The organism is Polaromonas aquatica (assembly GCF_042659145.1).
In the GTDB taxonomy this organism is placed as follows: domain Bacteria; phylum Pseudomonadota; class Gammaproteobacteria; order Burkholderiales; family Burkholderiaceae_C; genus Polaromonas; species Polaromonas aquatica.
The window spans coordinates 1-115343 of record NZ_JBHSRS010000083.1 but is presented as its reverse complement, the minus strand read 5'-3'; the positions used below and the strand labels follow the sequence as shown (position 1 = coordinate 115343).

At 62.6% G+C, this 115343-nt stretch carries 96 protein-coding genes (1 of these 96 running past the window's edge); 49 read left to right on the top strand and 47 right to left on the bottom strand.

Annotated features, from left to right (window positions below):
- From ACFQND_RS19715 to ACFQND_RS19695, 5 genes are all read right to left on the bottom strand, one after another.
- Positions 1–2892, bottom strand: the 5' portion of a protein-coding gene (locus tag ACFQND_RS19715) for an efflux RND transporter permease subunit (RefSeq protein WP_371438088.1). 336 nt of this gene lie to the left of the window's left edge; 2892 of the gene's 3228 nt are visible here — the first part of the coding sequence; the start codon lies at positions 2890–2892; the stop codon falls past the left edge of the window.
- Positions 2893–2902: 10 nt separating this feature from the next.
- Positions 2903–4120, bottom strand: coding sequence for an efflux RND transporter periplasmic adaptor subunit (locus ACFQND_RS19710; RefSeq protein WP_371438087.1), 1218 nt, complete (start codon positions 4118–4120; stop codon positions 2903–2905).
- Positions 4117–4818, bottom strand: a complete 702-nt coding sequence (locus ACFQND_RS19705) for a TetR/AcrR family transcriptional regulator (RefSeq protein ID WP_371438086.1) — start codon at positions 4816–4818, stop codon at positions 4117–4119. Before ACFQND_RS19705 ends, ACFQND_RS19710 begins: the two co-directional genes overlap by 4 nt.
- Before the next feature lie 204 nt (positions 4819–5022).
- Positions 5023–5799, bottom strand: a complete 777-nt coding sequence (locus ACFQND_RS19700; protein ID WP_371438085.1) for a YdcF family protein — start codon at positions 5797–5799, stop codon at positions 5023–5025.
- Positions 5800–5998: 199 nt separating this feature from the next.
- Complete coding sequence (locus tag ACFQND_RS19695) at positions 5999–7153, bottom strand: FAD-dependent monooxygenase (RefSeq protein ID WP_371438084.1); 1155 nt, start codon at positions 7151–7153, stop codon at positions 5999–6001.
- A 186-nt stretch (positions 7154–7339) separates the two neighbouring features.
- Between ACFQND_RS19695 and ACFQND_RS19690 the strand changes: the two genes are divergently transcribed.
- Complete coding sequence (locus ACFQND_RS19690) at positions 7340–8314, top strand: AraC family transcriptional regulator (protein WP_371438083.1); 975 nt, start codon at positions 7340–7342, stop codon at positions 8312–8314.
- Between the two features lie 185 nt (positions 8315–8499).
- Here ACFQND_RS19690 and ACFQND_RS19685 read toward each other — a convergent pair whose 3' ends face one another.
- From ACFQND_RS19685 to ACFQND_RS19665, 5 genes are all read right to left on the bottom strand, one after another.
- Positions 8500–9696 carry an acyl-CoA dehydrogenase gene (locus tag ACFQND_RS19685; RefSeq protein ID WP_371438082.1) on the bottom strand — a complete coding sequence of 399 codons (1197 nt, stop codon included), beginning with the start codon at positions 9694–9696 and terminating at the stop codon, positions 8500–8502.
- Between the two features lie 114 nt (positions 9697–9810).
- The gene (locus ACFQND_RS19680) at positions 9811–10953 is read right to left on the bottom strand and encodes a CaiB/BaiF CoA transferase family protein (protein WP_371438081.1); all 1143 of its coding nucleotides are present in this window, start codon (positions 10951–10953) and stop codon (positions 9811–9813) included.
- A gap of 7 nt (positions 10954–10960) precedes the next feature.
- Positions 10961–11944 (bottom strand): Bug family tripartite tricarboxylate transporter substrate binding protein, encoded by a 984-nt coding sequence (locus ACFQND_RS19675; RefSeq protein WP_371438080.1) that lies wholly within the window; start codon positions 11942–11944, stop codon positions 10961–10963.
- A gap of 34 nt (positions 11945–11978) precedes the next feature.
- Complete coding sequence (locus tag ACFQND_RS19670; protein WP_371438079.1) at positions 11979–13691, bottom strand: acyl-CoA dehydrogenase family protein; 1713 nt, start codon at positions 13689–13691, stop codon at positions 11979–11981.
- 160 nt (positions 13692–13851) lie between these two features.
- The gene (locus ACFQND_RS19665; protein WP_371438078.1) at positions 13852–15186 is read right to left on the bottom strand and encodes a serine hydrolase domain-containing protein; all 1335 of its coding nucleotides are present in this window, start codon (positions 15184–15186) and stop codon (positions 13852–13854) included.
- Positions 15187–15316: 130 nt separating this feature from the next.
- Between ACFQND_RS19665 and ACFQND_RS19660 the strand changes: the two genes are divergently transcribed.
- Positions 15317–16219, top strand: a complete 903-nt coding sequence (locus ACFQND_RS19660) for a LysR family transcriptional regulator (RefSeq protein WP_371438077.1) — start codon at positions 15317–15319, stop codon at positions 16217–16219.
- Positions 16216–16614, top strand: coding sequence for a hypothetical protein (locus ACFQND_RS19655; protein ID WP_377414395.1), 399 nt, complete (start codon positions 16216–16218; stop codon positions 16612–16614). The genes ACFQND_RS19660 and ACFQND_RS19655 overlap by 4 nt, the downstream gene beginning before the upstream one ends.
- A 34-nt stretch (positions 16615–16648) precedes the next feature.
- On the opposite strand, the gene ACFQND_RS19650 is transcribed toward ACFQND_RS19655, so the two are convergent.
- The 5 genes from ACFQND_RS19650 to ACFQND_RS19630 all read right to left on the bottom strand — a co-directional run bounded on the left by ACFQND_RS19650 (position 16649) and on the right by ACFQND_RS19630 (position 20508).
- On the bottom strand, positions 16649–17608 hold the full coding sequence (locus ACFQND_RS19650) for a Bug family tripartite tricarboxylate transporter substrate binding protein (RefSeq protein WP_371438075.1): 960 nt from the start codon (positions 17606–17608) through the stop codon (positions 16649–16651).
- Positions 17605–18048: a GlcG/HbpS family heme-binding protein gene (locus ACFQND_RS19645; RefSeq protein ID WP_371438074.1), complete on the bottom strand. Its 444-nt coding sequence runs from the start codon at positions 18046–18048 to the stop codon at positions 17605–17607. The genes ACFQND_RS19650 and ACFQND_RS19645 overlap by 4 nt, the downstream gene beginning before the upstream one ends.
- Before the next feature lie 48 nt (positions 18049–18096).
- Complete coding sequence (locus ACFQND_RS19640; protein WP_371438073.1) at positions 18097–19002, bottom strand: hypothetical protein; 906 nt, start codon at positions 19000–19002, stop codon at positions 18097–18099.
- A 72-nt stretch (positions 19003–19074) separates the two neighbouring features.
- Positions 19075–20052 (bottom strand): tripartite tricarboxylate transporter substrate-binding protein, encoded by a 978-nt coding sequence (locus ACFQND_RS19635; RefSeq protein WP_371438072.1) that lies wholly within the window; start codon positions 20050–20052, stop codon positions 19075–19077.
- A 39-nt stretch (positions 20053–20091) separates the two neighbouring features.
- The gene (locus ACFQND_RS19630; RefSeq protein ID WP_371438071.1) at positions 20092–20508 is read right to left on the bottom strand and encodes a nuclear transport factor 2 family protein; all 417 of its coding nucleotides are present in this window, start codon (positions 20506–20508) and stop codon (positions 20092–20094) included.
- Between the two features lie 184 nt (positions 20509–20692).
- Between ACFQND_RS19630 and ACFQND_RS19625 the strand changes: the two genes are divergently transcribed.
- Both ACFQND_RS19625 and msrA read left to right on the top strand, forming a co-directional pair.
- Positions 20693–21496: a FadR/GntR family transcriptional regulator gene (locus ACFQND_RS19625; protein ID WP_371438070.1), complete on the top strand. Its 804-nt coding sequence runs from the start codon at positions 20693–20695 to the stop codon at positions 21494–21496.
- A gap of 104 nt (positions 21497–21600) precedes the next feature.
- Positions 21601–22155, top strand: coding sequence for a peptide-methionine (S)-S-oxide reductase MsrA (msrA, locus tag ACFQND_RS19620; protein WP_371438069.1), 555 nt, complete (start codon positions 21601–21603; stop codon positions 22153–22155).
- 191 nt (positions 22156–22346) lie between these two features.
- Here msrA and ACFQND_RS19615 read toward each other — a convergent pair whose 3' ends face one another.
- Positions 22347–23378: a succinylglutamate desuccinylase/aspartoacylase domain-containing protein gene (locus ACFQND_RS19615; protein WP_371438068.1), complete on the bottom strand. Its 1032-nt coding sequence runs from the start codon at positions 23376–23378 to the stop codon at positions 22347–22349.
- Between the two features lie 83 nt (positions 23379–23461).
- On the opposite strand from ACFQND_RS19615, the gene ACFQND_RS19610 reads away from it, so the two are divergent.
- The 5 genes from ACFQND_RS19610 to ACFQND_RS19590 all read left to right on the top strand — a co-directional run bounded on the left by ACFQND_RS19610 (position 23462) and on the right by ACFQND_RS19590 (position 29002).
- Complete coding sequence (locus tag ACFQND_RS19610) at positions 23462–23893, top strand: hypothetical protein (protein ID WP_371438067.1); 432 nt, start codon at positions 23462–23464, stop codon at positions 23891–23893.
- Between the two features lie 106 nt (positions 23894–23999).
- The gene (locus ACFQND_RS19605) at positions 24000–26114 is read left to right on the top strand and encodes a TonB-dependent receptor (protein ID WP_371438066.1); all 2115 of its coding nucleotides are present in this window, start codon (positions 24000–24002) and stop codon (positions 26112–26114) included.
- Between the two features lie 48 nt (positions 26115–26162).
- A complete protein-coding gene (locus ACFQND_RS19600; RefSeq protein WP_371438065.1) occupies positions 26163–27128 on the top strand; it encodes an AEC family transporter in 966 nt (321 codons plus the stop codon).
- A 199-nt stretch (positions 27129–27327) separates the two neighbouring features.
- Positions 27328–27975, top strand: a complete 648-nt coding sequence (locus tag ACFQND_RS19595; RefSeq protein WP_371438064.1) for a DUF47 domain-containing protein — start codon at positions 27328–27330, stop codon at positions 27973–27975.
- 16 nt (positions 27976–27991) lie between these two features.
- A complete protein-coding gene (locus ACFQND_RS19590) occupies positions 27992–29002 on the top strand; it encodes an inorganic phosphate transporter (protein ID WP_371438063.1) in 1011 nt (336 codons plus the stop codon).
- 135 nt (positions 29003–29137) lie between these two features.
- On the opposite strand, the gene ACFQND_RS19585 is transcribed toward ACFQND_RS19590, so the two are convergent.
- Positions 29138–29596 (bottom strand): hypothetical protein, encoded by a 459-nt coding sequence (locus tag ACFQND_RS19585; RefSeq protein WP_371438062.1) that lies wholly within the window; start codon positions 29594–29596, stop codon positions 29138–29140.
- 9 nt (positions 29597–29605) lie between these two features.
- Positions 29606–30142 (bottom strand): GNAT family N-acetyltransferase, encoded by a 537-nt coding sequence (locus ACFQND_RS19580; RefSeq protein ID WP_371438061.1) that lies wholly within the window; start codon positions 30140–30142, stop codon positions 29606–29608.
- A 215-nt stretch (positions 30143–30357) separates the two neighbouring features.
- On the opposite strand from ACFQND_RS19580, the gene rpsP reads away from it, so the two are divergent.
- The 7 genes from rpsP (at position 30358) to hisC (ending at position 35540) form a co-directional block, all read left to right on the top strand.
- The gene (rpsP, locus tag ACFQND_RS19575; RefSeq protein ID WP_371438060.1) at positions 30358–30618 is read left to right on the top strand and encodes a 30S ribosomal protein S16; all 261 of its coding nucleotides are present in this window, start codon (positions 30358–30360) and stop codon (positions 30616–30618) included.
- Positions 30619–30632: 14 nt separating this feature from the next.
- The gene (rimM, locus tag ACFQND_RS19570) at positions 30633–31223 is read left to right on the top strand and encodes a ribosome maturation factor RimM (RefSeq protein WP_371438059.1); all 591 of its coding nucleotides are present in this window, start codon (positions 30633–30635) and stop codon (positions 31221–31223) included.
- A gap of 62 nt (positions 31224–31285) precedes the next feature.
- Positions 31286–32065: a tRNA (guanosine(37)-N1)-methyltransferase TrmD gene (gene trmD / locus ACFQND_RS19565; RefSeq protein WP_371438058.1), complete on the top strand. Its 780-nt coding sequence runs from the start codon at positions 31286–31288 to the stop codon at positions 32063–32065.
- Between the two features lie 129 nt (positions 32066–32194).
- Positions 32195–32560 (top strand): 50S ribosomal protein L19, encoded by a 366-nt coding sequence (gene rplS, locus ACFQND_RS19560; protein ID WP_371438057.1) that lies wholly within the window; start codon positions 32195–32197, stop codon positions 32558–32560.
- Positions 32561–32680: 120 nt separating this feature from the next.
- Positions 32681–33388 carry a CoA pyrophosphatase gene (locus ACFQND_RS19555; protein WP_371438056.1) on the top strand — a complete coding sequence of 236 codons (708 nt, stop codon included), beginning with the start codon at positions 32681–32683 and terminating at the stop codon, positions 33386–33388.
- Positions 33389–33423: 35 nt separating this feature from the next.
- Positions 33424–34452: a CobD/CbiB family protein gene (locus tag ACFQND_RS19550; protein ID WP_371438055.1), complete on the top strand. Its 1029-nt coding sequence runs from the start codon at positions 33424–33426 to the stop codon at positions 34450–34452.
- Positions 34453–34478: 26 nt separating this feature from the next.
- Entirely contained in the window at positions 34479–35540 is a 1062-nt protein-coding gene (gene hisC / locus ACFQND_RS19545) for a histidinol-phosphate transaminase (protein WP_371438054.1), read from the top strand.
- A 9-nt stretch (positions 35541–35549) separates the two neighbouring features.
- Here hisC and rsgA read toward each other — a convergent pair whose 3' ends face one another.
- Genes rsgA through ACFQND_RS19530 form a run of 3 tightly spaced genes read right to left on the bottom strand, consistent with a single transcriptional unit; the run spans position 35550 to position 38115 of the window.
- Positions 35550–36512 carry a ribosome small subunit-dependent GTPase A gene (gene rsgA, locus ACFQND_RS19540; RefSeq protein WP_371438053.1) on the bottom strand — a complete coding sequence of 321 codons (963 nt, stop codon included), beginning with the start codon at positions 36510–36512 and terminating at the stop codon, positions 35550–35552.
- Positions 36509–36826, bottom strand: coding sequence for a 4a-hydroxytetrahydrobiopterin dehydratase (locus ACFQND_RS19535; protein ID WP_371438052.1), 318 nt, complete (start codon positions 36824–36826; stop codon positions 36509–36511). Before ACFQND_RS19535 ends, rsgA begins: the two co-directional genes overlap by 4 nt.
- Entirely contained in the window at positions 36823–38115 is a 1293-nt protein-coding gene (locus ACFQND_RS19530) for a M48 family metallopeptidase (protein ID WP_371438051.1), read from the bottom strand. Before ACFQND_RS19530 ends, ACFQND_RS19535 begins: the two co-directional genes overlap by 4 nt.
- Positions 38116–38150: 35 nt before the next feature.
- On the opposite strand from ACFQND_RS19530, the gene orn reads away from it, so the two are divergent.
- A complete protein-coding gene (gene orn, locus ACFQND_RS19525) occupies positions 38151–38714 on the top strand; it encodes an oligoribonuclease (protein WP_371438050.1) in 564 nt (187 codons plus the stop codon).
- Between the two features lie 392 nt (positions 38715–39106).
- A complete protein-coding gene (locus ACFQND_RS19520) occupies positions 39107–41014 on the top strand; it encodes a DEAD/DEAH box helicase (protein WP_371438049.1) in 1908 nt (635 codons plus the stop codon).
- A 222-nt stretch (positions 41015–41236) separates the two neighbouring features.
- On the opposite strand, the gene ACFQND_RS19515 is transcribed toward ACFQND_RS19520, so the two are convergent.
- On the bottom strand, positions 41237–42142 hold the full coding sequence (locus ACFQND_RS19515) for an NAD(P)-dependent oxidoreductase (RefSeq protein ID WP_371438048.1): 906 nt from the start codon (positions 42140–42142) through the stop codon (positions 41237–41239).
- A 131-nt stretch (positions 42143–42273) separates the two neighbouring features.
- On the opposite strand from ACFQND_RS19515, the gene ACFQND_RS19510 reads away from it, so the two are divergent.
- Positions 42274–43152, top strand: coding sequence for an alpha/beta hydrolase (locus ACFQND_RS19510; RefSeq protein WP_371438047.1), 879 nt, complete (start codon positions 42274–42276; stop codon positions 43150–43152).
- Here ACFQND_RS19510 and ACFQND_RS19505 read toward each other — a convergent pair.
- The gene (locus tag ACFQND_RS19505) at positions 43129–45174 is read right to left on the bottom strand and encodes a hypothetical protein (RefSeq protein ID WP_371438046.1); all 2046 of its coding nucleotides are present in this window, start codon (positions 45172–45174) and stop codon (positions 43129–43131) included. The genes ACFQND_RS19510 and ACFQND_RS19505 overlap by 24 nt on opposite strands.
- Before the next feature lie 156 nt (positions 45175–45330).
- Between ACFQND_RS19505 and ACFQND_RS19500 the strand changes: the two genes are divergently transcribed.
- Entirely contained in the window at positions 45331–45783 is a 453-nt protein-coding gene (locus ACFQND_RS19500) for a hypothetical protein (RefSeq protein ID WP_371438045.1), read from the top strand.
- A gap of 68 nt (positions 45784–45851) precedes the next feature.
- Here the strand turns inward: ACFQND_RS19500 and ACFQND_RS19495 are convergent, their stop codons facing one another.
- Both ACFQND_RS19495 and ACFQND_RS19490 read right to left on the bottom strand, forming a co-directional pair.
- A complete protein-coding gene (locus tag ACFQND_RS19495; RefSeq protein ID WP_371438044.1) occupies positions 45852–46829 on the bottom strand; it encodes a GMP reductase in 978 nt (325 codons plus the stop codon).
- A 205-nt stretch (positions 46830–47034) separates the two neighbouring features.
- Positions 47035–47769: a hypothetical protein gene (locus tag ACFQND_RS19490; protein ID WP_371438043.1), complete on the bottom strand. Its 735-nt coding sequence runs from the start codon at positions 47767–47769 to the stop codon at positions 47035–47037.
- Positions 47770–47802: 33 nt separating this feature from the next.
- Here ACFQND_RS19490 and ACFQND_RS19485 point away from each other — a divergent pair, with 33 nt between their 5' ends.
- Positions 47803–50256: a UvrD-helicase domain-containing protein gene (locus tag ACFQND_RS19485; RefSeq protein ID WP_371438042.1), complete on the top strand. Its 2454-nt coding sequence runs from the start codon at positions 47803–47805 to the stop codon at positions 50254–50256.
- A gap of 141 nt (positions 50257–50397) precedes the next feature.
- Here ACFQND_RS19485 and ACFQND_RS19480 read toward each other — a convergent pair whose 3' ends face one another.
- The 4 genes from ACFQND_RS19480 to ACFQND_RS19465 form a co-directional block, all read right to left on the bottom strand.
- Positions 50398–51129 (bottom strand): iron dicitrate transport regulator FecR, encoded by a 732-nt coding sequence (locus tag ACFQND_RS19480; RefSeq protein ID WP_371438041.1) that lies wholly within the window; start codon positions 51127–51129, stop codon positions 50398–50400.
- A 42-nt stretch (positions 51130–51171) separates the two neighbouring features.
- Entirely contained in the window at positions 51172–51963 is a 792-nt protein-coding gene (locus tag ACFQND_RS19475) for a BPSS1780 family membrane protein (RefSeq protein WP_371438040.1), read from the bottom strand.
- A gap of 193 nt (positions 51964–52156) precedes the next feature.
- Positions 52157–53113 carry a homoserine kinase gene (locus tag ACFQND_RS19470; RefSeq protein WP_371438039.1) on the bottom strand — a complete coding sequence of 319 codons (957 nt, stop codon included), beginning with the start codon at positions 53111–53113 and terminating at the stop codon, positions 52157–52159.
- A gap of 57 nt (positions 53114–53170) precedes the next feature.
- Positions 53171–53545: a hypothetical protein gene (locus tag ACFQND_RS19465; protein WP_371438038.1), complete on the bottom strand. Its 375-nt coding sequence runs from the start codon at positions 53543–53545 to the stop codon at positions 53171–53173.
- Positions 53546–53632: 87 nt separating this feature from the next.
- Here ACFQND_RS19465 and polA point away from each other — a divergent pair, with 87 nt between their 5' ends.
- Both polA and ACFQND_RS19455 read left to right on the top strand, forming a co-directional pair.
- Positions 53633–56440: a DNA polymerase I gene (polA, locus tag ACFQND_RS19460; RefSeq protein ID WP_371438037.1), complete on the top strand. Its 2808-nt coding sequence runs from the start codon at positions 53633–53635 to the stop codon at positions 56438–56440.
- Positions 56441–56742: 302 nt separating this feature from the next.
- Entirely contained in the window at positions 56743–57654 is a 912-nt protein-coding gene (locus ACFQND_RS19455) for a bifunctional GNAT family N-acetyltransferase/nucleoside diphosphate kinase regulator (RefSeq protein ID WP_371438036.1), read from the top strand.
- Between the two features lie 187 nt (positions 57655–57841).
- Here ACFQND_RS19455 and ACFQND_RS19450 read toward each other — a convergent pair whose 3' ends face one another.
- The 4 genes from ACFQND_RS19450 to ACFQND_RS19435 all read right to left on the bottom strand — a co-directional run bounded on the left by ACFQND_RS19450 (position 57842) and on the right by ACFQND_RS19435 (position 63476).
- Positions 57842–61165 carry an autotransporter outer membrane beta-barrel domain-containing protein gene (locus ACFQND_RS19450; RefSeq protein ID WP_371438035.1) on the bottom strand — a complete coding sequence of 1108 codons (3324 nt, stop codon included), beginning with the start codon at positions 61163–61165 and terminating at the stop codon, positions 57842–57844.
- Between the two features lie 347 nt (positions 61166–61512).
- The gene (locus ACFQND_RS19445; RefSeq protein ID WP_371438034.1) at positions 61513–62826 is read right to left on the bottom strand and encodes a chloride channel protein; all 1314 of its coding nucleotides are present in this window, start codon (positions 62824–62826) and stop codon (positions 61513–61515) included.
- Positions 62827–62941: 115 nt separating this feature from the next.
- Entirely contained in the window at positions 62942–63259 is a 318-nt protein-coding gene (locus ACFQND_RS19440; protein WP_371438033.1) for an I78 family peptidase inhibitor, read from the bottom strand.
- Between the two features lie 64 nt (positions 63260–63323).
- Positions 63324–63476: a hypothetical protein gene (locus tag ACFQND_RS19435; protein WP_377414383.1), complete on the bottom strand. Its 153-nt coding sequence runs from the start codon at positions 63474–63476 to the stop codon at positions 63324–63326.
- A gap of 94 nt (positions 63477–63570) precedes the next feature.
- On the opposite strand from ACFQND_RS19435, the gene ACFQND_RS19430 reads away from it, so the two are divergent.
- The 4 genes from ACFQND_RS19430 (at position 63571) to ACFQND_RS19415 (ending at position 67552) form a co-directional block, all read left to right on the top strand.
- Positions 63571–64482, top strand: coding sequence for a dienelactone hydrolase family protein (locus ACFQND_RS19430; RefSeq protein ID WP_371438032.1), 912 nt, complete (start codon positions 63571–63573; stop codon positions 64480–64482).
- Between the two features lie 219 nt (positions 64483–64701).
- Positions 64702–65484 carry a ZIP family metal transporter gene (locus ACFQND_RS19425; protein ID WP_371438031.1) on the top strand — a complete coding sequence of 261 codons (783 nt, stop codon included), beginning with the start codon at positions 64702–64704 and terminating at the stop codon, positions 65482–65484.
- Between the two features lie 365 nt (positions 65485–65849).
- The gene (locus ACFQND_RS19420; protein ID WP_371438030.1) at positions 65850–67100 is read left to right on the top strand and encodes an FAD-dependent oxidoreductase; all 1251 of its coding nucleotides are present in this window, start codon (positions 65850–65852) and stop codon (positions 67098–67100) included.
- Positions 67101–67282: 182 nt separating this feature from the next.
- Complete coding sequence (locus tag ACFQND_RS19415) at positions 67283–67552, top strand: hypothetical protein (protein ID WP_371438029.1); 270 nt, start codon at positions 67283–67285, stop codon at positions 67550–67552.
- Here the strand turns inward: ACFQND_RS19415 and ACFQND_RS19410 are convergent, their stop codons facing one another.
- From ACFQND_RS19410 to ACFQND_RS19400, 3 genes are all read right to left on the bottom strand, one after another.
- A complete protein-coding gene (locus ACFQND_RS19410) occupies positions 67553–68452 on the bottom strand; it encodes a sulfurtransferase (protein ID WP_371438028.1) in 900 nt (299 codons plus the stop codon).
- Positions 68453–68486: 34 nt separating this feature from the next.
- Complete coding sequence (locus tag ACFQND_RS19405; protein ID WP_371438027.1) at positions 68487–69389, bottom strand: DMT family transporter; 903 nt, start codon at positions 69387–69389, stop codon at positions 68487–68489.
- Positions 69390–69483: 94 nt separating this feature from the next.
- Entirely contained in the window at positions 69484–70602 is a 1119-nt protein-coding gene (locus tag ACFQND_RS19400) for an aromatic ring-hydroxylating oxygenase subunit alpha (protein ID WP_371438026.1), read from the bottom strand.
- Between the two features lie 200 nt (positions 70603–70802).
- Between ACFQND_RS19400 and xseB the strand changes: the two genes are divergently transcribed.
- From xseB to ACFQND_RS19375, 5 genes are all read left to right on the top strand, one after another.
- Positions 70803–71057 carry an exodeoxyribonuclease VII small subunit gene (xseB, locus tag ACFQND_RS19395; protein WP_371438025.1) on the top strand — a complete coding sequence of 85 codons (255 nt, stop codon included), beginning with the start codon at positions 70803–70805 and terminating at the stop codon, positions 71055–71057.
- 42 nt (positions 71058–71099) lie between these two features.
- Complete coding sequence (locus ACFQND_RS19390) at positions 71100–72029, top strand: polyprenyl synthetase family protein (protein ID WP_371438024.1); 930 nt, start codon at positions 71100–71102, stop codon at positions 72027–72029.
- Between the two features lie 26 nt (positions 72030–72055).
- Positions 72056–73954, top strand: a complete 1899-nt coding sequence (gene dxs / locus ACFQND_RS19385) for a 1-deoxy-D-xylulose-5-phosphate synthase (protein ID WP_371438023.1) — start codon at positions 72056–72058, stop codon at positions 73952–73954.
- A 158-nt stretch (positions 73955–74112) separates the two neighbouring features.
- A complete protein-coding gene (locus ACFQND_RS19380; RefSeq protein ID WP_371438022.1) occupies positions 74113–75192 on the top strand; it encodes a TRAP transporter substrate-binding protein in 1080 nt (359 codons plus the stop codon).
- 183 nt (positions 75193–75375) lie between these two features.
- Positions 75376–76458 carry a TRAP transporter substrate-binding protein gene (locus ACFQND_RS19375; protein ID WP_377414378.1) on the top strand — a complete coding sequence of 361 codons (1083 nt, stop codon included), beginning with the start codon at positions 75376–75378 and terminating at the stop codon, positions 76456–76458.
- Positions 76459–76554: 96 nt separating this feature from the next.
- Here the strand turns inward: ACFQND_RS19375 and ACFQND_RS19370 are convergent, their stop codons facing one another.
- From ACFQND_RS19370 to senB, 4 genes are all read right to left on the bottom strand, one after another.
- Positions 76555–78381: a TRAP transporter large permease gene (locus ACFQND_RS19370; protein ID WP_377414375.1), complete on the bottom strand. Its 1827-nt coding sequence runs from the start codon at positions 78379–78381 to the stop codon at positions 76555–76557.
- An 18-nt stretch (positions 78382–78399) separates the two neighbouring features.
- Positions 78400–79026: a TRAP transporter small permease subunit gene (locus ACFQND_RS19365; RefSeq protein ID WP_377414372.1), complete on the bottom strand. Its 627-nt coding sequence runs from the start codon at positions 79024–79026 to the stop codon at positions 78400–78402.
- A gap of 219 nt (positions 79027–79245) precedes the next feature.
- Positions 79246–80310 carry a selenide, water dikinase SelD gene (gene selD / locus ACFQND_RS19360; RefSeq protein ID WP_371437624.1) on the bottom strand — a complete coding sequence of 355 codons (1065 nt, stop codon included), beginning with the start codon at positions 80308–80310 and terminating at the stop codon, positions 79246–79248.
- A gap of 10 nt (positions 80311–80320) precedes the next feature.
- Entirely contained in the window at positions 80321–81382 is a 1062-nt protein-coding gene (senB, locus tag ACFQND_RS19355; RefSeq protein ID WP_371437623.1) for a selenoneine biosynthesis selenosugar synthase SenB, read from the bottom strand.
- On the opposite strand from senB, the gene senA reads away from it, so the two are divergent.
- Positions 81381–82619 carry a selenoneine synthase SenA gene (senA, locus tag ACFQND_RS19350; protein WP_371437622.1) on the top strand — a complete coding sequence of 413 codons (1239 nt, stop codon included), beginning with the start codon at positions 81381–81383 and terminating at the stop codon, positions 82617–82619. The genes senB and senA overlap by 2 nt on opposite strands.
- A 149-nt stretch (positions 82620–82768) precedes the next feature.
- Positions 82769–85030: a heavy metal translocating P-type ATPase gene (locus tag ACFQND_RS19345; RefSeq protein WP_371437621.1), complete on the top strand. Its 2262-nt coding sequence runs from the start codon at positions 82769–82771 to the stop codon at positions 85028–85030.
- Positions 85031–85124: 94 nt separating this feature from the next.
- On the opposite strand, the gene ACFQND_RS19340 is transcribed toward ACFQND_RS19345, so the two are convergent.
- Positions 85125–86234 (bottom strand): substrate-binding domain-containing protein, encoded by a 1110-nt coding sequence (locus ACFQND_RS19340; RefSeq protein ID WP_371437620.1) that lies wholly within the window; start codon positions 86232–86234, stop codon positions 85125–85127.
- 117 nt (positions 86235–86351) lie between these two features.
- On the opposite strand from ACFQND_RS19340, the gene ACFQND_RS19335 reads away from it, so the two are divergent.
- The 10 genes from ACFQND_RS19335 (at position 86352) to ACFQND_RS19290 (ending at position 95137) form a co-directional block, all read left to right on the top strand.
- The gene (locus ACFQND_RS19335; protein ID WP_371437619.1) at positions 86352–87104 is read left to right on the top strand and encodes an ABC transporter permease; all 753 of its coding nucleotides are present in this window, start codon (positions 86352–86354) and stop codon (positions 87102–87104) included.
- Complete coding sequence (locus ACFQND_RS19330) at positions 87101–87790, top strand: ATP-binding cassette domain-containing protein (RefSeq protein ID WP_371437618.1); 690 nt, start codon at positions 87101–87103, stop codon at positions 87788–87790. Before ACFQND_RS19335 ends, ACFQND_RS19330 begins: the two co-directional genes overlap by 4 nt.
- Positions 87787–88635 carry an extracellular solute-binding protein gene (locus ACFQND_RS19325; protein WP_371437617.1) on the top strand — a complete coding sequence of 283 codons (849 nt, stop codon included), beginning with the start codon at positions 87787–87789 and terminating at the stop codon, positions 88633–88635. Before ACFQND_RS19330 ends, ACFQND_RS19325 begins: the two co-directional genes overlap by 4 nt.
- Before the next feature lie 137 nt (positions 88636–88772).
- Positions 88773–89543, top strand: a complete 771-nt coding sequence (locus ACFQND_RS19320; RefSeq protein ID WP_371437616.1) for a molybdate ABC transporter substrate-binding protein — start codon at positions 88773–88775, stop codon at positions 89541–89543.
- A gap of 38 nt (positions 89544–89581) precedes the next feature.
- Positions 89582–89971, top strand: coding sequence for a DUF2946 family protein (locus ACFQND_RS19315; RefSeq protein WP_371437615.1), 390 nt, complete (start codon positions 89582–89584; stop codon positions 89969–89971).
- A 93-nt stretch (positions 89972–90064) separates the two neighbouring features.
- Positions 90065–92434, top strand: a complete 2370-nt coding sequence (locus tag ACFQND_RS19310; RefSeq protein ID WP_371437614.1) for a TonB-dependent receptor — start codon at positions 90065–90067, stop codon at positions 92432–92434.
- Positions 92435–92489: 55 nt separating this feature from the next.
- The gene (locus ACFQND_RS19305) at positions 92490–93482 is read left to right on the top strand and encodes a DUF1775 domain-containing protein (protein ID WP_371437613.1); all 993 of its coding nucleotides are present in this window, start codon (positions 92490–92492) and stop codon (positions 93480–93482) included.
- Between the two features lie 49 nt (positions 93483–93531).
- The gene (locus ACFQND_RS19300; RefSeq protein WP_371437612.1) at positions 93532–94005 is read left to right on the top strand and encodes a copper uptake system-associated protein; all 474 of its coding nucleotides are present in this window, start codon (positions 93532–93534) and stop codon (positions 94003–94005) included.
- A gap of 34 nt (positions 94006–94039) precedes the next feature.
- Positions 94040–94642 (top strand): SCO family protein, encoded by a 603-nt coding sequence (locus ACFQND_RS19295; protein WP_371437611.1) that lies wholly within the window; start codon positions 94040–94042, stop codon positions 94640–94642.
- Positions 94643–94663: 21 nt separating this feature from the next.
- Positions 94664–95137 carry a copper chaperone PCu(A)C gene (locus ACFQND_RS19290; RefSeq protein WP_371437610.1) on the top strand — a complete coding sequence of 158 codons (474 nt, stop codon included), beginning with the start codon at positions 94664–94666 and terminating at the stop codon, positions 95135–95137.
- A 51-nt stretch (positions 95138–95188) separates the two neighbouring features.
- Here ACFQND_RS19290 and ACFQND_RS19285 read toward each other — a convergent pair whose 3' ends face one another.
- The 6 genes from ACFQND_RS19285 to ACFQND_RS19260 all read right to left on the bottom strand — a co-directional run bounded on the left by ACFQND_RS19285 (position 95189) and on the right by ACFQND_RS19260 (position 103029).
- The gene (locus ACFQND_RS19285; protein WP_371437609.1) at positions 95189–95716 is read right to left on the bottom strand and encodes an FmdE family protein; all 528 of its coding nucleotides are present in this window, start codon (positions 95714–95716) and stop codon (positions 95189–95191) included.
- A gap of 81 nt (positions 95717–95797) precedes the next feature.
- Positions 95798–96943, bottom strand: coding sequence for a helix-turn-helix domain-containing protein (locus ACFQND_RS19280; RefSeq protein ID WP_371437608.1), 1146 nt, complete (start codon positions 96941–96943; stop codon positions 95798–95800).
- 239 nt (positions 96944–97182) lie between these two features.
- Positions 97183–99075: a sensor histidine kinase gene (locus tag ACFQND_RS19275; protein ID WP_371437607.1), complete on the bottom strand. Its 1893-nt coding sequence runs from the start codon at positions 99073–99075 to the stop codon at positions 97183–97185.
- 1 nt (position 99076) lies between these two features.
- The gene (locus ACFQND_RS19270) at positions 99077–99781 is read right to left on the bottom strand and encodes a response regulator (protein WP_371437606.1); all 705 of its coding nucleotides are present in this window, start codon (positions 99779–99781) and stop codon (positions 99077–99079) included.
- Positions 99782–99962: 181 nt separating this feature from the next.
- Positions 99963–100958, bottom strand: coding sequence for a Bug family tripartite tricarboxylate transporter substrate binding protein (locus tag ACFQND_RS19265; protein WP_371437605.1), 996 nt, complete (start codon positions 100956–100958; stop codon positions 99963–99965).
- A gap of 118 nt (positions 100959–101076) precedes the next feature.
- On the bottom strand, positions 101077–103029 hold the full coding sequence (locus ACFQND_RS19260; RefSeq protein ID WP_371437604.1) for a sensor histidine kinase: 1953 nt from the start codon (positions 103027–103029) through the stop codon (positions 101077–101079).
- 278 nt (positions 103030–103307) lie between these two features.
- Here ACFQND_RS19260 and ACFQND_RS19255 point away from each other — a divergent pair, with 278 nt between their 5' ends.
- From ACFQND_RS19255 to ACFQND_RS19240, 4 genes are all read left to right on the top strand, one after another.
- Entirely contained in the window at positions 103308–104591 is a 1284-nt protein-coding gene (locus ACFQND_RS19255; protein ID WP_371437603.1) for an ABC transporter substrate-binding protein, read from the top strand.
- A 7-nt stretch (positions 104592–104598) separates the two neighbouring features.
- Complete coding sequence (locus tag ACFQND_RS19250; RefSeq protein WP_371437602.1) at positions 104599–106809, top strand: CHASE domain-containing protein; 2211 nt, start codon at positions 104599–104601, stop codon at positions 106807–106809.
- Positions 106806–107483 (top strand): response regulator, encoded by a 678-nt coding sequence (locus ACFQND_RS19245; protein ID WP_371437601.1) that lies wholly within the window; start codon positions 106806–106808, stop codon positions 107481–107483. The genes ACFQND_RS19250 and ACFQND_RS19245 overlap by 4 nt, the downstream gene beginning before the upstream one ends.
- Before the next feature lie 381 nt (positions 107484–107864).
- Positions 107865–115343, top strand: a 7479-nt coding sequence (locus ACFQND_RS19240) for a two-partner secretion domain-containing protein (RefSeq protein WP_377414363.1), incomplete at its 3' end; no start/stop codon positions are given.

Sequence of the window (115343 nt, the reverse complement as noted above, 5' to 3'; positions counted from 1 at the left end):
GTCCGTCCGGTCTTCCCTCATGCGGATGGCAAAGTCCACCAGCAGAATGGCGTTTTTGGTGACCAGCCCCATCAGCATCACGATGCCGATGATGGAGAACATCGACAGTGCCGAGCCAAACAGCAGCAGGGCCAGCACCACGCCAATCAGCGTCAGCGGCAGCGAAGTCATCAGGGCCATGGGCTGCAGGAAGCTCTTGAACTGGCTGGCCAGGATCATGTAGATGAACAAAATCGCCATGACGAGCGCCGAGACGGCATAACCGAACGATTCGGCCATGTTTTTGGTGGAGCCGCTGAACTGGTAACGGTAGCCCGGCGGGAAATTCATGCTCTCCAGTCTGGCCTTGATGTCGTTGGAGACTTCACCGGCCGAGCGCTTGTAGACGTTGGCATTGACGGCGACCTCGCGCGCAAGGTCGCGCCGGTTGATCTGGTTGGGGCCGGTGGACTCGCTCACGCTGGCCACCTGGCTGAGCCGCACGATGCGCGAGGATCCGTCGGCATTGCTGCCCATGGTGCTGCTCATGAAGGGCAGTCGTTCCAGGTCCTGCGGCGAATTGCGGGCGTCAGGTGCCAGCCGTACATTGACGTCGTAGGTCTGGTCGTCGGGCGCGCGCCAGTTGCCCACGGTTTGCCCGGCGACCAGCGTACGCAGGGAGGCGGCGATTTGCGCAACAGACAGGCCCAGGTCGGACGCGGCATCGCGCCGCACATCGACCTGTATCACGGGCTTGTCCGCCTTGACGCTGGAATCCAGGTCTACCAGCCCGGGGATGTCGCGGATTTTGTCGCTGGCCTGGCGCGCCAGGCGTTCAAGTTCTTTCAGGTCCGGGCCCTGTATCGAAAACTCGACCTGCTTGCCGCCGCCCACGGAGTCGAGCAGGCCGACGTGCGTGACGGTGATGCCCGGCACCTGTTTGAGGCGGTCGCGCAGCAGGCCTGACAGTTCGTCCGCGCTGCGCGTGCGTGCCTTGCGGTCGACCATGCGTATGTACACGCTGGCGTACATCTTGCCCTGCGCGTTGCCGGTGTTGAGGGTTGCCAGGGTGTATTTCACCTCGGGGTACTCGCGGATGATGGCTTCCACCTGGCGCGCCTTGTCCTCGGTTGCCTCCAGCGACGAGCCGACGGGTGTGTAGAAGTTGAGCGAGGTTTCGGAGAAGTCGGCCTTGGGGACAAACTCGGTGCCCAGCAGCGGTACCATGAAGAGGCTGGTGATGAAGATCGCCAGGGCCAGGCCCAAAGTGGCCAGCTTGTGCATCAGCGACCAGCGCAGGATGCCCTGGTAGCTGTTGCTCAGGGACTCGGTGGCCTGGTCAAACCAGCCGGTCACGCGGCCTATGGTCTTGTCATAGAAGGTCACGGGCGGGCCGCGTTTGCCATGTGTTTCTATGGACGGGTCGTGCCAGATGCTGGACAGCATGGGGTCCAGCGTGAAACTCACAAACATCGAGATCAGCACCGCCGCCACGATGGTCACGCCGAACTCGTGGAAAAACTTGCCGATGATGCCGCCCATGAAGCCAATCGGCAGGAACACCGCAACAATGGAGAACGTCGTGGCCAGCACTGCGAGCCCGATTTCCCTGGTGCCGTCCATGGAGGCCTGGTAGGGACCCTTGCCCATCTGCACATGCCGCACGATGTTCTCGCGCACCACGATGGCATCGTCAATCAGCAGGCCCACGCACAGCGACAGCGCCATCAGCGTGATCATGTTGATGGTGAAGCCGAACATGTTCATGAACAAAAAGGTGCCGATGATGGAAATCGGCAAGGTCAATCCGGTGATGACGGTGGAGCGCCATGAGTTGAGGAACAAAAACACGATCAGCACCGTCAGCAAAGCACCTTCGATCAGCGTGCGGCGCACGTTTTCAACCGCCACGCGGATGGGGCGGGCGCTGTCGGTGATCAGTTCCAGCCGCGTGCCCGCGGGCAACTGGGGCCGGATGTCGGCGACGGCCTTGTTCAGCCCGTTCACGACGTCTATGGTGTTTTCATCCTGGGCTTTTTGCACCGATACCAGCAGGGTGCGCTGGCCGTTGTAGAGCGCCAGGCTGTCGATTTCCTGCGCGCCGTCGGCGATGCGGGCAACCTGTTCCACGGTGACGGCCGCGCCGTTTCCGCCGCCCTTGCGCGCCACGATGATCTTGCCGAAGTCTTCGGGCCGTTTCATGCGCGCATCAATCTTGACCACGCGCTCCTGCGCCAGCGAACGGATGGCGCCCACCGGCAGGTCCTGGTTCTCGTTGCGCACAGCATTGACCACCTGGTCGGCCGTGATGCCCAGCGACTCCATGGCTTGCGGGTTGAGGTAGATATTGATCTCGCGCTTGGTGCCGCCCACCAGCGTGATGGAGCCCGTGCCGCGCACGTTTTCAAGGCGTTTTTTCAGCACCTGGTCGGCCCAGTTCGTCAGCTCGACGGCCGACATGCTGCCTTTTTTTGGATCAGGCAAAACGGCTATCGACCAGATGGCCTTGCTGGCGGGGTCAAAGCGCAATACACGCGGCTCCTTGACTTCGTCCCTCAGCGTGGGCCGGATGGCCGAGATTTTTTCACGCACGTCTTCGGCGGCCTTGCGCCCGTCAACGTAGAGCTGGAATTCGATGATGACGACCGACTGGCCTTCATAGCTGCGCGAGGTCAGGGCGTTGACGCCGGCAATCGAGTTGACGCCTTCCTCGATCTTTTTTGTGACTTCGCTTTCAACGATTTCCGGCGATGCCCCGGGATACTCTGTTGTGATGACGACCACCGGCAGGTCGATATTCGGGAACTGGTCTACCTGCATGCGCTGGTAGGAAAAAAGACCAAGGACCACGATGGCCAACATGACCATGGTGGCAAAAACCGGATTTTTCAGGCTGACCTGCGTGAACCACATGCTGCAGGCCTTAAGGTGTTGCGCGGGGCGTAGCCGGGCTGGACGCGGCGGCTGCAGGGGCGCTGGCCGCCTGCATGCCGGTCATGGGCGTGAAGCGCACCTGCGTGCCTTCACGCAGGTAGCCAATGCTTGAGCGTATGACCTGCGTACCTTCGGCCAGTCCCTGGATGGCCACGATATTTTCATTGCCTGCAGTGCCGCGCGTGCCGAGTTCCACCGCCTTGTGCACCACCTTGCCGTTTTCAATCGCCTGCACATACGGCGCCGGTTTGTCGGTGCGCACGCTGCTGAGCGGCACCGCCAGCAGCATGGCCCGTGCGGTGCCCAGGGTGCCCTGCGCAAAAAGACCCTGGCGCAGGGGCAGCGTGTTGCCGCTGGCCGCGTTGTCAATGCTCAGGTAGGCCAGCACGCTGCGGCTGCCGGCCTGTGCGCTGGGGTTGATGCGCACGACTTTGGCCGTGGCTGTCTGGCTGCCGCCCTCAATCTGCAGTTCGGCGCTCTGGCCCACGGCCACCTGGATGGAGTCGGCCGCGCTCAGGGTGGCTTCGAGTTCGAGCCGGCTCAGGTCGACCACTTCGATGATTTTTGTGTCCACGGCCAGGCGCTCGCCGGGCTGTGCCAGGCGTTGCGAGACCTGGCCGGTAATGGGGCTTTTGAGTACCGTGTCATCGACCGATTTGTTGGCCACCTCGGTCGCCGCCTGGGCTGCCCTGTATGTCGATTGCGCGGCATTGAGGTTGGCCAGCGAGGCGTCCAGCGCTGTTTTTGAAATAAAACCCTGGTCTACCAGCGCCTTGTTGTTGTCGTACTGGCGCTGCACCACATCCACCTGTGCTTTTGCCGACTCGGCCTGTTCCCTGGCCTGCCGCGCGCGGGACTGGTATTCGCTGGCATCTATGCGTGCCAGCACCTGGCCAGCCTTGACGTGATCGCCTTCGCGGACGCTGAGGCCCTGCAGCTCGCCGGCCACGCGGGCCTTGATGACGGCGGAGTTGACTGCCTTGAGCGAGCCCGAGACCGGCAGGCCCTGCACCACCTCAAGGGTTTGCGCCTTGACCACGTCTGTGGCCGCTAGTTCGACCAGCCCCTGTTCCTTGCCGGCGGCTGCGGCCAGCGCCTGCTGCTGGGCCTTGCGCGCCGACAGCGCGCGCACCACGCCAAGGGCGATGAGCAGTACCACGAGAAGGGCGACAGTCCATTTGATCCAGCTCTTTTTGCGCAAACTCATGTTGATTTTTTTTCTTTATCGGGACTGGAGCCATCTGCCGCTGTGCTCAGGCCATGCAGGATGGCGCTCAGCTGTGTGGCGATGTATTTTTTGGGGTCGAGGTCAGCCGCATTGATGACGCACACGCCTGCCGAATGTTTGGCCAGTATCAGGAACATCATGGGCGCCACGATGGTGTAGACCGCATAGTCCAGGTCCAGCGCACGGAGCTCGCCGCGGTCAATGCCGCGTTGCAGAATCCGCCGGATCAGGGCCTGGCCTGGCGCGATCACCTCCTGCTGGTAAAAGGCTGCTATTTCGGGGAAATTTTTGGCTTCACTCATCATCAGCTTGGTAATGCCGGAGGCCTTGGTTGCGCCCACGCGGTCCCACCAGATGTTCATGCAGTAGGTCAGCATCTCCGTGCTATTGCCTTCAAATTTCAGGAACTCATCGTTCCATTCCTTGAAGCGGCCGGAGATGTTCTCGCGCACAACGGCTTTGAGCAGCTCTTCCTTGCTCTGGAAGTAAAGAAACAGCGTGCCCTTGGAAACCCCGGCGCGCGCCGCGACTTCTTCGGCCCGGGTGGCGGCAAAGCCCTTTTCGACAAACAGATCCAGCGCGGCATCAAGCAGCTCGCCCGGACGCGCCTCCTTGCGGCGCTCGCGTTTGACGGCGACCGAGGCATCTTGTTTGCAGAATAGTTTGGAAAGTGGCATTGTTAATGACTGATTGGTTAGTAATGTAACTGCTTGGATTGCGTGCGTCAACCAAGTGCCAATCGGTGGGTATGGGAAACCGATGATTGAAGGCGTATTCCGTTTCCAAATCATCCGTGCACTTTGTCGGCTTCGCTGGCCGTACCTTTGTACTGTCTGCGCTTCGCCTTCGCCTTCGCGTTCACGAATGATTTGGAAATGGAATCAAACCGGCAGCCAGCGGCCGGCCAGGATGCCCAGCCATTCGTGCAGGATTCGTTGCGAGGCTTGCAGGCCGGAAGCAGACGGCAGCCATTCCAGCAAGCCGTTGCGCGCCGGCAGCACATACCCCGTAGCGGCTGGTGTCACGGCAAAACCGGCGCGCTCAAAGGCGATGATGGAACGCGGCATGTGCGAGGCATCGGTTACCAGTGCAATGCGCTGCACGCCGTCTTTTTGCAGCAGCGGTGCCAGCAAGCGGGCGTTTTCCGAGGTGTCGCGGGATTTTGATTCCAGCCAGCGAATGCTGAAACCGTAGTCCTGCAGGGCCAGTCGTGCCGCGACTTCGGCTTCAGAAACATCCTGCGCGCTGCTGGCCGCCAGCCCCATGCCGCCGGTAAAGGCCAGCGGCAGGCCGGATTGGCGGGCCAGCCAGACGCCGTAACGCAGGCGGGCCGCTGTTGCCGCGCCGGGCTGTGCCTGTCCATACTCGGGAGCCTGGGGAAAAATGCCGCCGCCCAGTACCACCACGGCTTGTACCTTGTCGGCTTTTAGCTGTGAAAGGGTGGCAGGGGGAAATTGCTGCAAGGCTGTTCGGGCAAGCCAGACCGCCGTGCCATGGCAACTCAACAACCACAGCAGGGCCAGCGCGAGTGTTGCCAGGGCAATACCACCGCGCTTTTTCCTGGCAGCTAAAAAAAGGCCCCCAAAAGCCAGCAACAGCAGGGACAGCGGCGGCATGACCAGGCTGGTCAGCAGGGGTTTGAGCGCGCCAAGTTCCATTGTTTGCTATAAAAAAAGTAGCTTGCGGCGCCCATTGCCAGGGGGCTGGGGCCTGAATATATTCTGAAAAGAGCTGCAAAAAGCAGTCTTCAGACTATAACCCGGCGCTACTCGCTGCTTGTCATCGCGCCTGGCAGCTGCCTTTGCTCCAGGCCCTGAGGGTTGCCGCCTGTACGGCGGCAGGCATGGCCGCCTGGGCTCAGGCTGTTGGCGCTTCCAGGGGCGTGTTCCATGCGTCGTAACCGTAAACCCAGTCCGCGTTGCCGCCAGCGCGCAGCCAGTTGTTGCCGCGTGAGCCGATCTGGATCTTGCTGGCGCGTTCCATGCGCATGGCCTCGTAAAGCGCCAGGGCCGCAGGCACCTCTTTTGCGCTGTTCAGGCCAGTCAGGTTGCGGGCCAGCACGACGCCGTCCTCAATCGCCGTGCCGGCACCCTGCGCCATGAAAGGCATCATCGGGTGGCAGGCATCGCCCAACAGGGCCATGCGGCCCATGGCCCAGTGCGGCAGCGGGTCACGCTCGTAAAGCGCGGTTTTCAGCACGCTGTCGCAGGCGTCCAGCAGGGCGCGCGCGTCGGCGTGAAATGCTGAGTAAAAGCCGCGCAATTCGTCCACGCTGCCCGGTGTGGTCCACGACTCTTCATGCCATGAATCCTGCCCCGTGGTGGCGAAGATAAAGGTGTCGCGCCCCTGGTTGAGCGGAAAGGTCACGATCTGGCTCTCGGGCGACGGGCCCCACCACTTGGTGAAGGCCTGGATATTGGGAACGTCCTTCACGCGTTCTGTCGGCACGACGGCCCGGAACGCGACCACGCCGGTAAAGCGCGGGCTTTCCGCGCCGAACATCGCCGCGCGCACGGCAGAGTGGATGCCATCGGCGCCAATCAGCACGTCAAGTCCGGTGTGCCGGCTCTGGTCGGTGAAGCTGATGTCCACGCCGTCCGGCGTTTCGGTGATGGCCTGTGCGCGTTTGTCAAACCGCACTTTTGATGCCGGGAAGGCATCGGCCAGCGCAGCCAGCAGGTCGGCGCGGTGAATGGTGAGCTGCGGCGCGCCGTATTTGCGTTCGGCCTCGTCGCCCATCTCCAGGCGCGAGGTTTCCTCGCCGCTGTCCCAGGTCCGGCTGATGCGGTGTGTGGGGCGGGCGGCGGATGCGCGCACCGCCTGCGCGATGCTGCTGCCCAGCGGGTCCAGCGCGCGCACGGCGTTGGGTGTCAGGTTGATGTCTGCGCCCACGCGCAAAAACTGTTTGCTTTGCTCAAACACCACGACATCGTGGCCTGCCTGGTGCAGCGCGTTTGCCGCCACCAGACCGCCAATGCCCGCGCCAACGACGCCGATTTTTAATGAATGCACGATTTGCCTTTGGATGAAGTACTGTTTTGCCGCGAACTTGCGTAAACGGAAGCGGCTGAAGGCCGGCCCCCGTTTGCTACCATTCGCGATTGTGGAGCCCATGCAATGCCCGTTCAACCGCCGAAAGGCCCAATCTGGGCACTATTCGTCCAGCCTGCCTGATTGGCAACCAACAGGCATGGTGACATGGATGTATTGAGCGAGGTCCTGTCCATTTGCCGCTCCGGCCAGGCAGTGACGGCAAGGTTTGAGTTGACGGCACCATGGGCGCTCAGGTCCGAGGGCGTGTCGGGTGCGATGATACGGATGTCGCGCGGCGCGCCTTTCTGGATACAGCTCCAGGGCGCAGAGCCGCTGCGCGTCCAGGCGGGCGACCTGCTCATGTTGCCGCTGGGTGCGGCGCATACCTTGTACTCGTCGCCCGGCGTGAAGGCCGAAGCGTTTTCAAACCTGATTGCACGGCACGCGGTGGGCATCATGGACGAAAACCCGCTGGTGTTCAGCCACGGCGGCGGTGGCGACCTGACCGACATGTTTTCGGCCCAGCTCTGGTTTTCGGCCTACTGCCGTCACTCGGTGTTCAGCATCCTGCCGCCGCTGATCCACATCCGCGCGCAGGACATGCCGCTGTCCAGTTCCCTGGCGAACACCATGGAGTCGCTGATCCTGGAGACGCTGGACAGGCGCCCCGGCTGGCGGTTGTCTGCGGCCCGTATGGGCGAGCTGCTGCTGGTGAATATCCTGCGCGAGCACCTGGGCAAGGAGGCTGCGATGGGTGAGGGCTGGCTGCGCGGCCTGACCGATCCGCCCATTGCACGCGCCCTGATGCGCATGCACAGGGAGCCGCAAAAAGCCTGGACTGTCGATTCGCTGGCGCTTGATGCGGGCATCTCGCGCTCCCGCTTCAGCGAGCGCTTCAAGGCGCTGGTGGGCGCAACGCCTATCAGTTACCTGACCTCGCACCGCATGGCGCTGGCCGCCGGGCAGATTGAAGCCGGCACCCAGCATTTGAGCCGGATTGCCGAAGAGGCGGGTTATGAGTCGGAGAAAGTTTTCTCCCGGGCCTTCCGCCGCTGGGCCGGCGTGACGCCAAGTGTCTACCTGCAGCGCGAAACGGCACGCATGAAGGCCGCAGCAGGTGGCGAGGCGTCACAGGACTGATACCCAATTGCGTCCAAAAAGATAAATCCGTTCACGCTGAGCCTGTCGAAGCCTCACGCGAGGCCTCGACAGGCTCAGCCCGAACAGTTCCTGGCGCTCGAACGCAAATCCGTATGAGATGGCAGGTGCTATATTTTTGATAGCTCGTTGCGCCTGTATTTATTGGGCTGCAGCCTGAAAAAAACTCAATAAAATGCCTGCAGACCGGTCTGCGCACGGCCCAGGATCAGTGCATGCACATCGTGCGTGCCTTCGTAGGTGTTGACGGTTTCCAGGTTGATCATGTGGCGGATGACGTGGTATTCGTCATGGATGCCGTTGCCGCCGTGCATGTCGCGCGCCATGCGGGCAATATCCAGCGACTTGCCGCAGCTGTTGCGCTTGATCAGCGAAATCATTTCCGGCGCGGCCTTGTCTTCATCCATCAGCCGGCCCACGCGCAGGCAGCCTTGCAGGCCCAGTGCGATTTCGGTTTGCATGTCGGCCAGTTTCTTCTGGATCAACTGGTTTTGCGCCAGGGGGCGGCCAAACTGCTGGCGGTCCATGGTGTACTGACGGGCACGGTGCCAGCAGTCTTCGGCCGCACCCAAAGCGCCCCAGGCGATACCGTAGCGTGCCTTGTTCAGGCAGCCAAACGGACCCTTCAGGCCGCTGACGTTGGGCAGCAGGTTGGCTTCGGGCACAAACACCTCGTCCATGACGATTTCGCCGGTGATGGACGCGCGCAGGCTCATCTTGCCTTCGATCTTGGGAGCGCTCAGGCCCTTCATGCCCTTTTCAAGGATAAAGCCGCGAATGCTTTCCTGGCCGCCGACCTTGCCGTCGGGGTCTTCCAGCTTGGCCCAGACCACAAACACGTCGGCGATCGGGCTGTTGGTGATCCACATCTTGGCGCCCTTCATGATGAAGCCGCCGTCTACCGGTTTGGCGCGCGTCAGCATGCTGGCCGGGTCCGAGCCGTGGTTGGGTTCGGTCAGGCCGAAGCAGCCCACCCATTCGCCGGTGGCCAGCTTGGGCAGGTACTTTTGTTTTTGTGCCTCGCTGCCGTAGGCGTTGATGGGATGCATGACCAGCGAGGACTGCACGCTGATGGCGCTGCGGTAGCCGCTGTCGACACGCTCGACTTCGCGTGCGATCAGGCCGTAGGCGACGTAACTCAAACCGGCGCAGCCGTAGCCTTCAATGGTCGAGCCCAGGAAACCCATGGCGCCGGCTTCATTCATGATCTCGCGGTCAAACTTTTCGTGGCGCGCGGCCATCAGCACGCGCGGCTGCAGTTTTTCCTGGCAGAAGGTGTGCGCGGCATCAACAATGGCGCGTTCGTCGTCGCTGAGCTGCTCTGACAGCAGGAAGGGGTCTTCCCAGTTGAATTTGGCTTTCACGGTCAATTTCCTTTCGAGGTTTCTCAAAGTGTACCCAAGTTGATGAAGATGCTTTAAGTGTCAACTAAATGGGGTTGAGTGGGTGGCTGCGCGGCAGTTGTCTTGCGGACAGCCTCAGGTTTTGGGTCCATCCGCAGACAACCCGGTCGGCGGTGCATGGCGGTAAGTCGCAGGCGTGCGGCTCAATTTGATCGGGGAGGCGACGCCGGTGTAGTCCTCGCCTATGCGTACCACCATCTCGCGGTGTTGGGTGTGCGGGTGTTGCAGCGCGGCATCCACCGACAGGATGGGGGCGCAGGGCACGCCCAACTGCATCAGCGCGTCGGCCAGTTGCGCGCCGTCGTGCCCGGCCAGCGCCTGCACCAGCAGTTCGCGCAATTCCTGGCGGTTGACCGAACGCCCGCCGGCCAGGCTGAAGCGCGGGTCGCTTGCCAGGGCTTCGGTCTGCAGGTGCTTGCACAGCAGGCCGAATTGCCGGTCGTTGCCCACCGCCAGAAAGACCGGCACGGTGTGCGTGGGAAAGGCGTCGTAAGGGTAAATGTTCGGGTGGGCGTTGCCGGTGAGGGTGGGGCGTTTGCCGTTGCCAAACCAGTTGGCCGCGTGCGGGTGCAGCAGCGAGAGGCCGCAGTCGAACAGGCTGGCCTCCACGAACTGGCCCCTGCCGCTGCGCTCGCGCTCCTGCAGTGCCAGCAGTACACCCAGCGCGGCATTGAGTCCGGTCACCATGTCGACCACGGGCAGTCCCACGCGCAGCGGCTCGCCGCCGACTTCGCCGTTGACGCTCATGATGCCTGTCATCGCCTGCACGGCCGCGTCGTAACCGGCCAGGCCGCCCAGCGGGCCATCCGCGCCGAAGCCGCTGACGCGGCAGTGAATCAGGCGCGGAAAGCGCCTGGCCAGGTCTTCATAGCCCAGGCCCCATTTCTCCATGGTGCCGGTCTTGAAGTTTTCGATGACCACGTCGGCGCCTTCGAGCAGGCCCAGCAGCACCGCCTGGCCGGCTGCGCTGGCCAGGTCTAGCTGCATGCCGAGCTTGTTGCGGTTCAGGCCCAGGTAGTAGGAGGCCACGCCGTTCTGGAAGGGCGGGCCCCAGGCGCGCGTGTCGTCGCCTTGCGGCGGCTCGACCTTGAGCACGTCGGCGCCATGGTCGCCCAGGATCTGGCCGCAATAAGGGCCGCCCAGGATGCGCGACAGGTCTATGACGCGTATGCCGGCCAGGGCGCCTTGCGGTCTTGTGGCGTTGGATGCGGTGTTCATGCTGCCCTTAATCGGCCTTGGCGCCGGATGTCTTGATCACCTCGCGCCACTTGGCGGACTCGCTGCGCATATAGCCCGCCAGTTGCGCCGGGGTGTATTGCGGCGGCGGCTCCAGGCCCTGCTGGGCCAGGTGCTGTTTCACGTCGGGCTGCTGTAGCACCTGCGTGAAGGCCGCGTTGAGTTTGGTCACCACGTCCTGCGGTGTGCCCGAGGGCGCGACGATGCCGAAAAACACACTGGCGTCGAAGTCCTTCAAGCCTTGCTCCATCAGCGTGGGCACATCGGGCAGGGCGCGTGAGCGGCTGGCCGAGGTCACGCCCAGCACGCGCAGCTTGCCGGCCTTGATGTGGGGCAGGGCGGTCAACACATCGGTGAAGGACATGGCCACCTGGCCGCCCAGCAGGTCGTTCAGCGCCGGGCCGGTGCCCTTGTAGGGAATGTGCTGGATATCGGTGCCGGCACGCATGTTGAACAGCACACCCGCCAGGTGCGAGGACGCACCGCTGCCCGAGGAGGCGAAGGCCAGCTTGGCCGGATTGGCCTTGGCGTAAGCGATCAGCTCTTTCACGTTTTTGGCCGGCAGGCTGGGGTGAACCACCAACACATTGGGCAGGTAGCCGACCTGGATGATGGGCGCGAAGCTCTTGAACGGGTCGTAGTTGATCTTCTGGTACAGGTTCATGTTGATGGCCAGCGGTGCCGAGGTGCCGAACAGCAAGGTGTGGCCGTCCGCCTCGGCGCGGGCCACGTATTCGGCGCCTATGTTGGCACCGGCGCCGGCCCGGTTTTCGACAATCATGGTCTGGCCCAGAATGGGCTTGATGGCATTGGCCAGCGTGCGCGCCATGGCGTCGGTAGGGCCGCCGGGTGAGTAGGGCACGACCAGCGACATGGTCTTGTGCGGGAAAGGGGCCTGCGCCCAGGTTGTTCCGGCGCCGGCTGTGGCTGCCAGGGCGGCCAGCGCCATCAGGGTGGTTCTGCGTGTGTTCATGTTTGTCTCCATGTGTCGTGTTGAAGGGGGATGCTCAGAGGTCCAGCAACAGGTTTTCGGCCCATTTGGATACCTGGTGATTCGGGGCCAGGGGGTCAGATGACAGCAGGCGGTGCTGCAGGACCAGTTGCGCCAGATGCAGGCGTTCGGGTGCGCCTATGCGCGCTGATTCCCAGGCCATAGCCACCGCCGTGGTGGTGTGATAAAGCGCCGAGGCAGCGCGCCGCGCCAGCGCCTCGCCGCCGTCGGCGACCGCCGCGTTGGCCAGCACCGTGGCGCGCGTCATCACGTCCTGCAGGCTGGTGCGCAGGGTGTCGTCCAGCTTTGTTTCGGCCAGCAGTTGCGCCAGATGTGCCATCAGCGCCGTCAGCGAATCTTCGCGCCGGATTGCGCGTATCACGTCCAGCGCCACGATGTTGCTGGTGCCTTCCCAGATCGATCCCAGATGCGCATCACGCACCAGGCGCGGGTCTGTCCATTCCTCGATGTAGCCGCAGCCGCCGCGCACTTCCATGGCGTCGCCGGTGACCTTGCGCGCGTCGCGGCAGGCGCGGAACTTGATCAGCGGCGTGAGGATGCGCGCCAGGCGCAAGGCGTCGACATCACCCGCATCGGCACGGCGCAGCGCCTCGGCCGTCTGGAACACCATGGTGCGGGCCTGCTCGCTGGGCACCAGCAGCTTCAGCAACTGGCGGCGCATCAGCGGCAGATCAATCAGTTTCTTGCCGAAGGCTTCACGGTTGCGTGCGATGAAGAAGGCTTCACTGACCGCGCGGCGCATCAGGCCGGCTGCACGCACGCCGTTGGACAGGCGGGAGTTGTTGACCATGTCGGCCATCTGCACAAAACCGCGGCCCTGCTCGCCCACCAGCCAGGCGCGTGCGCCTTCGAGGCGAATCTCGCCGCTGGCCATGGAGCGGGTGCCGAGTTTGTCTTTCAGGCGGATGATGCGGTAGTGGTTGTGCGTGCCATCGTCCAGATCGCGCGGCAGCAGGAACAGCGACACACCCTTGAGTCCGGGCTGGCCGCCCTGGCCGTCCTCATCCACGCGCGCCAGCACCATGGCCAGCGCGGCATCGGGGTTGGAGCAAAACCATTTGTCACCGGTCAGCAGCCAGGCGCCGGGATGCTCGGGGTCTGGCCTGGCCGTGGTTTCGGTCACGGCGATGTCGGAGCCTGCGGCCTGCTCGGTCATGAACATCGCACCCTGCGAGAGTTCATCCATGTCCAGGCTGGTGAGCGAGGGCAGGTAGCGCTGCACCAGTTCGGGCGTACCGAATTTCTTCAACGTACGTGTCAATGAGTCGGTCATGGAGACCGGGCAACACAGGCCGAACTCGGCCTGCACAAAGAGGTAGGTCAGCGCGTATTTGGCGATGGACGGCATCTGGCCCTGCCAGCCCAGCACGTCCTGGCGGTGCGAGATCGCCGCCAGCGCGTATTCGCTGAAGGCCAGGCGCTCCATTTCGACATAAGCCGGGTGCTTGAGGACCTTTTGCTCGTCGCGCCCGCTGCGCGCGCGGACTTGCAGTTCAGGTGGGTTCTTGTCGGCGGTGTTTGCCAGGTCGTCCAGCGTGCCGCCGGCCAGCGCGCCCAGCCGTTCCAGGTGGGGCGTGAGGTGCGTCAGCAGCTCGGGCGGCAGGTAGACCTGCAGCAGCGCGCGCAGGCCGGGGTCGGTGGTGTAGAGGTTGACACCGTGCTGGTCGGGCACCGGGTGGCAGGCTGTTTCTGGCTGGCGCGTGGACATGATTTTCAGGTCTCCTTGATGCATTGTTCGCCTCGTATAAATATTTGTCTAATATCGAATATGGCTTTAACGATATGATTTTTTAATCATTGAATTTCACCATGTGCGCCACTTTTTGACCCTGGCCTAAGCGCTGAACTTAGGCCGGGCGGCGCGCCGCCTACTGCGGATGGGCCAGCAGGTGTTTGGCCAAGGCGTGGTAGGCCGGCAGCGATGTCGGGTCGTTGGCCGGGTTGCCCGCCAGCGGGTGCGAGGCGAAGCGGGCGATGACCATTTCAGCCTTGGGATCGATATAAATCGCCTGGCCATGCACGCCGCGCGCCGAATAGGCGCCGTGTTCGTTGTGTGACACCCACCACATGTCGCGGTAGCTCCAGCCCGGTAGTGTCTTGTAGCCCGCTTTGGCGAACTCGGCCTTGCCACCCCCATTGCGAATGTCGGCCACGACCTTTTGGGGCACGATCTGCTGCCCGTTGTACTTGCCACCCTGCCGCATCATTTCGCCGAACCTGGCCATGTCGCGCAGGCTCGCGTTCAGCCCGCCGCCGGCGAATTCGGTGCCCGTGCTGTCTATCGTGAAATAGGCGTCCTGCTCGGCACCGAGCTTGCGCCAGATGCGTTCCTGCAGGTTGTCACCGATGGATTTGCCGGTGGCGCGGCGTATCACCCAGCCCAGCGCGTCGCTGTTGACCGTCTTGTACGCAAAGGCCTGGCCGTGCGCGCCTTCTTTCTTGATGGTCAGCAGGAACTCATAGAAGGACTTGGGACCGTCGTAGCCGGGCGGTCTGGGTATCACGCCGCCGGCCCGTGTGTGGTTGAAGATTTCAGCCTTGGGGTCGGCATAGTTCTCGGAGTATTGGATGCCGGTGGTCATGTCGAGCAACTGACGCACGGTGACGTCGCCAAAACCGGTGTCCTTGAGTTCGGGAACGTAGGTCGAGGTGAGTGCGTTCTCGTCGATCACACCCTCCGCCACCAGCATGGCGCCCAGGGTGCCTATGAAAGACTTGGTCACCGACATGGCGATGTGTTGACCCTGCGGCTTGAGCACACCGAAGTAGCGCTCGTAGACGATGCGGCCCTTGTGCAGCACCACGATGCCATCGGTGTAGTTGGCGCCCAGCGATTGCGCCCAGGTCATGGTCTCGCCCGTGCCCAGCACCTGAAAACTCACACCGTCGAGGTCCTGGCGTGCGGCCAGGGGCAACACGCTGACCGGCCCGGTGCCGCGTTCCACGTTGCTGGTCGGCACGAACTGGCGGTAGTTGGAAAATGACCAGCGGATCTGCGGAAACTTGCGGAAGCTGCCATCGGCAAATTGGATCAGTTTGTCGGCCGATGGCGGAGAACCCGCCATCCACCCCATCGTCACCGGGTCGCTGGCCTGGGCATCGGCAAACTTTGGCGCGGTCTGCGCGCCTGCCTGCAGGCTGGTTACCAGCAAGGCCATGGCGGCCGCCCATAGTGCCGGGTTCTTTTTCACTGTGTTTGTCATGGTGTAGCCCTCGAAGGGTTTGGTAGGGGAAATTTCCGTCGCAGCTTGGGTGGCTCTTTGGCGCATTGTTCGCGCCGTAGTCATACCTGTCCAATATTGAATATGGCTTGAGCGATATAATTTTTTAATCATGGAATTTCGCCACCTGCGCTACTTTCTGGCCCTGGCAGAAGAGCTGCACTTCGGCCGGGCGGCGCGCCGCCTGTCGATTTCGCAGCCGCCGCTCTCCCTGAACATCCAGCAACTCGAAGCCTCCATTGGGGTCAAACTATTCATCCGCAACAGCCGGGAGGTACGCCTGACGGCTGCGGGCGAGGCCTTTGTACCCAGGGCGCGCGCGCTGCTGGAGCAGGCCCAGGAGGCGGGACGCCATGCGCGTGATGTTGAACAGGGACTGGTGGGCCGGCTGCACATCGGCTTTGTAGGTGCGATGCTGTATCAGGGCTTGCCGCAAATGCTGCGCCAGTTCCAGGCGCAGCATCCCTTGCTGCAGGTGCTGCTGCACGAGCTCAATTCGAAAGACCAGTTCATTGACCTCTCGCATGAGCGCCTGGACCTGGGTTTTGTCCACACCACACGCGCGCCGCCTGACTTGTCACGCATCCTGGTGGCGCGCCAGCCCTTTGTCTGCTGCCTGCCCGCTGCACATCCGCTGGCGAAAAAACGCAAGCTCTCCCTGCACCAGTTGCAGGGCGAGCCGTTTGCCATGGTTGCCCGTGCAGTCGCTCCCGACTACCACGAGGCTATCTTGTCGCTCTGCACCGAGGCCGGGTTTCACCCCGAAATCCGCTACGAGCTGCGGCACTGGCTCAGCGTGGTGTCGCTGGTCTCGCAGGGCCTGGGCGTGGCGCTGGTGCCGCAAGCGCTGCGCCAGTCCGGCCTGCCCGATACCGCCTTTGTGCCGCTGGACAGTGAAACCACGCCTTATGACACCTATTGCCTGTGGAAGACGGCGCGTGAGCACCCGGCGCTTGCATCGTTTGTTGAAACAGTGCGTGCCAGTGCGCCCAAGCCGGCAAACGGCCGCAGGTGACCGGCAAGCAAAGACCCTTCACACGAAATACCGGACGCGCCGGGGCAAAGCTGTCAGTATCAGGCGATCTGTACAACTTTCAGGAGAACGGCATCAACCCGTATATCTGGTGTGTGGTGGGCGCTCTCATTGGTGGACTGGCCTGCTTGCTGATGAAGATCAGCGAAAAAATCATCATTATTGAAACCGTGGGCGTCGCCGTGTTCGGCGCCTACATCGGTGGTGATTTTGTGGCCGCCCTGCTCAGCCATGGCGCAAGCAACGACAAGGACTTCAGCGCGGGCTCGCTTGGCCTGGCCATTGCGGGGTCGGCTGTCATGCTGCTTGCGCTCAGGCTGATGCGCAAGGCGGTGGGGCCGCAGCATCAAAGCAAAGGCCCGCGCCGGCGGGATTGATCCGCAATCCCTTCAGCACAGGCTCATTACACCTTCATTCAGCCTTGATGCCCGCGGCCTTGATGACGGGCCCTATCCGTGCGCGCTCGGCCCGCACCATCTGCTGGAATTCCAGCGGCGTTCCCGGTGTAGGCTGCAGACCTGTGTTGGCGAATTGCTGGACTGCCTTGGGCGTATGCAGTGCCTTGTTCAGTTCGGTGTTCAGGCGCTCGACGATGTCGCGCGGCATGCCGGCAGGGCCGAGCAGGCCATGGAGTGTGAAGGCGTTGTTGGTAAAGCCAGCTTCCGCGAAGGTGGGGATGTCGGGGATGCTGGCTACGCGGCTGGGCGCCGATACTGCAAGGGCGCGCACGCTGCCGTCCCGGATGGGCTGCAGGCCTATGCTGAGGTCCGTCATCATCGCCTCGATCTGGCCGCTCCTCACGTCGAACAGGGCCGGTGCGCCACCCTTGTAGGCTACATGGGTCAGCTTCAGGCCATAGGTGCTCTGGAACATCTCCATTGCAATGCGTTGCGGCGAGCCGGCCCCTGGCGTGCCGTAGTTGACCTTGCCCGGGTTGGCCTTCACATAGGCCACGAACTCTACCAGTGTCCTGGCCGGGAAGGACGGATGGACCACCAGCGTGAAGGGCACGCGGCCGATGGCGCCTATGTAGGTGAAGTCCCTGTCCGGGTTGTAGGGCAGCTTGGGAAACAGGAACTCATTGGTGAACAGCGTGGAGTTCTCGCCGTGCAGCAGCGTGTAGCCGTCGGGGGCGGACTGCATCAGCGCGGCCACGCCGATATTGCCCGATGCGCCAGGCCGGTTGTCAACGACGATGGTGGTGCCGAGGCCGGCCTGCATGCCTTCGGCGACGATGCGCACCAGCGTGTCCGACGCACCGCCGGCCGCATAGCCGAGGATGCAGCGGATCGGTTTGGCCGGGTAGGTGCTGGCGGCGTGGGCCATTCCATACAGCGCTGCCATGCCCCCTGCAAAATCACGTCTTTTCATGGTGTCTCCAGTCCTGTATCTGCTTTCAGGCCGGCGCTTTCGATGCCATGCACCGCGCAGACCTCGTCTTTGTCCGACACGTCGCCGCTGATGCCCACCGCACCGATGACGTCGCCGTTGCTGTTGCGCACCAGCACGCCGCCGGCCACCGGCGCCATGCGTCCTTCGGAAATGGACGACAGGGCGGTGAAGAACGCCGGCACGGCGGCCGCACGCGCTGCCAGTGCCCGGCCGCCCAGGCCCATGCCGAGGACGCCCCAGGCCTTGGCCTGGGCAATTTGCGGACGCAGGATGCCGCTGCCGTCCTCGCGCTTGAGCGCGAGCAGGTGCCCGCCCGCATCCAGTACGGCAACGGTCAGGGGCATGCAGCCCGTTTCGCGCGCCTTGTCGAGCGCGGCATCGATGATTCGGTCGGCCTGGTCCAGGGTGAATGCTTGCATGGTGGTTTTTGCGTATCTGTGTGGGAAGGGCGGATGGGATGGCGGCGCTCAGGCCGTGGTTTCTTCGGCGGCAGGCAACTCTTCCAGCTCGTAGTGCTGCGATTCAACCGCCGGGGCTTCGATGGGGGGCAGCCCGACGAGAAAGAACTCCATTTCGCTCGCGGCCGTGACATCCAGGGTTTCGCCGGCATCGGCCTGCAGCGCCGTCAGGTAGCGCACAGCCTGCCCCTGTGCCAGCCCTTCTCCGGACAAGGCCACAAGCAGCCGGCGCGCCCGCGGGTCGGTTGACGACCAGGTCGCGCCGGGGCGCAGCCTGACCATCTCTATCCACACGCCCCGTTCTGAAAAGGAGCCCATGAACTTGTGCGCAACGCCTTTTGCGCCCGCCACTTCCAGCCAGTTGAAGTACTTCGGGTCGGCGATGATGACATCCTTGTAGCGCGAACGCGGATACTTCAGTTTCGAGCCGAACACATGTTCCCAGATGGTGTTAAGGCCCCATTCAACTTTGCCGTCGGGGCGGTAATAATGCGGTCCGACGAATTTCCCGATCTTCGCGAGTTCGTCATGCGCCTTGCGCCGTTGCTCTATGCTCATGAAGCCATAGGTGGACGAGCCGCCGAACTGCAGCACCAGCTGCACGCGCTCGCCGGGTTGGGCCTTGCCCAGGGGGTCTTCCTGCGGCCCATAGGCCAGTCCCTCGGCAAAGTAACCCACCTCGCCTTCGCGCAGCACCAGGCCACGGCCTATGTTCATGTCGCCGCGGATGGGTAGCCGGATCTGGTCGAAGTTGTGCCTGTGGCGCGGCATCGAGAAGTCGGCCTCCTGACGCCCGAGGATGTACATGAAGTTGTCGGGCGAGTCGGGATCACCCTTGAGCAGGTGCTTGAACAGGATGGTGCCCATGGGGTGGTCATTGATCCAGTTGCTGTCGTCGAACGGAACGATCTTCATCGTGTGCTCCTGTTGAATAAATAAAAAAAAGCTGAAGTGAAAGGAGTGCCTGGCCGGATTTCAGTCGTCCGCTCAGTCGTCCGATGTGTAGCCGGTCTGCCTGACGACAGGCGCCCAGCGCTCAAGGTCGGCCTTGATCAGCGCGGCGAAGCGCTCGGGCGGCAGGGTTGAGGGCTCCATCCCGACCTTTGCCAGGGTGTCGCGTACCTCGGGTGCCTTGAAGCCTTCGACGGTCGCGGCATGGATGGATGCGACGATGGCGTCGGGTGTTCTGGCGGGCAGGAACAAGCCGAACCAGGTCATGGACTCCAGCATGGGCAGGCCGGATTCGCGGAAGGTGGGCGTGTCCGGGCTGAAGCGCGAGCGCGCCGGGCTCGACACGCCGAGGATGCGGATTTTGCCCGCCTGTGCAAAGGGCAGTAGTTCGCCCAGCACATTCACCGAAGCTGCGATCTGGCCCGCCACCATGTCCTGTGCGGCAAGGATGGAGCCGCGGTACGGCACATGCGTCAGTTCAATACCCGTGGCGTTCGCCAGCATCCAGCCGGTGAAATGCAGGGTTGTGCCCGGGCCGGAGGTGCCAAAGCTTGCCTTGCCCGGGTTGGCTTTGGCCCACTTCACGAAATCGGCGATGGTGAGGACTTCCGGCGGCACGGCGGGCCCCACGGCCAACCCCAGCGGAACTGTCGCCAGCGTGGTCACCGGCCGGAAATCCACCAGCGGCCTGTAGTTGAGCTTGCGGTAGACATGCGGGTAAATCGTCATCATCGCGTCCGGTGTCACCAGCACCGTGCTGCCGTCGGCCGGGGACAGCCTGACGTTGTCTACAGCCAGGCGGCCTCCCGCGCCGGCGCGGTTGTCCACGACATGGGGTACCCCGTTCGCAGCCAGCCGGGTGGCCGTCAGGCGCGCGATCACGTCCGCCCCGCTGCCAGGGGGAAATCCCACGCAGACCCTGACGGCGTTGCCGCGCTGGGCTTGCGCCGGCAGGACAAGGGCCGAGGCCATGCCGCCGGCGCTGGCGAGGAGGAGCTGTCTGCGGTTTGTCATGGTGTCTCCTTTTGTGCGTGTTGCAGTGCCGTCTCAGGTTCACAAGGTGAGCGCAAGCTCGCGGCGTATGGTCCGCTGGCTGAAGCGCCAGGCGCCGTCAGCGTCTTTTGCGAACTCGTCGAACATGTCGTTGATCCGGAGCTGTGTCGGCTGGTCGGCGCCAGGCTGCTCGTAGGTGAGCTGTATGGCGGTGGTGACCATGTGGTTCTCGTCCGCGCTGACGATGCGCAGGTTGGACCAGACGTGCCGTGTCTTGCGTTGCGGCGCTGCGGCCCTGAGGCAGCAATCGTCGGCGATGGGCTTGCGGCCCCTGTGCTCCTGGCCGCCGACGAACAGGACGCCGTCAGGCAGGAAAAGTTGTGAAAGCATCTCGCCTTCGCCCCGGTCCGCATGCCAGGCGAAGCTGCTGAGCAACTGTTCGATGGCCTGGGTGTCCTTGTATTGCCTGTCGTCCATGGGTTGATTCCTGTGAAGGGGCCCCTTGGTCAGGGGCGTGTTCTGCCATATGTCCACATCCTGATCCTTGCCGGGTAACATCCATATCATGTCAGTCATAAGGTCATTAGTCACAATGTCACAAGTTATCAGGTAACTTGTGAGTTGAATCATATATCAATTTTTCGGCGAAGCAAATCCCTTTATGAACAAACCATCAACGCCTTCCTGGCTCCCATCCAAACCGCTGGACCGCGGCAATGCGGCCGAGCAGATCCTGCAGGGCCTGCGTGCGCAAATCCTGGACGGGCAATTTCCCCGTGGCGCCAAACTGCCGTCCGAGAAACAGCTGGCCGAGGGCTATGGCGTCAGCGGCGCAACCATCCGGGAGGCGATCAGGGGCCTGACAACGACAGGGCTGGTGGAGGTGCGCCATGGCAGCGGCGCCTATGTGACGGCGGATGTTGACCAGTTGATCGACACCCCCTTGCGCTCGATGATCCAGATGGAGCGCATCGGCGTGTCTGAAGTGCTGGGCGTGCTGGGCGCGCTCAATGCCTATGCGGCTGAACTGGCGACGGTGCATGCCACCCGGGAAGACCTGGATCGCATGCGGCAAGCCCTGGATGCCATCGACAAGGCGCAGGATGCGCAGGCGATTTCAGCAGGGTTGTCAGCCTTCATCGCTGAATGGGCGCGTGCCTCCGGCAACCCCTTGCTGGGTGTGCTGTGCAGGTTCCTGGGAAGCCTGCAGATCGGCCTGGCCAGGGAACTCTGCAGCGACTCCCTGGCGAATCTGCAAAAGACCGTACGCGGCCTGTCGAAGGAGCGGCAACTGCTGGTGGATGCCATCGAGGCGCGGGATGCGCAAGCTGCGCGAACCGCGGCGCGCATTTACCATGAGTGCGCCATCAAGGTCATCACGGCGCTGCCCCGCGCCGACGCGACGTTTGTGTCTGATCCGACGCTGTCCAGCCTGCTGGCGCCAGCTGATGGGCGACCCGGGTAGCCTGAGCAAACGGTGTGTTTCAGGGTTTGGGGGCTCGGTGCGCATGGGCCGCAGCGTAAGATGGCCGCTCATTTCGCGACCAATGCTTTTGACCGGAGATTTCCATGCCTTCTTCATCACCATCCTCTCCCCAAACCATCACCCTGGGCGGCGGCTGCTTCTGGTGCACCGAGGCGGTCTTTGTCAAAGTGCGCGGTGTGACCGATGTGGAGTCCGGCTACAGCAACGGCCAGGCCGACCGGCCCAGCTATGAAGACGTCTGTACCGGCCGCACCGGCTGCAACGAGGTCGTCAAGCTTACTTATGATCCGGCAGAGATCAGCGTGAAGGAAATTCTTGAGATCTTCTTTGTCATCCATGACCCCACTACGCTGAACCGCCAGGGCAATGACAGCGGCACGCAGTACCGCAGCGGCATTTACTACTCGACGCCCGAGCAAAAACAGGTGGCCGAAGACATGGTCAGTGAGCTGAACCAGCAAAATCTGTTTGGAAAACCGGTGGTGACCGAGGTGCTGCCGTTGGCCAACTACTGGCCGGCCGAGGATTACCACCAGGACTTTTTCGAGAAGAACCCCTACCAGGGCTATTGCATGGCCGTGGCCGCGCCCAAGGTCGAGAAATTCCGCAAAACTTTTGCCTCGAGGGTGAAGGCCTGATCTGATGGTTGCCGGCGCTTGCTATTAAATCAATAGCTGGTTGCGCAGGATATACGAGGGTCAGAGCCATATTTGATGTTGAAAATCCGTTTTTTTGAGCTCAATACAAAGGCTCTGGAATGCTTTTCAAGCATCAAATGACCTCCTGGCCGCCGTGTAGCCTGCGCAACCAGCTATCAAATATGTAGCGCTCACCGGGCGGCCCGGGTCCAAACGGCGTCTTGAAGCCGTCGCTGTGCAAAGTAAAACCACTCCTGCCCGACTTCCCCGCGCGGGTTCGGGAACACCACAAAGCCGTCGGCCGGTGCGGCCACTGCTTCACCGTCGTAGCGGGTGCCGATCACCTCGCCGCTTTTCACCGCGTCGAAACTGCGCCATTCACGGGTGAAGGTGTCACCGGCATGGTCGCGGTCCGTCACATCCACCAGGCGCAGGATGTCGCGTTCCATGGCGACGGGTTCGGGGGCGGCATCGGTGATGCCCAGCAAGGCCAGCGTCTGCAGGATCGCATGGCGGGCGACTTCAACGCCTTTCGGGTCGTCATGCTGGCCGCACTCCAGCGTCACGCCGTAGCCGCCGCGCGAGCGCATGTACTCGGTCGTGCCGACGCCGTAATTGGTGCTGGTGACCAGTGCTTGCGAGCGCCCGCTGCCATCGCAGGCGGCCCTGGCCGCCCGGCGCTGCACGCCGCGTGCATAGGTGTCCAGCCAGCCCTCGACGATGCGGTAGGGCCCGGTGTGCAGGGCCAGCTGCATTTCTTCGGCGGCATGGGTGAACGGCTCCAGCACGCCGCTGTTGTTCTGCGGGCCGATCATCACGAACGGTGCACCGCCGGTATGGAAGGAATGCAGGTCCAGCAACACGTCGTGTGCTTCCAGGATGGGGCAGAGCACATTGGCAATGCGGTCCTCAAAGTCCTGCGGGTTTGCCGTCGGCGCCATGTTGCGGTTCAGGTTACGGTCGCCGGTGCGTTGTTTGAGCTGGTAAGCCAGCGGATTGGTGACGGGGATAAAGGTGACGCTGCCGCGCTGGATGGCGAGCTGGCCCCTGTCGATTTCTTCAAGCAGTTGTGTGATGGCCTGTGTGCCGCAGGTTTCATTGCCGTGCACTGCGCCCAGCACCAGCAGGCGCGGGCCGGGCCGGCTGGGGTCAAGTCCGTGGAAGGTGTGGCTGCGCAGGTGGAGCGAACTTGTGGCTTGTGGGACTGGGGGCTTGGCGGTCATGTTTTGGTTATACAGCGGTTCAGGGGCTTTTCGCGCCCTGGCGTGACGGCGCGCGGCGATTTTCGATTAAGCTATCAGCCCCCATGACGCAATACCGCTACATCACGAAGCTCTCCGCCAAGGCCCCGGCATCGCTGGTGATCTGGTGTCTGGTGCTGGCGCTTCTGCTCGCGCAGATGCTGGGCCTGATGCACGGTACGCTGCACGGTTCAGGCGTGCATGCGGTGAACAAGGCAACGCTGGCGGTGGTGACGGGCAGCACCAGGGTTGACGCACAACACAGCGCCTTGCATGCCGAAGGCAAGGGCCTGCTCGCATCCCTTTTCTCCTCCCACAACAGCGAAGCCGATTGCCGCCTGTACGACCAGGCCAGCCATGGCAGTGCAGCGCTACATGTGGCATCCCTCGCCCTGCCGGTGGTGCTGCCATCGTTTGCGGTGGCCATCTTTGAGGGCGAAGCACTCGCCCGCTGGGCTGCGCTGTTTGATGCGCGCGGCCCGCCCCTGACTTCCTGAATCTTTTCCAGCTGTATCGCGGCCCGCAGGCCGTGCGCAGCTTTGCCCCTGCGTTTGGCTGAGCAACAGCCTGCGCGGGTTTGCATCCCGATTCAACGAAGTCCTCATGAAACAATCATTTTTTAATCGCCGGGCACGCCATGGTTTCCGTGTTCCCGCGTTCCCGAAAAACGCCCTGCAGCTTGCCGTTCTGGCCATGGCGGCCAGCGCCGGCCTGCAATGCAACCTGGCCAATGCGCAGACCCCGGCGCCCGAACTGAAAGAAGTCACGGTCACCGGCAACCCGCTGGGCGCTACTGATTTAATAGCGCCTGCCGCGCAGTATTCGGGGACCGGGCTGCTGTTACGTTCCAAAACCACGCTGGGTGAAACGCTGGACGGCATCCCGGGCGTGAGCAGCACCTACTTCGGCCCCAACGCCAGCCGGCCCATCATCCGCGGGCTGGACGGTGACCGCATCCGCATCCTGGGCAACGGCGGCGCGATGGTGGATGCCTCGTCGCTCAGCTATGACCATGCAGTCACGTCCGACCCGATCAGCATAGAGCGCATCGAGGTGCTGCGCGGCCCGGGCGCGCTGCTTTACGGCGGCAGCGCGGTGGGCGGCGTGGTCAATGTCATTGACAACCGCATCCCGCGCGAGGCGCTGTTTGACGAGAAGGGCGGCATCGCCGGCAAGGTGAACCTGGACCTGGCCACCGGCAACAGGGAAAAAGGCAGCGGCCTGCTGCTGGAGACCGGCACCAACCGTTACGCCCTGCATGTGGACGTGTTCAACCGCGAGACCGGGGACGTCAAGGTGCCGGTCGGCCTGGCTTGCACCAAGGGCGGCACGGCCACCACGGCCAACAGCATCTGCAACTCGGCCAGCAAGGTGGACGGCGGCGCGGTGGGGGGCTCGGTGTTTTTTGACCACGGCTACCTGGGCGCGTCCATGAGCACCTACCGCAGCACCTACGGCACGGTGGCAGAAGACAATGTGACGATCGGCATGAAGTCAAACCGCGTAGGGCTGGAAGGCGAAGTGCGCGACCTGGGCGGCTTCTTCAAAAGCGTCAAGGGCCAGTACAGCCAGACCGACTACATGCATACCGAGTACGAAGGCGCGACGCCGGGCACGGTGTTTAAAAACAAGGGCAGCGATTTCCGGCTTGAGGCCAAACATGCGGCATTCGGCAACCTGAGCGGCGTGCTGGGTTTCCAGTCCGAAAACACGCGTTTTTCAGCCGACGGCGCGGAGGCCTTTGCACCCTACAGCAAGACCTCGCAGAACGCCCTGTTTGCCTATGAGGAGTACGCCACCAGTTGGGGCCGTTTGAGTTTTGGCGGGCGGACGGAGTCGGTCAAGGTGCAATCCCTGGGCAACCCGCTGGTGGCGGCGTTTGTACCTGGCAGCCGCAACTTCAACCCGACCAGCTACGCGATGGGCGCCTTGTGGAACGTGAAGCCGGGCTGGCAACTCACCACCAACCTGGCGTATACCGAAAGGGCGCCCAAGGACTACGAGCTGTATGCCTTTGGCCCCCACGTGGCGACCGGTGCCTGGGAAACGGGCAACGCCGGCCTGGACAAGGAAAAGTCAACCAGCCTGGATGTGGGCGCGAACTGGAAATCCGGCGCCAACACGTTTACGGCCAACGCGTACACGCACTACTTCAAAAACTACATCGCGCTGCTGAACACAGGCAACACCTACGGCCAGGAAAGCCGCGAGCTGAACCCTGTCGACGACGGGAGCGACACAATCCTGCCCGAACAGGCCTACACCGGCGTGCGTGCGCGTTTTGTGGGCTTTGAAGCCAGCGGCAACATCCGCCTGCTTGAAGGCGCGAACAAGCTGGACCTGGCGCTGCGCGGGGACATGGTCAGGGCGACCAACCTGAACGATGGCCTGCCGCTGCCGCGCATTGCGCCCGTGCGGGTGGGGGCCACGCTGAAGTGGGCCAGCGGTCCGTGGGGCAGCAGCTTCGGTTTTGATCATTCGGCCGCGCAGAACCGCGTGGCACCGGGGCAGCGCGCAACGGCGGCCTACACCCTGTGGAACACCGCGGCGACCTATGCGGTCAAGGTAGGGCCGACCAACCTGCTCTGGTACGCCAGGCTGGACAACATCACCAACCAGCTGGCCTACAGCGCCACGTCGGTGCTGACCACCACGGCCTTCCCGAAAGCGCCGCTGCCGGGGCGCAGCCTGAAGGTGGGGCTGCAGGCGAGTTTCTAGGCGGTTGACGCAGCGGGGAGGGTTAGGGGTAAACGCTAAGATTGCGCGATGAATCAGCTTGTCTTCTTGTCCCTGCTCCCCGTTGTGTTGTTGATTGCTATCGGTTTTATAGCTGGTCGCGCAGGCTGGATAAGGACGGTAGCCGTAAAAGACCTGTCAAACCTGATCTTTCTGATGCTCACGCCGGCCCTGCTGTTTCGCACCATGAGCCATGTGCGCATTGAGCAGCTCGACTTCAAGCCGGTCGCGGCCTATTTCCTTGCGGTGATGCTCCTGTTTGCGGGCACCCTGGCGGTGCAGGGCTTTAACCGGCGCGGCGCCGTGCTGGCGCTGGCGGCCACGTTCTCCAACACGGTGATGATAGGCATCGCCATGGTAAGTTTGATGTACGGGCCGCAGGGACTGGTGATTTTGCTCACGCTGGTGTCCGTACACGCACTGGTGCTGCTGACCAGCGCGACCCTGGTGCTGGAGCTGGCCGTCGTGCAGGAGCAGAAACAGCAGGGGACGCTGGACGGCCCTGGTGTGGCGCCACGGCACGCCGTCACCACCGTCTTGACGGCCCTGAAAAATGCCGTGTTGCACCCGGTGCCCCTGCCCATCATTGTTGGCCTGCTGTTTGCACAGACCGGCTGGGTGATGCCGGCGGTGATAGACAAACCGCTGGAGCTGCTGGCCAACGCGTTTGGCCCGCTCGCCCTGGTGCTGGTGGGTGTGACGCTGGCCTTTACACCGGTGGGCCGGCACTGGCGCCAGGCACTGGCCCTGGCCGCGGTCAAGAACCTGCTGCATCCCTTGCTGGTGTTGGGCCTGTGCTACCTGCTGGGTGTCGGCGGCCTGCCCATGGTTGTGATGGTGGTGGCCTCGGCATTGCCGATAGGCGCCAATGTGTTTTTGTTTTCGCAGCGTTACAAGGTCGCGGAAGAGCTGGTCACGGCAAGCGTGGTGGTGTCTACCGCGCTTGCCATGGTGACCCTGACGCTGGTCCTGCTGCTGGTCGGAAAAATCGCCTGAAGCCTGTTGCGCAATTTTGAATCCTTTGCACCTCAGGCTGCGGCCGTGGCGCGGGGTCATTCCAGCCGCGGGCACAGCGGCCCCCTTGGGGCGGCAGTGAGTTCCACGCAGTGAGCGACCGTGGGGGCATGTCCAGGCGGTTAAACTTCCGGCAGTTGTAAAAACGTCATATTCCTGACACATTCCCAGAGGACCTTACATGCTGTTTGGCAAACTGCTGCCGCGCGAAGGCAATTTTTTCGAGATGTTCAACCAGCATGCCGAACGGATTGTGGAAGCCGCTCAAGCCTTTTCGAACCTCGTCGCCAACTACAGCGACGTGGAAAAACGCGAATCCTTCAACCGTGAAGTAGACAACGCCGAGCGCGCTGCCGACCGCATCACGCACGATGTCAATCGCGCCCTGCACAGGACCTTCATCACGCCGATTGACCGTGAGCAGATCCACAAGCTGATCAACACCATGGACGACGTGGCGGACCTGATCCAGGATTCGGCCGAGACCATGGCGCTGTACGACGTGCGCCACATGACGGACGACATCGTGCGCCTGACCGACCTGAGCGTGAAATGCTGCGAACGCCTGAAGGATGCGGTTGCGCTGATCGGCCGGGTCAGCGATGCCGCCACGGCGGAAGCCGCCCTGAAAACCTGCGAAGAGATCGACAAGCTCGAATCGGATGCCGATCGCGTGATGCGTTCGGCCATGAGCCGGCTGTTCCGCGAGGAGTCCGATGTGCGTGAGCTCATCAAGCTCAAGGCGGTCTACGAGCTGCTGGAAACGATTACAGACAAGTGCGAGGACGTGGCAAACCTGATCGAGGGCATCGTCCTCGAAAACTCCTGATCGCGGACCGTTAGTTATGGAAAGCGTACAGACAGCCTTGTGGGTTGTGGCCCTGCTTGTGTTTTTGGCCATCGCCTTCGACTTCATGAATGGCTTTCATGATGCGGCCAATTCGATTGCGACAGTGGTGTCCACCGGTGTGCTCAAACCCGGGCAGGCCGTGCTGTTTGCCGCCACCTTCAACCTGATTGCGATTTTCATTTTTCACCTCAGCGTGGCGGCGACAGTGGGCAAGGGGATTGTCCAGCCCGGCGTGGTGGACACCCACGTGGTCTTCGGCGCGCTGACGGGCGCCATCACCTGGAACCTGGTGACCTGGTATTACGGTATTCCGAGCAGTTCATCGCACGCGCTGATAGGCGGCATTGTGGGCGCCGTGATTGCCAAGGCGGGCGCACACTCGCTGATATCCGGCGGCATCATGAAGACCGTGGCCTTTATTTTCATATCGCCGCTGCTGGGTTTTTTGCTGGGCTCGATGATGATGGTGCTGGTGGCCTGGGTCTGCCGGCGTGCAACGCCGTCCAAGGTGGACCGCTGGTTTCGCCGCCTTCAACTGGTGTCCGCAGGCGCGTACAGCCTGGGGCACGGCGGCAATGACGCGCAAAAAACCATAGGCATCATCTGGATGCTGCTGATCGCCACGGGTTACGCATCTTCCAGCGACATTGCGCCACCTACCTGGACCATCGTGGTTTGCTACACGGCCATTGCCGCAGGCACCATGTTCGGCGGCTGGCGCATCGTCAAAACCATGGGCCAGAAGATCACAAAACTCAAACCGGTGGGCGGGTTTTGCGCTGAAACCGGTGGCGCCTTGACGCTTTTCCTGGCCACCTGGCTGGGCATCCCGGTGTCGACCACGCATACCATCACGGGCGCGATTGTGGGTGTGGGCTCCACCCAGCGGGCCTCGGCCGTGCGCTGGGGCGTGGCGGGCAATATCGTCTGGGCCTGGATATTCACCATTCCCGCGTCGGCTTTTGTGGCTGCGATCGGGTACTGGATAAGCCTGCAACTCTTCTGACGGGCTTTGCCTGGCCGCAGGTGTGCGGGCCATGTCTTTTCAAGCAGGGGCCGCGGGACTGGCTTAGCCAGGCCGCAGGCGCAGCGGCCCCCTAGGGGGCAGGGCGCTACACGCAGTGAGCAACCGTGGGGGCCCTCATTGGCTTATCTTGCGCGCTTCCTCGACCTGGTACTCAAAGTAGCGCTGGAAGCTGAAAGCGATGCTGGACATCAGTGTGACGGCGCCAAACAACAGCGCAAACACCACCGCGCCTATGGTGAGCCAGTTGGTGTTGCCGGACGCAGTGCCCGGTGCAGCCGCGTTGTATGTGGCATTCCATTTTTCAGTAGGCATCAGGCCGTAATAAATCGCAGTGATGGAGGTCGCTGCAAGCGTGAACCCCAAAAGCGGAATCAGCAGCCATGCCACCTGGTCGTCCTGGCCATAAAGCTGTACCCGGTGGACCCCCCACCAGCCAATCGCTGCAATCAGGGGGTGCACCCAGGCCCAGAGGTCCTTCATTCCAAAAAGATAGATCCGGTGCAGTCCAAGCTGGCCGAAGATGAGCGCCAGCCATGCGGCTGTCGTTTTGTTTTTGGGGATTGATGAGTGCATGGGAGGGGATTATGGAGTGGGCAGGTCAAGCGGCGGCTGCGTGTCGCCCAGGCCCAGCGTTTTTTGCATGATGACGATGTCGCGCCAGGCGCCGAACTTCCAGCCGCAGGACTTGATCTTGCCGACTTCCTCGAAGCCAAGCGCCAGGTGGACGCCGACGGAACCTGCGTTGGCAGAATCGCCAATGATGGCCATCACCTTGCGTATGCCCGCTGTTTCGCAGCGCGCCAGCAATTCGGCCAGCAGGATGCGGCCGAAGCCTTTGCGGTGCACATCGGGCGCCAGGTAAATCGAGTCTTCCACGGAGTAACGGTAGGCCGGGCGCGGCTTGAACCAGTTGCCATAGGCAAATCCGGCAATCCTGCCGTCCTGTTCGGCCACGAGGTAAGGCAGGCCCTTGGACAGCACATCGGCCCGCCGGGCCGTCATGTCGGCGACGCCGGGGGCTTCGGTTTCAAAGGTGCCGGTGCTGTGCAGCACGTGATGGGCATAAATGGCAGTGATGGCGGGAATATCTTCGTCGCGGCTGGGGCGTATCAGGGGCATGATGGGCAACAGTTGGGAGGAATTCGTGGGTCGGAAGGCTTGCAGGGCCATTTTCCTGCGAAAAAGGCAAATTTGTGAACGCTGCGCTGCAGCGCGCTATAATCGCAGGCTTTGCAGCATTTCGCTGACCGGGTGGTCATGTCGTGTGTCTCAATCGCTGCAGGAAACTTTGGGATGTGTATTTAACCGCACATCCCGCCACCCAAGGATAAATCATGGTCGTCATCCGACTTGCACGCGGCGGTTCCAAACACCGTCCATTTTTCAACATCGTTGTGGCCGACAAGCGCGTTCGCCGCGATGGCCGTTTCATCGAGCGCATCGGTTTTTACAACCCGATTGCCAAAGGTGGCGAAGAAGGCCTGCGCATTGCGCAAGACCGTTTGACCCACTGGATCGGTGTTGGCGCCCAGGCGTCCCCCACCGTCGAGCGCCTGATCAAGCAAGGCGCTGCTGCAGCCGCCAAAACGGCCTGAGTTCAGATAGCCAGATGCCGTCCGGCTTAACACCGTCTGGCCTGCCGGACGATGCCATCGAAGTCGGGCGCATCCTGGATGCGTGGGGCGTCAAGGGCTGGCTGAAAGTCCTGCCCCACAGCACGGACCCCGAGGCCCTTTTTGCGGCCAAATCCTGGTTTTTGCAAGCCCCTGACGCGAAATTCCGTCCGGGCTTCAACGCCTTTTCCGGCACCGTTGCGATCAGCATCGAAGAAGCCAAAACCCATTCCGATTCCGTGGTTGCCAAGGTCCAGGGCCTTGACGACCGCACTGCCGCCGAAGCCTTGCGCGGTGCGCGCATCTTCCTTTCCCGCAGCAGTTTTCCGGCTGCCTCCAAAGACGAGTACTACTGGGTAGACCTGATAGGCCTGGATGTCGTCAACCGTGAAGGCGTGGCTTTGGGTTGCGTGCGCGACCTGATGGCGACCGGCCCGCATTCGGTGCTGTGCGTCGAGTACACGGCGACCCAGGAAGACGGCACACAAGCCGCCGCCGAGCGCATGATCCCGTTTGTTTCTGTCTATGTAGACGCTGTGGACATTGCGGGCAAGCGCATTACCGTTGACTGGCAGCCCGACTACTGAGCGCCCCGTAAAACCGGCGGCCGTGTTGCGGCATCGCGCCATTCACGCGCAAAATGATTTTTATGCGCTTTGATGTCATTACCCTTTTTCCCGAGCTTTTTGCGCCATTCCTTATTAGTGGTGTGACCCGTCGCGCCTATGAGGCTGGCCTGGTCGAGGTCAGGCTCTGGAACCCGCGCGACTTTGCCGATGGCAACTACCGCCGCGTGGACGACAGGCCTTTTGGCGGCGGCCCGGGCATGGTCATGCAGGTTGAGCCGCTCAGTCTTTGCCTTGAAAAAATCCGTGCCGATCGGCTTGAAGCCGGCTCGCCGGCGGCGCCTGTCGTGCTCTTCTCCCCCATAGGCGAGGCGCTGAACCACGCTGGCGTGGAGGCCTGGTCGGCAAGCAGCGGGGCAGTGCTGGTGTGTGGCCGCTACGAAGGGCTGGACCAGCGCTTTATAGATACTTATGTGGACCGCCAGATCAGCCTGGGTGACTTCGTGCTGTCGGGCGGGGAAGTCGCCGCCATGGCCCTGCTGGACGCCGTGGCCCGGCTCCAGCCCGGGGTGTTGAACGACGAAGGCAGCCACCAGCTCGACAGCTTCAACCCGGCGCTTGACGGCCTGCTGGACTGCCCGCATTACACCCGGCCCGAAGACTGGCGCGGACAGCGTGTGCCTGCCATCCTGTTGTCAGGCAACCACAGTCATATCGAACGCTGGCGCCGCGACCAGCGTCTGGCCTTGACGCAGAGGCAACGCCCCGAGCTGGTCCAGAAGGCGCGAAACGCCGGGCAGTTGAGTGCCGGCGATGAGGCTTTTCTGGCGGATTTGCTTGAAAATCCTGAAAAAGACGCCTGAGTTGCTATAATCGAAGGCTTTTCGGTCCTCTGGCGGCCATTGCAACCAAATTCATCTCATGGATGTTTCCCTGGATTTGCGGTCTTTAGCGTAGCGCGTGCATGAACGAAAAAGTTAGATGGAAAAATCATGAATCTGATCCAAACCCTTGAGCAGGAAGAAATTGCCCGCCTGAGCAAAACTGTTCCGGTTTACGCCCCTGGTGACACCGTCATCGTGAGCGTGAACGTGGTTGAAGGTACCCGCAAGCGTGTGCAGGCTTTTGAAGGTGTTGTGATTGCCAAGCGCAATCGTGGCCTCAACTCCAGCTTCATCGTTCGCAAGATCTCCAACGGCGAAGGCGTCGAGCGTACCTTCCAGGTCTACAGCCCGCTGATCGCCAAGATCGAAGTCAAACGCCGTGGTGACGTGCGTCGCGCCAAGCTGTACTACCTGCGCGAGCGCAGCGGCAAGTCTGCACGTATCAAGGAAAAACTGGGCGCCAAGGCTGCTTAATTGCTGCCTGCATCCAGGAAAAGCCGCTCTTTGGAGCGGCTTTTTTTTTGCCGCCGGGCCGCGAAGCGGTGCAGCACTTTTTTTTGATCCTGCTACGATTTGCCTGGCATGTCCTCCCCGATGAATTTCACCAAGCCCCTGCCCAAATTCGACCCCCGCAGCATACCGGTGCTGGGAATTGATGACCACCTGTCCGGTGTGGCGCTTGATCGCCTCACACCCGAGGCGTTGCGCAGGCGTTTTCAGAGTCCGCCGGTGTGGACGCCTGAACACAGCGTGGAAAAACGCTTCGAGGACCGCCAGCCTGCACCTGCGGCGGTGCTGGTGCCGCTGGTGATGCGGGACGAACTCACCTTGCTGTTGACCCAAAGGACGACCAACCTGTCTACCCATTCTGGTCAGGTGGCATTTCCCGGCGGCCGCACCGACGAGTCCGACCATGACGCCATAGACACGGCCCTGCGCGAGGCCAATGAAGAGATCGGCTTGCCGCGCGACCACGTGGAAGTGCTGGGCACCCTGCCCATTTATGTCACGGGCACGGCTTACATCATCACGCCGGTGGTGGCGCTGGTGCAGCCTGGTTTTGTACTGCAGCCCAACCCGGGGGAGGTTGCCGACGTGTTTGAGGTGCCGCTGGCCTACCTGATGAATCCGGCCAACCACCGGCGCCACCAGATGGAGTTTGACGGCGTCACCCGGCAGTGGCTGTCCATGCCCTATATCGGCCCTTCCGTTGTGGCTGCGGGCAATGACCCATCGGAGCGCTATATCTGGGGCGCAACAGCGGGCATGCTGCGCAATCTGTACCGTTTTCTCGCTGCGTAGTCTTCATAGGCCAGTCCAGGCCGTTATGATTTGGCATGAGCTTTCTCGCCGTTTTGTTTGCACTCATCATCGAACAGGCCCGGCCACTGGCACGCGGTAACTGGATTCATGCGGGTTTCCGGGCCTGGGCGCGCTGGACCAGCCGCAGCATGGATGCCGGGCAGCCCCATCATGGATGGATTGCGTGGACTGTTGCCGTCATCGTTCCCGCACTGGCCACGCTACTGATTCACTGGCTGCTCTGGCGCGTGAGCATCCTGCTGGCTTTCGCGTGGAGCGTGGCCATCCTGTACGTCACGCTGGGGTTCAGGCAGTTCAGCCACTATTTCACCGACATACGCGATGCCCTCGATGATGGCGACGAGGACGCGGCGCGCGAACTGCTGGCCCAGTGGCGGCATGTGGATGCGAGCGAATTGCCGCGCAGTGAAATCGTTCGCCATGTGATCGAGTATTCGGTGCTGGCTGCGCACCGCCATGTGTTTGGCGTGCTGGCCTGGTTTTCGGTGCTGGCCGCGCTGGGGCTGGGGCCTGCGGGCGCGGTGATGTACCGCATGAGCGAATTTGTTGCGCGCTACTGGATGTACAAAAGCAAATTGCCGACAGCCGCAGGGGAGGGCGCCAGCCCGGCCTTGCAGCAGGCCGCCAACAGCGCCTGGGGCGTGATTGATTTTGTGCCGGCCCGGGTCACGTCCCTGGGGTTTGCTGTCGTGGGCAGCTTTGAAGATGCCATCGACGCCTGGCGCAGCTACACCCAGCGCTTTCCCGCCAACGCACCTGCAGCTTCTGAAAACCGCAATGACGGGATCATTCTTGCAGCCACTTCGGGGGCGGTGAACGTGCGGCTGGGCGGTGAAACGCTCAAGACCGTGTTTTCTCCCGGCACGTCGCAGGGCTTTCAGGCGGGCGGCCTGGATGCCGAGGAACCCGGCATCACGGAGTCCACGCCCGGCCGCGAGCCTGAAGTGGCCCATCTGCGCAGCATCGTGGGACTGGTGTGGCGTTCGGTTGTGCTGTGGATGGTGTTGCTGGCCTTGCTGACCCTGGCGCGCCTCTTGGGCTGACTGCCTTCCGCTTTTCTTTTTTTGTCATGTCAACTTTCTGGAGTCCCCCGGTTCGCGAACTGGTGCCTTACACGCCGGGCGAGCAGCCCGTCATCCCGGGGCTGGTCAAGCTCAACACCAACGAAAATCCTTACCCGCCATCGCCCCGGGTCATAGAGGCCATCGCGGCGGCGGCGCAGGACGGGTTGCAGCTCTATCCCGACCCGCAGGCCAGGGCCTTCCGGCAGGCGGTGGCAAATCATCACGGTCTGGATGTCGGCCAGGTGTTTGCCGGCAACGGGTCGGACGAGGTGCTGGCACATGCCTTCTTCGCGTTCTTCCGCCAGGACCGGCCCATCCTGATGCCTGACATCAGCTACAGCTTTTACAAGGTTTACTGCGGGTTGTACGGCATCGAGGCCACGCTGGTCCCGCTGGATGCGGACATGGGCATTGACGTGGCGCAGTACCAGGCGGCCTGCGGCGGTGTGGTGATTGCCAACCCGAATGCGCCAACCGGCAGCGGTTTGCCGCTGGCGCAGGTTGAGCAGTTGCTGCGGCAGCAGCCGGATCGGGTGGTGCTGGTGGACGAAGCTTATGTGGATTTTGGCGGCGACAGTGCCATGGCCCTGATCAACCGTTACCCGAATTTATTGGTGGTCCAGACCTTGTCCAAGTCGCGTTCGCTGGCGGGCCTGCGTGTGGGTTTTGCCGCTGGCCAGCGCCACCTGATCGAAGGGCTGGAACGGGTCAAAGACAGCTTCAATTCCTATCCCCTGGACCGCCTGGCGCTGGCCGGCGCGGTGGCGGCTTACGAAGACAGCGCCTACTTTGAAGCCACCCGTGCAGCCGTGATCCGGAGCCGTGAGCTGCTACGCCTGCAATTGCAGGAGCTGGGCTTTGAGGTCTTGCCTTCGCAGGCGAACTTCCTGATGGTGCGCCACCCTGGCCATGATGCAGCGACCCTGGCAGCGGACCTGCGTGCGCAACGTATCCTGGTGCGCCATTTCAAACTGCCGCGCATCGAGCAATACCTGCGCATCAGCATAGGCACGCCGGCGCAATGCACAGCCCTGGTAGACGCCTGCCGCAAACTACTGGGCGCCTGATTTTCTTTTTTAGTAGCGCCGCTCCTGCGACAGTTCGGCAAACAGTTCGCTATATAAACGATAGCGGCTTGCGCTGATACTACCTTGGCCACCGGCCAAATTGACTTCAGAAATCACGCCGCAGCCGGGTTCATGCAGGTGCGTGCAGTTGTAGAACTTGCAGTTTTGCGCATGGGCCTTCAGGTCCGGCATCAGGGTGGCGAGCTGCATGGGCTGTATGTGGTTCAGGCCAAACTCCTGGAAACCCGGCGAGTCTATGAGCGCGGTGGTGCGCGCCTCGTCCACCCAGTAAAGCGTCGTGCTGGTGGTGGTGTGTTTGCCGGAATTCAGTGCCTGGGAGATTTCGGCCGTCAGCACTTTGGCCTGGGGTATCAGCAGGTTGGTCAGGCTGCTTTTGCCGGCGCCTGAGGGCCCCAGCATCAATGTTTTTTTGCCGCGCAGCAGTTCCATCAGTTCTGCGGTCTGCGCTGCGTTTTCTGCGGCATCGAATTTCGGCTTGACGGCCAGCGGCAGCATCCTGTAGCCCATCGCTCGGTAGGGCGCCAGCTTGGTCCATGCGCGACCGAACGGCTCGCTCAAATCGCTTTTGTTCAGCGCAATGATGGGCGTGATGCGCTCGGCTTCCGCGGCAATCAGGGCGCGCGTCAGCTGGCTTTCGGAGAACTCGGGCTCGGCCGCGATCAGGATCAGCACCTGGTCCAGGTTGGCTGCAAACGATTTGGTGCGCATCTCGTCCTGCCGGTAAAACAGGTTGCTGCGCGTTTCGATCTTTTCTATTGTGCCTTCATCCTGCGTGGGCAGCCAGCGGATTCGGTCGCCGACCAGCGCCTGGTTTTTCTTGCCGCGCGGATGGCAGATCACCCGCTCGCCGCTGGCTGTTTCAACCAGCACGTGGCGTCCAAAACCGGCAACGACCAGGCCCGGCTGTGTGCCCGCAGCGGGGGCCGCGCCTGGCCTGGCCGGTTTGCTCAAGCGAACAGGGCGTCGGCTTTGGACGCACAGAAAAAGTCGCTGACGGAGATGCCGTCCACATCATGCGTGTTGAAGCGCACGGTGCATTTGCTGTAGCTCACAGCCAGGTCCGGGTGATGGTCTTCCGCGTTGGCGATAAAGGCCAGTGCGTTCACAAAACCAATGGTCTCGTGGTAGTTTTTAAAGGTGTAGGTTTTCTCCAGCGCACCATCGATAAGGCGCCAGCCTTGCGCCTGCTCGCCGTTGAGCTTGCTCAACTGGGTGACGATTTCCGTGGCGCTCAGTGCCTTGCGGTTCTGGTGAATCGGGTTCATGGTGCGATGCTTTCTGCGGTTGGGTGGTTCATACGTGCCAGGCGCTCCGAAGCGGGTGGATGCGAATAATAAAACTTCACAAACACCGGGTCGGGTGTGAGCGTGCTGGCATTGTCCTTGTAAAGCTTGAGCAGTGCGCTTTGCAGGTCCTTGCCGTCCGTTTGCGCAATGGCATAGGCGTCGGCCTCAAACTCATGCTTGCGCGAGAACTGGGCAAACACCGGCGACACAAAAAAGCTGAACAGCGGCACCACCAGCATGAACAGCAGCAATGCCAGTGCATCGTTGGCACCCAGCATGTTGGGCCGCACGCCAAGGCCGGTGTAAAACCACACCTGTGACGACAGCCAGCCCAGCAGGGCAAAACCAGCCAGGCTCATGGCAAACATCGAGACAATGCGTTTGATGATGTGTTTGTGCTTGAAGTGGCCCAGCTCATGCGCCAGCACCGCGTCGACCTCACCGGGGTTCAACTGCTTGAGCAGTGTGTCGTAAAACACCACGCGCTTGGCCGCGCCGAAGCCGGTGAAATAGGCGTTGGCATGCGCCGAGCGTTTGCTGCCGTCCATCACAAACAGGCCCTTGGCGGCAAAGCCGCAGCGCTGCATCAGGGCCGTGACACGCGACTTCAGGGTTTCGTCCTCCAGCGGTTTGAACTTGTTGAAGAGCGGCGCAATCACGGTGGGGTAAAGCACCAGCACCAGCAGGTTGAACCCCATCCACGCGCCCCAGGCCCACAGCCACCACAGGCGGCCGGCACTGCCCATCAGCCACAGGATCAGGGCCACGATGGGCAGGCCTATGACGGCGCCCACCAAAACGCCTTTGACCATATCGGCCAGCCAGAGCCTGAAAGTCATTTTGTTGAAGCCGAAGCGCTCTTCAATACTGAAGGTGCTGTACAGCGTGAACGGCAGGTCCAGCGCGCCGCTGATGACGCCAAACGCCGCGAGCAGCGCCAGTTGCGGCACCAGGCTGCCGTATGCCGCGAGGCCTGAATGGTTGATGGCCTGGTTCAGCGCATCTATTCCGCCCAGCAGGGTCCAGCACAGCAGCACGGCCGCACCGAAAGCCATCTCGAGCAGGCCAAAACGCGCCTTGGTGATGGTGTAGTCGGCGGCTTTCTGGTGTGCCTCCAGCGAGATGGTGGAGGCGAAAGCGGCGGGGACGCTGTTGCGGTGCCGCGCCACGTGGCGAATTTGCCGCGAAGCCAGGTAGAACTTCGTGAGCAATCCGGCCACCAGAGCGGCGCAGAACAGCAGGGTAAATGCAAATGAATAGTCGCTCATGGCAGGAAGTTTAGGCGATCAGCGAGAATCGCAAGATGCCTGAAACTGAACCCCTACTTAAAAAATCCGACCAGAACCTTGTCTGGATCGATTGTGAAATGACCGGCCTGGACCCGGAAAAAGAACGCCTGATTGAAATTGCCGTGATTGTCACCGGCCCGCAGCTCACGCCGCGCATTGAAGGCCCGGTGCTGGCCATCCACCAGACCGACGAATTGCTGGACCAGATGGACAACTGGAACAAGGGCACCCACGGCCGCAGCGGGCTGATCGACAAGGTCAAGGCCAGCACGGTGACGGAGCAGGATGCGGAGGCGCAAATCCTGGCCTTCCTGGCGCAATACCTGCCCAAGGGCGTTTCCCCGCTGTGCGGCAACACCATCAGCCAGGACAGGCGCTTCCTGGTCAAGTACATGCCGAAGCTGGAAGCTTTCCTGCATTACCGCAATGTCGATGTCAGCACTTTCAAGGAACTGGCCAAACGCTGGCGGCCCGAGGTCTACAGCGCCTTCAAGAAACGCCAGAGCCATACGGCGCTGGCCGATGTGCATGAGTCGATTGACGAGCTGGAGCACTACCGCGAGCACTTTTTGAAGTGATTTTCCGGTTTTAAAGGGGTTTTTGGCCTCTGCCCCCCGTTCCGCTTGCGCTGCAAGCTATATAAAAAGTAGCGGATCGGTCTTGGGGCGGACCTGAAAAACCAGCCATGGGCCGATGGCTTGAATAAAAGACTGGTGTAAACCCGTAAGTCGTGCCATAATCATGGGCTTGCAGTTGCACAAGGTGCGCTGCATTTGTACATCTACCTCACACTTTTGGACCCTACTTATTAGGGTCACCGCTTCGGGCAATCTCTTTCGCCCGGGCTGCATATTCGTTTGATGGTTGATGTTTTATTAACCATAAACGAAGCTTCCTGCAACGCGGGAGGTGAAGTTTTTCCTGCAACTTTGCCAAAAGTATTGCATGCAGGTGATTAGTGAGAAAAAACATGACTGACTCTTTTGAGGCTCGCGGTGACTTTTTGCCCGAAGCTGTTAACGCCACCAACACGGACGTCGAAACCAACCTGGTTCCAGACTTTTCCGATGCGCCCGCCGGCGTTGAATCGTCGCTGGAAGCCGTTGCTCCCCAGCCCAACGGTTTTGTAAAACTTGGCCTGGCCAAGGAACTGCTGCAAGCCGTGGCCGACATGGGTTTCACCCAGCCGACCGCCGTGCAAATGGCAACCATTCCCAAGGCCATGCAGGCCCTGGATTCGGAAAACGCTGACAAAAAAGCCAAATTCACCGACCTGCTGGTTTCCAGCCAGACCGGTAGCGGCAAAACCGCTGCTTTCCTGCTGCCCGTGCTGCACACCCTGCTCAAACAGCAGGAAGAAGCAGAGCGCAACGAACGTGCCGAATTCGAACGCCTGAGCGCCGAAGCCGTCGCCCGTGGCGAAGCACCGATCAAGAAGCCAAAGCGCAAGGACCCGACCAACGCCCGCAACTTCAAGCCTGCCACACCCGGCGCGCTGATCTTGTGCCCGACGCGCGAACTGGCCCAGCAGGTCTGCGCCGACGCGATTGACCTGGTCCGCCATTGCCGCGGCCTGCGCATCGCCAACGTTGTTGGCGGCATCCCTTACCAGCTTCAAATTGCCAAGCTGCAAAACGCCAACCTGGTGGTTGCCACGCCGGGCCGTTTGCTCGACCTGCAGCGCAGCATGCAGATCAAGCTGGACCAGGTGCAGTTCCTCGTCGTCGACGAAGCCGACCGCATGCTGGACCTCGGCTTTGCCGACGACCTGACCGAAGTCAACCAGCTCACCATCGAGCGCAAGCAGACCATGATGTTCAGCGCCACCTTCGCGCCCCGCATCATGCAACTGGCCACGCGCGTGATGCGCACGCCGCAGCGTGTCGAGATCGACTCCCCGCACGAAAAGCACACGTCGATCACGCAGTCCCTGCTGTGGGCCGACAACATGACGCACAAGCGCAAGCTGCTCGATCATTTGCTGCGCGACACCACCATCAACCAGGCCATCGTGTTTGCGAGCACCCAGGTTGAATGTGACGGCCTGGCCAACGACCTGGTGCAGGAAGGTTTCAGCGCCGTGGCATTGCACGGTGCGCTGAGCCAGGGCCTGCGCAACCGCCGCCTGATGGCTTTCCGCGACGGCCGTGTGCAGGTGCTGGTGGCGACCGACGTGGCCGCTCGTGGCCTCGACGTGCCGACCATCACCCACGTGGTCAACTACGGCCTGCCAATGAAGGCTGAAGACTATGTGCACCGCATTGGCCGTACCGGCCGTGCCGGTCGTGAAGGCAAGGCCGTCACGATTGCCGAGTTCCGCGATCGCCGCAAGATCCAGGACATCGAGCACTACATGCAGCAAAGCCTCAAGCCCAGCGTGATTGCCGGCCTGGAGCCGCAGCAGCGTTTTGCACCTACCTCCGATCGCCCACGCGGCAATTTCGGCGGTGGTCGCGATGACCGTGGTGGCGGCCGCAGCTTCGGCGGTGGTGGTGGTTACGCTGGCCGCAAGCCAGCCGGTGGCGGCTTCGGCGGCAACCGTGACGACCGTGGTGGTTTCGGTGGCGGACACCGCGAGCAGCGTGATGACCGCGGCGGCGCCTTCCAGGGCCGTCCTCCCGGACCCCAGGGCGGCTATGCAGACCGCTCCGGTTTTAACGACCGTGGTCCGCGCCGTGCGGACGACCGTGGCTTCGGCAATAACAATGCCGGTTTTGCGCCGCGTGATGACCGCAACTTCGGTGCCCGCAACGAAGGCTTTGCGCCACGCCCTGATTTTGCCGATCGCAAGCCGGCTTTCGCCCGCCCTGCAGGCAAGGTGTTTGTGCCGCGTGATGCCGCCAAAAAGGCAGGCAAGTTCTCCAAAGCGCGTGACTGATCACGGCTGAATGTATTGATGAACCCTTAAAACAGGTTCAGCAAAAAGCCCCGGCAGATCGCAGGATTTGCCGGGGCTTTTTTATTTGGCAAAAGTAACTATTCAGGCACCATACAAGCCGTTCGCCCTGAGCCTGTCGAAGGGCTTGGTCGTGAGAGGCAAGGCTTCGACAGGCTCAGCCCGAACGGTGTGGACACTGAATAGTTACTGGCAAAAGATAAATCAACTCATGCCATTGCGGCTGGCCAGTTCCACAAAAAGCCCGGACTGGTCCAGGTCTGTCAGGCCGTGCTCCGCGGCATCGGCATAAAGCTGTTCGAACAGCGCCGTGATGGGCGCCTCAAACCCGATTTCCTGCGCCGTCGCCAGTGCGTTGCGCAAGTCCTTGAGCTGGATGTCCATGCGGGCACGCGGTGCAAAATCGCGCTCGACCATGCGCTGGCCGTGCAGTTGCAGGATGCGGCTGTCGGCAAACCCGCCGGTGATGGCCTCCCTGACCCTTGCCATGTCAGCGCCGCCGCGCGCCGTGAACAGCAGGGCCTCGGCGACTGCGCCTATGGTGATGCCCACAATCATCTGGTTGGCCAGCTTGGTGAGCTGGCCGCTGCCGTGCGGGCCCACATGCGTGGCGTGGCCGAAATGCCGGAGCAGGGGCAGGGCGCGCTCAAAATCGCCTGCCTTGCCGCCGGCCATGATGGCCAGCTTGCCTTCTTCCGCGCCCGCGGGGCCGCCCGACACGGGCGCGTCGAGGTGTGCGATGCCGAGTTCGCCGAGCCGGGCTGCGTGGTCACGCGCCTCGCGCGGCTGGATGGATGCCATGTCTATAAAAAGGCTGCCGGCTTTCATGGCCTGGGCCACCGGTGTGCAAGCTTTGCCGGTGCTGCCATCGCCAAAAAGAACTGCACCGACAACCGCGCCGTTTTCCAGCAGGCTGATCACCACATCGGCCGCACGCACCGCATCGGCGGCCTGTGCGTGCAGCACGGCGCCAAAAGCTTTCAGCGGCGCTGCCTTGTGCGGGCTGCGGTTCCAGGCATGCACGGTGTAGCCTGCCTCGCAAAGCCTGCGCGCCATGGGGAAACCCATGTGGCCTGTGCCCAGCACTGCAATGGTGTGTCCTGTCGTCATTGGTTTTCCGGAAAAAAGGGATGCAACCATCATGGACGGGCCGCGCGGCAGAAGCCTGTCAAGCAGCTTGCAGCTGTGTCAAGATAAGAACACTTACAAATTGAAAACTTTCCAAATTTCCAGAGGTGTTCATGAATGGCTTTTCTCTAAATCGGGACCCGCAATGGCTGGACCGCATGTACAACAACCGTGCGCTGGTACCAGACCATCCGGTGTGCCTTGCACGGCTGGCGGAAAGCTCCGGCCAGGCCCGCAAACAGCTGCCCTGTCACCTGGACCTGCCGTATGGCGGCTCGCCGGGCCAGAAGCTGGATGTGTTCCCTGCGCGCGGCCGGAGTCCCCGTGCGGGTGCGCCCGTACTGGTGATGATTCACGGCGGATATTGGCGCGCGATGGACAAGTCCGACCATTCGTACATTGCACCTGTGTTCACCGATGCCGGCGCTTGTGTAGTGGTCCCGAATTACGACCTGTGCCCTGTCGTGACCGTTCCGGAAATTGCCATGCAGATGGTCAGGGCGCTGGCCTGGACTTACCGCAATGTGGCCCGGTTTGGCGGAGACCCCGGGCGCATCACAGTAGTTGGGCATTCCGTAGGCGGCTATATGGCGGCCCTGCTGATGACGTGCCTCTGGAAGGCTTATGCGTCCGACCTGCCGGCGAACCTGATAGTCAATGCGCTCTCCATTTCAGGCCTGCACGACCTTGACCCCATGTGCCATGCGCCGTTTATCAAGGATTTGGCAAGGCTCACGCCCGCGCAGGCACGCGACATCAGTCCCGCCTTTTTGCCGGCACCGCGTCGCGGTGTCCTGTACAGCGTGGCGGGCGGGGACGAGAGCGCCGAGTTCCAGCGTCAAAGCCTGTTGATCCAGCAGTCCTGGGGCCGCAAGACCGTGCCGGTATGCGAGATGCTGCCTGGCCTTAACCATTTCAGTGTGTTGGAAGCACTTGCGCAGCCTGGGCACCGGCTCAACCGGCTGGCGCTAGAACTTTGCGCCCTGGGTTAGTACCAGCGCATCGCCGCTGGTGAGGGCCAGTTGCCCGTCCGCCAGTGCGGCAATGCCGAAAGGCGCAAACAGCGATGCGGGCAGCGGGCCTGGCACCGTGCCTGCGCGGTCCAGGCGGCCGACGACTGTGCTGACCATGCCGGTGGGCGAGACTTTGCGCACAAGGTGAAAGTCGGGGTCTGTCACGAACAGGTTGTTGGCGTCGTCGCAGGCGATGCAGCCGGACAAGCCGAAGCAGGCGGCAGCACCGTTGCCGTCCAGCGGTTCGGTCCTGAAATTTGTCAGGCGACCGGCCAGCGTCGTCACTTTTCCCTCGGGTGTGATCTTGCGGATTCGGCCCATGTCGAAAGCAAACAGGTTGCCCAAGGTGTCGGCACACAGGCCGCTGATGAGGGCCAGCCGCGCGCTGGTACGCAAGCCGTCGGTTGCGCCGGGCAGCCCGGCAGAACCGGCCACAGTGGTGACTTCGCCTGCGGGTGTGATCTTGCGGATCGCCGAGTTGTCGCCGATCCAGACATTGCCCGAGCTGTCCACCGTCATGGCGCAGGGCGGCGAAAGGCTGAAGGAGGCGGCTTCACCGACGCCGTCCGAGTGGCCATCGTAGGCACCGCCGGCCAGCAGCGTGACCGTGCCGTCGGGTGTGATTTTCCGGACGGCGGAATAGCCGCACGGCGAGGGGCTTGAAGCGCTCATGTTGGCCACATACAGGTTGCCCGCTGCGTCGGCGGCGCCTGCAGCGAAGATGAAACCCGGACCCGGCAGCTTGCGTGTGTCAATGCGGCTGACGTAGCCGCCGGGCGCGATTTTCCAGATGAATGCGTTGGTGTCGAAGCGGTAAAGGTTGCCTGCGGCGTCTTTCGACAATTGGGCGAAGGAGCCGGTGAACCGGGCTGCGGCGGCTGTGCCTGACTTGAGGCCGCTGGTGATGCGGCCTGCAACCGTGTGGATGCTGCCCGCAGGAGTTATCCTGCGGATTGCATTGAGCGCGGTTTCGGCGAGGTAGATGTTGCCGGCGCCATCAAGGGCCAGGGGCAGCGCCCCGCCCGAAAAGTGCATGTGCACGTTGCCGCTGGCGAGCAGCGTTATGACGCCGGCGGCATCCACTTTCTTGACTGTCTCGAAAACGGCTGAGCGGCTGGCCATGGGGCCGGACTGTGTGTCAAAGACGATGCAGTTGTCGGCGGCGTCCATGCGCAGGGATGCCGGGCCGGTGAATCCTGTTGCCAGTGTTGTGACGTCGCCAGCGGGAGACACCTTGCGCAAGGCCCGGTTGGCGAAATCGGCTACCAGCACGTGGCCGCGGCTGTTCAGCGCAAGCCCGCCGGCATGCCTGAAACCCGGGGCGGTGAAACGGAAGCGGGCTGCACCGGCCCGGCTGTCCATGTGGCCCCGCATGCCGGGCGAGCCCGCGAGGGTGGAGACAAGACCGTCCGGAGTGATCTTGCGGATGACGTGGTTGAGCGTGTCCAGCACATAGACCGTGCCTGCGGCGTCGACCGCCAGGTCACCCGGGCTGTTGAACCTTGCGGCGCCTGCCCTCGCGTCGGCGTGGCCGGGCAGGCCGGCAGTTCCGGCCAGGGTTGACACGTGGCCGGTCGGGCTGATCTTGCGGATGGTGTGGTTGCCACTGTCGGCCACATACAGGTTGCCGGCTGCATCAAGTGCCAGGCCGCGTGGATGGCGAAAGCGCGCCACGCTGGCCGTGCCGTCGGCCGAACCCATGCCGCGAGGGTGGTCGCTGAGCACGCTATGCGCCGCCTCGCGGCTGCCGGCAAACAGGCTGACCTCGCCGCCGGGTGAAACCCGCCGTATGCAGTTATTGCTGTCGCTGACATACAGCGTGCCGCAGGGCGCAACCACGATGCCGCTGGGCTGGTACAGCAGCGCGGCCCCGGCGGCTCCGTCCAGCTTGCCTGGGCCACCGGGCGCTCCGGCAAGTACTGTGAGGCTGGCGCCGTTGCCCGGCTGGCAATCCGCCGCCGCAGGCTGTGGATGCAGATGATGCGCCTGTGATGAAACCATGGTGGTTCTACTCCCTCGAAGTTTTGTGGGTGGCCGGGTCTGGCTGGCGCTGCACTGTGTCCGGTCACAAAAAGTCTATGAAAAATAGTTACCAAAGTCAATATTAATAGCTACATGGGTAAATTTTTATAACTACGACGCCGATAAAGTCGTTTCATGTCCATTCCTGAAAAGGCTTTGCAGGCTGAAAGCTTTGCCGGGCGTCTGCGCATCGCGCTTGAAAACAAGGGTAAAAAGCCCAGCCCAACGTCCCTGGAACGTGAGTTCAACCTGCGCTGGCGCGGCAACCCGGTGTCGGTTCATGCCACGCGCAAGTGGCTGATGGGCCTGTCGGTACCGACAATGGACAAGCTCGCCATCCTGGCCCGCTGGCTGGACGTGTCGGAGGAATGGTTGCGCTGGGGCTCAGGGGCGGATGCAGCGCTGGTCGCTGCCGAACCCGGCGCACGCAAGGCTGTTGCCGTGCAGACCGGCAGCCAGGGACAGGAGGAGAGCTCGCTGGTACAGGACTACTGGCTGTTGTCCCGTGCCGACCGGCAGGTGGTGCGGGCGGTGCTTGAAGCGTTGCTGCGCGAGCGCCGCAAACAGACGGACGACAAGGGCGCATAGGGGCGTGGCCTGAGTGGCTGGCCGTCCTCTATTGGATCCGCCATCGCCGCCCGCAGCAGCCGGCGAACTTACATCAGCAGGTGCTCGCCCGCGTTGTCGCCGCCCAGGGTGACGTAGTTGACCTTGCGGATATCCATGAGTTTTTTGCCGCCGGCGTAGCTGATGGCGCTCTGTATGTCTTCTTCCATTTCGCGCAGGGTGTCGGCCAGCGTGCCCTTGACGGGCTCCAGGATGCGTTTGCCCTCGACGTGTTTGTACTCGCCCTTGTTGAAGTCCGAGGCGCTACCGTAGTATTCCTTGAACAGCGCGCCGTCCACCTCGACGGTCTTGCCGGGGCTTTCTTCCAGGCCCGCCAGCATGGAACCTATCATCACCATGGTTGCGCCAAAGCGTATGGATTTGGCGATGTCGCCGTGCTCGCGTATGCCGCCGTCGGCAATGATGGGTTTGGTCGCCACGCGTGCACACCACTTGAGTGCCGACAACTGCCAGCCGCCGGTGCCAAAGCCGGTTTTCATCTTGGTGATGCAGACCTTGCCGGGACCAATGCCGACCTTGGTTGCATCGGCGCCCCAGTTTTCCAGGTCAATCACGGCTTCGGGCGTGCCCACATTGCCGGCAATCACAAAAGAGGCCGGCAGCTTCTGCTTCAGGTAGGCGATCATTTTTTGCACGCTGTCGGCATGGCCGTGGGCGATGTCAATGGTGATGTACTCGGGCGCCAGGCCTTCGGCAACCAGCTGGTCAACGGTGTCGTAGTCGGGCTTTTTAACGCCGAGCGAAATCGACGCGTAAACGCCCCGGGTTTTCATGTCTTTGACAAACTTGATGTTGTCCAGGTCAAAGCGGTGCATCACATAGAAATAGCCGTTTTGGGCCATCCAGGTACAGATGTCTTCGTTGACCACCGTTTTCATGTTGGCCGGCACCACCGGGATGCGGAAAGTGCGCCCGCCGAGTTCCACGCTGGCGTCGCATTCAGAGCGGCTTTCCACGCGGCATTTGCGCGGCAGCAGCAGGATGTTGTCGTAGTCGAAAATTTCCATGATGTTTCCCCAAGCTCCAGAAAAAAAACTGTAGATGAACAGGAGGCGCTTGGATTGGACCGGCTTTGTTTGCGGGCGCTTGCATAGGGCAAGGCTGAAACAAAAAAACCGGGCGCAATTGCTTGGGCCCGGTGTCTGATTTTAGACGCCGAGACGGGTTTTGGGGATTGAAGGCCGTGTATAGCCGTTATATGAAGGGGCAAATTTAGCGGACCTGGCCGGGTGCAGGCATGCAGCGCGACTGCGCCGCTGCCAGGACTTCGCCCCCGGCGTCTTCAACCCAGCCGACCACGCGCAGGCGGTCGGGGTGTACGCCTTGCGCGACGCTCATGACGCGTGACTCGAAGAAGCGGGCTTGCTCTTTTTTTGATAGCTGGTCGCGCACGTTCCACACTGACTGGAACACGTTTCTTACCAGATTTCGGGCCACAGGCGTGCCTTCAGTGCCTTCCGGCAAGGTTTCGACCAATGCCAGCCAGGCGGTCCACGGCTGCTTTTGGGCGCTGGCCGGAACCGGTTTGAGTTCTATGGACGCGCCCACATAGCCCGACAGCACCAGCCCGTGCGCGACGCGCAGCCGGGTGCTCTTTAAACCTTTCACCCTGCGGCGGTTGTCACCAGCTTCTTTGGGCACGGCCTGGCCCAGCGATTCCAGCCGGTCCAGTCCATCACGGCTGGCGACCGCCGACAGCGGTGCGTCGTCGCCCTTGCCGCCCGGCACTATCCAGTCCAGCGCCACCTGGCCTGGCAAGGCCTTTGGTGTGGACGGGTCTTTCCAGCAGCTCTCGCAATCGGCATTGATAAAGCGCTCCAGCAGGGCCACGGGCTGCGGCTGGCCGTCGCTGGCGCAAAACGCCTGGGCCCGGGCCGCGTTGGTGCCCAGGGCGAGAACCAGCATGGAAAGCACCTGCGGGACTCGCAGGCTTGAAGCACGGTTCATCAAGGGTTTCATCAGGGCTTTCTACAATGAGGGATGTTCCCAGAATTCACAGATACCGTCGCGCAGGATTCCCCGCTTTTACAAAATCTTAATCCGGAGCAGCTCGCCGCGGTTACCTTGCCCGCCACACATGCCCTGATTCTTGCCGGGGCGGGCTCCGGCAAGACCCGGGTGCTGACCACCCGCATCGCCTGGCTGCTGCAAACCGGCCAGGTGTCGCCGGGCGGCATCCTGGCCGTGACCTTTACCAACAAGGCCGCCAAGGAGATGCTGACGCGGCTCTCGGCCATGCTGCCGGTCAATGTGCGCGGCATGTGGATTGGCACCTTCCACGGCCTGTGCAACCGTTTTTTGCGCGCGCATTACAAACTGGCCAACCTGCCTTCGACCTTCCAGATACTGGACACGCAGGACATGCTCTCGGCCATCAAGCGCCTGTGCAAGCAGTTCAACATCGACGATGAGCGTTTTCCGCCCAAGCAGTTGATGTGGTTTATCGCAGCCTGCAAGGAAGACGGCCAGCGTGCCAAGGATGTGCAGGTGCGTGACGAAGAAGGCCGCAAGAAGGTCGAAATCTACGCCCTGTATGAAGAGCAATGCCAGCGCGAAGGCGTGGTCGATTTCGGCGAGCTGATGCTGCGCAGCTATGAGCTGCTGCGTGATAACCTGCCGGTGCGCGAGCATTACCAGCGGCGTTTTCGCCACATCCTGATCGACGAGTTCCAGGACACCAACAAGCTGCAATACGCCTGGATCAAGATGCTGGCCGGTCAGGGCGCTGATGCGGCGCAGGGCGCGCAGGCCATGCCGGGCGGCTCGGTCGTGGCCGTGGGCGATGACGATCAGAGCATTTACGCCTTCCGTGGCGCCCGCGTCGGCAACATGACCGACTTTGTGTGTGAATTCAATGTGACGCACCAGATCAAGCTGGAGCGCAACTACCGCAGCTTCGGCAACATCCTCGATTCGGCCAATGAGCTGATCAGCCACAACAGCAAGCGCCTGGGCAAAAACCTGAGCACCGAAGCCGGCCCGGGTGAGCCGGTGCGGGTGTATGAGTCGACCAGCGACTTTGCCGAGGCGCAGTGGTTTGTTGACGAAGTCAAACAGCTCGTGCGCGATGGCATGGAGCGCAAGGAAATCGCACTGCTGTACCGCAGCAACGCACAAAGCCGGGTGATGGAGACCGCTCTGTTCAACGCCGGTGTGCCTTACCGCGTCTATGGCGGTCTGCGCTTTTTCGAGCGCGCTGAAATCAAGCACGCACTGGCTTACCTGCGGCTACTGGAGAACCCGCACGACGACACCAGCTTTATGCGCGTGGTCAATTTCCCGCCGCGCGGCATAGGCGGGCGCAGCATTGAGCAGTTGCAGGACGTCGCGCGCGCCGCGGGCTGCTCGCTGCACGATGGCGTCAGCGCCGTGCCGGGCAAGGCCGGTGCCAACCTCGGCGCCTTTGTGGCCAAGCTGGATGTCATGCGCGAGCAGACCGCCGGCCTGACCCTGCGCGAGATCATCGAACTGGTGCTGCAGCACAGCGGGCTTGAAGAGCACTACAAGCTGGAAAAAGAAGGCCAGGACAGGCTGGAAAATCTGGCCGAGCTGGTCAATGCCGCCGAGTCCTTTGTGAGCCAGGAGGGTTTTGGCCGCGATGCCATGGCCTTGCCGGTGGACGAGCTGGGCGCACGCCTGACGCAGTCGCCAGCCAGCCAGGGGCTGGACCCGTCGGCATCCTTGCTGGACGAACCCTTGCCGGAGGCGCTGGCGCCCGATGCAGAAACCGGTGAAACGCTGTCGCCGCTGGCGGCATTCCTGACCCACGCGGCGCTGGAGTCCGGAGACAACCAGGCGCAGGCCGGCCAGGATGCGGTGCAACTGATGACGGTGCATTCGTCCAAGGGCCTGGAGTTTGACTGCGTGTTTATCACCGGCCTTGAAGACGGGGTGTTCCCGCATGAAAACTCGCTGAGCGACCATGGCGGCATTGAGGAAGAACGCCGGCTGATGTACGTGGCCATCACGCGCGCGCGCAAGCGGCTGTACCTGAGCCATTCACAAACCCGCATGCTGCACGGCCAGACGCGCTACAACCTCAGGAGCCGTTTTTTTGACGAGCTGCCCGAAAGCGCGCTGAAATGGATCACGCCGAAAAACCAGGGCTTTGCCCCGGGGCTGGGCAGGGGCTCGAATGCGTGGGGTGATGCTACCAATTCAGGAGCTGGTGGCGGGCGTAAGGACTGGGCCAGCAGCGTTTTTTCTTCAAAAACCGGCTCGGCCGAACGTTTTGCCAGCCCGCCGGTTCCGCCGCAGAAGAACGCGCCTTCGCATGGGCTTAAAAGCGGCATGGAAGTGTTTCATGCCAAGTTTGGCGAAGGCAAGGTGATGATGCTGGAAGGCAGCGGCGATGACGCGCGTGCACAGATCAACTTCACGCGGCATGGCGTGAAGTGGCTGGCGCTCAGCGTCGCCAAGCTGACGGTTGTCTAGCGGGCATTGATTTTTTCCTGCATCAAGACAGCCAACGCACCACCGTTCTCCCTGAGCTTGTCGAGAGGCTCAGCCCGAACGGTGTGGTGTCACGAAATAGGGAAACATCAATAACTAGCGGGCCGGTGTTTCCGGCTGGCGCTACTGGGCGGGCGGCGCTTCCATGTAACCCCGGCCATCCTTGATGCCTTTTTTGCCGGCGATCTGCCAGGCGGTCCGTTGCTCAATCAATCCAGCCAGGAATTCCAGTTCTTCATCGGTATGGTTGATCGCGTTGGCAGGGCTCAGGCGGGCGCCCCTGGCGGCACTTGGGTCGGCCCAGAAGGACTGGTGGTACTGGGCCTGCGACACGGTCGTATCGCCGCCCGATTTCATGTCAACCGTGCCATAGCAGTTGCAAAAATAGTTCCGGCCGCCCTGGTCGGCAAAAACCTCTGAATACACCCCGGTGCCGCGTATGCCGGCCGTCAGCGTGGGCATGACGATGGTCCGGTTGCTGCCCTTGCCCCAGACGCTGGCCACGGCGCCCGTGAGCAGCCGCAACAGGCTGACGGTATTGATCGAGCTGCCGCGTTCCACCGTCAGCATGGAGTTCTGGCGCACCTGGAACGAGGCGTTGCCGATGACAAATATCAGGCTGGCGCCGGGCCCGGTCTGGATCTGGTCGCCTGTCAGTATGGTTTGCTGCGGATCAAGCCGCTGGCCGTTGAGCAGTGCGTCTCCCGTGAGCTGCACGATGTTGCTGCGTTGCTGCGCCGCAGCAGCGCCAAAACCGCCCATGGCCACCCAGGCGGCTGCGGCCTTGAGCGTGTCACGCCGTTGAAACCACAGGATTTCCTTTTCGGTGCGGCCTTGCAGCGAGTGCTGGGTCATGTGGTGTCTCCTGGTGTTTTGGACTAATTTCCGGGCTGGCAGTCAGGCCGCTTGCTGGTCTGCAGGCACGTCTGTGTCGGTGAAGCTATCACGAAACGTGAAGTAAATCGAGGTGAAAAACATGGCCATCATCAGCAGGGCCACGGGAAAGATGGCCAGCGCCGCAAATGTGGGATTGCCCAGCAACGCGGCAACCAGCGTGACCAGCACCATCGCCATCACGAAGACGCCCGCCCACACCAGGCCGTAGACGGCAAGGGCGGCCCAGTTTTTGTAGCAGGCCATGAAGCTGAAGAACAGGCTCTTGACCGGCGTGACCCCATGCCAGTGCACCAGCGCCGGGGCGTGCCAGAAGAGCAGCGACAGCGGCAGGTACAAGGCCATCGTGACCCACATGGCGCCCTGGAAATTTCCCTGCAGCACCATGTCTTCGGTGATCTTGCCGCCTACCAGGTAAAGCCTGGCAAATTGTCCGCCGTCCACCAGCGTGGACACCGCCATCAGCGCGAGAAAGCCCGCCGCATACAGCGCGCCCAGCACCATCATGGCGCGCACCCGCTGCTTGCCGGCGCGAAAGGCGCTGATCAGGATAGAGGGCATGGGGAATTTGCCCTTGGTGGCTTCCTGCGTTGCGGCCATCAGGCCCAATGTGGCAGCGGGCAGCAGCGCCAGCGCGAGTGCCGCGCCTATGAAGGGCACCAGCGTGGCGATCGACAGCAGGGCCATGAACATGAAGAACAGGCCGGACATGGCCAGCGGTTGCTGAAAGAAAGTCTTGCAGCCTAGCTTGACCCAGGTGATGCCGGTACGTGCGGGAACGATGTTGAGTTTCATGGTGAAAGGGTCGCGGTAAGGGCAGGCGGAAGGCTTGCAAGTTCAGGAATATCTGCAAAACCGGATGTCCGGCGCAATATACACGCGCCGTGACGCTTGTCGGGCTCAGGTGGCAAGCGTAACCTGCCTAGCCGGCGCGGTCCGGCAAATGCCGCAATTCACCCGCAAAAAAGGCGGCTCTCTTGTTTTCGGATCAGGCCGTCATGCGCACGGGGTGCGCCAGGCGCTCGCGCAACACACGCTCGAAATGGCCAGGATCATGGGCCTGCAGCACGGTGGCCTCGCGCGGCAAATGGAAATCCCACAGCCGTGAAATCCAGAAGCGCAACGCACCGGCACGCAGCGCCGCGGGCAGCAGGGTGCGCTCTGCTGCCGTCAGCTTGCGCACGCTCTGGTAGGCAGCCAGAAACGCATCGGCGCGCCCGGCATCGTGGCGGCCGGTGGGCAGGTCCACGCACCAGTCGTTCAGGCACACGCCTATGTCGAACAAAAAGGTGTCGTAGCCTGCAAAGTAAAAGTCGAAAAAACCGGTGAGCCGGCCGTCCTCGAACATCACATTGTCTCGAAACAGGTCGGCGTGTATGGGGCCGCGTGGCAGGGTCTTGTAGGCAGAGGATTCGGCAATGTGGTTCTGGTAGGCCAGCTCGCCCAGCAGCAGCTTGCCCTGCTCCGCTGTGGTGTGCTGCAGAACCACCGGCGCGGTGCTGTTCCACCACGGCAGGCCGCGCAGGTTGGGCTGGTGGTGCGGGTAATCCAGCCCGGCCAGGTGCATGCGTGCCAGCATTTCACCCACGCCCGCGCAATGGTCGGCGGTGGGCGCCAGTTCGCTGTGGCCGCGCAGCTTGTTGACGACCGCGGCCGGCTTGTCTTTGAGTTTGTGCAGGATGTCGCCGTTTTTCCCGGCCGCCGGATTGGGCACGGGAATGCCGCACCCCGCCAGGTGCTTCATCAAATGCAGGTAAAACGGCAATTGCTCGAAGGTCAGGCGCTCAAACAGGGTCAGCACATACTGGCCCTGGTCGGTGTCCACAAAATAGTTGGTGTTCTCGATGCCGCCAGCGGCACCCTTGATGTTCTGAAGCTGCCCCAGATCCAGGGCGCTCAGGAACGCTGCAGCCTCGTCAAACGAGACTTCGGTAAAAACGGCCATGCCTGAAACTAAACCTTTTCGCTCGAAAAATAGACGGATGAAAGGAGACGGGCGAAGTTAAAACTTCAGCACATTCCAGACGCGCGCGCCGTTGGTGTCATTGCTGGATGAGGACGGGGCGCTTCCCCTTGTGGAGTCCGAGGGTTTGACCTCGTAAGCCGGCAGGTTGTTGCCCGTTTTGGGCTGCACCGTGATGCTCTGGGTTTCACCGCCCACGCGCACTTCGTCAATGCGTGTGCCGGCGTCTTCCGTGCGGATGCGCTCTATGGTCTGGTCCGGGCGTGCCGGGCGTACCACGGGCGCAGCCGCCGCTTCCGGTGTTACCGCCGGCGCGGACGGCACCGTCTGTGCAACACATACCGTTGCCAGCGGGAGGGCCAGCAGGGCAGCCATGAGCGTAGCGCGGGGGGAGGGTGGCAAAACGGTTTTCATGGCTCTATTGTAGGCTTCGCACCCCCTGTTGCAAGGGTTTGCAAGCCCTGTCCATGGGCTGGCGGATTTCGCTGACAATCCAGCAGCATGAGCACTGATAAAAAAACCCTTCTGCTGGTTGATGGCTCCAGCTATCTTTACCGGGCGTTTCACGCCATGCCCGACCTGCGCGCCAATCCGGGCGACCCGGCAAGCCCGGCCACGGGCGCCATACGCGGCATGGTCAACATGATGCAAAAGCTGCGCAAGGACGTGCGCGCCGACTATGCGGTCTGTGTGTTTGATGCCAAGGGACCGACCTTTCGGGATGCGCTTTACCCGGAATACAAGGCCCAGCGCTCGCCCATGCCGGACGATTTGCGCAGCCAGATCGAGCCGATTCACGAGGTGGTGCAACTGCTGGGCTGGAAAGTGCTGGCCGTGCCTGGCGTGGAGGCCGATGACGTGATCGGCACGCTGGCCTGCATGGGCTCCGCTCAGGGCATTGAAGTCATTATTTCCAGCGGCGACAAGGACTTGAGCCAACTGGTGGACGAGCACATCACCGTCATCGATACCATGAACGATCGCCGCCGCGATCTGGCCGGGGTGGAGGCCGAGTTCGGCGTGCCGCCGCGCCTGATGGTGGACTACCAGGCCCTGGTCGGCGACGCGGTGGACAACGTGCCCGGCGTGCCCAAGGTGGGCCCCAAGACCGCAGTGAAGTGGCTGCTTGAATACGGCTCGCTGGACGCGCTGGTGGCCCATGCCGGTGAGATCAAAGGCGTGGTCGGCGAGAACCTGCGCAACACGCTGGACTGGCTGCCCAGGGGCCGCGAACTGCTGACCATCAAAAAGGACTGCGACCTTGCGCCTTACGTTGATGGCTTGCCTGCTATGGATTCGATAGCTATGGGTGAGCAGCAGCTGGAGGCCCTGGCCGCTTTTTATGAAAAATATGGTTTCAAGGGGCTGGTCCGGTCGCTGGAGGGGGCGGGGGCGGGGGCGGCTGCCAAGGTGGCTGCGGCACCCGAACGGGAGGCCAAAAAATCCGAACCCGGCCTGTTTGACGAACCTGAAGACAGCACCGCGCCGGCCGCCAGGCCGGCCAGCACGGTGGTTTACGACACGGTTTTCACGTGGGACGTATTTGAACGCTGGCTCGCCAGACTGGAGGGCGCCGACCTGGTGGCGCTGGACACTGAAACCACCTCGCTCGATGAAATGCAGGCCGAGATTGTGGGAATCAGTTTCAGCGTCACGCCCGGCGAGGCAGCCTACATCCCGCTGACACACGACTACCCCGACGCACCGGCGCAACTGCCGCGCGACGAGGTGTTGGCGAAGCTCAGGCCCTGGCTGGAAAACCCGGCCAAACACAAGCTCGGCCAGCACATCAAATACGACCGCCATGTGTTTGCCAACCACGGCATCGAGGTGCAGGGCTACTCGCACGACACCATGCTGCAAAGTTATGTACTGGAGGTGAACAAACCGCACGGTCTGGCCAGCCTGGCCGACCGCCATCTGGGGCGCAGCGGCATCAACTACGAAGACCTGTGCGGCAAAGGTGTGCACCAGATCAAGTTCAACCAGGTCGATATTGCGAAGGCCGCCGAATATTCGTGTGAAGACTCTGATCAAACACTGGACGTGCACCGCGTGTTGTGGCCGCAACTGCAGGCCAACGACAAGCTGCGTTTTATTTACGAACTGGAAATCCAGAGCAGCGAAACGCTGTACCGCATAGAGCGCAACGGCGTGCTGATAGACGCGCCCATGCTGGCCAAACAAAGCGGCGAACTGGGGACCCGCATTTTGCAACTCGAAGCCGAGGCCTACGAGATTGCCGGCCAGCCTTTCAACCTGGGCAGCCCCAAACAATTGGGTGAGATTTTCTTTGACAAGCTGGGCATGCCGGTGGTCAAGAAAACGCCCAGTGGCGCGCGCAGCACCGACGAAGAAGTGCTGGAAAAACTCGCCGAAGATTACCCGCTGCCAGCCAAGCTGCTGGAGCACCGCTCGCTGAGCAAGCTCAAAAGCACTTACACCGACAAGCTGGCGCAACTGGCGCTGCCGCGCACCGGCCGGGTCCACACCCACTACGCGCAGGCCGTGGCCGTGACAGGCCGTCTCTCCAGCAACGACCCGAATCTGCAAAACATCCCGGTGCGCACCGCCGAGGGCAGGCGCGTGCGCGAAGCCTTTGTGGCGCCCGCCGGCAGCGTGATCGCCAGCGCCGACTACTCGCAGATCGAGCTGCGCATCATGGCCCACATCAGTGGCGACGAAGCCTTGCTGCGCGCTTTCACCGACGGCCTGGACGTGCACCGCGCCACCGCCGCTGAAGTGTTTGGCGTGGACCTGACCCAAGTCAGCAGCGAGCAGCGGCGTTATGCCAAGGTCATCAACTTCGGCCTGATTTACGGCATGAGCAGCTTTGGCCTGGCGAAGAATCTGGGGATTGAAACCAAGGCCGCGGCTGCTTACATAGACCGCTATTTCCAGCGTTATCCTGGCGTGAAAACTTACATGGAGGAGACCGTGCTGTTTGCCCAGCAGCACCGTTATGTCGAGACCGTGTTTGGCCGTCGCCTGCAGTTGCCCGAGATCGCCGGTGGCAATGGGCCGCGCAAAAAAGCCGCCGAGCGCCAGGCCATCAACGCGCCCATGCAGGGCACGGCCGCCGACCTGATCAAGCTCAGCATGAACAAGGTGCAGCAGGTGCTGGATGCCGAAAAACGCGCGACCAAAATGATCATGCAGGTGCACGATGAACTGGTGTTTGAGGTGCCCGAGGCTGAAGTCGAATGGGTCAGGACTGAAATCCCGCGACTGATGGCCGGGGTGGCTGAACTGAAGGTGCCCCTGCTGGCCGAGATCGGCGTGGGCGAAAACTGGGAAAAGGCGCACTGACAGTAAACGCTATTGAAAGGGGAGCGGCTTGCGCTCTATCAACGGGCGTTTCAAGCACTTTTGGCCTGGAATCCTTGTAAAACGTGCCAATGGCCCAAGCGACCGCTTGGCGGTGAATTCGCTCTCTACCACGAATAACGGTTCCTGGCGCAACAGGCCTTTTCGCGGCACGCAACGCACGGGTTCTGCAAAGCATCGAACTTCCGCGCTCGCGCACCGCTGTAAAATGTGAGGTTAGCCGAAAGAACCGTCATGGCCGTGGCCATGAAGGGCTTTCATTCTTGAAACCAAAGGTGGTGAAGATGAACAAGCCTTTCATTTCTCTGTGTCCCGAGATCACTCGGGCCAACGCGCTGACTCTGATGGACTGGTTGGAAGATGAGGGCGTCACCCGCTACCTGAGCGATTCGCGCCATGTCTCCCGGTTCATCGAGCAGGTCATCGGTCGGGTTCAGTTGCCGATCCTGACCCATCTGTTCAACCAGGGCGGCCGGTTCTTCATGGCCTACGACGAGCATGACGTGCCGGTCGGCTTTGTGCGCCTCGTCAAGGTGGGCCCCGACTGCGAAATGGTCCTGGTCATCGGCAACCGCGACAACTGGGGCCGCAAGCTCGGAGCCAGCGCCATCAGCGAAGGCATGAAGCTCGCCTTCTTCGACATGCGGGCCGAGAGACTCATTGCCAAAATCCATCCGGACAACGCACGATCGCTGAAGGCCTTCCTGCGCAGCGGCTTCGTGCTGCAAAGCGAAACGCCTGCGATGAAGTCGCTTGTCATGAACTCGGAGCGCTATCTTCGACTCTTGCGCGAAAGCCCTGCGGCTCACACCTCCGACATCTTCATCACCGAGATCGACAAGGCCCGGCTCAGGAGTCTGGTCGAGCTTGCACGAGGCTCGGATATTTTTGAGCTGGAGCATGAGATCGAGCGAGCTATCGTCGTTGATCCATTGAAGGTGGCGGAGGATGTCGTGACGATGAACTCCAGGGCCTTGCTGCAGGTGGACGACGAGAAGGTGGAAGTTGCGCTGGTTTACCCAGAGGATGCGGACGACAGTGCCGGGAAACTATCGGTTAGCTCCGGCATCGGCACCGCGATCCTGGGCTACAGGGAAGGCGATGCCTTCAGCTGGCGGATTCCAAATCGAACCTGCCATATCCGGATTGAGAAAGTGCTTTATCAGCCGGAAGCGGCGGGCGATTTCCACCTGTAGGTTTGCACGCTGCGCCACCGCCTCGGGTCGCGCGTGAGCGCTCGGGTCGGCTGCGATTCGGCGGTCAAGGTGACTTCTCCGGACGCAAACGTAGAGCTGTCATTGAATGAATAAAGATGAATGGCTCCTCCTGGCCGTCAGGCGAGGTTCACCAGTGTTCGCTTTTTTAAGGAGTAGCAGCAATCGGTCAGAAGCGCCACGTGGCCGATACGGTGCCAGCGATGTCGGAATCGCCGCCACGGTAGAGGTTGCCCGACATGGCGATCTCGACGGACATGCGTGCCCCCACGCGGTACGACAGGCCGGCCTGCAGGCCAAGGCTGTCGCGGCTCGCGATGTCGCTCTGGGTGCTGAATTTGGCTGAAGGATGCTCGGCAAATGATGCCGCTTGGGTGATGGCACCATTTTTTAGCTCTCGGTTCCAGGTGGATTGCAGACGGGCCGTCAGCGTGTTGCCGTCCGTCGTCGGTAGTTCGAAGCGCACTTCGCCGCCCAGGCGCGCGCGCAGCGACTGGAAGTTGTTGCTATCGACTTGCAGGCGTGCGCCGTCAGCGCCGGTTTCGGTCAAGTCCGGGCGTTGCAGCGCGGTGTAGTCCAGGGCTGCGATGGGGCCAATGCTCGACGCGTTGGCGAGCTTCCAGCGCCAGCCGCCGCCTATCGACGCCGCTGCAGAGAGGCCGGTCCAGGCGCCGCGCGGCGTGGCTGAATAGCCGTTCACGGCAATCGTGCGGTCGACACGGCCGTCTTCCAGGCCGACGCGGGCCAGCGCGAACGCGTGCGGGCCGGCATGTCGATCAGGAACGTAACGCGCATGCACGCCGGCATCAAATGCAGTGGTCTTGCCCGAACCGAAGGCCTGGCTCCCGAAGTGCGTGGATTGGCCGCTCAGCGCGCCGTGGGCGCCAATCGTCCAGGCGCTTTCGGCGTTGGCGATTCTTTCTGCACCGAACACCAGGCCATAGGTGTTGCCGCTGGAGCCGACCTGATCGCCGTTGCGGTTGCGCCAATAGCCGCTGCCGAACGGCATGGCGAAGGCGCGCCAGTCCTTACGCGAGGCCATCGCGTCGCCGCCAGGCGCGGTGCCACCTATTGCCGCAGCCACCGCATCGGTGATCTGGCGTTCGCGCAGCAGGCCTGCCGTGAACATGGCGCCATATGCTGACGGCGAAAGCTGGTTCAGGGCCGAGGTCACCGCGCTGCCGTCTGCCGCCGAGAAGTCGAGAGCGGCGATGAGCGGCTGCAGGCCGGTGCTGGCACCGTTGGCGATCTGGTCTAGTGCCGTGCCGACACGCTGGCCGTTGCCGTCGGCACCATAGCGCGCATACGCGTTGGCGGCGCGGGTGACGGTGACCTGGTAGGTGCTGCCGCCCAGAGCAGTGGCAGTCGCGCTCAGTGATGGCGATGCCAGCACGGCCGAGACCCCTGCGAAAGCGCCGGTGATGCTGCCCGCGCTCAACCACTTGTCTGAGGTGAGGCTGTAGCCGTTGGCATACCAGCCGCGCTGCGGGGCAAGCGAAAGCATGCCGGCGAGCGTGGCGTTGCCAGTGACGGCAAGGGGGCTGATTTCGCCCGTGCTGTTAAGTGCGACTTGCAGGCGGCCGGTGGGCGTCTGTACATAGTTGCCATCCACCGCTATGCCGCCCAAGGGCTGTGAGGCCAGGGTGCCGCTGTTGGTAAAAAGGCCGGCAGGATTGAGCTGGTAGCGGCTGCTGCCGCTCAGTGTGGCGCCCGCTTCGACGTTCACGTCGTACACGGCGTGGCTGCCGTTGATCTGCGTGGTGCCGCCCCGCAGTTGCAGGGACAGGTTGTTGATGCCGACGATGTTGCCGTCATATCGGAGCGCGAAGCCCGAATCGGGCTGATTCGTCGAGCGCCCGTTGGCGTCTGGTCTCAAGCCGAAGGTCAGTTTGGTGAGGCGCTGCGCGCCCAAGGGGTCGACCTGCGAGTACGCCGAAAGGATGTTGCCGGACAGCGAGGCGCCGCGCATCACGTTGATCTGGCTGACGTAGCCGTTATCGGACATATAGATTGACGCGTACTTGCCGGCAAGCCGCCCGGTCAGGTCGAACGTGCCCACCAGCGGCCCGTTGATTTCGTCGAGGATGCGTGCGGGCGTGCCATTGTGGAAGTGGATATAGGAGCCGCGGTAGTTCGAATCGTTCCCCATCGAGTTACTGCCGAAGTCGAAACTCGCCGCAATGCCGTAGTTTCCCAGGGCCTGCACATCGCCGCGTTGCACGAAATTGTGATCCTTGCCATAGGCGAACATCACGCCGCGCGCATAGTCACCATCGGCGTAAACGCGCGTGCCGGGCAGGATGGTGACAGTGTTGCCTTCGCCATCGACCCGAATGCCGCCGCCGCCGGCTCCCAGGGACAAGAGATCGGCCCGCTGCGTGACGCTGTTGAAGCTGCCGTAGACGTGCAGGCCCAGGCCCATCGTGGCCGTGTTATAGGTGTTGGCGATATAGGCGGTGCCGTCGGCGTTGCGCCCGAAATAAGGGTTGTCATTGAGGACGCTCAAACCGCTGCCGTAGATGGATGAGCCGAAGAAATTGCGGCGGTCGATCTGGTAGCCGAGATCCTGCAGGATGGCCAGCTCTGCCTCCATGAAGCCGGTGTAGTTCCGATAGGTCTGGTGGCTCATCAAGCTGTTCTTGAGCTCGATGTGCGACATGTAGTTGGGATCCACTCGCCCGAAATCGTCGAGCATGCGCACGGGAACGCCGGGCATGGAACCGGCAAGCACCTGGCTGACATGGTCGCCGGCGAAGTAGGCTTTGTCGCGCCGTACGTCAAAGATGTTGTTGTCGAAGGTCGGGTTCTCGCAGCCAGTGCAATAGATGAGCTGCTGAGTCCCTGCTGCCTTGCCGTTGTCGTCGCGCAGATGCGCCGCCCACGCACTGATCTGAGAGCCGAAAAATGGGGAATAGACACCTGGCGTCGTGCTGAAATCGCGCACCGTGCTTGTGATGCCGAGTGCATGAGCGACCTCATGGACGATGACCGTGGTCAAGTCAGCGTTGTAAGTCAGCGGCAACTGCGATGGAATATAGGGCGTATTCGAGAAGGGGATCAAGCCGATACCTATTTCGCCATGCGCGCCGTACGTCAGGGCGCCCGGTGGCAAATCCTGAAGCGCGGCTTGCACCTGTGTCGGCGAGTTCGGGCTGTTGTAGACCAGCGGACTGTAGGCGTGGGCGTTGACCACGGATTCGGTTCCGATATTGATGATGGCGGGCGCTTGTCCCGGTGTGGCATTGATGATTTGCGCCCAATATCGCAATCCCGCCAGCGTCTGCTCTTTTTGCAGGGGCGACAAATTCCATGTAGAGCCGACCGGGACGCCATTGTTATCGGTATAAGGGCCATCCCCCACGCCAAAGAAGCGCGCCCGGATAAACGGTACGCCTTTGGGATCGTAGATCTCATAGGTCTCTACGGCACCCGCGGATGTGCTTGCGAGTGAAAGCAGCGCAAGCGCTACGGCGGACAGGCTAAACGTACTCAATCGAAACTCCGGACTCTGCTTGGTGATTTATTTTCGGACACGCCTGGCATTGTTCGCGTGATGCATTCCGGCCAGCACTATATCGTCTGAGCCCGAACACGTCGTTCCGTTTTCAAATCATTTGTGTCCAGGCGCGAAGCCGCAGGCAGTGCTCCAGTGGCCTGTAACGGAGAAATGGCTATGGGATGGCAAGGGGGTGGCGACAAGATGGAATGATCATGCCGGTGCACGATGAACTGGTGTGTGAGGTGCCTGAGGCTGAAGTCGAAGGGGTCAGGACTGAAATCCCGCGACTGATGGCCGGGGTGGCTGAACTGAAGGCGCACTGACCCGCTGCTGCTCCGTGCTCAGTTCCTTGCCTCGATCGGGTTGCCGTACATAGGTTTTGCACCGAATTGCGTGCTCACGGCGTGGGCAACGCCACAGGCCAGCATCACCGGCACGGTGAGCTGGAACTGGTTGGTCATCTCCAGCACCATCACGATAGCCATCAGCGGGGCGTGGGTGACGGCCGTGAGCATCGCCGCCATACCGACCACGGCCAGCGTACGCGGGTCGCCGACCAAGGCCAGGGGCAGCCAGAGGGACATCAGCTGCGCGATCAGGTAGCCGCTGGTGGCGCCCACAAACAGCGTGGGCGTGAACATGCCGCCCACCGCTCCTGAGCCCGTGCTGAGCAGCGTGGCCACGAACTTGGTGAGCAGGATCAGCAGCACCCAGGTCCAGGGTGACTGCCCCTGCAGCAAATGCGAGATGGTGCTGTAGCCATTGCCCCAGACTTCCGGCACGAAAGCCGACAACAGGCCCACCAGCACCCCGCCGGCGCCCAGCCGCAGCGGCAGTGAATGGATGTGGCCAAAAGCGGTACGGCCGCGTTCCACCAGGGCCAGCATGGCCCAGCCTGTGCCGCCGCATACCAGGCCGGCGAGCAGCGCCATGCCCAGGCTGGTCGGCACCAGGCTCACGGTGGGCATCACGTACAGCGGTGCCGGATCGACCAGGCCGTACATCAGCACCGCCGCAGTGGCAGATGAAATCAGCACCGGCGCCACCGTTTGCGCGGCCATAAAACCCAGCGCGAGTTCCAGCACAAATACCACACCCGCCACGGGTGCGTGGTAGGCCGAGCCGATGCCGGCAGCGATGCCGCAGACCAGCAGCACACTGCGCTGCCCGGCCGACAGCGGCGCGACGTGGGCCAGCCTGGCCGCCAGCCAGGCGCCCAATTGCACCATCGGCCCTTCGCGGCCAATCGATGCACCGGTGCTTACCGACAAGAGGGAGGAGATGCTGCGCACCAGCGTGGTCCGGTTGTTCAGGTCGACCCGGCCGGTCCGTGCGGCCTCTATGTAGTCAAGGTTCACCGCACCGTCCGGGCCGCGCCCGGCCCAGCGCTGGCCCCAGTACAGCACCAGCCCGGCCAGCAGCCCGCCCGCGGAGCCGACCAGCGCCCGGTGCCAGGGGGGCAAGGACCGGGCCGCCTCCACCAGGCTGCCGGCATGGCCGGTGGTCAGCCATTCCATGCCGGAAATCAGCGCACGAAAGCCGATCACTGCGCCGGCGGCCAGCGCACCGGCCAGGATCGCAAAAAACCACAGGACGGGTGTGCTTGCGGCGGCGGCCGGGGGCATCGGTTGTTTCGATGGTTCAGCTTGCGCCATGGTCAGGCTCCTGCTCCTTGAGGTGATGAGGGTCAACGAGGCTGCAAGCCGCGCGCATCCATCGCCACGCGGGCCCTGGCCAGGCAGTTACCGCCAGTGGCCTGCGCGGGTGGCGTCAGCCGCAGTGCGCCCGCGTTATCCGGTTGCCGGCATCTATATCCAGGTTGAGTCGCTGCAGGTTGTAGTCCAGGGTCACGGGCTGGCCGGGCCGGATGACACGGGCCATCTGCGCGCCTGAGCGCTGGCGAGCCTGCTCCACAAGGGCTGCCTCTGCAGCACGGCCCACGGCAAACTGGGCGCCGGACGGGTTGCACTGGCCGGTTGCCGAATTTGCTGGCGGGGCCGCAGGTGTGGCAGGTGTTTGCTGTGCGCAGGCCGACAGCAGGCACAACAGGGCAGCGGAGAGGGTGGGCAGCAAGTATTGACGTTTCATTCGGGTTCTCTGGTCTGGTTTGTAAATCCCGACGCCCGCTTTGCGGGTGCGGGACCGGCCGCATTCATTGTGCGTCAAAAGCGAACCAGGCCTGGCCTGCAAGGCCGGCGCGCAGGGTTGCAAACGAAACAACAGGAAACAGGGGCGCCGCATGTGAGGCTTCGTCCCGGTCGGGTGTGGATGCACTGCGACCGGCCGGCTTACCAAGGGAAAACACCCGTGAGTGTTTCCATGTACTGGCGAGAACTTGTGTGGCCGCATAGACTCCGACAGTCCGCTATAACCATCCAATCCCTTTTTGAGGAACCGCCATGTTGAACAACAATTTGAAAAACGATTTTGATGCGCTGCTGCCCGGCCAGTCCACCGAAGCCGGCGCCAGCCGCCGCACCGCGCTCAAGGCGGCGCTGGGTGTGGGTTATGCCGCCACCGCCATGCCCATCATGGCGCAGACCGCCATCAAGACATCGTCGGAAGGCCTGAAGACCGGGGAAGTGATGTATGAAGTCAACGGCTTCAAGGTGCCGGCTTTTTACGCTGCCCCCGCAGGCAAAAAGAACCTGCCCGTGATCCTGGTGATTCAGGAAATCTTTGGTGTGCATGAGTACATCGCCGACACCGCCCGCCGCTTCGCAAAGGCCGGCTACCTGGCGATTGCGCCCGACCTGTACGCCCGCCAGGGTGACGCCAGCAAATACAACGAGATGGCCAAACTCATGGCCGAAGTGGTCTCGAAAGTACCGGATGCACAGGTCATGGCCGACCTGGATGGCGCAGTCAAGTGGGCTGGCGCCAACGGCGGTAACGCCAAAAAAGTCGGCATCACCGGTTTTTGCTGGGGTGGCCGCATCGTCTGGCTGTATGCCGAGCAGAGCAAAAACGTCAAGGCCGGTGTTGCCTGGTACGGCCGGCTGGTAGGCACACCGTCGGCCCTGAGCCCGACCAATCCGCTGGACCTGGCAGCCAACCTGAAAGCCCCCGTGCTGGGCCTGTACGGCGGGCAGGACGGCGGCATCCCGCTGACCACCGTCAATCAGATGAAGGACGCACTCGCCGCTGCCGGCGCCAAGGGCAACAAGGCGGCGCAAGCTTCCGAGTTTGTGGTCTACCCGCAAGCCCCCCACGCCTTCCATGCCGACTACCGCCCGAGCTACCGCAAGGATGCCGCAGAAGACGGCTATAAACGCGCGCTGGAGTGGTTCAAGACCCACGGCGTTTCCTGAACCGTACTTTCGCTCATGCACCGGCCGCCTCACGAAAGCGTGAGGCGGCTTTTTTCATGCTACCCCCTTGACACGCTTGATAAGATGAAAAGAACCCCTGATCCGGCATCCGTGCCCGTCAGGGGATTTTTCATCCGCCTGGGGCCCGAAAAGAGCCTGTTTGGCGGATTTTTTCAGTGTTTTCGGGCTCTGGCCCAATAAGAATGAGCGCAACAAGCTATGACTTTGATAGCGATTTTGATGGGAACCCTGGCTGCCGGCATCGGCAGCGTGTGGCTGGCGGCAGTGCTGAGCTTCGGTGTGCTGGCCCGCTACACCCAGCACATGCTCAGCCTGGCCGCCGGTGCCTTGCTGGCAACGGCTTTCATGCACTTGTTGCCCGAAGCCTTTGAAAGCCAGGCTACGCCGCAGGCGCTTTTTGCCACCTTGCTGGCCGGCCTGGTGTTTTTCTTTTTGCTGGACAAGGCCGAGCTGTGGCACCACGGGCATGAGCACCATGACAGCGGCCATGACCATGGCCATGCGCACCACGGCCATGACCACGGCACCAAATCCGGCGGCTGGGCCGTGCTGGCCGGCGACAGCGTGCATGCCTTTGGTGACGGTATTTTGATCGCCTCCGCCTTCATGGCCGACCTGCGCCTGGGCGTTGTCGCCGCGCTGGCGGTGCTGGTGCATGAAGTGCCGCACCACATGGGCGATCTGGTAGTGTTGCGCCAGACTTCCAACAACCGCCGCGCCGCCCTAGTCAAGGTGACGCTGGCCGGCGCCGTGACCGCGCTGGGCGGCATCGTCGGTTATGTGCTGGTGGACCAGTTGTTCGCTTACCTGCCGTTTTTCCTGATCATTGCCTCCAGCAGTTTTATCTACGTGGCGCTGGCCGACCTGATTCCACAACTGCAAAAGCGCGCGTCCGCCCGCGAAACGGCGGCACAAGTCGCCTGGCTGGCGATAGGCATAGGGCTGGTGACGCTGATCAGCACGCTGGCGCACCAGCATTGAGTCGAGTGGCCGAGCCGGGCAAGGTCTTACAAGGCCAATGCCTGGCGGCCTATAAACACCATGAGCACTTGCCGGGAAGATCAGGCCATCTTCCCCAAACCCAAAGGCAGCCGCCATGGCAACAAATCCCAATGTGCCACCTCCGCAACCTGTAGCGCCCCTGCCCACACCGCCCGAGCCGGGCGAGGTGCAGACCACTCCCATGCCCATGACATGAATGCTGTGTACTGCAGGGAGCTTTAACCGGCGGCAGCACGGGCAGGCCTGTGGGCCTTGCAGCGATCTGGCAGACTCGGGCTTGTAGCCCTTCAGGCGATTTCTACAACAACGTTCTGCGCAAGCAGGCAGAACTGCCGGAGACAAGCATGAGCCAGGTTTTGAGCACACGTTGCTGCATCGCAGGCGGCGGTCCTGCCGGCATGATGCTGGGCCTGCTGCTGGCGCGTGCCGGGGTGGACGTGCTGGTGCTTGAAAAACACGCCGACTTCCTGCGTGACTTCCGCGGCGACACAGTGCATCCCTCGACCTTGCAGGTGATGCATGAGTTGGGGCTGCTGGAAAAATTCCTGGCGCGGCCGCACGAGGAGGTCAGGGAACTGCGCGCCATAGTGGGGGACACCGAACTGGTGCTGGCCAACTTCAAGCATGCGCACACCCGCTGCAGGTTCATCGCGATGATGCCGCAGTGGGAGTTTCTTGATTTCCTGCGCGACGAGGCAGAGTTGTTCCCGGGCTTTCACCTGATGCAAAACGCCGAAGTGACTGGCATCTTGCAACACGGCGATGTTGTGAACGGCGTGCAGGTGCTGACTCCGGACGGCCCGCTGCAGGTTACGGCGGACCTGGTCATAGGCGCGGACGGCCGGCATTCGGCGGTGCGTGGCGCGGCGGGCCTGGTGGTGCGCGATCTGGGCGCGCCCATCGATGTGCTCTGGATGCGGCTTCCCAAAATGCCGGGTGATCCGTCCATCACGGGCGGGCGCATCAGCCCCGGTGCTTTTCTTGTCATGATTGACCGCCGGACTTACTGGCAGTGCGCTTACGTGATTCCGAAGGGCGGCATCGATGCGGTACGCGCGCGCGGCCTGGAGGCTTTCAGGGCGGAACTCGTGAAAGCGGCGCCGCTTCTGGCGAACCGCATGGACGCGCTGGCCAGCTGGGACGACATCAAGCTGCTTAGCGTGACGGTGGACCGGCTGGAGCGCTGGTACAGGCCCGGCCTGTTGTGCATAGGCGATGCGGCGCATGCCATGTCGCCGGTGGGCGGTGTCGGCATCAACCTGGCGATCCAGGATGCGGTGGCGGCTGCGAATATCCTGGCAGCAGCGCTGGCAGATACGCAGCTTGATGCGGCTGCCTTGACGCCTTTGCTGGCACGGGTGGAAAAGCGCAGGCTTTTTCCGGCCCGCGTGATACAGGCGGTGCAGGTGGCCGTGCAAAACCGTTTGCTAGGCCCGGTGCTGGCTGCCCGCGATGTGAACACGCCCATGGTTGTGCCGTGGCCACTGAAGCTGTTGGGCCGCAGCTCATGGCTGCAGGCCTTGCCGGCTTATGCCGTGGGTGTCGGGGTGAGGCCGGAACATGTTCGCTTGCCTGTAGCAAAAAAGGCATCATGAGTCTGCAGGCGCTCGTGAAGCGCGGTCGCCTGCAAGGCGGCTGAGGGTTCAGGACAGGCGAAAAATCCTTACAGGCGCGTGCGCCCATGTCTCACCGGGGAAGTGCCGGCCCGGGTTAGATTGAAATCTGGCTGGCATTCAGCCGCTTTGATTTGTCCTTGAATTTGTAAAAGGAAACTGGCATGAACGTATCAAAACTCAAACCAGCAGCCACGGCTGTTGTTGCACTGAGCGTCTTGCTGGCTTTGGGTGCATGCGGTAAAAAAGTCGATGACGCCACTACCGCACCCATGACCCCTGCACCTGTAAGCAGCACGCCGGCAGACGCGCCAAGTCCTGGTCCTGCGACGGGTACCACGCCTGACAGCGGCAACGCCATGAATTCCGGCAACATGGGCTCGGGATCGGCCATGCCGCCGCCCACGGCACCGGCCAGCGCTTCGACTAACTGATCAGCCTTGTGCCACCGGCCGGCTGGGGTCACTGCACCAGTCGCTCCAGCTGCCGGCGTACAGGCCTGCAGTTCCCAGGCCTGCAATCTCCATGGCGATGATGTTGGGCACGGCGCTGACGCCGCTGCCGCAGTGGTGCACCACCGTAGCGGGGTCGCGTCCGCCCAGCAAGGCTTCAAACTCGGCCTTGAGTTGCGCTGCAGGCTTGAACTTGCCGTCCGCCCCAAGGTTCTGGTTGAACGGGCGGTTCAGCGCGCCTGGAATGTGGCCGGCCACCGGGTCCATGGGCTCGACCTCGCCCCTGAAACGTGGTGCGCCCCGCGCATCAATCAGGGTCTGCACCGGCCGTCCCAGGTTGTCTTCCACGGTTTTTGTGGCGACCAGCCGGACTTTTTCGGGGGCCAGTTCGAAGTTCGACTGGAAATGCGCCGGTTCTTCACCGCTGTTGACTGCGGCGCCTGCGGCAACCCATGCCTGCAGCCCGCCGTCGAGCACAGCCACATTGTCATGACCGGCCCACTTGAGCATCCACCACAGGCGGCCGCAGTAGTTGGCGCCGTTGCGGTCGTAGACCACGGCCTGCATGTTGTTTGCAAAACCGACGCTGGACAGCCATGTGGCAAATTTTTCGCGGTTGGGCAGGGGATGGCGACCGCCTGACGCCGGCTGGTCCGCGCCGCCGGCGGTCACCACACCATGCGCGCCGGGCACGCCGTGTTTGGCGCTCAGGGCGGTGTCCAGGTTGGCGTAGGTTGCGCCGGGGATGTGCGACTCCAGGTACTGTTTTTCGCCAGCGCCGGGCTGCATCAGGTCAAACGTGCAGTCAAAGATGCGCAGGGGTTTGCTGCTGGCGATCAGCGCCTGCAATTGCTCGACGGAAATCAACGTGGTGTAGTTCATCTTGTGCTCCTATGACCGGGATTGGCGTGGACTGTTAGTGTTCTTCTGCGGGGGCGTTTGGCGCAGCGCGTGAGCGCAGCACGGTGGCCGCAATGGCGCTGCACATGATCAGTATCATGCCTGCCCAGCCCGACAGGGGAATATTGTCCCCAAACAGAATGACACCGTACAGGGCGGCAAACACAACCCCTGAGTATTGAAGGTTGGCAATCATCAGCGTGCCGCCGTGGTGCGCAGCGCTGGAATAGGCTCTGGTCAGCGTCAATTGGCCCAACGAAGCCAGCAGGCCTATGGGGAGCAGCCACAGTGCATGCTGCCAGTCCCAGCTTGAAGCCCCTACCAGCAGCATGCCCAACCCGCCCGCCACGGTGGTGCCGACAGCAAAATAAAAAACGGTGCGCGCTTCAGGTTCGCCCAGGCGGGCCATGGCCATGACCTGCATGTAGGCAAATGCAGCGCCAAAGCCGGAGAGCAGGCCTATCAGGGCGGCAAACGACTGGTTCTGCGCCACGGCGGGCCGCAGCAGCAGCACAACACCCGCAAAGCTGGTCAGGATGGCCAGAACCAGTGGTCCCTGTCTGGGCCCCTTGGGGCCGGATTTTCCAAGCATCAGCGCGCCGCCGACCAGGAAGGCCGCAATCCAGATGCTGCTCATGTAGTTGAGCGTCATGGCCGTGGCCAGCGGCAGATTCGAGATGGCATAAAACCAGGCGGCCATGGACACCACGCCGACCACGCTTCGCCAGGCATGCATGGCGGGGTAGGCGGTGCGCAGCGGCGTGCCGACCACGCGGGCATAAATGGCCATGAAAAAAATGCCCAGCACGCCGCGATAAAACAGGATTTCTGCGCCGTTGAAGTGGCTGGAGGCGAATTTGATGCAAACCCCCATGCTGGCAAAAGACAGCGATGACAGAATCATCCAGAGTGCTTGCATGCGGTGTTTTTGCTTCTTTTATGGATTAAAAGTGCCTGTGGCCAAGGCAGGGAGCGCGCAACCAGCTATCAAATGCATAGCGGATGGCATGCCGTCAAATCATCTGCGTGGTTTTGCTGGCGCCCATTTCGCGGCGGTACCACTCATGAAAGTGCTGCATGCCGTCTTCCATGGGGCTTTGGTAAGGGCCGAACTCGTTGTCGCCGCGCAGCATCAGTGCCTTGCGGCCGGCGTCCATGCGCAGGGCCAGTTCGTCGTCTTCGACGCAGGTTTCCATATAGGCCGCCTGCTGGGCCTCAATGAATTCGCGCTCGAAGGCGCAGATTTCTTCCGGGTAGAAAAACTCCACCACGTTGAGGGTCTTGTCCGGTCCCTGCGGGTGCAGCGTGCTGACCACCAGCACATGCGGATACCACTCGATCATCACGTGCGGGTAGTAGGTGAGCCAGATGGCGCCGTACTTGGGCGGCACGCCCTTGCGGTATTGCAGCACCACGTCGTGCCATTTTTTGTAAGTGTCGGTACCGGGTTTGCCGAGCTTGTCGGACACGCCCACGGTTTGCACCGAGTAGTGCGGCGAGAGCTCCCACTGCAGGTCATGCGTGGTCACAAAACCACCCAGGCCGGGGTGGAAGGGACCGACGTGGTAATCCTCCAGGTAGACCTCGATAAAGGTTTTCCAGTTGTAGTTGCACTCGTGCAGGTGCACCTTGTCGAGCTGGTAGCCGGAAAAGTCGAGATCGGGCATGTGGCCCAGCGGCGCCATGTCGGCGGCGATGTCGCGGCCATTGTCTTCAAACACCAGGCCGTTCCAGGTCCGCGTCTTGTAGCGGTTCAGGTTCAGGCAGGGGTCGACTTCAAAGTGCGGCGCGCCTATCAGCTCGCCCGAGGTGTTGTAGGTCCAGCGGTGCAGGGGGCAGACGATGTTGCTGCCGGTATTGCCGCGGCCCTGCAGCATGGTGGACTGGCGGTGCCGGCAAACGTTGGAGATCAGTTCAATCCCCGAGCTGTTCCTGACCAGCGCGCGGCCCTCGCCTTCATGCGGCAGGGCATAAAAATCGCCCAAATGGGGTACAGCCAGCTCATGGCCCATGTAGCGCGGCCCGCGCGCAAACAGCTTTTGCTGCTCTCGCTGGTACAGGCCCGCGTCAAAATAGCTGGAAATCGGGAGCTGGCTGGTGGCTTGCAGCAGGCGAAGGCTTAAATCAGACATGCATTTTTACGGAAGTGCTGCGGTTGTTACACCGTCCATCGAGAACAATTCTCAATTCTACCTGTGAGGGGGCGAATAGGGGACAAGACCGGGCAGAAGGCCCCGGCCACCTGATAATGACCCCCCGTTCAGGGGTGCCGTCGCCCGGATGCCTGAAGCCGGCCTGCCAACGCCTAAAATCAGCCCTTAACTCAAATACCATGGCTAAATCTCCTGCTTCCGCTGCTTCATCGTCCGCTCCGCCGGCTCCTGCACTGCCCGCAACCTATGAGGCTGCGCTGCAGGAACTGGAGGGACTGGTTTCAAGCCTGGAGTCAGGCCAGCTGCCGCTGGACCAGTTGCTCACTGGTTACCAGCGCGGGGCCCAGTTGCTGGCATTCTGCAAGGGCAGGCTGGAAGCCGTGGAAAACCAGATCAAGGTGCTGGAAGGCACTGAACTCAAGCCCTGGGCCTGAGACGCCCCGGCCCGGATTTATCAAGAGACCTAGAGACCCGCATTGAACGCCCCCGAAAAACTGACCTTGTTCACGCTCGCCGACTGGAGCGCGCAACAGCTTGCGCGCATCGAGCAGGCCCTGTCCCGCTGGGTGGCCTGCCCCAACGATGCGCCCGCGCCAGCCGGTTTGGGCGACGCCATGCGTTATGCCGTGCTCGACGGCGGCAAGCGCCTGCGTCCCCTGCTGGTATTGGCCGCCTGCGAAGCCGTCAACGGCAACCCGCATGCCGCATTGCGCTCGGCCTGCGCGGTCGAACTGATACACGCCTATTCGCTGGTCCATGATGACATGCCGTGCATGGACAACGATGTGCTGCGCCGCGGCAAGCCCACGGTACATGTCAAGTTTGGCGAGGCACAGGCGCTGCTGGCCGGCGATGCGCTGCAGGCCCTGGCGTTTGAATTCCTGACGCCCGATGACGAAACGGTCGATGCTGCCACGCAGGCGCGCCTGTGCCGCATGCTGGCGCAGGCGGCAGGTTTCCAGGGCATGGCCGGCGGGCAGGCGATAGACCTGGCCAGCGTGGGCATGCCTTTAACCTCAGAGCAATTGCACGAAATGCACCGCCTCAAGACCGGTGCCTTGCTGCAGGCCAGCGTGATGATGGGCGCCAGTTGCGGCGCGCCATCCCTGCCGGTGCAGCATGCATTGCGTGACTACGGCTCTGCGATTGGCCTGGCATTCCAGGTGGTGGACGACATCCTGGACGTTACTGCGGACTCCGCCACACTGGGCAAAACGGCCGGCAAGGACGCCGCGCAGGACAAGCCCACCTTTGTCTCTCTGATGGGGCTGGATGCCTCAAAGGCTTATGCGCAGGAACTGCTGGCGCGCGCCCTGGCCAGTCTTGACAGGCTTGAAGCAGACGGGCTTCACAACACCTCTGCGTTGCGCGCGCTTGCCGACATGCTCGTCAACCGCCAGCACTAGCCGTCGCCCAAAACAAAAACACCACGATGACCTCATTACTCGCATCCATCAACAGCCCCGCAGACCTGCGCAGGTTGCCCCGTGCCCAGTTGAAGTTGCTGGCAGACGAGCTTCGTGCCTACCTGCTCGACACGGTTTCAAAGACCGGCGGGCACCTGAGCTCCAACCTCGGCACGGTGGAGTTGACGGTGGCCCTGCACTATGTCTTCAACACGCCCGAAGACCGGCTGGTCTGGGACGTGGGCCACCAGACCTATCCGCACAAAATCCTCACCGGCCGGCGCGACCGCATGGGCAGCCTGCGCCAGTTGGGCGGCCTGTCGGGTTTCCCGCGCAGGGAAGAAAGCGAATACGACACCTTCGGCACCGCGCATTCGTCGACATCCATTTCCGCCGCATTGGGCATGGCGCTGGCCGCCCGCCAAAAGGGCGAGGACCGTCATGCCGTCGCCATTATTGGGGACGGTGCCATGAGCGCGGGCATGGCGTTTGAGGCGCTGAACAACGCAGGTGTGCATGACGACTGCAAGCTGCTGGTGGTGCTTAATGACAACGACATGAGCATCAGCCCGCCGGTGGGCGCGTTGAACCGCTACCTGGCCCAGCTCATGAGCGGGCGTTTTTATGCATCTGCCAAAAATGTGGGCAAACATGTTTTGAGCGTTGCACCGCCGCTGCTTGAGCTGGCCAAGCGCCTGGAGGCGCATGCCAAGGGCATGGTGGTGCCCGCCACGCTGTTTGAGAATTTTGGCTTCAACTACATAGGCCCGATCGACGGCCATGACCTGGAGTCCCTGATCCCCACGCTTGAGAACATCAGGCAACTCAAGGGCCCGCAGTTCCTGCACGTGGTGACCAAAAAGGGCCAGGGCTACAAGCTGGCCGAAGCCGACCCGATTGCCTACCACGGCCCCGGCAAGTTCGACCCGGCCATGGGCCTGCAAAAATCCGCTGTGCCGGCGAAACAGACCTTCACCCAGGTGTTTGGCCAGTGGCTGTGCGACATGGCCGAGCAGGACAAACGCCTGGTCGGCATCACCCCGGCCATGCGCGAAGGCTCCGGCATGGTGGAGTTCCACAAGCGTTTTCCCGAGCGCTATCACGATGTGGGCATTGCCGAGCAGCATGCCGTGACCTTTGCGGCGGGCATGGCCTGCGAAGGACTCAAGCCCGTGGTGGCGATTTATTCCACATTTCTGCAGCGCGGTTATGACCAGCTGATCCATGACGTCGCATTGCAAAACCTGCCCGTGGTGTTTGCGCTTGACCGTGCAGGGCTTGTGGGTGCCGATGGCGCCACGCACGCAGGGGCTTACGACATTCCGTTTGTGCGTTGCATACCCAACATGAGCATCGCCTGTCCGGCCGACGAAGACGAATGCCGCAAGCTGCTGACATCGGCGTTTGAGCAAAACCATCCTGTAGCCGTGCGTTATCCGCGCGGGGCGGGTGCCGGCGTCGAGCCCGAGGCGGGCCTGCAGTCGCTGCCTTTTGGCAAGGGCGAGCTTCGCCGCGAAGGCAGCGGCATTGCCATCCTGGCGTTTGGCACGCTGCTGTACCCGGCCTTGCAGGCCGCCGAAAAGCTGGGCTGCACGGTGCTCAACATGCGCTGGGCCAAGCCGCTGGATACTGAGTTGCTGCTCAAGGTTGCTGCAACACATGAGGCGCTGGTGACTGTGGAGGAAGGCGCCATCATGGGCGGCGCAGGCAGTGCAGTGAGCGAGGCATTGCAGGCCGCAGGGGTGGTCCGGCCGGTGCTGCACCTGGGCCTCAGGGATGAGTTCACCGAGCATGGAGACCCAGCAAAACTGCTGGCCTTGCAGGGCCTGGATGCGGCAGGCATCGAGGCCTCCATCATTGCACGCTTTGGCGAACTGCTGCCATTGGACAGGCCTGCGAAAGTAACGCTCAAGTCCGTCGCGTAGCGGCTGCCTGCACAAGACCTGAAAGCTTGCTGTCAGGTCTTCAAGGGTAAACCCCGGCGTGGGTACACCCTCCCATTTTTACAATCCCGGTAGGTGATGCAGTCCCGCCTGTGCAGGTGCCCGGTGTGTCCTGCATGTGCTAACCCGGAGTCAAGCTGTTGGATCGTCGCTCCCTTATCAAGCACACGGGCATCGCGGGTGTCCTGGCCGCAGGCGCGGCACCTGCCGTGCATGCGCAGGGAGCGGTACGCTGGCGCCTTGCGTCGAGTTTCCCCAAATCACTGGATACCATTTATGGTGCTGCAGAAACCTTTGCAAGGCACATCAAGGCAATCTCGGGCGGCAAGTTCGACGTGTCCGTGCATCCTGCGGGTGAATTGATGCCGGCGTTCAGCGTGGTCGATGGTGTGCAACAGGGCAGCATTGAAGCAGCGCACACAGCTGCTTATTATTTTTTCGAGAAAGACGACACCTTTGCCATAGGCGGGGCGATCCCGTTCGGACTGAACAGCCGGCAGATGAGCGCGTGGACCTTCCAGGGCAATGGGCTCAGGTTGATGCGTGAGTTTTATGCCCGCTACAACATGATCAGCTTTCCCTGCGGCAATACAGGCGCGCAAATGGGGGGCTGGTTCCGCAAGGAAATCAGGTCGCTCGCGGACATGAAGGGCTTGAAGCTCCGTGTCGGTGGCTTTGCCGGAAAGGTCATAGAGCGCCTGGGCGGCATACCGCAAAATCTTCCCGGCGGGGAGATTTACCAGGCGCTTGAAAAAGGCAGCATTGACGCGGCCGAATGGATAGGCCCTTACGACGACCAAAAGCTGGGCTTCAACAAGGTCGCGCCAAATTATTACTACCCGGGCTGGTGGGAAGGCGGCCTGCAGCTGGACCTGTATGTGAACCAGAAAGCCTACGACGCGCTCACGCCCGAGTACAAGGCCCTGGTCGAAGCCGCTGCTTCTGCAGCGCATGTGGACATGCAGGCCAAATACGATGCAAAGAACCCGACTGCGCTCAAGCAACTGGTGGGCGCGGGTGCCAGGCTGCGGCCCTTTCCTGCCGATGTGATGAGTGCTGCTTTCAAGGAGTCCATGCAGCTGTATGCGGAACTGTCGGCCAGCAACCCGGCCTGGGCAAAAGTCTATGCCGACTACGCCAGGTTTCGGGGTGAACAGAATCTGTGGTTCCGGTTTGCCGAAGCAACGTTTGACCGCTTCATGCAGGGCCAGAAATTGTGAATGCGCAGCGTTTTTTTCAGTCCGGACTAGGGGTATAAACCGGGGTCAGCTTTTTTCAAAGCTGACAAAATGAGCAACTCGGCCGAGCCGTCACAACACCCTGAAGAAGGTGTTTCATGGTGGTCAGGCAGATCAGTGCAAAGTGACTTTCAATAACTCAGGCAACCTTCAGGAGAAAAATTCATGGATCGCCGTTCCCTTATTAAAAATGCCGGCATTGCCGGCGTGCTGGCTGCCGGTGTTGCACCCGCAGTGCATGCCCAGGCCGCTGTTCGCTGGCGTCTTGCATCGAGCTTTCCCCGTTCGCTCGACACGATTTTCGGCAGTGCTGAAATGTTGGCCAAGACCGTCAAGGCGCTGTCTGGCGGCAAGTTCGAAATCACGACCCATCCCGCAGGTGAACTGATGCCTGCATTCGGCGTGGTTGACGCGCTGCAGGGCGACACGCTCGAAATGGCGCAGTCTGCCGCCTACTATTTCACCGGCAAGGACCCGATCTTCGCCTTCAGCTGCGCCGTGCCTTTCGGCCTGACCGCACGCCAGAACGATTCGTGGAAACAATACGGCAACGGTCGCAAGCTGCTTGACGCCTTCTTTGCGCAGTACAACTTCCACACTGCCAGCGCCGGCAACACCGGCACGCAGATGGGCGGCTGGTACCGCAAGGAAATCAAGACGGTCGCCGACCTCAAGGGCCTGAAGATGCGCATGGGCGGCGGCGTGTTTGGCGAAGCCATGGCCAAGCTGGGCGTGGTCTCGCAGAACATGCCAGGCGGCGATGTGTACCAGGCGCTCGAAAAGGGCACGCTGGATGCCGCCGAGTTCGTCGGCCCTTACGACGACGAGAAGCTGGGCTTCAACAAGGTGGCCCCGTACTACTACTACCCAGGCTGGTGGGAAGGCGGCGCCGACCTGGAGTTCTTCATCAACAACAAGGCCTTTGCCAAGCTGTCGGATGAGAACAAGGCCATCCTCAACGCAGCCACCAATGTTGCCGCGCGCGACATGACCGCCAAGTACGATGCTTACAACCCCATCGCATTGAAACGCCTGGTTGCTGCCAAGACCCAGCTCAAGCCTTTCCCCAAGGCCGTGATGGACGCCGGTTTCAAGGCTTCCATGGAAGTGTTCGCCGAGCACGAAGCCAAGTCGCCCGAGTTCAAGAAGATCCACCAGGACATGCGTGCATTCCAGCGCGACCAGATCCTGTGGAACCGTTTCTCCGAGTACCCGTTCAACCAGTACATGAACTCGGTCAAGATCTGACGATCCGGTAGTCACAAGCAAAAAGGCCGGCCTGCGAAAGCAGGCCGGCCTTTTTTCATGGGGCTCCCTTGTAAAGGAACCCGGAGGACCTGGAGATCAGGGTTTCTTGGGCTTGAGTGCGTCCTGCATGGCTTTCATCGGATCACTTTCGGTGCTTTCCGTCGAGGGTTCGGGTATGGCTGGTGCGGCACCTTCGGCGCCTGGCGCCGTCTTCGGGCCCGGCGTGGCTTCTTCCGGCGCGCCGTAGGGGTCGGCCGGCGTGGCGTCGTTCTCGGGCTTCAGGCTGTCGCGCATCTGTGCACCCACGTCGTCCATGTTGACATTAACCGCCTTGTCGAGGCTGCCGGTCACGATTTGCGGGAAGGCGATCAGAACGCCCACCATGGTCAGCTGGATCAGCACGAAAGGAATCGCGCCCCTGTAGATCTGCATCGTGGTCACCGGTTCCATGACCTTCTGCGTAACGCGGTCCACATACTGCTTTTCAGGTGCCACGGAACGCAGGAAGAACAGCGCGAAACCGAAGGGCGGGTGCATGAACGAGGTTTGCATGTTCACTGCAAGCAGCACGCCGAACCAGATCAGGTCAATGCCCAGCTTGTGGGCCACCGGCGCCAGCAGCGGCACCACGATGAAGGACAACTCGAAGTAGTCGAGGAAGAACGCCAGGAAGAACACCAGCACGTTAACTGCGATCAGAAAGCCCACCGGGCCGCCCGGCAAGGACGTCAGCAGGTGCTCGACCCAGATCGGGCCGTCGGCGGCCTGGAATACCAGGCTGAAGGTCGTGGCGCCTATCAGGATGAACATCACGAAGCTTGACAGCTTGGTGGTCGAAGCCAGTGCCTGCTTGAGCAGCGAGAAGCTCATGCGACGGCGCACCCAGGCCATGATCAGTGCACCCATGGCGCCCATGGCGCCGCCTTCTGTTGGCGTGGCCACACCCAGGAAGATCGTACCCAGCACCAGGAAGATCAGCAACAGCGGCGGGATCAGCACAAAGGTCACGCGCTCGGCCAGGCGCGACAGCAGGTTGAGCTTCAGGCCCTTGTTGATCAGCGCGATGACCAAGGCGACGAACACGCCGCCGCACATGGCGACCACGACTTTTTCGTCGGTGGCAACAAAGGTCACGGCCTCGCCCTGGAACCATGAGTGCACGGCCTCCATGTTGCGAGCCAGGAAGACCGCCACGACCGCAGACAGTGCGGTGATCCCAACCAGGGAAATGTAGCCGCCGCTGCCGTTGGGTTCGCGGAAGGTGCGCGCCTCGATCGGCAGCGCCGGCACTTGCGCGGGCTTGAAGATGGCGAGGAACACGACGTAGAGCACGTACAGGCCCATCAGCATGAAGCCGGGCAGGAAAGCGCCCTTGTACATGTCGCCGACGCTCTTGCCGAGCTGGTCGGCCATGATGATCAGCACCAGGGAGGGCGGGATGATCTGGGCCAGCGTGCCCGAAGCCGCGATCACGCCACTGGAGAGGCGGCGATCGTAGCCGTAACGCAGCATGATGGGCAACGAGATCAGGCCCATCGAGATGACCGAGGCGGCGACTACGCCGGTGGTGGCCGCCAGCAAAGCGCCGACAAAGATCACGGCGAGGGCCAGGCCGCCGCGCATAGGACCGAAGACCTGGCCGACGGTGTCAAGCAGGTCTTCCGCCATGCCGCTGCGCTCCAGGATCAGCCCCATGAGCGTGAAGAAGGGCACCGCCAGCAAGGTGTCATTGGACATGATGCCGATCAGCCGCTGGGGCAGCCAGGCCATCACCGACGACTGGAACACGCCGAGCTCTATGCCGACGAAACCGAAAAAGAGGCCGCAAGCCCCGAGGCTGAATGCCACTGGAAAGCCCAGTAGCAGGAAGCAGATCAGCCCGGCGAACATGATCGGGGCGAAGTTGGCAACAATGAATTCCATGGTGTTTTTCCGCCTCGGTCAGTGTTGGGGTTTTGGGCTGGCGTCGGCCTTCTGGCCGGCATTCGCTTCGGCCTCGCGGCGCAGGGCTTCGATCAGCTCGGCTTCAGCCGTCTTGTCGGTCAGGCGGCCCATGGGGTCGGGGCCCTGGCCGCGCAGGAAGGCGAGGCGCTTGATCAGCTCCGACCAGCCCTGCAAAAGCAGCAAGGTGAAGCCGATAGGCAGCGCAGCCCACACAGGCCAGCGGATCAGGCCGCCGGAGTTGCCGGACATTTCACCGGACTGGTACATCTGGATCACCACAGGCACGGACAGGTAAAGCACCGTCAGGCACAGCGGCGTGAGGAAGAATGCGAAGCCGATGATGTCGATCCAGACCTGTGCGCTCTTGGACATGCGGCTGTTGAGCACGTCGATGCGCACATGCTCACGGTGCAGCAGGGTGAATCCGGCGGCGATCAGGAAGGACCAGGCGAACAGGTACCACTGCACTTCGAGGAAGGCGTTGGAGCTGGTGTTGAAAACCTTGCGCACAATCGCGTTGAGCGCACTGATGACCGTGGCGGCCAGAATGAGCCAGATGACGGATTTGCCGATCTGGGCATTGAGCCAGTCCACGGCCTTGGAAAACTTCAAGAGGGCTTGCATTTTTTGTCTCCAGGGAAAAAGAGTCAGCGCCACGACAAACCCCCGGCGCGCCCTCAAAAGGTGCGGGGCCGGATGTAAATCAGTGCGGGGGAATTTTATAGGGACTATAAGGTACAAGCTGACAGCGGAATGACGCTGTTCGCAGGTATAACGCGTCGACCAGGCGGTGCTGCCGGTTTCAGCCGAAGCCGGGGCGCTGCACCGTGCACAAACAGGCTCTCAGATCACCTGAAGACCCCGGCCCTCGGTCATGCGGCCTATGACTTTGGCGTTTGCGAACCCCTGGCTGTGAAAGCAGGCCAGCACCTGGTCGGCGCCGTCGGGGCTGCAGGACACCAGCAAGCCGCCGCTGGTCTGCGGATCGCTGAGCAGGGCCTGCTGCGCTGGCGTGATGCCGGCCGGCAGGGTGACTTCAGGGCCGTAGCTGGCCCAGTTGCGCCCCGATGCACCTGTGAGCATGCCTTGTGCCGCCAGCTCAAGCACGCCGGGCAGCAACGGGATCTGGTCCAGCCGTAGTTCCATTTTCAGTTGGGCACCGCGTGCCAGTTCCAGCCCATGGCCAGCCAGGCCAAAACCGGTGATGTCGGTCAGCGCATGCACACCGTCCATTTGCGCCAGCGCGATACCGGGTTTGTTGAGCTGTGTGGTGACCGCAATCATTTGCGCATAACCCTGGTCGGACAGGGCTTCCTTTTTCAGCGCGGCCGACAGGATGCCTATGCCCAGCGGTTTACCCAGGATCAGCACGTCGCCGGCTTTTGCGCCAGAGTTTTTCTTGACGCGCGAAGGGTGTACCAGGCCCATCACAACCAGGCCGTAAATCGGCTCCACAGAGTCGATGGTGTGGCCGCCGGCGATAGGGATGCCGGCATCGCGGCACACATCCTGGCCGCCGCGCAGGATCGCGCCTATGGTCTCCAGCGGCAGCACATTGATGGGCATGCCGACGAGTCCAAGTGCCATGATGGGGGTGCCGCCCATGGCGTAGACGTCGCTGATGGCGTTGGTAGCGGCGATACGGCCAAAGTCGTACGGGTCATCGACGATGGGCATGAAAAAGTCGGTGGTGGCAATCAGTGCCTGGTTCTCATTGAGCTGGTACACCGCGGCATCGTCGGCGGTTTCTATGCCGACCAGCAGTTCTTTCGGGATAGGCAAATTGCTGGAGTTTTTCAGGATCTCGCTCAACACGCCGGGCGCGATCTTGCAGCCGCAGCCGCCGCCGTGGGAAAGGCTTGTCAGGCGCGGTGAGGTGGGTGTGGTCAGGGTTTTGAGGGTGTTCATCATCAGTCTTTCAGGGGCGCGCAGGCCGTGCAGAATGGTCCGGGCTGCGGAGGGCGGAATCCACCAAGTTTATGACAAGGCGCCTTTCTTCCTGTGGATCAAACAGGGGAGCGCGCAGGCGGCACTGCTTTTGCAGCAAGGCGAGGAAATCCGGCTCCGCCGCACAGCGCCGCACCAGCCCGGCAAGCTGCGTGTCATTGCCATGTGCGAAATAGCCGGCGTAGTCGGTCCCCAGCATGCCGACGTTGCCGCCTATGCGCGAAGCCAGCACAGGTGTACCCGACTGGACCGCTTCCAGAATCACCTGGGCACCGCCTTCCATTTGCGAGCAGTTCACCAGCACATGGGCCCGCTTGATGCGCTGGCGCGTGGCCGCGCGACCCATGCCGCCCAGCCAGCGGTAGCGGGGTGCGCGCAGTGCTGTGGCCTGCGCGGCCTCGGCGAAACGGGGCTCCAGCGCCTGGCCTATCTGGTCAAAATAGATGCCCGGCATAAAGTCATGCGTGGCCGCCTGCATGAAGGTAAGCGGGCCTTTTTCCTCCCGTAAATGGCCGACCATCACGGCGCGAAAGTTGCGGCTGGACTTGCGGGCCGGCTGGAGGGCCGGGGCAGACTGGTAGATGACCTGCGTTTTGCCGTGCCATGCGGCGGGCAGTGCCGCCAGGCCGTCTTGCTGCAACACCACCAGGTGGGTTGCCAATGCCAGTGATTGCTGCGCCGGGACATCGTTGTGGATGTCACGATAAAGGTCAGTGCCGGTCAGCACCACGATCAGCGGCTTGCCGGGGCAGGTATTGGCCCATGCGCGAATCGAGTCGGCCGAGCGGCGGGCATGCAGGGCGATCATGGCCTGGGGCGTGCCTGCCCGGGGTGGCAGGCACGCCGGTGCCTGCCAATCCTTGCACAGCGCAATGTCACAATGACCTGATAGAAATTGTGCCCAGCGGTGCGCGGTGTGCCAGTTGCCGTTGTTGGCCTCTGCCATCGCCGGGCTTACCAGGACCAGTGTTGTGGCTTCAGATTCCATACCTTCTTCGTCATCGGGTTCACGGGCCACGGCGGCTGCGGACATGATCGATTCGCCGTTGATGCGCAGCGCAGGCCGAGAGCTTTTGTCGCTGGCGCTGATGGATGCGCGCAATCATACGCTGCACCTGTTTGGCCAATATCAGAAGGCGCTGGAGGGTGTGCGTTTTGTGGTGCCCCAGCTTGCGACCATCAATCCACCTTTGTGGGAACTGGGCCATGTGGGCTGGTTCCAGGAGTTCTGGATCGGCCGCAACATGCAGCGCGCCCTGGGTACGCGCTGTGCGCCGGATCACACCCGGCTGGCCTCGATTGAGCCGAATGCGGACAGCTGGTGGGACTCGTCCCGGGTGCCGCATGACACGCGCTGGGCGCTGGCCCTGCCCGACGCCGGGAGTTGCCGCGCCTACCTGCTCGACACGCTGGAAAGCACACTGGACCTGCTCGAAAAGGCCGGCGACGAGGATGACGCGCTGTACTTTTACCGCCTCTGCCTTTTTCATGAAGACATGCATGCTGAGGCCCTGGCCTACGGCGCCCAGACCCTGGGCCTGCTGCTGGACAAGCCCCTGGTGGCGGCTTTCACTCCGGCATCGCTGGCGCTGCAGGGGCCGGTGCTGGTTCCGGCAACGGTGTGGCAGATGGGCAGCCCGGCCGGGGGTGGTTTTGCCTTCGACAACGAAAAAGCCGTTCATGCCATCAGCGTGCCCGAGTTTGAGATCGACGCCCAGCCCGTGACCTGGGCGCAGTTTGTGGAGTTTGTGGACGACGGCGGCTACGACCGCCAGGAACTCTGGCACCCCGACGGCTGGTCGTGGCTGCAGGCCTTGGCGGCCGGTGAGGGCCGGCGCGGCCCGCGTTATGTGGAGGAGATTGGCGTGGCCAGCGGCGCTGTGATGCAAACCCGCTTTGGCCAGCCCATGCGGCTGGCGGGCAACCAGCCGGTCATGCATGTGAGCTGGTGGGAGGCCGATGCCTGGTGTCGCTGGGCTGGGCGCCGCCTGCCGGCCGAGGTCGAGTGGGAAGTGGCCGCGCACACGGCGGCGCGCCGGGGTTTTCGCTGGGGCGACGTGTGGGAATGGATGGGCACCACCTTCAGGCCCTATCCCGGGTTTTTGCCGGATCCGTACCGGGACTATTCCGAGCCCTGGTTTGGCAGTCACAAGGTCTTGCGCGGGGCTTCGTTCGCCACGCGTGCCCGCATGAAAAGCCCCAGGTTCCGCAACTTTTACCTGCCGGAGCGCGACGATATTTTTTGTGGGTTCAGGTCCTGTACGCTATAAAAAACGTAGCTGGTTGCGCTCATATTTACTTGGCTACAGTGCTTTTTCATGCTGAATCAGCCGGTTTCCCGGAGTTTCCACCTGGATGGGCAAGGGCGTTGAGCGGTGCTGCTTGACTTTGAAGTCACTACAAGGTTTCCAATACATCCATGCAAACCAAAAATACATCTTTTCCGGGTGCGGAGTCCTGTGGTTCCGTTGCATGCTCTGCGAGCATCCCGGCCGGCCCTGCCGTCGCCAGGCCAGCCAATGCCGCCGGGCGGGCATTTCGCATCGCCACCATGGACTGCAGTGCCGAGGAGTCGGAAATCCGCAGGGCGCTTGAGCCGATTCCCAATATCCGTTCGCTGGGGTTCCAGCTGGGCGCACGCACGCTAACGATTGATGCGGCTGAAGAAGCCTATCCGCTGGCGCTTGAGGCCATTCGCAAGGCCGGTTTTGATCCCAGGCCTGCCGCAGCGGGCGCCCATGGCAATGCTGGCGGGCACAGCGGGCCGGCACATGACCATGCGCATGATGGTGATCATGACCACGAACACGGCTTTGGCAGCGGCATTTCGCGGTTGGTGGCGGCCCTGGTCCTGGCCACGGGCGCGGAAGTGATTTCATTTTTTGCCCCCGATGCGCTGGCCTGGAAAGCCGCCGGCATGGCTGTCTCCGCGCTGGCGATCTGGCTGGCAGGTATTGATACCTACAAAAAGGGCATGGCGGCACTGCTGCGCGGCAGGCTCAACATCAATGCCCTTATGGCGGTTGCCGTCACGGGCGCCTTCCTGATCGGCCAGTGGCCGGAAGCGGCGATGGTGATGGCGCTGTACGCGATTGCCGAACTGATTGAGGCCAGGGCCGTGGACCGGGCGCGCAATGCCATCAAGGGCCTGCTGGACCTGACGCCTGAACAGGCGCTCATGCTGGCGCCCGATGGTTCATGGGTTTTGACGCCGGTGGCCCAGGTGCCGCTGGAGGCCACGGTACGCATCAAGCCGGGTGAACGTGTGCCCATGGACGGGGTTGTCGTCAAGGGCAACAGCGCGATCAACCAGGCGCCGATCACTGGGGAAAGCATCCCCGTCGACAAGGCCGCCGGCGACAAGGTTTTTGCCGGCACCATCAACGAGACGGGTGAGCTGGAACTGCGCGTGACGGCCGCATCGAACAACACGACGCTGGCGCGCATCATCCATGCGGTAGAGCAGGCACAGGGAAGCCGCGCGCCCACGCAGCGTTTTGTTGACCGTTTTGCCGCGGTCTATACGCCGGCGGTGTTTGCTGTTGCGGTTGCAGTGGCGGCATTCATGCCGCTGCTGACCAGCCTGACCTGGCTGGAGGCCCTGTACAAGGCCCTGGTGCTGCTGGTGATTGCCTGCCCTTGTGCGCTGGTCATCTCGACGCCGGTCACGGTGGTGAGCGGCCTGTCCGCTGCCGCGCGCCGGGGCATCCTCATCAAGGGCGGCACCTACCTTGAGGAAGCCCGCCTTTTGAAGGCCGTGGCGCTGGACAAGACCGGCACCGTCACCGAAGGCAAACCCAAACTGGTGGACTGGCGTGTGTGGGGTGATGCCGAGGAGGAGCCGACGAGGGAGGCCGCAGCAAGCCTTGCTGACCGCTCTGACCACCCCGTTTCCAGGGCTATTGCCAGCGGCCTCGATTTGGACGTTGCGGCGGTGCATGACTTCACGGCACTGCCGGGGCGCGGTGTGCAGGGCGTGATCCGGGACCGCAACCTGCTGTTGGGAAACCACCGGCTGGTCCACGAAAGCGGCCTGTGCACACCCGAGCTTGAGCTCGAGCTGGCCAGACACGAGCAGCAAGGCCGAACTGTCACGCTTCTCGCCGATGCGACGCATGTGCTGGCCCTGTTTGCGGTGGCGGACACCATACGAGAAACGTCGCGGCAGGCGATTGCAGACCTCAAGGCGATAGGGGTCACGCCGGTGATGCTCACGGGTGACAACAATGCTACGGCGCATGCCATTGCTGCGCAGGCAGGCATTGACGATGCGCGCGGCGACCTGCTGCCCGAAGCCAAACTTGAGGCGATCAAGGACATGCAGCAGCGCTATGGCGTGACCGGCATGACGGGCGACGGCATCAACGATGCGCCTGCACTCGCGCAGGCCGACATTGGTTTTGCCATGGGCGGCGCCGGGACGGACACGGCCATGGAAGCCGCCGATGTGGTGATCATGAACGACAACCTGGAGCAGATCGCCGAAACCGTACGGCTGTCACAACGTACGCATTCCATCCTGTGGCAGAACATCGCACTGGCGCTGGGCATCAAGAGCATATTTCTGGTGCTGGCTGTCTTCGGGAGCGCAACGATGTGGATGGCGGTGTTTGCCGATATGGGCGCCAGCCTGCTGGTGGTGGGCAACGGCTTGCGGCTGCTGCGCGCAAAAAACAGGTGACGGCAAATCCTTGGTTGCTATTGATTCAATAGCTGGTCGCGCGCATGGTGACTTGGCCACAGCCTGTTTTTATTAAAAATATCACCGCTTCTGCTTATTTTGTGCTGGTTTTCGGCTTGCGGTAGCTCCACCAGGGCAGCATGGCCAGCAAGGACAGCACCTGGCCGCTCTGGGCCAACTCACCGCTGTAGCCGGGCAGCTTGTGCAGCGTGGTTTGCCAGTTGGGGCTTTGCAGCTCCGTGAGCAGGGCCTGCACCGCCGGTGTGGTCAGTTCGGACTTGAGGCACACCAGGTGGTAGCGCTCCTGGACCAGGGGCACAAAACCCAGGCCCTTCTCATGCGCCGCCGCTTCAATGCCCAGCCCCGCATCGGCCGCATTGCTGGCAATGGTTTGGGCCACAGCGGTGTGTGATGGTTCCTGGCTCTGGTAGCCGTGCACGTCTGAGGCTTTCATGCCGGCCTGGCCCAGCAGTTCGTCGAGCAGAACGCGTGTGCCCGTGCCTTCGGCGCGGTTGACATAGCGCAGGCCGGCCCGCTTCAGGTCAGCCAGACCGGTGATGCGCAGCGGATTGTTTTTTGCGACGATCAAACCCTGGCTGCGGTGCGCAAACCCGATCAGCTTGTGCAGGCCGGGTTTGAGCAGGTTGCGGTAGGTCTGTGCTGCTACCGAGGCCATGCCGGGTTGCTCCAGCGTATGAAAGCCGGCCATCATGCAGCGTCCGGCATTCAGCGCTGCAATCGCGTCCACGCTGCCCATGAAGCGTATGTCCAGGTGCAGCCCGCGCGGGCTGGTCTGCTCGCGCAGGGCCGACAGCGCGGCGTCATGGCTGGCATACATGGTCAGGACGTGGGCGTTGTCGTCAAATGCGGTTGAAAACGCGCGTTCTATGTCGCCGCGCAGTGCCTCGATTTGCGGTGCCAGCCGAGCCTGTGCCTGGCGCTCTGCCCAGAGCAGCTTTTCACCAAACTCGGTGAGCCGCGCGCGCTGGCCCTTGTCCCAGATGATGAGTTCGCGCCCCAGCGTTTTTTCCCATTCCTTGAGTGAGCCCCACACATGGCGATAGGACAGGTCGAGTTCCCTTGATGCCTTTGAGATGGAGCCGTGCTCGCGCACAGCGTGCAGCATGTCCATCAGCGGGTTGCGTATCAGCGCGTCCTTGCCGCGCTCTGCGGACAGCAGGTAAGAGAGTTCGACTTTGTGCATGTATGGTCTGGATTATCGGGGCCGTGCTTTTCCTATGCAAAATGTTTCATAGCTGGTGATTCCCGATGCGCACGAGGGCCATGCGGTCTACGCTAGAGTCCGGCAGAACTTTTTGGCATGAACACTTTCTCGGACAGCGCCGCGACGGCGTTTTCACTCATCACTTCATTTGATCCCATGCTTGCCAGCATCGTGCTGCGCTCGCTGGCGGTGAGTGCCTGCGCCTGCCTGATTGCCTGCAGCGGTGGTTTGTTGCTGGGCGGCTGGCTCGGTGTGTCGCGTTTTCGCGGGCGCGGTGCGGTGCTGGCGCTGCTCAATACGGCGCTGGCCTTGCCGTCCGTGGTGGTGGGGCTGGTGGTTTACCTGTTGCTGTCGCGCAGCGGACCGCTGGGTTTTCTGGGCTGGCTGTTTTCCTTCAAGGCCATGGTGCTGGCCCAAAGCGTGCTGGTGCTGCCTGTCGTCACTGCGCTGGTGCGGCAAACCATTGAAGACGCCGACCGCAGCCACGGCGAGCAGTTCCAGTCGCTGGGTGCGGGGCGTTTTGTGCGCAGCCTGCTGCTGTTGTGGGATGAGCGCTATGCCTTGATGACGGTGTTGATTGCCGCCTTTGGCCGCGCTGTCTCCGAAGTGGGCGCGGTGATGGTGGTGGGCGGAAACATCGATGGTTTTACCCGCGTCATGACCACGTCCATAGCGCTGGAAACCAGCAAGGGCGACCTGCCGCTGGCGCTGGCGCTGGGTATCGTATTGCTCGGTGTGGTGCTGCTGCTCAATATCCTGATCGCGCTGCTCAGGCGCTGGCGCGAGCAACTCGATGACCCGGTGCTTGATGTGGCGCTTGGCGCGGCGGTCAAGGGCGCACAGCCATGAGCGCGGTTTTCAGTCTCGATGCCGTCAGCGTGAGTTTCGGCCAGGTCAGGGCGCTCAGTGCCTGCACGCTGCACGTTCATGCCGGCGAAAGGCTGGCGCTGGTGGGTTCCAACGGCAGCGGCAAAAGCACCTTGCTGCGAACGCTGCATGGACTGACGCGCCCGGCATCGGGCCGGCTCGCGCATGATGCCCACCTGCGCCAGGCCATGCTGTTCCAGCGCCCGTACATGCTGCGCACCAGCGTTCTGAACAATGTGGCGCTGGGCCTTTGCCTAAACGGTACAGGCTGGGCCCTGGCCAAAGCGCAGGCCCTGCAAGCGCTGGAGCGTGTCGGCCTGGCCGATGTGGCGGGCCGCAATGCCAAGGCGCTGTCCGGCGGGCAGCAGCAGCGGGTGGCGCTGGCGCGGGCCTGGGCGCTCAAGCCGCAGGTGTTGTTGCTCGACGAGCCCACGGCCAGCCTGGACCCGACGGCCAAACGCGAGGTCGAGCGCCTGATGGCCGAGTTTTCCGATGCCGGCATGACGCTGGTCTTCAGCAGCCATAACCTCGGCCAGGTCAAGCGCCTGGCCAGCCGGGTGGTCTACCTGGAGCACGGCCACATGGTGGCGGACAGACCCACGCACGAATTTTTCAACGGACCTTTGCCGATGGCGGCTACAAATTTTTTAAAAGGAGAGCTTGCATGAACGGTTTCACCATGATTTCGCGGAATCTCAAGGCCATCAGGGCCCTGGCAGCCGTCAGCTTTGCCCTGGCAGCTACTGTTTCGATAGCGCAAACCAGGCCTATCGTGATGGCCTCAACAACCTCCACCGAGCAGTCGGGGCTTTTCCCTTACCTGTTGCCTGAGTTTAAAAAGGCCACCGGCATTGATGTCAAGGTGGTCGCGGTCGGCACCGGCCAGGCGATCGACATGGGCCGCCGCGGTGATGCCGATGTGCTGTTTGTGCATGACCAGGTGGCCGAGGAAAAAGTGGTCGCCGAGGGTTTCGCCGTCAAACGTTTCCCGGTGATGTACAACGACTTTGTGCTGGTGGGGCCGGCCGCCGATCCGGCCAAAACCAGGGGCAAGGACATTGTTGAGGCCCTGAAAAAGCTTAATGCTGCCAACGCAAACTTTGTCTCACGCGGCGACAAGAGCGGTACCCATGCGGCCGAGCTGCGTTACTGGAAAACAGCGGGCATTGAAACGCCAGCCGACAAACCGGCCTTCTCCGCTTACAAGGCCTGCGGCTGTGGCATGGGCCCGGCGCTGAACATCGCGGCAAGTACCGGCGCCTATGTGCTGGCCGACCGCGGCACCTGGCTGTCGTTTAAAAACCGGGCTGACCTGGTGGTGCTGGTCGAGGGCGACACGCGCCTGTTCAACCAGTATGGCGTGATGGTCGTCAATCCGGCCAAACACCCGCAGGCCAAGGCCGCTGAAGCGCAGAAGTTTGTGGACTGGGTGATCTCTCCCGCCGGGCAGGCCGTGATCGCCGGCTACAAGATCAACGGTGAGCAGCTGTTTTTCCCGAACGCGACCAAGTGAGTTCCCCCTTGTCCAGGCTCACTGCGTGTAGTCCGTTCTCCCCTCCAGGGGACGGCGCCTGCGGCCCGGCAAAGGCGGTTCCGCGGCCCCTGCTGGCATGGGCTGCTGCGGTAGTCATTTTTTCAGGAAGCCTGACCATGGCGCAAGCCCAACCCGCCGCCTCACCTTCTGCAGGCGCTGCGCCGCTGCGCGTCTATGCCGCAGGCAGCCTGCGTGAACCACTGATCGAGATCGCCCGTGCCTACGAAGCGGCCACTGGCGTCAAACTTGAGTTGACCTTTGGCGCTTCCGGCCTGCTGCGCGAGCGGATTGAAAAGGGTGAGCCGGCGCAGGTGTTTGCCTCCGCCGACATGCAGCATCCCGAAAAACTGGCCAGTGCTGGCGGCGCCTGGAAAAAACCTGTCCGCATGGTCAGCAACAAGCTGTGCGCGCTGGCCAGTCCTGCTGTGAATGCAACATCGGCCAACCTGTTGACCCTGATGCTGAACCCGGCCATCAAGGTCGGCACGTCCACGCCGAAAGCCGACCCGTCGGGCGACTACGCCTGGGATTTGTTCCGCCGTGCCGATGCGGTGGTGTCAGGCGCCTATGCCGTGCTGGATGCCAAGGCGCTCAAGCTCACAGGTTCGGCCAGCACACCGCAGCCGCCGGCCGGCCGGGGCACCTACGCATGGCTGATGGATGAGGGCCGGGCCGATATCTTTTTGACATACTGCACCAATGCCATTTCGGCCGCAAAAGAGGTCCCGCGCCTGAATGTGGTGGCAGTCCCGCCCGCGCTGGAAGTCGGCGCCGCCTATGGCCTGACGGCCCTTGGCGGTGATGCCGCTGCGCTCAGGTTTGTTCAGTATTTGAGGTCACCCGCTGCGCAGGCCGTCTTCGGCAGCTTCGGCTTTGGGGCTCCCTGATCTTCCGGCGGTCTGCTACGCATCCCTATAATCAGGCCGTGTCTTCCTTGCCATCATCCCGTGTACGCCTGTCCTTGTGGGCCCGTGTCGCGGCATTCCTGAGCTTCCTCGCCGTGCTGTCGGCGCTGGTGGCGCCAGCGTCCATGCTGGCCGAGGAAGTTCGTACAGGCAAGCTGGGCGGCATCTGTGCCGTCAACAGCGCATCATGGAGCGGCAGCGCCGACGCTGGCGATGCCGGCAACGGCAACACACCGCAGGCCGGCTCGCATTGCGAGCTGTGCGGCGCATCGGGCCTTGTGTTGCCGCCCCTGCCGGTGGTGGCCATCCCCTGTTTCCCTGGCAACCAGCTTGCCAGTGTCTCCCTGCCGGCCCATAGCGCCGGGTCCATTCCCGGCCTGCCTTTCAGCCGCGGGCCGCCTGCACTTTGAACTGACGCACCTCGGGCATCCCGTCTGAGGTTTCTGGCGCATTGACCTTGCCGTCATTGCGCTGCCTGTTGTTCTTTTCAAAGTGTGGATTCCATGAAATCTTCCTGCGCGAGCCATTCGCGTTTTGCATTTCCGTTATCGGGCGTGATGTCGGGGATGATGCTTCCCGTTCTCGCCTTCGCGCAGCCGGCCCCGGCTGTTTCTGCCGACTCGCCTGCCAAATCGCTGGGTGTGGTTACGGTCAACAGCGGCCAGCCGACCTCGCTGCCGACCCAGATCCCGACCACGATTGAAGGCGTGACCAAGGAGCAGATCGAGCAGACCATCAACGCCACCGACAGCGAGGACGCGCTCAAGTACTTCCCCAGCCTGCTGGTGCGCAAGCGTTATATCGGCGACTACAACCATGCCATTTTGTCCAGCCGGGCATCCGGCACAGGCAACTCGGCGCGCTCCATGGTGTATGCCGACGGCATCCTGCTGTCCAACTACCTGGGCAACGGCATTGCCAACGGCACCAACTACGCGCCGCGCTGGGGCCTGGTCACGCCCGAGGAAATCGAGCGTGTGGATGTTTTGTACGGGCCTTTTTCTGCGGCTTACGCTGGCAATTCGGTCGGTGCGGTGGTGGATTACGTCACGCGCATGCCGACAAAATTCGAGGCACACGCCAAACTCAGCGGTTTTACACAAAACTTCAAGCTCTACGGCACAGACAGCAACTATGGCGGCAGCCAGGCCAGCGCGTCACTGGGCAACAAAAACGGTGACTGGTCGTGGTTTGTCAATGCCAACCGCACCAGAAGCTCAGGCCAGCCATTGACATTTGCCACGACGGCGCTGAGCACAAACAACGCCGCCGGCCAGCAAGTGGTGACGGGGGCCGTGCCTGGTTTGACGACGAAGAATGTTCCGTGGCTGGTGCTTGGCGGCAACACGCAGTACCAGACGACACAGGACCATGCCAAGCTCAAGGTCGCCTACGACTTCTCGCCTACGGTGCGCGCGAGCTACACGCTGGGTTACTGGTCGACCGCGACGGACAACAGCTCGCAGTCCTATCTGCGCAACACAGCCGGGGCGGCCGTCTACAGCGGCCCGGTGAGCATTGACGGCAAGGCCTACACCCTTGCGCCTACACTTTTTGGTGTGAGCAGGGAGTCGCTCGAACACGTGATGCACGGCTTGTCGGTCAAGTCCAACACCCGGGGAGTTTTTGACTGGGAGGTCGCGGCCAGCCTCTACAACTACCAGAAGGACCAGATACGCGCGTCGGGGACTGCACAACCCGCGTCGCTCAACGGCGGCGCAGGCACGTTGCAGGACCAGGGCGGCACAGGCTGGAACACGCTGGCATTCAAGGGCATCTGGCGCCCGGACGGTGTCCAGGGCGCGCATATTGCGGATTTCGGTTACCAGCAGGACAGCTACAAACTGCGCATCCTCAAATCGAATATCGCCGGTAATTACCTGAGCGATAGCCCTGGTACGGTTGCCAGCGACGTGGGCGGCAGAACGCAGTTGCGCAGCATTTATGGGCAGGACGCCTGGGCGTTTGCTCCCGGCTGGAAAACCGTTCTTGGCGCGCGCCTGGAGAACTGGCGTGCATCCAGCGGCTTTACCAATTTTGGCGCTGGCAATGCGAACAACACCAGCTACGCGTCCCGCAGTGAGAATTTTGTGTCGCCAAAAGCCGCACTTTCCTACCAGTGGTCGAGTGATACCGTGCTCAAGGCTTCGACCGGGCGCGCGGTTCGCTTTCCGACAGTGGGCGAGCTGTACGGCGCCACCACGCCAACCGGCGCCAACCCGGTCCAGTTCATCAACGACCCGAACCTGCGTCCTGAAAAGTCCTGGACCACGGAACTCACAGCCGAGAAGGATCTGGGCAACGGCTTGCTGCGCGTGACCTTTTTCACCGAGAACACACGCGACTCGCTGTATTCGCAGCAGACCTTTGACCCGGTTGCCAACACCAACATCAGCCGCGTGCAGAACGTCGGGCGCATTCAGACCAATGGACTTGAAGTGGCCTATAGCGGCAACGACGTGTTCAAGAAAGGTCTGGACTTCAGCGGCAGTGTGACCTATGCCGATTCACGCATCCGCGAGAACGCCGGGTTTGTAGCCACGCCAGGTGACACCGTAGGCAAGTACCAGCCGCGCGTGCCGGTCTGGCGTGCCACCGCGCTGGTCAGCTACCGGTTCGACCCGGCATTGACGGCCACCTTTGGCGCGCGCTACAGCGGCAACCAGTTCTCCAGCCTGGACAACAGCGACGTGAACGGTTTTACCTACATGGGTACCAGCAAATACTTCACCACCGACGTACGGGTGAGGTACCAGGTCAGCAGGCAATGGACGGCGGCACTGGGCATTGACAACCTGAACAACTACAAGTTCTGGAACTTCCACCCCTACCCGCAACGCACGCTGGTGGCCGAGCTCAAGTTCGACCTGTGACAGCAAACCTCTTTTTATCCCGGTCCCCAACCTTTTCAATCATCGAAAGCTCATCATGAAAATCCTGAGTGCTACAAAAGTAATAGCCGCCTGCGCAGTCACTGCAGCGGCCATGCCCGCTTTTTCTCATATCGTTCTGGAAAACAGGGCCGCTGCAGCGGGCAGCACCTACAAGGCGGTTTTCCAGGTCGGCCACGGTTGCAATGGTTCGTCGACCACCGCGATTTCAGTGCAGATCCCGCCGGGCTTCCAGGGCGCCAAACCTTATCCCAAGGCGGGCTGGACCTTGTCCACCCAGCTGGACAAACTTGCCAAGCCTTATACCGAGCATGGTAAACAGGTGAGCGAAGACGTAACCATGGTGACCTGGACTGCGGCGAGCAAGGACGCCGCGCTGAAGGAGACGTATTTTGATGAGTTCATGCTGCGCGGCAAGCTGCCTGACACTGCGGGCCCGATGTGGTTCAAGGTCTTGCAGACTTGCGAGAGCGGCAGCAACAACTGGAACGAAGTTCCGGCATCCGGCACCTCCACCCAGGGCTTGAAGTCACCTGCGGCTTTGCTGGAGGTGACTGGCCTCACGCCGGTGGCCCAGCAGCTGACGGCGCCCGGCCAGCCGGTCCAGGTGACCGGCGCCTGGGTGCGTGCCACGGTGGCGGGCCAGAAGTCCAGCGGCGCTTTCATGAAGATCACATCCAAAGCCGCCACGCGGCTGGTGGGTGTTTCATCACCGGTGGCTGGTGTGGCCGAAGTCCATGAAATGAAGATGGACGGCGACGTAATGAAGATGCGCGCGCTAGACGGCCTGGACCTGCCTGCCGGTAAAACCGTGGAACTGAAGGCCGGCGGTTACCACGTCATGATGATGGACCTGAAGCAGCCGCTGAAGGCGGGCAGTACGGTGCCAGTCACGCTGATGTTCAAGGACGCAAAAGGTGTGAAGAGCAAGCTGGATGTGCAATTGCCAGTATCTGTCCATGCACCAGGAGCGGCAACTGGCGGCAAACCAGCCGAAACCGAGATGGACCACAGTGCGCACAAGCACTGAGCCGCGGTAGTTTTCTTTGGCTTGAATCTTTCCCGAATCTGGAATTTTTATGAAAAACGCAATCTCTCGACGTGTGGCCCGGGCTTGCATGGCATTGCTGTTGCCCGCTGTCTTTTCAGCCGCTTTCGCCCAAGGCAGTGACAAGCCTGTTGAAGAGCAGATCAAGGCGGTGATCGCCAAAACCTACGACCAGCCCGGCAAGGCAGTTGAAACTGCGCCTGTTGTCATCGTGGGCGACTATGCGCTGGCAGACTGGATTCAGGCAGATATGGGCGGTCGCGCCTTGCTGCGTCGTAGCAAGGGGGCCTGGGAGATCATGGCCTGCGGTGGAAATGACTTCAAGAAAGTCAAGATACTGAGCCATGCGGGCATTTCGAATGACACGGCCAAAAAACTGATTGCACAGCTTGAAAAGGCCGAGCAGTCGGTCAGCCCTGAGCGCGTCAAACGGTTTGGCCTGTTTGGCACACCCAACGATCCCCGGCTGGCTGGCCATCACAGTGCGCCACATCCCGCGCATTGAGTTCAGAGCTGTTGATATGAGCCATGGAGCCATGATGTCGCACCAACCTACGCGTCGATTCACCTTGCTTGCAGGCTTTGCATCTGCGGCCTTGAGCCTGGCCGGATGCAACAAGCCGGCTTCGCCTGTCTTTCAGGGCATGGACCTGACGGATCACGCTTACGTCAAGGAGTTTCGCCTGACCGACACGGACGGCAGGGAGCGCACGCTGGCCGATTTCAAGGGCAAGCTGGTGATGCTGTTTTTTGGCTTCACGCAATGTCCGGATGTCTGTCCCACGGCGTTGGCCCGAGCCGTGGCTATCAAGGGCTTGCTGGGCGTGGACGGCGAGCGCTTGCAGGTCCTGTTCGTCACGGTGGACCCTGAGCGTGACTCCGCTGCGGTGCTCAAGGCCTACATGCAGGTGTTCGACCCTGGATTTATTGGTCTTTACGGCACTTTGCAGCAAACACGCGAAACAGCCAATGCCTTCAAGGTACATTACAAAAAAGTGCCGACTGGCGCGTCTTACACCATGGATCACTCGACGTTCAGTTACGTGTTTGATTTTTCCGGCAATTTGCGTCTTGCGCTGCGTCACAACCAGAGCGCAGAAGAGTGCGCTGGTGATTTGCGCCAGCTAGTTGCATCAACCTGACTTTTGCACAAGGAAAGTACCATGAAAAACATCACTCGGTCTATCTATATCGCCTTTTCTTTGCTGGCCGCCGCCAGTGCTCATGCACAGGTCACCGTCAAGGATGCATGGGTGCGCGCTACAGTGCCGCAGCAAAGGGCGACAGGTGCCTTTATGCAACTTAATGCTGCAAAAGACAGCAAGCTGGTCTCGGCCAGCTCCAGTCTGACGGCTGTGGTTGAAGTGCATGAAATGACCATGCAGGACCACATCATGAGGATGCGGCAGATTCCGGCCATCGAGTTACCCGCAGGCAAGACTGTGGAACTCAAGCCTGGTGGTTACCACGTGATGTTGATGGATCTGAAGCAGCAGGTAAAGGAAGGTGAGATCGTTCCGCTGACCTTGGTATTTGAGAGCAAGGACGGCAAACGCGAGTCGGTTCAGGTCAAGGCGCAGGTGCGCGCGCTGAACACCGCGGCCAAGCCGGAAGTGTCCATGGAGCACAAGCACTGAAGGCGAGATGCCGGCGCCTGTTTGTGTGCAGGCACTTACCCGACTACGGCACTATCTGGCGCCGGTCAGCTCGAAGAGCTGTCCTGCGGGCATGCCAAAAACCATGTCCAGCCTTTGTCTGGGCGAAGTGCCCGGGTTCATTCTGGCGAGTGGTTCCATGCTTGATGCCGGGACCTGGTAGCTGACCGTTGCACCGTTTGCCTTGTGGGTGACTTCAATCATCGTCATGTAAGTTGCATCTTCGGTCTTTGGTGCGACCACCAGGCTTTTTTGTCCCGGTGAGGTGGATGTCGCGATCATGATCCCGTCGGCAACACAGGCGCATGGGGAGTTTTTACCCTCGGTGACCTTCACATTGACCTCGCGGCGTTTGGCACCCAGCCGTTGCAGGGCGTCCTGGCCAATGCGTATGCCGAGCGCAATGTGCGAGCCGAAGCCGCCGTGTACGGCCTCCCCGAGTGCAATCCATTCGTCATGCGTGCGGTCGGAATTTACGGCGAGGTTCTGAGCGGTCGAGGCCACGCTTGTGGATATGCCAAGGATGAGGGCAAGGATGGATGTAAATGGTTTGAAGCGCATGGAAGAGCCTTGAAACAGTAGAAACGGGCTAAAGGCGCAGGCATGACATGACCGGATCGCGGAGGCAAACAGGTGCTTCGCTCAACGCCGCTTGACCGCCGCGCCCAGCCGCCGGTACACGGTGGCGCGGCTCACGCCCAGTGCCTTGGCCGCTTTCAGCACATTGCCCCGTGCATCGTCCACGGCCTTGCGGATCAGCGCGGTTTCTATGTCTTTCAGGGGCTGTGGTGCCGAGGCCGGCGTGGACGACAGGCGCAGCGGCGCCGGCAGGTTGCCCGGGCCCGTCAGCAAAGGCAGGGCATGCAGCCTCAGGCCGGTCCACAGCGGAACTTCAAGCGCACCGGCAGGGCTGCCCTGGTGGCGCGCGGCGTCAAACAGCATCTCGAAGGCCATCGCGAACAGGTCGCTGCAATGCAGCCGTGGACCTGCCGGGTAGCCCAGTTGCGGCAGCATTTGCCGGGCTGCCTGGTTGGCGCCCAGGAGGTAGCCGTCGGCGTCCAGGCAGACCAGCCCGTCGGTCTCGTCGCCCAGCGCGCGGCCGGGCCAGTTCAGGCGTATGAGCAGGCCGCCAGGCTTTTCGAACCTGCCGAGCGTGAGTGCGTTTTCAATGCTGCGTGCCGACTGTGCGACCAGGTGCTTGAGTTCGGGCCGCTCGGCGGCTTCAATGCCCGTCAGGTCCAGCATGCCGACGCATGCACCGTCGGGGCCAAACAGCGGCGCGCCCGCGCAGCTGTAGACGGCGTTGGCTTCAAAAAAGTGTTCGCCGCGGTGTAGCCACACCGGTTGCAATTCGGTCAATGCCGCACCAATCGCCGTGGTGGCGATGCTGCGCTCCGACAGGTCGGTGCCTATGCGCGTGATGAGGCTGGCCCTGGGGTCGCTGCGGTCTATGTCGCCGTTGACATCCACCACCACGCCGTGCTGGTTGGTCAGGATGGCGAAGTAGCGTGTGTCGGCAATGGCCCGCCCCAGTTTTTCCAGAACCGGCCGTGCCGCCTGGACCAGCAGGTGGTTGTCATCCAGCGTGCGCCGCAGCGCGGGGGCGGAAATCATGTCAAACGACGGTGCGTGTTCAGGCCTGTGACCGCTTGCCAGGCAGCGCTGCCACGAGCGTTCTATCCAGTGGTCAAGACCTGTCGCGGTGCTGCCTTGCGGTCGTTCGCCATACAGTACCGCCTGTCTTGCCTGCACGATGTGCATCAAGCGGTCCTGCGTGTTCGCAGGCATAAGGGACGGGAGTGCAGGTGAGGGTGGCGGCACAGGAGTCATGGTGCATTGTGGCCAATTTTTGGTGACTGCGTAAAGACAGAGGCATTGCTGGCCGGCGTGCTGTGGCAGAGCCTGATTTGTGCGTTATGAGCTTTTGACGACTGTTGTAGCTCCTTTTAAGCATCAAATCAGTGCCTGGCCCTATGAGAATGGGCGCGACAAGCTATATTTATGATAGCAGTCGCTGCGAATCCGGTCTAGGGTTCCGGGCGCTTTTCCGCCAGGCGCAGGGTCAGCAGCGTGCCGGTGCCGGATGACTCCAGCAGGATTTCCGCGCCTATCGCCTGGGCCCTTCTCTGCTGGTTGGACAAACCCTTGCCGCCGCTGGCAAACGCCCTGGCGACATCGAATCCCTGGCCGTTGTCGGAAATGATGACATTCACGTAGCCTTCAGCCGCGCTGGTGGCCACGCGTATTTCGCTGGCGCGGGTGTGTTTGAGGATGTTGGCAAATGCCTCCTGCAGGATGCGCAGGATGTGCAGGGCATTGCGCGGGTCCAGCCAGTTGAGCGCCGGCACGTCGGTGATCTCCCAGCGCAGCGTGACGCCGGCGCTTGCCAGCCGGGGGCCCAAACGAAAGCGCAGCGTGGCCAGCAGCAGCAGCAGGTCGGCCTCCACCGGCTCCAGCGAATCGATGGTCAGCTTGAGGTCGTCGATGCAGCCCTTGAGCACTTCCGCCACGTCGGCCTCGCTGAGCCGGCCGCCTTCGACCACGCGCAGCGCGCTCACCAGCGAGGAGCCCAGGCCGTCATGCATGTCCTGGGTCAGGCGCTGGCGCTCCCGGCTCAGGGTCTCGCGCTGCTCGACCTGGCGCAGCTTGTCGTAGCTTGCCGCCAGCTCGGCTTCGCGGCTCTGCAAGCGCTCTTCCAGGCCGGTGTTGAGCCGCTCCACCCCATTCAGGGCGCCCACGTATTGCCGGAACATGATCACAACAAACATGGCGAACAGCACCATGGCCGCGTAGGGTGTGAGGTAGTAGCTTTCCAGGTCCAGCACGTACTTGATCCGGGCCCAGTCGTAGACACCGAACACATAGTTCAGCAAGAATGCGATCGACAGCATTTTGGCGTCCAGCGACCGGCTGCGCCATGAATGCCACAACCCGACCAGCAGGACCAAGGTGCCCATGCCGATCAACAGGAGATGGGCATGGGGCCGCAGCGCCAGCAGACTGGGGAAGACGGAGGTAACGGGCAGCGTGACGACGGAAAAAACCACCGCCATTCCCAGCATTACCCGGCTCAGGCGGGGCATGGCACGGCCGTGCAGAAACTGCAGGAAATAGTGTGTGATCAGTGATTGCCACATCAGGGCATTGAGGGTGAGCCAGATAAACCAGGCGTCGCTGACGATGAGTTTTTCAGGGCCCAACTGGAAATGCCAGCGCCGTGTCGAGCTCAGCAGGGCAATCGCAAACAGGTAAAGGTTGGCGGGTTGGCGGCGTACCACCCAAACGGCCAGCGAAAAAAAGCCCACCGCCAGGAAGGCTGCGCTGCACATGAAGGGCAACTGGTAGGCCAGCCAGTCCCGCTTGGCGGCCATCTCGACAAGGCTGTCCGAGTCGCCCGCGTAGAAGGATGAGATCGCTGCTTCCGGCGTGGACAGGCTGTCGAGGCGGATCAGCAGGGTCCGGGGCGGCGGGCTGTCGGCGGTCAGATTCAGCGGCAGCAGCAGCGCTGGGTGGTTGAACAGGTTCCAGACCGCGCTGCCGGTGGATCGGTAACGCAGTTGACCATCCGCATACACGGCGATCTGGCCGGCTGCCAGCCATCGGATCAGGTAGAAGTGCGTTGGGCCCTTCATGCCCTGCAATGCATCTAGCCGTACGCGCAGCCAGGTCGTGACGACGGGCAGCTTGCCGGCGCCTGAAGCCGTTGGCTTGTCAATCACGCGCGGCAGCTCTACCTGGGTCCAGCGTCCGGGCAGGGTGGCTTCATCGACCGTGGCCGCCAGGGGCCTGAAGCTGGCCGCTTCTTCGCGAAGCATTTCGGCGCTGGTGTAGTGAACGACGGTTGTGGTAGCCCATGCCCCGGTGCAGCAGGCCAGCAAGCCGCCCCACAGGAGCAGCAGACGCACGGCACGCGCAAGCATTTCAGGAAACCAGGATGCCCTGGTGCCTGGCTTCGTAGATCGCCTCGGCTTTGGAGTTGACCTTGAGCTTGCTGTAGATGCGCCGCACATAGGTCTGTACCGTGTGCAGTGAAACCTGCATCAGCCTGGCGATTTCGTCGGCCGTAAAACCCTTGGTGATCAGCTCCAGCACTTCCTTTTCGCGGCTGGACAAAGCCGCCGGCTGCTCGTTGCCGGTGCGCGCCGCGGGTGCCGAAAGCGTGGACGCCGGCGGCATGGCAGATGCAGACCGGAAGCGCACCAGTATCTGCCGCGCAATCAGCGGGCTGATGGGGCTGCCGCCGCCGTGCAGGCTGCGGATCTCATGGAGCATGTTGTCCGGCGCGCTGTCTTTAAGCAGGTAACCCGATGCGCCGGCCTCGATCGACTGGAGTACATGCGCCTCGTCGCCAAAGGTGGTGCACACCATCACGGCGCAAGTGGGCCACTGCGCATGCGCGGCCCTGATCACGTCAACGCCTGAACCGTCGGGCAGGCCGAGGTCGACCAGCAGCACGTCGGCGGGTGGTTTTGCCAGTGCGTGCAGGCCTTGCGCGCGGGTACTGGCCATGCTGGTCAGGCGGATGTCCGGTGATGCCTCTATGGCCGCGATGATGGTGTTCTGGAAATGAACGTCATCTTCTACAAGCGCCACCTGTATGAGCTGTCGGTCCGTACTGGGTTGCATGGCATCGGTTCCTGCGTTGTTGCACGCGCATGTGGCATGGGCGTGAAGGGCTGCAACTGCGGGCGGCCCTGGAATGCCCGATTGTGCGTCAATGCATGCAGCGGGGCTGTCCCCAGAATTGGCGACAAAACGCCGCCGTGCATGCAGGCCCGTGCCCCGCGCAACCCGGGCCCGGCTGCAGTTACTGGGCCTGAAAGCCGCTGGCCTTGATGATGCGTGCCCAGGTTTGTGCATAAGCGTGCTCGCGGCTGGCCAGTTGTGCCGGCGGCATGTAGCCCACCGTCAGGCCCATGGCGGTCAGCCGGTCACGTACCTCGGGCATGGCAACCACTTTGGACACGGCCTCGGCAAACCGGTCTATGGACGCTTTGGGCGTGCCGGCGGGCGCAAAGATGCCGTAGTAAGGCAGGTCCTCAAATCCGCTCAGGCCGAGTTCCGCAAATGTCGGCACATCCGGCAGCGCCGCCTGGCGCGCCCCGCCCAGCACCGCGACCACGCGGATCTTGCCGGCCTTGTGGTTTTCAATGAAGTCGGGAATGGAGCCGACACCGGCACCGATCTGGTTGCCCAGCATGTCCGCGATCATGGGGGCGCTGCCGCGGTAAGGCGCGGCCTGCAGGTCCAGCTTGTATTTCTCGCCGATCAGCTTGACCAGGAACTCCGGCACCGAAGCTGGCGCGGGGATGCCCACATTGCCCTTGCCGTTCTGCGTGTTGCGCACCCAGGCCACATACTCGTTCATTGACTTTGCCGGGGTGCCGCCGGACACCGCCAGCGCGTTCACAAACGTGGCAAAACCGGCCACCGCTACAAAGTCCTTTGCCGGATCGAAACCCGGATTTTTGGTCACCAGCGGCAGGATGGACACCGTGTGGTCATGCGTGAGGAAAAACGTCATGCCGTCGGCAGGCGCAGCCTTGAGTGCCTGCGCTGCAATTTGCCCGCCCGCACCGGCGCGGTTTTCCACAATCACGCTGGTGCCCAACTGGTCCTTGAGTTTTTCTGCCAGCGTCCGGGCGATCACGTCGGTGCCGCCGCCCGGGGGGAAACCGACCAGCAAACGGATGGTGCTGGTCTGGGCCTGCACGGCGCCAGTCAGCCCGGCCAACAGGACGGCGCCAATGATGAGGGTGTTGCGCAGCGTGCTGATCACGCGCGCGGATTGTGGTTTGCCCATGGGAAAGCTCCGATTGAAGGGTAAAAAAGACAGGTGCCCATTTTGCTGCAATAACAGTGCCTGGGGGCTGCGGGTTTTCCGGGCAGCGCCGCTTGCCCGCTTCGCCATTTCCCGGAGATCAGCCGTTCAGACGATTGACCGGCAGCCGCAAGGTTAGCTGCGTGCCGGCTGCCGACGATTCAAGCAGTACCTCACCGCCTATGGCCTGTGCGCGGCGCAACTGGTTGGACAAACCCTTGCCACCCCGGTGCATGGCCTGAGCCACGGAAAAACCGGTGCCGTTGTCGGCAATGGTCACGGTGACAAAGCCGTCGGCTGTGCTGGTGGTTACGCGTATCTCGGTGGCTTGGGCGTGCTTGAGGGTGTTGGCAAGCGCTTCCTGCAGGATGCGCAGGATATGCAGCGCGTTGCGCGGGTCCAGCCAGTCGAGCGCGGGCAGGTCGGAAATCTCCCAGCGCAGGGCAATGCCGGTGCTTTCAAGGCGGTTGCCCAGGCGAAAGCGCAAGGTGGCCAGCAAAAGCAGCAGGTCGGCCCCAATGGGTTCCATGGAGTCAATCGCCAGCTTCAGGTCGTCAATGCAGCTCTTGAGTACCTCGGCTACCTCCGCTTCCTGCAGCCGCCCGCCCTCCACCACGCGAAGGGCGCTGACCAGCGACGAGCCCAGGCCGTCGTGCATGTCCTGCATCAGGCGCTGGCGCTCCTGGCTCAGGGTTTGCCGTTGCTCGATGTCGCGCAGGCGGATGTGGCTTTGCGTCAACTCGGCCTCGCGTGCCTGCAGTTTCTCCTCCAGGCTGGCATTGACCTGGCGCACGCCATCCAGCGCGCCGGTATAGCGGCGAAACATGATGTACATGAAGATGAAAAAAGCCCCCACGCTGGCATAGGAGCCCAGGAAGCTGCCCTCCACACTGACATGGTTGTTTTGCAGCAGCCAGTCATACACGCCGAACGTCAGGCTGAGCAGGCTCCAGCCGGCCAGCAGCATGCCGTCACGCGAGCCGGCCCGCCATGCATTGCGCAAGCCGCAGGTAAAAGCCGTGGCACCCATCGCCAGCAGCAGGATATAGGCCAGCGGCGCCAGCACGGTTACGTTTGGCCAGTTTCCGGGAAACACCGGCAAGGTCAAGACGCTGGTGGCTGCGGTGACGGTGATGACCAGGTGGTTCAGCCATGGCAGGGGCAGGTGGTGCAGGCGCACCAGGAAAAAGTGCGCGGTGGCAACCAGCCAGAACAATGAATTGACGGTGAGCCAGCCAAACCAGTCATCCGATACTGGCAGCCGGTGCTGGCCCGCGTAATAGTGCAGGCAGCGGATCCACGAGACCGCCGAGGTGATAAAAAAAAGCAGGTACAGCGAGGCGCCCGGGAAGGCCTTTCTTTGCCGCAGCCACACAGCCAGCGCAAACATGCCCACGGCCAGGAAGGCCGCGCTGGTCATCAGCGGCAGCTGTATTTGCAGCGCGTCGCGCACGCGGTAGCGCCAGCCGATGGCAGCCTCGTCGCCCAGCCACAGGCTGGAGATCGCGCCGCCGGTGGCACGCAGCCGTTCGATGCGCAGTACCAGGGCCTGCGGCGGCTGCGCGTCGGCCGTCTCGTCCAGCGGTATCCACAGCGGATGGTTGGAGCCGTTCCATAGCCAGTTGGCATGCGACTGGTACAGCAGGCGGCCGTCACCGTACACGGCAATCTGCCCGTCGGTTTTCCATCGCGGAATGTAGAGGTAGCCTGGCTCAGGCGAAGAGGCGAGCGGGGGCAACTGTGTGCGGTACCAGGTCACCACGGTCTGCGGGCCCATGGTGTCGTCGCCGGGTGGCACCAGTTGCGGAGGCAGGGCATGCGGCAAGGCCACCGGTTCCCAGGGGCCGGGCAGGGCGACGGTGTCCAGTGTGTAGGGCGGCGGCGAAAAGCCATGGCCGTCCACGGCGAAGAGCTCGGCGGAGGTAATGTGCAGGGGTTCTGCGGCATGGGCCGGGTACGGGCATGCCAGTGCCCGCAGCGTGAGCAGCAGCAACGCCGCGCAGCCTCCCTGCCATTCGCGTGAAAGCCTCCGGTAAGGCGAAATAACAGGCAAATCGGTCTCCAGCCCGGTTTTGGCAAGCGCAGCAAGCTATTAAAAAGATAGCGAATGGCCGCCCGGCGGCAGAACTGCTTGCGTCTGGCAAGCGATTTTGCAGGTGACAGGGCGGCTGGTTTGTCCCTAAAAATTGGGACAGACAAACATGCTGCTGCGGCTTAGCATCCCGTCGATCGGCCATGTGCGCTGAGTGACGAAAGCGCGCGCACATGCCGGACACGCCCGAGGGAGGCGGACAACAGCAAGGCAAACAAGGAAGAAGGCCGGAACGCGCCATGTCGAACACTCTGAAAGCTGCGTTGCTGGCAATGGCTCTGGCCATCGCGGGCACCGGTCGTGCGGAGACGACAGACATCTCTTTTTATTTCCCCATCGCGGTGGGCGGCCCCGTCGCCAAAAGCATTTCAGCGCTGGCCGCCGATTTTGAGAAGAGCCACCCCGACATCCGCGTCAAGCCCATCTACACCGGCACCTACAAAGACTCCATCGTCAAGGCGCTGACGGCGCACAAAAGCGGCACGCCCCCCGACACGGCGGTGCTTTTCGCTGTCGACATGTACACGCTGATCGACGCCAATGCCATCGTGCCTTTCGATGACCTAGTCGCCAATGCCGACGACGTGGCCTGGTTGCGCGGCTTTTACCCGGCCCTGATGACCAACAGCCGCGCCGCCGGCCAGACCTGGGGCATTCCCTTCCAGCGCTCGACCATCCTGCTCTACTGGAACAAGGAACTTTTCAAACAGGCCGGCCTGGACCCGGAGCGCCCGCCCGGTAACTGGGCGGAGATGGCCGACTACGCCCGCAAGCTGACCCGCCGTGATGCGGTCGGCAACACCACGCAATGGGGCGTGCAGATCCCGTCGTCCGGCTTTCCCTACTGGCTGTTCCAGGGCCTGGCCACGGGCAACGGCGCCGAGCTGATGAACGCAGCCGGTACCAAAACCTACTTTGACAAGCCCGCCGTGGTGGAGGCGCTGCAGTACTGGGTGAACCTTTCGCGCGAGCAGAAGGTGCATCCGCCCGGCATTGTTGAATGGGGCACTACGCCCAATGATTTTTTGAGCGGGAGAACCGCGATGATCTGGACTACCAGTGGCAACCTGGGCAACCTCAAGGCCAAAGCCGGCTTTGATTTCGGCGTGGGCATGCTGCCCGGCAACAAGCGCTTCGGCTCGCCCACGGGGGGCGGCAATTTTTATGTGTTCCGCAAAAGTTCGCCGGCGCAGCAAAAAGCCGCCTTCCGTTTTATCCAGTGGATGGTCGCGCCGGAGCGCACCGCGCGCTGGGGCATCGATTCAGGCTACATCGCCGTCAGCCCGGCGGCCTGGGAAACCGGTGCGATGAAAAGCTATGTGGCGGATTTTCCGCAGGCGGCCGTCGCGCGCGACCAGTTGCCCCAGGCTGTAGCCGAACTCTCCACGCACGAGAACCAGCGCGTGACGCGCGCGCTCAATGCCGGCCTGGCGGCGGCGCTCACCGGTGCCAAGACAGCGCAGCAGGCCCTGAAGGACGCACAGGCCGAGGCCGAGCGCATCCTGCTGCCTTACCAGCGCTAGGGGCCCCATGACGACGATGGCCCCATCCCAGCCCGGAGCCCCGAAAGCCCGGCTCCGTGCGTTCAGGCGGCTGCGCTTCTTCAGCTACCTGCTGCCCTGTGTGGTGCTGGGCCTGGCCCTGTCCATGGCCTGGTACTTTTGGGAGCGCGAGCGCCGGGAGATCGAGCAGGTGCTGCAAGGCGAATTCGACGCGCGGGTACGGGAAGCCACAAGCCTCTTCAGGGAGCGCATGCTGGCCTACGAGCAGGCGCTGCGTGCCACGCACGGCCTGTTCGCCACGGCCGAGCAGGTGCAGCGCGGCGATTTCCAGTCCTTTGTGGCCAACCTGCGCATCCAGAACCATCCGGGCCTGCAGGGCATGGGCTTTGCGCTCATCGTGCTGCCCCACGAGCGGGAGCGCCACATTGCCGCGGTGCGCAGCCAGGGTTTTCCGGCCTATACGGTGCAGCCGCCTGGCGACAGCGGCGCCAGCACCTCGGCGCTGTACTTCGAGCCCACCGGCTCCACCTTCCTGAGCACCCTGGGCACGGATTATTTTTCGGAACCTTCGCGCCGCCCCGCGATGGAAGCCGCGCGCGACAGCGGCGGCATCGCGATTTCCAACAAGGTCAAGCTGCCCGAGGAAGACGCGGCCCAGGTCCAGGCCGGTTACCGCATGTACCTGCCGGTCTACAAAAACGGCAGGCCGAAGGCCGCCGTGGCCGAGCGCCGCGCCAACATCGCGGGCTGGATTTACGCCGCCTTCAGCATGGACGGGCTGATGGACAACATCCTCGGCGAGCGAGCCAACATCACCGTCGATGTCTACGACGGCGCGGGGCAGGGCGACGACCAACTGATAGACACCTACAGCGACCGTGTGGGCGGCGAGTCCGCCGTCAAGCTGTTCTACGCGACGCAGCAGGTGGAGGTGGGCGGCTACAGCTGGACGCTCACGGCGCGCTCGCTGCCCAACTTCACCACCGCCATTGCCATCAGCAAGCTGCAGCTGGTGGCCCGGCTGGGCGCGGCGGCCAGCGTGATGGCGGCCCTGCTGAGCTGGTTCCTGCTGCGCCGGCGCATACGCGCGCTGAGCGCCGCCGAAAGCCTGCGCAGCGCCAAGGAGCATGCCGAGGCGGCCAGCCACGCCAAGTCGCGGTTCCTGGCAGTCGCCAGCCACGACCTGCGCCAGCCCATCCAGGCGCTCAGCCTGTTCGTCGCCACGCTGCAGGCCATGGGCAGGCGCGCGGCAATCCCGGGGGCGGAAGTGGGTCACATCGCCGCGCGCCTGCAACTGGCCCTGAACGGGCTGGGCCGTCTGCTCAACGGCCTGTTTGACCTGTCCCGCCTGGACAGCGGCACGGTGACCGTCGCCAGGCGGCCGGTCGAAGCGGCCGGCGTGCTGGCCGAGTTGAACAACGCCTTTGCCGGGCCGGCTGAAGCCAAGGGTCTGGGCTTCAAGGTGTTGCTGCCGCGCGGCCTGTGGGTGGACACCGACCCGCTGGTGCTCGCGCGCGTGCTCTCCAACCTGGTGGCCAACGCCGTGCGCTACACCGACAGGGGGCGCATCCTCGTGGGCTGCCGGCCGCGCGGGGACACGCTGGAATTTCAGGTCTTAGACACCGGCATAGGCATCGCCGACGAAGAACGCGCCCGCATCTTTGGCGAGTTCTACCAGGTGCCCGATGTGGCGCGCGACAGCGAGCACGGCCTGGGCCTGGGGCTGGCCATCGTGTCGCGCTCGGTGCAATTGCTGGGTGGGCGCGTACGCGTATGCTCGACGCCAGGCAAGGGCTCGGTCTTCTCGGTCGTGCTGCCGCGCGCGGCGGAACCCTTGTCCCCACCCGCCAGCGCCGCGCAGGAGGCCGGCCATTTCAACGGCAGCGTGCTGGTGATCGACGACGACCCCGAGGTGCGCGAGTCCATGCAGCGCCTGCTGGCCGCCTGGGGTTACCCGGTGCGGGTAGCCGCTTCACTCGATGAGGCGGTGGCCGCCGCCGGCGCGCAGGGAGGCGCCCCGGCGCTGGTACTGACGGACTACCGGCTGGGCAATGGCGTGACCGGCATCCAGGCCGTCGAGGCGGTGGAGCGCCGCCTGGGACGCCAGGTGTCCGCTGTCATCATCACCGGCGACACCTCGCCCGAACCCGTTACCGAAGCAGCCCGCCACGGCCTGCGCCTGGTCTACAAGCCGGTGGAGCCGCAGGTTTTGGCCGCACTGTTGAAAAGCATCCAATGAACATATCAAGCGATTTACCCACCATGAGCACCATCACCCGGATCATTCTCGCGGAAGACCACGCGCTGATGCGCGACGGCCTGAAGATGCTGCTGTCGACCCAGCCCGGCTTCGAAGTCGTTGCGGAAACCGGCGACGGCCGGGCCGTGGATGCGCTGGTGCGGCAGTTCAGTCCCCAGTTGTTGCTGCTGGACCTGGGCCTGCCCGGCCTGCACGGCGTGGACATCGCTGCCGCCCTCAAGGCGGAGTTCGCCGAATCCATCAAGGTGCTGGTGCTGACCGGCGACCTGCAGCCGCATTCCGTCAGGCAGGCGCTGGCGGCGGGCGCCGACGGCTATGTGCACAAGAGTGAGGACAGCGCCGAACTGCTGCAGGCGGTGCATGCGGTTCTGGCCGGCCGCCAGTACGTCAGCCGCAACATCGCCGCGGTTTTCCTGCCGCGTTCCCTGCGTCTTGATGCCGCGCGCGACGAACTGGTGGCCACGCCGCGCGAGCGCGAGATCATGTCGCTGGTGGCGCGGGGCTTGAGCAACCGCGAGATCGCAGAGCTGCTCCTCATCAGCGTGCTGACGGTGCGCACACACCGGCAGAACCTGATGGAGAAGTTCTCGCTGCGCAACGCGGCGGAGATTACCGCCTACGCCGTGCAGCGCGGCTACTACACGCCGTCCTGAACGGCGCGTCATCGCTTGCGCCAGCCTGTCCCCAGTTTTGGGGACAAGCCATCGATCCGGCCCCTTGCGTCCGCGCTGCAAGGGCGGGTTGACTACTGCATTGGCAGTATTGCCGTGTAACCGCTTGCTGCACAGAATCACCCGCATGCAAGGATGTCCCCAAGCCTTTCGCTGTCCGGTGAACGTCTCATCCCGGGGAGGGAAGTGCGCGGCCCGAAAGGAGAACTTCCACCAGCTGCGCTGCCCTCGCGTCCCTAGAAATGGGGACATACAGGTGACGGGAGGACTCCTACGATTCGCACGTTCTGTCACAGGTGTGTACGCCGCGCAAACCCCTGTACAGGATCTGCCACTGCCTCTTTTTTCCAGAAAGCCACTGCCATGAAAAGCCACGCCAGCATGAACCGCATTTATCGCCTTGTCTGGAATGCCGCACTCAGCCTGTGGGTGGCGGTGGCGGAAAACGCCAAAGGGCGCAGCAAGGGTGGCTCGGCGCGCAGCAGCGTGCAGTGGGAGGCCGTGCAGGCGGGCGGAGGGGAAAGAGGAGGTGGCGGCACGAGCTTCAGGCTTAATACCGCGTGCCGCGCGGCGCTGGTGCTGTTCACCTCGCTGGCTGTCTTCACGCATGAAGCGCGTGCCGCCGATGCGGCCAACGCCAGCGTGTCCGCGGGCGCAGCCGGCATCTCCACGGTAGGCAACATCACCACCATCAACCAAAGCACCCAGCGGGTGGCCATCGACTGGACGTCCTTGTCTACAGCAGCCAATGAGGCGCTGAGATTCAACCAGCCCAATGCGGCAGCCATCGCGCTCAACCGCATCACCGGCAGCAGCCCCAGCGAGTTGCTGGGCAGCCTCACGGCCAATGGCCAGGTATTTATCCTGAACCCGAACGGCGTGCTGTTTGGCGCCGGATCACAGGTCAACGTCGGCGGCCTCGTGGCTTCGACGCTTTCCATGAGCAACGCCGACTTCATGGCCGGCAACCACGTGTTCACCGGCTCGGGTGCCTCCGGCTCCGTCGTCAACCAGGGCACGCTGACGGCGGCCAACGGCGGCTACATCGCGCTGCTGGCGCCCGAGGTGCGCAACGAAGGCGTGATCGGCGCCACGCTGGGCACCGCCTTGCTGGCGGCCGGCAACAAGGTCACGCTCAATATCGACAACGGCAACCTGCTGGGCTACAGCATCGACCAGGCGGCCCTCAATGCGCTGGCCGACAACCGTCACCTGATCAAGGCCGACGGCGGGCAGGTGATCCTGACGGCGAGTGCGACGGACGCCTTGCTGCGCACGGTGGTCAACAATTCGGGTGTCATTGAAGCCAAGACCCTGAACAACCAGGGCGGCGTGATTCGCCTTGAAGGCGGCGACAGCGGCGTGGTACACGTCAGTGGCACGCTGGACGCGAGCGGCAAAGGCGCGGGCGAGCAGGGCGGCAAAATACAAATCACCGGCGACAAGGTGGGCCTGTTTGATGCGGCCAAAGTCGATGTCTCAGGCGACGCCGGCGGCGGCACCGCGCTGATAGGCGGCGACTTCCAGGGCAATAACGCGGCGGTTAAAAACGCCTCGGCCACCTATGTGAGTGCGGACGCCAACGTGAACGCCGACGCCATCACTTCTGGTAACGGCGGCAAAGTGATCGTCTGGTCGGATGGCACCACGCGCTACAACGGCAGCATCTCGGCCAAGGGCGGCGCTGACAGCGGCAACGGCGGCTTCGTCGAGGTCTCGGGCAAGGGCCTGCTGGCCTTCAAGGGCGAGGTAGACACGTCCGCGGCGCACGGCCGTTACGGCACTTTGCTGCTGGACCCGACCAATATCTGGATCGCCGTCGACAACGCCAGCGCCAATGCCGCGGCCGGCTATACCGTGGGTGATAGCAGCGCCGACGGCGGCGCGGGCAATCCCTTTGCCGCCAGCGGCGCGGTGGACGATTCGCTGCTGACCACCGCGTCCCTTACGGCCGCGCTGGCCAATAACGACGTGACCGTCACCACTACCAACCCCAGCGGTGCGGGCGCGGGCAACATCACGGTGGTCGACAGCGTGGCCTACACTGGCCCGCGCGCCGGCACCCTGACCCTGAGCGCGGCCAACAACATCGCGATCAACCAGTCCATCAGCAGCAGTGGCGCGGCACTGAACCTGACGGCCAACGCCGCGGCGGGCGACATCGGCATCGCCAACGGCGCCACCATCAGCGCCAACGGCGGCAATGTGCAGCTCACCGGCCGGGACATCATCTTGAGCACCGGAAACACCGCCAGCACCGGCTCCATCACCACCACCGGCGACGTCTACCTGGCGGGACGCAACATCCAGCAGGGCGGCTCCGGCATCGCCATCACCGCCAACAATCTGGCGATACGCGCCAGCGGCTATGTCGGCAACAGCGCCGCCACGGTGGCCGGCGACGACAAGCTCAACACCCAGGTGAACACGCTCTCGGCGGTGGCGACTGGCGCAATCTCGGTGAGCAACACCGGCGCGCTGACAGTCGATACGGCCACCTTCGGCGGTTCGGTCGTCCCGGGCGGCGCCATTGTCGGCGTGAGCAGCACGGGCGGCCCGATCTCGCTGGCCACCGTCGATACGGGCGGCGCCACGGACAACCTGGTGCTCAATAAATCCGTCATCACCACCGGTGGCGCGGCCAATACCATTAACCTGCAGGCCGACGACAACTACACCCAGAACGCAGGCGCCTTTGTGACGACCGTGGGTGCCAATGCCACGCTGGGCGCGGGCCGCAGCCTCACCATCAACGAAACCGGAACCGCCGTCTCCACCTCGGGCGCCAACGGCGCGGTGGATGCCAATGGTCAAAGCGCTGGCAGCATCAGTATCGGCACTCTGGGTAGCACCTTTGCCAGCATCAACATTTTGGGCAGCCTGTCCGCCAGGGGCGGCGCGGCCAACAACGGCAGCGGTAACACCAGTGCCAGTTCAAATGCGGCCTTCAGCGGCGGCAGTGGCGGCAGCGTCACCTTGCAGACCGCCACAGGCAACAACAACACAATCACCGTAGGCAATATCGACGCTGCTGGCGGCAACGGCGCGGCCAGTGCAGCAGGCGTTTACGGGGTGGGTGGCAACGGCGGCGCGATCCTCATCCGCAGCAATGGGGCCAGTTCGGCCATACAGACGGGCCATCTTTCTTCCAGCGGCGCGGCGCCTGGTTATATCGGCGACGGTGGTCATGCGGGTGCAGTCACGGTGGAAGGGCTGGGTGCTAACTCTGGTGTCACCACGGGCAATATCTCGGCCGCTGGCGGTATTGGTTCTTTCCAGGGCCAGTTTGCGCTGGGTGCCAGCGGTGGCAACGGTGGCAACGTCACGGTCAATGGCAAAGGCAATGTCACGACGGGGTTTATTGATGCACACGGCGAAGGTGCCAGTGCCAACACAGGGCGCAACAACCTGACAACAGGCAGGGGCGGTGTCATTGCCGTCACCGCCAGTACGGGCAGTTCAGATGTCAGCACGGGTGCCTTGAGCAGCTATTCCGGAGACGCTTTTTGCAATGGCAACAGAAGCTGCACCTTGCAGGCGGCGGGCAACATCACCGTCAGTTCGACGGGTTTTATCAAGGTTGACGGTGCGGTGCAGGCCCAAGGCGGCAATGCCAGCGGTGGCAATGCGCCTAACAACGGTGCAGCGGCCGGCAATGTGTCCATCACATCGACGGCAACGACGTCGGGCAAGAGTGTCCTGATCAATGGCCGTATCAACGCTGCGGGTGGCAATGGTAGCGGTGGCAACGGCTTCGGCAGCGGTGCCAGCGGCGGTGCGGCTGGCAGCGTGACAGTCAGCTCTGCCGGTGTCGGCGGTGCAGGCAGCAATGTGGCCATTGCCGGTGGTATCAACGCCTTGGGTGGTGCAGCCAGTGGTACGGGTGCCCAGGCTGTGGCAGGCGCCAGCAAGGCGGTGAATGTGACGGCCACAGACGGCTATGTCTGGCAGGCCGCAGGCAACTACTTCAACGGGCTCTCGGTGGCCGTTATTGCCAACCGCGGCATTGGTGCGGGCAGCGGCGCGCTGGACATGACAGGCGCCACGGCGCCCGACATGAGCAGCCGTCTCGGCGTTGCCGCCGCGAACAGCACGGCGCGCAACGGCTTCGTCAACCCGGCCACCAAGGCCGGCGCCTTGCGCGTCACTTATGCCGGCGGCGCGTTGACCTTGAGCAACCAGTTCCAGAACGGTTTTGTGCCGGGCGACTTTGACCTCGCCGTGCCCAACGGCGACTTGACGCTTTCCGGCCTCGGCCGCACGGGCTCTGCCAATGTCTCCCTGAGCACCGGTGGCAACCTTACACTGACGAATAACGGACTGATTTCCACTGTGAGCGGCAACATCCGGCTCGAAGCGGCCGGCAACATCGGCGTTGGTAACCAAGCCCGGGCCGAAACAACGAGCGGCGACCTGTATGCCTACGCTGGCGGCAGCATTACGCAAACCAACGAATACCACTCCCTGGTTGCCAACAACCTGGCCATCAGAGCCGGCGGTGCCGTCGGTGAGGGCTCCGGCAACGGGCGCCTGGTCACCCAGGCCAACAACCTGTCCCTCACGGCGGGTGGCAATGTCATCCTGTACAACAATACGGCTTTGAATATCGGCAGCGTCACCTTTGGCGGCGCCACGGTGCCGGGCGGCGCCATCAACGGTGCGTCGTCTTCCGGCGGCACGCTGTCGATTGGCAGCGGCAGCACCCTGGGCGGGACCGGGCCCGTCAGCGCGAGCAGTGTGACCCTGTCCGCCGCAGGCGGCATCAACCTGGGTGTGGACACGGCCTCCCTGACCGCGACCGACACCAGTGGGCCGATCGCGATCACCTTGGCCAATGGCGGCACGGTCGAAAACGTCAGTACGACTGGTACGGTCAATCTCGCGGCAACCGCGGGCGACCTCAACCTCAAGACAGTTTCAGGCGGCGATGTGAGTCTGACGGCTGCGGCCGGCGCCATCACCGACGCCAACGGCAGCGCCAACAACATCACGGCTACGACGCTGACCGCCTCGTCCCGTGACGGCATCGCGCTGGGCGCCAACACCACAGGCCTGCAGAGCTTTACCACCACCGGTGCCACCGGCGACATCGCCGTGGCCACCGACAATGCGCTGGACACCGCCAACTACAGCATCAGCACCGACACAGGAGCGGCGCAAAACGTCAGCCTGACGTCCAACGCGGCCTCAGGCATCACGGTGGGCAATGCCTTTACCTCCACCAACGACAACATCAGCCTCACCGCCACGGCAGGCGGCATCAACCTGGCCAGCGACATAGCCGCTGCGGGTCTGGGGCTCAATGCCCAGGGCAGTATCAGCGCGCCCGCCGCCATCAACGTCAGCGGTGTGTTCGACCTCAAGGCCGGCACTTTCAGCCAGGTCGGCGGGACGCTCCCCGCGTTCTCCGCCGGCGACTTCCGCATCAGCGGCGGCACCTTTGTGCGCGCGCTGGCCGGCGACGGCTTGAGCACCGGCACGGCTTACCAGATTGCCGACATCTACGGCCTGCAGGGCGCGGGCTCCGCCGGCATGCTGGACAAGAACTTCAAGTTGGCCAACAACATTGATGCCAGTGGCACCGTGAACTGGAATGCGGGGGCGGGCTTCAACCCAATCGCCCGTGGGAGTGATGTGTTTACCGGCAACCTGGATGGCGGCGGCCATGTAGTCGACCAGTTGCTTATCAACAGGCCCGCCGAAAATAACGTCGGTTTGATCGGTTCCATGAACGGCGGGACGGTCTCCAACCTGGGGCTGACGGGCGGCACCGTTAGCGGCAACCAGACCGTAGGCTCGCTGGTGGGCTACAACAATGGGCTGGTCACCAACAGCCATAGCTCGGCGGACGTGTACAGCAGTGTGTACAGCGGCGGCGGGCTGGTCGGCGTGAACACCGGGACCGTCAGCAACAGCTATGCGAGCGGCTTCGTGTTCTCCGCCTTCTATGCAGGTGGCTTGGTGGGAACCAATGCAGGAACCGTGAGCGGCAGCTACGCCACCGGCACGGTGTCGGGGTTCTCCGACACGGGCGGTTTGGTGGGCCTGGATAACAGCGGTACGGTGAGCAACAGTTTCTGGGACACCCAGACCACGGGCCAGGCCACCAGCGCCGGTGGCACGGGCATCACCACTGCGGACAGGATGAAGGCCCAGACCTTTATCGACGCCGGCTGGAACGCCAGCAACGTGGGCGGCGACGGCACCACCTGGCGCATCTACGAAGGCCACACCGGCCCGCTGTTGCGCGGCTTCCTGACCGGGCTGACCCTGGCCGACACCAGTGTGACCTACAACGGCAATACGCAGGCTGGCGCCACCACCGTCACCGCGGGTGTATCGGGCAGCAACGTGACCGCGCGCAACGCGGGCAGCTACGCCACGGGTTATTACTCGAACCAGCAGGGTTACGACATCATCGGCGGCGGGCTGGAGATCGCCAAAGCCGACCTGACGCTGACGACCAGCGATGTCACCAAAACCTATGACGGCACCACCTCGGCCGCAGGCACCGCCGTGGCCGCGGCCGGCACGGCGTTGCTGGGTGGCGACACCGCCAGCGGAGGGGTTTTTGAGTTCACCAACAAGAACTTTGGCGCCGGCAACAAGTCGGTGACGGCATCCGGCGTGACGGTGAACGACGGCAATGGCGGCAACAACTACAACGTCAGCTATGCCAACAACACCACGAGCACCATCAACAAAGCCAACCTGACGGTGACGGCCACAGGTGTGACCAAGACTTACGATGGCACGACCAGTGCCACAGGCACGGGCACGGTGGCCGCGCTGGCCGGCGCGGCAGCCGGCGAAGTCGTCAACGCCAGCGGCAGCCAGGCCTTCCTCGACAAGAACGCGGGCGCCGGCAACAAGGTGGTGCGCGCCAGCGGCGTGACCATCAAGGACAGCGGCAATGCCGACGTCACCGGCAACTACAACATTGCTTATGTGGACGACGCCACCAGCACGATCAACAAGGCCAACCTGACGGTCACCGCCACCGGCGTGAGCAAGACCTACGACGGCACGACCAACGCTTCAGGCACGGGCTCTGTCGGCACGCTGGCAGGCGCTGGTGCAGGTGAGTCGGTCAACGCTGCAGCCACGCAGACCTTTACCGACAAGAACTTCGGCATCGGCAACAAGACGGTCCAGGCCAGCGGCCTGACCATCAAGGACAGCGGCAACGCCGACGTGACGGGCAATTACAACATCGCCTACGTTGACAACACCACGAGCACCATCAACAAAGCCAACCTGACGGTGACGGCCACCGGCGTGACTAAAACTTACGACGGTACGACCAACGCAACGGGAACGGGCTCTGTCGGTACGCTGGCCGGCGCTGGTGCGGGCGAGTCGGTCAACGTTGCAGCCACGCAGGTGTTCACCGACAAGAATTTCGGTATCGGCAACAAGACGGTCCAGGCCAGCGGTCTGACCATCAAGGACAGCGGAAATGCGGATGTCACGGGCAACTACAACATCAGCTACGTCGACAACACGACCAGCACCATCAACAAGGCCAACGTGACCCTGTCGACTTCCGATGTCACCAAGACCTATGACGGAACGACCAGTGCGACCGGCGCGGTGGTGGTGACGGCGGGCACGGTGTTCGCGGGCGACAACACCACCGGCGGCACATTCGCCTTTACCAACAAGAATGCAGGTGTTGGCAACAAGACTGTGACGACCAGCGGCGTGACGGTGGGCGATGGCGTGAACAACGCCAACTACAACGTCAGCTATGCCGACAACACGACCAGCACGATCAACCAGGCCAACCTGGTGCTGACCACCAACAACGTCACCAAGACCTATGACGGCACCCTCAGCGCT

Bases quoted from the DNA above. Each gene is read 5' to 3' on its own strand.
- ACFQND_RS19710 (WP_371438087.1), bottom strand. From the start codon at position 4,120: ATGAGTTTGCGCAAAAAGAGCTGGATCAAATGGACTGTCGCCCTTCTC.
- ACFQND_RS19705 (WP_371438086.1), bottom strand. From the start codon at position 4,818: ATGCCACTTTCCAAACTATTCTGCAAACAAGATGCCTCGGTCGCCGTC.
- ACFQND_RS19700 (WP_371438085.1), bottom strand. From the start codon at position 5,799: ATGGAACTTGGCGCGCTCAAACCCCTGCTGACCAGCCTGGTCATGCCG.
- ACFQND_RS19690 (WP_371438083.1), top strand. From the start codon at position 7,340: ATGGATGTATTGAGCGAGGTCCTGTCCATTTGCCGCTCCGGCCAGGCA.
- ACFQND_RS19680 (WP_371438081.1), bottom strand. From the start codon at position 10,953: ATGAACACCGCATCCAACGCCACAAGACCGCAAGGCGCCCTGGCCGGC.
- ACFQND_RS19675 (WP_371438080.1), bottom strand. From the start codon at position 11,944: ATGAACACACGCAGAACCACCCTGATGGCGCTGGCCGCCCTGGCAGCC.
- ACFQND_RS19670 (WP_371438079.1), bottom strand. From the start codon at position 13,691: ATGTCCACGCGCCAGCCAGAAACAGCCTGCCACCCGGTGCCCGACCAG.
- ACFQND_RS19665 (WP_371438078.1), bottom strand. From the start codon at position 15,186: ATGACAAACACAGTGAAAAAGAACCCGGCACTATGGGCGGCCGCCATG.
- ACFQND_RS19660 (WP_371438077.1), top strand. From the start codon at position 15,317: ATGGAATTTCGCCACCTGCGCTACTTTCTGGCCCTGGCAGAAGAGCTG.
- ACFQND_RS19650 (WP_371438075.1), bottom strand. From the start codon at position 17,608: ATGAAAAGACGTGATTTTGCAGGGGGCATGGCAGCGCTGTATGGAATG.
- ACFQND_RS19645 (WP_371438074.1), bottom strand. From the start codon at position 18,048: ATGCAAGCATTCACCCTGGACCAGGCCGACCGAATCATCGATGCCGCG.
- ACFQND_RS19640 (WP_371438073.1), bottom strand. From the start codon at position 19,002: ATGAAGATCGTTCCGTTCGACGACAGCAACTGGATCAATGACCACCCC.
- ACFQND_RS19635 (WP_371438072.1), bottom strand. From the start codon at position 20,052: ATGACAAACCGCAGACAGCTCCTCCTCGCCAGCGCCGGCGGCATGGCC.
- ACFQND_RS19630 (WP_371438071.1), bottom strand. From the start codon at position 20,508: ATGGACGACAGGCAATACAAGGACACCCAGGCCATCGAACAGTTGCTC.
- ACFQND_RS19625 (WP_371438070.1), top strand. From the start codon at position 20,693: ATGAACAAACCATCAACGCCTTCCTGGCTCCCATCCAAACCGCTGGAC.
- msrA (WP_371438069.1), top strand. From the start codon at position 21,601: ATGCCTTCTTCATCACCATCCTCTCCCCAAACCATCACCCTGGGCGGC.
- ACFQND_RS19615 (WP_371438068.1), bottom strand. From the start codon at position 23,378: ATGACCGCCAAGCCCCCAGTCCCACAAGCCACAAGTTCGCTCCACCTG.
- ACFQND_RS19610 (WP_371438067.1), top strand. From the start codon at position 23,462: ATGACGCAATACCGCTACATCACGAAGCTCTCCGCCAAGGCCCCGGCA.
- ACFQND_RS19605 (WP_371438066.1), top strand. From the start codon at position 24,000: ATGAAACAATCATTTTTTAATCGCCGGGCACGCCATGGTTTCCGTGTT.
- ACFQND_RS19600 (WP_371438065.1), top strand. From the start codon at position 26,163: ATGAATCAGCTTGTCTTCTTGTCCCTGCTCCCCGTTGTGTTGTTGATT.
- ACFQND_RS19595 (WP_371438064.1), top strand. From the start codon at position 27,328: ATGCTGTTTGGCAAACTGCTGCCGCGCGAAGGCAATTTTTTCGAGATG.
- ACFQND_RS19590 (WP_371438063.1), top strand. From the start codon at position 27,992: ATGGAAAGCGTACAGACAGCCTTGTGGGTTGTGGCCCTGCTTGTGTTT.
- ACFQND_RS19585 (WP_371438062.1), bottom strand. From the start codon at position 29,596: ATGCACTCATCAATCCCCAAAAACAAAACGACAGCCGCATGGCTGGCG.
- ACFQND_RS19580 (WP_371438061.1), bottom strand. From the start codon at position 30,142: ATGCCCCTGATACGCCCCAGCCGCGACGAAGATATTCCCGCCATCACT.
- rpsP (WP_371438060.1), top strand. From the start codon at position 30,358: ATGGTCGTCATCCGACTTGCACGCGGCGGTTCCAAACACCGTCCATTT.
- rimM (WP_371438059.1), top strand. From the start codon at position 30,633: ATGCCGTCCGGCTTAACACCGTCTGGCCTGCCGGACGATGCCATCGAA.
- trmD (WP_371438058.1), top strand. From the start codon at position 31,286: ATGCGCTTTGATGTCATTACCCTTTTTCCCGAGCTTTTTGCGCCATTC.
- rplS (WP_371438057.1), top strand. From the start codon at position 32,195: ATGAATCTGATCCAAACCCTTGAGCAGGAAGAAATTGCCCGCCTGAGC.
- ACFQND_RS19555 (WP_371438056.1), top strand. From the start codon at position 32,681: ATGAATTTCACCAAGCCCCTGCCCAAATTCGACCCCCGCAGCATACCG.
- ACFQND_RS19550 (WP_371438055.1), top strand. From the start codon at position 33,424: ATGAGCTTTCTCGCCGTTTTGTTTGCACTCATCATCGAACAGGCCCGG.
- hisC (WP_371438054.1), top strand. From the start codon at position 34,479: ATGTCAACTTTCTGGAGTCCCCCGGTTCGCGAACTGGTGCCTTACACG.
- ACFQND_RS19535 (WP_371438052.1), bottom strand. From the start codon at position 36,826: ATGAACCCGATTCACCAGAACCGCAAGGCACTGAGCGCCACGGAAATC.
- ACFQND_RS19530 (WP_371438051.1), bottom strand. From the start codon at position 38,115: ATGAGCGACTATTCATTTGCATTTACCCTGCTGTTCTGCGCCGCTCTG.
- orn (WP_371438050.1), top strand. From the start codon at position 38,151: ATGCCTGAAACTGAACCCCTACTTAAAAAATCCGACCAGAACCTTGTC.
- ACFQND_RS19520 (WP_371438049.1), top strand. From the start codon at position 39,107: ATGACTGACTCTTTTGAGGCTCGCGGTGACTTTTTGCCCGAAGCTGTT.
- ACFQND_RS19515 (WP_371438048.1), bottom strand. From the start codon at position 42,142: ATGACGACAGGACACACCATTGCAGTGCTGGGCACAGGCCACATGGGT.
- ACFQND_RS19510 (WP_371438047.1), top strand. From the start codon at position 42,274: ATGAATGGCTTTTCTCTAAATCGGGACCCGCAATGGCTGGACCGCATG.
- ACFQND_RS19505 (WP_371438046.1), bottom strand. From the start codon at position 45,174: ATGGTTTCATCACAGGCGCATCATCTGCATCCACAGCCTGCGGCGGCG.
- ACFQND_RS19500 (WP_371438045.1), top strand. From the start codon at position 45,331: ATGTCCATTCCTGAAAAGGCTTTGCAGGCTGAAAGCTTTGCCGGGCGT.
- ACFQND_RS19495 (WP_371438044.1), bottom strand. From the start codon at position 46,829: ATGGAAATTTTCGACTACGACAACATCCTGCTGCTGCCGCGCAAATGC.
- ACFQND_RS19490 (WP_371438043.1), bottom strand. From the start codon at position 47,769: ATGAACCGTGCTTCAAGCCTGCGAGTCCCGCAGGTGCTTTCCATGCTG.
- ACFQND_RS19485 (WP_371438042.1), top strand. From the start codon at position 47,803: ATGTTCCCAGAATTCACAGATACCGTCGCGCAGGATTCCCCGCTTTTA.
- ACFQND_RS19480 (WP_371438041.1), bottom strand. From the start codon at position 51,129: ATGACCCAGCACTCGCTGCAAGGCCGCACCGAAAAGGAAATCCTGTGG.
- ACFQND_RS19475 (WP_371438040.1), bottom strand. From the start codon at position 51,963: ATGAAACTCAACATCGTTCCCGCACGTACCGGCATCACCTGGGTCAAG.
- ACFQND_RS19470 (WP_371438039.1), bottom strand. From the start codon at position 53,113: ATGGCCGTTTTTACCGAAGTCTCGTTTGACGAGGCTGCAGCGTTCCTG.
- ACFQND_RS19465 (WP_371438038.1), bottom strand. From the start codon at position 53,545: ATGAAAACCGTTTTGCCACCCTCCCCCCGCGCTACGCTCATGGCTGCC.
- polA (WP_371438037.1), top strand. From the start codon at position 53,633: ATGAGCACTGATAAAAAAACCCTTCTGCTGGTTGATGGCTCCAGCTAT.
- ACFQND_RS19455 (WP_371438036.1), top strand. From the start codon at position 56,743: ATGAACAAGCCTTTCATTTCTCTGTGTCCCGAGATCACTCGGGCCAAC.
- ACFQND_RS19445 (WP_371438034.1), bottom strand. From the start codon at position 62,826: ATGGCGCAAGCTGAACCATCGAAACAACCGATGCCCCCGGCCGCCGCC.
- ACFQND_RS19440 (WP_371438033.1), bottom strand. From the start codon at position 63,259: ATGAAACGTCAATACTTGCTGCCCACCCTCTCCGCTGCCCTGTTGTGC.
- ACFQND_RS19430 (WP_371438032.1), top strand. From the start codon at position 63,571: ATGTTGAACAACAATTTGAAAAACGATTTTGATGCGCTGCTGCCCGGC.
- ACFQND_RS19425 (WP_371438031.1), top strand. From the start codon at position 64,702: ATGACTTTGATAGCGATTTTGATGGGAACCCTGGCTGCCGGCATCGGC.
- ACFQND_RS19420 (WP_371438030.1), top strand. From the start codon at position 65,850: ATGAGCCAGGTTTTGAGCACACGTTGCTGCATCGCAGGCGGCGGTCCT.
- ACFQND_RS19415 (WP_371438029.1), top strand. From the start codon at position 67,283: ATGAACGTATCAAAACTCAAACCAGCAGCCACGGCTGTTGTTGCACTG.
- ACFQND_RS19410 (WP_371438028.1), bottom strand. From the start codon at position 68,452: ATGAACTACACCACGTTGATTTCCGTCGAGCAATTGCAGGCGCTGATC.
- ACFQND_RS19405 (WP_371438027.1), bottom strand. From the start codon at position 69,389: ATGCAAGCACTCTGGATGATTCTGTCATCGCTGTCTTTTGCCAGCATG.
- ACFQND_RS19400 (WP_371438026.1), bottom strand. From the start codon at position 70,602: ATGTCTGATTTAAGCCTTCGCCTGCTGCAAGCCACCAGCCAGCTCCCG.
- xseB (WP_371438025.1), top strand. From the start codon at position 70,803: ATGGCTAAATCTCCTGCTTCCGCTGCTTCATCGTCCGCTCCGCCGGCT.
- dxs (WP_371438023.1), top strand. From the start codon at position 72,056: ATGACCTCATTACTCGCATCCATCAACAGCCCCGCAGACCTGCGCAGG.
- ACFQND_RS19375 (WP_377414378.1), top strand. From the start codon at position 75,376: ATGGATCGCCGTTCCCTTATTAAAAATGCCGGCATTGCCGGCGTGCTG.
- ACFQND_RS19370 (WP_377414375.1), bottom strand. From the start codon at position 78,381: ATGGAATTCATTGTTGCCAACTTCGCCCCGATCATGTTCGCCGGGCTG.
- ACFQND_RS19365 (WP_377414372.1), bottom strand. From the start codon at position 79,026: ATGCAAGCCCTCTTGAAGTTTTCCAAGGCCGTGGACTGGCTCAATGCC.
- selD (WP_371437624.1), bottom strand. From the start codon at position 80,310: ATGAACACCCTCAAAACCCTGACCACACCCACCTCACCGCGCCTGACA.
- senA (WP_371437622.1), top strand. From the start codon at position 81,381: ATGATCGATTCGCCGTTGATGCGCAGCGCAGGCCGAGAGCTTTTGTCG.
- senB (WP_371437623.1), bottom strand. From the start codon at position 81,382: ATGTCCGCAGCCGCCGTGGCCCGTGAACCCGATGACGAAGAAGGTATG.
- ACFQND_RS19345 (WP_371437621.1), top strand. From the start codon at position 82,769: ATGCAAACCAAAAATACATCTTTTCCGGGTGCGGAGTCCTGTGGTTCC.
- ACFQND_RS19340 (WP_371437620.1), bottom strand. From the start codon at position 86,234: ATGCACAAAGTCGAACTCTCTTACCTGCTGTCCGCAGAGCGCGGCAAG.
- ACFQND_RS19335 (WP_371437619.1), top strand. From the start codon at position 86,352: ATGAACACTTTCTCGGACAGCGCCGCGACGGCGTTTTCACTCATCACT.
- ACFQND_RS19330 (WP_371437618.1), top strand. From the start codon at position 87,101: ATGAGCGCGGTTTTCAGTCTCGATGCCGTCAGCGTGAGTTTCGGCCAG.
- ACFQND_RS19325 (WP_371437617.1), top strand. From the start codon at position 87,787: ATGAACGGTTTCACCATGATTTCGCGGAATCTCAAGGCCATCAGGGCC.
- ACFQND_RS19320 (WP_371437616.1), top strand. From the start codon at position 88,773: ATGGCGCAAGCCCAACCCGCCGCCTCACCTTCTGCAGGCGCTGCGCCG.
- ACFQND_RS19310 (WP_371437614.1), top strand. From the start codon at position 90,065: ATGAAATCTTCCTGCGCGAGCCATTCGCGTTTTGCATTTCCGTTATCG.
- ACFQND_RS19305 (WP_371437613.1), top strand. From the start codon at position 92,490: ATGAAAATCCTGAGTGCTACAAAAGTAATAGCCGCCTGCGCAGTCACT.
- ACFQND_RS19300 (WP_371437612.1), top strand. From the start codon at position 93,532: ATGAAAAACGCAATCTCTCGACGTGTGGCCCGGGCTTGCATGGCATTG.
- ACFQND_RS19295 (WP_371437611.1), top strand. From the start codon at position 94,040: ATGTCGCACCAACCTACGCGTCGATTCACCTTGCTTGCAGGCTTTGCA.
- ACFQND_RS19290 (WP_371437610.1), top strand. From the start codon at position 94,664: ATGAAAAACATCACTCGGTCTATCTATATCGCCTTTTCTTTGCTGGCC.
- ACFQND_RS19285 (WP_371437609.1), bottom strand. From the start codon at position 95,716: ATGCGCTTCAAACCATTTACATCCATCCTTGCCCTCATCCTTGGCATA.
- ACFQND_RS19280 (WP_371437608.1), bottom strand. From the start codon at position 96,943: ATGCCTGCGAACACGCAGGACCGCTTGATGCACATCGTGCAGGCAAGA.
- ACFQND_RS19275 (WP_371437607.1), bottom strand. From the start codon at position 99,075: ATGCTTGCGCGTGCCGTGCGTCTGCTGCTCCTGTGGGGCGGCTTGCTG.
- ACFQND_RS19270 (WP_371437606.1), bottom strand. From the start codon at position 99,781: ATGCAACCCAGTACGGACCGACAGCTCATACAGGTGGCGCTTGTAGAA.
- ACFQND_RS19265 (WP_371437605.1), bottom strand. From the start codon at position 100,958: ATGGGCAAACCACAATCCGCGCGCGTGATCAGCACGCTGCGCAACACC.
- ACFQND_RS19255 (WP_371437603.1), top strand. From the start codon at position 103,308: ATGTCGAACACTCTGAAAGCTGCGTTGCTGGCAATGGCTCTGGCCATC.
- ACFQND_RS19250 (WP_371437602.1), top strand. From the start codon at position 104,599: ATGACGACGATGGCCCCATCCCAGCCCGGAGCCCCGAAAGCCCGGCTC.
- ACFQND_RS19245 (WP_371437601.1), top strand. From the start codon at position 106,806: ATGAACATATCAAGCGATTTACCCACCATGAGCACCATCACCCGGATC.